The organism is Streptomyces sp. NPDC054834, assembly GCF_053611185.1.
Map to the genome: position 1 here is coordinate 168,861 of NZ_JBSGZV010000009.1, position 103,993 is coordinate 272,853.

The 103,993-nt window shown below is 71.7% G+C and carries 94 protein-coding genes (1 of these 94 running past the window's edge); 48 read left to right on the forward strand and 46 right to left on the reverse strand.

Features of this window, described 5'->3' with window-relative positions; all coding sequences use genetic code 11:
- The 3 genes in view from ACWGJM_RS15340 to ACWGJM_RS15350 are tightly spaced (each overlapping or abutting the next) and all read right to left on the reverse strand, a layout consistent with a single transcriptional unit that may run on beyond the window.
- A protein-coding gene (locus tag ACWGJM_RS15340; protein ID WP_453412149.1) for an iron-containing alcohol dehydrogenase family protein crosses the window boundary here: on the reverse strand, window positions 1-341 show its 5' portion. It extends 721 nt beyond the left edge of the window; only the first 341 of its 1,062 coding nucleotides appear in the window; its start codon is at window positions 339-341; the stop codon falls past the left edge of the window.
- Window positions 329-1,081 (reverse strand): phosphocholine cytidylyltransferase family protein, encoded by a 753-nt coding sequence (locus tag ACWGJM_RS15345; RefSeq protein WP_453412150.1) that lies wholly within the window; start codon window positions 1,079-1,081, stop codon window positions 329-331. Before ACWGJM_RS15345 ends, ACWGJM_RS15340 begins: the two co-directional genes overlap by 13 nt.
- Window positions 1,078-2,880, reverse strand: a complete 1,803-nt coding sequence (locus ACWGJM_RS15350) for a DUF5941 domain-containing protein (RefSeq protein ID WP_453412151.1) — start codon at window positions 2,878-2,880, stop codon at window positions 1,078-1,080. The genes ACWGJM_RS15345 and ACWGJM_RS15350 overlap by 4 nt, the downstream gene beginning before the upstream one ends.
- A 290-nt stretch (window positions 2,881-3,170) precedes the next feature.
- Here ACWGJM_RS15350 and galE point away from each other — a divergent pair, with 290 nt between their 5' ends.
- The 3 genes from galE (at window position 3,171) to idi (ending at window position 6,132) form a co-directional block, all read left to right on the forward strand.
- Window positions 3,171-4,160 carry a UDP-glucose 4-epimerase GalE gene (gene galE, locus ACWGJM_RS15355; RefSeq protein WP_453412152.1) on the forward strand — a complete coding sequence of 330 codons (990 nt, stop codon included), beginning with the start codon at window positions 3,171-3,173 and terminating at the stop codon, window positions 4,158-4,160.
- A gap of 130 nt (window positions 4,161-4,290) precedes the next feature.
- Complete coding sequence (locus ACWGJM_RS15360) at window positions 4,291-5,232, forward strand: cation diffusion facilitator family transporter (RefSeq protein ID WP_453412153.1); 942 nt, start codon at window positions 4,291-4,293, stop codon at window positions 5,230-5,232.
- A 306-nt stretch (window positions 5,233-5,538) separates the two neighbouring features.
- Entirely contained in the window at window positions 5,539-6,132 is a 594-nt protein-coding gene (gene idi / locus ACWGJM_RS15365; protein WP_453412154.1) for an isopentenyl-diphosphate Delta-isomerase, read from the forward strand.
- A gap of 6 nt (window positions 6,133-6,138) precedes the next feature.
- On the opposite strand, the gene ACWGJM_RS15370 is transcribed toward idi, so the two are convergent.
- Window positions 6,139-6,645, reverse strand: a complete 507-nt coding sequence (locus tag ACWGJM_RS15370; protein ID WP_453412252.1) for an ATP-binding protein — start codon at window positions 6,643-6,645, stop codon at window positions 6,139-6,141.
- Window positions 6,646-6,845: 200 nt separating this feature from the next.
- Between ACWGJM_RS15370 and ACWGJM_RS15375 the strand changes: the two genes are divergently transcribed.
- Window positions 6,846-7,601 (forward strand): enoyl-CoA hydratase/isomerase family protein, encoded by a 756-nt coding sequence (locus tag ACWGJM_RS15375; RefSeq protein ID WP_453412155.1) that lies wholly within the window; start codon window positions 6,846-6,848, stop codon window positions 7,599-7,601.
- Here the strand turns inward: ACWGJM_RS15375 and ACWGJM_RS15380 are convergent.
- Window positions 7,588-8,223 carry a DJ-1/PfpI family protein gene (locus ACWGJM_RS15380; RefSeq protein ID WP_453412156.1) on the reverse strand — a complete coding sequence of 212 codons (636 nt, stop codon included), beginning with the start codon at window positions 8,221-8,223 and terminating at the stop codon, window positions 7,588-7,590. The two genes, ACWGJM_RS15375 and ACWGJM_RS15380, sit on opposite strands and share 14 nt — an antisense overlap.
- Window positions 8,224-8,340: 117 nt before the next feature.
- Window positions 8,341-9,300 (reverse strand): GlxA family transcriptional regulator, encoded by a 960-nt coding sequence (locus ACWGJM_RS15385; RefSeq protein ID WP_453412157.1) that lies wholly within the window; start codon window positions 9,298-9,300, stop codon window positions 8,341-8,343.
- Window positions 9,301-9,414: 114 nt separating this feature from the next.
- On the opposite strand from ACWGJM_RS15385, the gene ACWGJM_RS15390 reads away from it, so the two are divergent.
- From ACWGJM_RS15390 to ACWGJM_RS15405, 4 genes are all read left to right on the forward strand, one after another.
- Window positions 9,415-10,284 carry an SCO6745 family protein gene (locus ACWGJM_RS15390; protein ID WP_453412158.1) on the forward strand — a complete coding sequence of 290 codons (870 nt, stop codon included), beginning with the start codon at window positions 9,415-9,417 and terminating at the stop codon, window positions 10,282-10,284.
- A gap of 96 nt (window positions 10,285-10,380) precedes the next feature.
- The gene (locus tag ACWGJM_RS15395) at window positions 10,381-10,512 is read left to right on the forward strand and encodes an LPFR motif small protein (protein WP_268254607.1); all 132 of its coding nucleotides are present in this window, start codon (window positions 10,381-10,383) and stop codon (window positions 10,510-10,512) included.
- 102 nt (window positions 10,513-10,614) lie between these two features.
- The gene (locus ACWGJM_RS15400) at window positions 10,615-13,014 is read left to right on the forward strand and encodes a Tex family protein (protein ID WP_453412159.1); all 2,400 of its coding nucleotides are present in this window, start codon (window positions 10,615-10,617) and stop codon (window positions 13,012-13,014) included.
- An 89-nt stretch (window positions 13,015-13,103) separates the two neighbouring features.
- Window positions 13,104-13,697, forward strand: a complete 594-nt coding sequence (locus ACWGJM_RS15405) for a DinB family protein (RefSeq protein ID WP_453412160.1) — start codon at window positions 13,104-13,106, stop codon at window positions 13,695-13,697.
- Here ACWGJM_RS15405 and ACWGJM_RS15410 read toward each other — a convergent pair.
- From ACWGJM_RS15410 to ACWGJM_RS15420, 3 genes are all read right to left on the reverse strand, one after another.
- Entirely contained in the window at window positions 13,694-15,334 is a 1,641-nt protein-coding gene (locus ACWGJM_RS15410; RefSeq protein ID WP_453412161.1) for an ABC-F family ATP-binding cassette domain-containing protein, read from the reverse strand. The two genes, ACWGJM_RS15405 and ACWGJM_RS15410, sit on opposite strands and share 4 nt — an antisense overlap.
- 13 nt (window positions 15,335-15,347) lie before the next feature.
- Window positions 15,348-16,442: an oxidoreductase gene (locus ACWGJM_RS15415; protein ID WP_453412162.1), complete on the reverse strand. Its 1,095-nt coding sequence runs from the start codon at window positions 16,440-16,442 to the stop codon at window positions 15,348-15,350.
- 123 nt (window positions 16,443-16,565) lie between these two features.
- Window positions 16,566-18,521, reverse strand: a complete 1,956-nt coding sequence (locus ACWGJM_RS15420; protein WP_453412163.1) for a Xaa-Pro dipeptidyl-peptidase — start codon at window positions 18,519-18,521, stop codon at window positions 16,566-16,568.
- 172 nt (window positions 18,522-18,693) lie between these two features.
- Between ACWGJM_RS15420 and ACWGJM_RS15425 the strand changes: the two genes are divergently transcribed.
- Complete coding sequence (locus ACWGJM_RS15425; RefSeq protein WP_453412164.1) at window positions 18,694-20,187, forward strand: M1 family metallopeptidase; 1,494 nt, start codon at window positions 18,694-18,696, stop codon at window positions 20,185-20,187.
- Between the two features lie 31 nt (window positions 20,188-20,218).
- Here ACWGJM_RS15425 and ACWGJM_RS15430 read toward each other — a convergent pair whose 3' ends face one another.
- Both ACWGJM_RS15430 and ACWGJM_RS15435 read right to left on the reverse strand, forming a co-directional pair.
- Window positions 20,219-20,707, reverse strand: a complete 489-nt coding sequence (locus tag ACWGJM_RS15430) for a macro domain-containing protein (RefSeq protein WP_453412165.1) — start codon at window positions 20,705-20,707, stop codon at window positions 20,219-20,221.
- Window positions 20,708-20,766: 59 nt separating this feature from the next.
- Window positions 20,767-22,233 carry an amino acid permease gene (locus tag ACWGJM_RS15435; RefSeq protein ID WP_453412166.1) on the reverse strand — a complete coding sequence of 489 codons (1,467 nt, stop codon included), beginning with the start codon at window positions 22,231-22,233 and terminating at the stop codon, window positions 20,767-20,769.
- A 211-nt stretch (window positions 22,234-22,444) separates the two neighbouring features.
- On the opposite strand from ACWGJM_RS15435, the gene ACWGJM_RS15440 reads away from it, so the two are divergent.
- A complete protein-coding gene (locus ACWGJM_RS15440; protein WP_453412167.1) occupies window positions 22,445-23,179 on the forward strand; it encodes a MerR family transcriptional regulator in 735 nt (244 codons plus the stop codon).
- Here the strand turns inward: ACWGJM_RS15440 and ACWGJM_RS15445 are convergent.
- Genes ACWGJM_RS15445 through ACWGJM_RS15455 form a run of 3 tightly spaced genes read right to left on the reverse strand, consistent with a single transcriptional unit; the run spans window position 23,165 to window position 27,800 of the window.
- On the reverse strand, window positions 23,165-25,348 hold the full coding sequence (locus ACWGJM_RS15445) for a 3-hydroxyacyl-CoA dehydrogenase NAD-binding domain-containing protein (RefSeq protein ID WP_453412168.1): 2,184 nt from the start codon (window positions 25,346-25,348) through the stop codon (window positions 23,165-23,167). The two genes, ACWGJM_RS15440 and ACWGJM_RS15445, sit on opposite strands and share 15 nt — an antisense overlap.
- A 41-nt stretch (window positions 25,349-25,389) precedes the next feature.
- Window positions 25,390-26,604, reverse strand: coding sequence for an acetyl-CoA C-acetyltransferase (locus tag ACWGJM_RS15450; protein ID WP_453412169.1), 1,215 nt, complete (start codon window positions 26,602-26,604; stop codon window positions 25,390-25,392).
- Window positions 26,605-26,645: 41 nt separating this feature from the next.
- A complete protein-coding gene (locus ACWGJM_RS15455) occupies window positions 26,646-27,800 on the reverse strand; it encodes a CaiB/BaiF CoA transferase family protein (RefSeq protein ID WP_453412170.1) in 1,155 nt (384 codons plus the stop codon).
- Window positions 27,801-28,021: 221 nt separating this feature from the next.
- On the opposite strand from ACWGJM_RS15455, the gene ACWGJM_RS15460 reads away from it, so the two are divergent.
- Window positions 28,022-29,200 (forward strand): saccharopine dehydrogenase family protein, encoded by a 1,179-nt coding sequence (locus tag ACWGJM_RS15460; protein ID WP_453412171.1) that lies wholly within the window; start codon window positions 28,022-28,024, stop codon window positions 29,198-29,200.
- A gap of 2 nt (window positions 29,201-29,202) precedes the next feature.
- Here the strand turns inward: ACWGJM_RS15460 and mmpA are convergent, their stop codons facing one another.
- On the reverse strand, window positions 29,203-29,349 hold the full coding sequence (gene mmpA, locus ACWGJM_RS15465) for a morphogenic membrane protein MmpA (protein ID WP_453412172.1): 147 nt from the start codon (window positions 29,347-29,349) through the stop codon (window positions 29,203-29,205).
- Window positions 29,350-29,565: 216 nt separating this feature from the next.
- On the opposite strand from mmpA, the gene ACWGJM_RS15470 reads away from it, so the two are divergent.
- Window positions 29,566-29,754: a hypothetical protein gene (locus ACWGJM_RS15470; protein ID WP_453412173.1), complete on the forward strand. Its 189-nt coding sequence runs from the start codon at window positions 29,566-29,568 to the stop codon at window positions 29,752-29,754.
- Here ACWGJM_RS15470 and ACWGJM_RS15475 read toward each other — a convergent pair.
- Window positions 29,703-30,449: an endonuclease V gene (locus tag ACWGJM_RS15475; RefSeq protein WP_453412174.1), complete on the reverse strand. Its 747-nt coding sequence runs from the start codon at window positions 30,447-30,449 to the stop codon at window positions 29,703-29,705. The two genes, ACWGJM_RS15470 and ACWGJM_RS15475, sit on opposite strands and share 52 nt — an antisense overlap.
- A gap of 62 nt (window positions 30,450-30,511) precedes the next feature.
- Between ACWGJM_RS15475 and ACWGJM_RS15480 the strand changes: the two genes are divergently transcribed.
- The gene (locus tag ACWGJM_RS15480) at window positions 30,512-30,808 is read left to right on the forward strand and encodes a YciI family protein (RefSeq protein WP_453412175.1); all 297 of its coding nucleotides are present in this window, start codon (window positions 30,512-30,514) and stop codon (window positions 30,806-30,808) included.
- A 10-nt stretch (window positions 30,809-30,818) separates the two neighbouring features.
- On the opposite strand, the gene ACWGJM_RS15485 is transcribed toward ACWGJM_RS15480, so the two are convergent.
- Window positions 30,819-31,157 (reverse strand): plasmid stabilization protein, encoded by a 339-nt coding sequence (locus ACWGJM_RS15485; protein ID WP_453412176.1) that lies wholly within the window; start codon window positions 31,155-31,157, stop codon window positions 30,819-30,821.
- A 70-nt stretch (window positions 31,158-31,227) separates the two neighbouring features.
- Window positions 31,228-32,340, reverse strand: coding sequence for a WD40/YVTN/BNR-like repeat-containing protein (locus ACWGJM_RS15490; RefSeq protein ID WP_453412177.1), 1,113 nt, complete (start codon window positions 32,338-32,340; stop codon window positions 31,228-31,230).
- Window positions 32,341-32,526: 186 nt separating this feature from the next.
- Between ACWGJM_RS15490 and ACWGJM_RS15495 the strand changes: the two genes are divergently transcribed.
- A complete protein-coding gene (locus tag ACWGJM_RS15495; protein ID WP_453412178.1) occupies window positions 32,527-32,943 on the forward strand; it encodes an SsgA family sporulation/cell division regulator in 417 nt (138 codons plus the stop codon).
- Here the strand turns inward: ACWGJM_RS15495 and ACWGJM_RS15500 are convergent.
- Entirely contained in the window at window positions 32,940-33,776 is an 837-nt protein-coding gene (locus ACWGJM_RS15500) for an isocitrate lyase/PEP mutase family protein (protein ID WP_453412179.1), read from the reverse strand. The genes ACWGJM_RS15495 and ACWGJM_RS15500 overlap by 4 nt on opposite strands.
- Before the next feature lie 320 nt (window positions 33,777-34,096).
- Between ACWGJM_RS15500 and ACWGJM_RS15505 the strand changes: the two genes are divergently transcribed.
- The 4 genes from ACWGJM_RS15505 (at window position 34,097) to ACWGJM_RS15520 (ending at window position 38,119) form a co-directional block, all read left to right on the forward strand.
- Window positions 34,097-35,722 carry an ABC-F family ATP-binding cassette domain-containing protein gene (locus ACWGJM_RS15505; RefSeq protein ID WP_453412180.1) on the forward strand — a complete coding sequence of 542 codons (1,626 nt, stop codon included), beginning with the start codon at window positions 34,097-34,099 and terminating at the stop codon, window positions 35,720-35,722.
- A 133-nt stretch (window positions 35,723-35,855) separates the two neighbouring features.
- Entirely contained in the window at window positions 35,856-36,632 is a 777-nt protein-coding gene (gene ddaH / locus ACWGJM_RS15510; RefSeq protein ID WP_453412181.1) for a dimethylargininase, read from the forward strand.
- Between the two features lie 240 nt (window positions 36,633-36,872).
- A complete protein-coding gene (locus ACWGJM_RS15515) occupies window positions 36,873-37,847 on the forward strand; it encodes an acyl-ACP desaturase (RefSeq protein WP_453412182.1) in 975 nt (324 codons plus the stop codon).
- Between the two features lie 29 nt (window positions 37,848-37,876).
- Window positions 37,877-38,119 carry a hypothetical protein gene (locus ACWGJM_RS15520; RefSeq protein WP_453412183.1) on the forward strand — a complete coding sequence of 81 codons (243 nt, stop codon included), beginning with the start codon at window positions 37,877-37,879 and terminating at the stop codon, window positions 38,117-38,119.
- A gap of 197 nt (window positions 38,120-38,316) precedes the next feature.
- Here the strand turns inward: ACWGJM_RS15520 and ACWGJM_RS15525 are convergent, their stop codons facing one another.
- Window positions 38,317-38,562, reverse strand: coding sequence for a WhiB family transcriptional regulator (locus tag ACWGJM_RS15525; RefSeq protein WP_453412253.1), 246 nt, complete (start codon window positions 38,560-38,562; stop codon window positions 38,317-38,319).
- Window positions 38,563-38,832: 270 nt separating this feature from the next.
- Here ACWGJM_RS15525 and ACWGJM_RS15530 point away from each other — a divergent pair, with 270 nt between their 5' ends.
- Entirely contained in the window at window positions 38,833-39,624 is a 792-nt protein-coding gene (locus tag ACWGJM_RS15530; protein WP_453412184.1) for a VOC family protein, read from the forward strand.
- A 16-nt stretch (window positions 39,625-39,640) separates the two neighbouring features.
- Here ACWGJM_RS15530 and ACWGJM_RS15535 read toward each other — a convergent pair whose 3' ends face one another.
- Window positions 39,641-40,681: a LacI family DNA-binding transcriptional regulator gene (locus ACWGJM_RS15535; RefSeq protein WP_453412185.1), complete on the reverse strand. Its 1,041-nt coding sequence runs from the start codon at window positions 40,679-40,681 to the stop codon at window positions 39,641-39,643.
- 142 nt (window positions 40,682-40,823) lie between these two features.
- Between ACWGJM_RS15535 and ACWGJM_RS15540 the strand changes: the two genes are divergently transcribed.
- Together ACWGJM_RS15540 and ACWGJM_RS15545 are read left to right on the forward strand one after the other, a co-directional pair.
- The gene (locus ACWGJM_RS15540; RefSeq protein WP_453412186.1) at window positions 40,824-41,723 is read left to right on the forward strand and encodes a hypothetical protein; all 900 of its coding nucleotides are present in this window, start codon (window positions 40,824-40,826) and stop codon (window positions 41,721-41,723) included.
- 84 nt (window positions 41,724-41,807) lie between these two features.
- Window positions 41,808-43,970, forward strand: a complete 2,163-nt coding sequence (locus ACWGJM_RS15545; protein ID WP_453412187.1) for a HEAT repeat domain-containing protein — start codon at window positions 41,808-41,810, stop codon at window positions 43,968-43,970.
- On the opposite strand, the gene ligD is transcribed toward ACWGJM_RS15545, so the two are convergent.
- Window positions 43,967-44,986, reverse strand: a complete 1,020-nt coding sequence (gene ligD / locus ACWGJM_RS15550; RefSeq protein ID WP_453412188.1) for a non-homologous end-joining DNA ligase — start codon at window positions 44,984-44,986, stop codon at window positions 43,967-43,969. The two genes, ACWGJM_RS15545 and ligD, sit on opposite strands and share 4 nt — an antisense overlap.
- 80 nt (window positions 44,987-45,066) lie before the next feature.
- On the opposite strand from ligD, the gene ACWGJM_RS15555 reads away from it, so the two are divergent.
- Window positions 45,067-46,131 (forward strand): ATP-dependent DNA ligase, encoded by a 1,065-nt coding sequence (locus tag ACWGJM_RS15555; protein ID WP_453412189.1) that lies wholly within the window; start codon window positions 45,067-45,069, stop codon window positions 46,129-46,131.
- A gap of 29 nt (window positions 46,132-46,160) precedes the next feature.
- On the opposite strand, the gene ACWGJM_RS15560 is transcribed toward ACWGJM_RS15555, so the two are convergent.
- Both ACWGJM_RS15560 and ACWGJM_RS15565 read right to left on the reverse strand, forming a co-directional pair.
- Entirely contained in the window at window positions 46,161-47,351 is a 1,191-nt protein-coding gene (locus ACWGJM_RS15560) for a zinc-dependent alcohol dehydrogenase (protein ID WP_453412190.1), read from the reverse strand.
- A gap of 134 nt (window positions 47,352-47,485) precedes the next feature.
- A complete protein-coding gene (locus ACWGJM_RS15565) occupies window positions 47,486-47,950 on the reverse strand; it encodes a MarR family winged helix-turn-helix transcriptional regulator (protein WP_453412191.1) in 465 nt (154 codons plus the stop codon).
- Window positions 47,951-48,160: 210 nt separating this feature from the next.
- On the opposite strand from ACWGJM_RS15565, the gene ACWGJM_RS15570 reads away from it, so the two are divergent.
- From ACWGJM_RS15570 to pcaDC, 7 genes are read left to right on the forward strand one after another with little or no spacing between them, the layout of a single operon-like run.
- On the forward strand, window positions 48,161-48,916 hold the full coding sequence (locus ACWGJM_RS15570) for a CoA transferase subunit A (protein ID WP_453412192.1): 756 nt from the start codon (window positions 48,161-48,163) through the stop codon (window positions 48,914-48,916).
- Window positions 48,916-49,563: a CoA transferase subunit B gene (locus ACWGJM_RS15575; RefSeq protein WP_453412193.1), complete on the forward strand. Its 648-nt coding sequence runs from the start codon at window positions 48,916-48,918 to the stop codon at window positions 49,561-49,563. Before ACWGJM_RS15570 ends, ACWGJM_RS15575 begins: the two co-directional genes overlap by 1 nt.
- Window positions 49,560-50,801: a thiolase family protein gene (locus tag ACWGJM_RS15580; RefSeq protein WP_453412194.1), complete on the forward strand. Its 1,242-nt coding sequence runs from the start codon at window positions 49,560-49,562 to the stop codon at window positions 50,799-50,801. Before ACWGJM_RS15575 ends, ACWGJM_RS15580 begins: the two co-directional genes overlap by 4 nt.
- An 11-nt stretch (window positions 50,802-50,812) precedes the next feature.
- Complete coding sequence (gene pcaH / locus ACWGJM_RS15585; RefSeq protein WP_453412195.1) at window positions 50,813-51,586, forward strand: protocatechuate 3,4-dioxygenase subunit beta; 774 nt, start codon at window positions 50,813-50,815, stop codon at window positions 51,584-51,586.
- A 5-nt stretch (window positions 51,587-51,591) separates the two neighbouring features.
- On the forward strand, window positions 51,592-52,197 hold the full coding sequence (gene pcaG / locus ACWGJM_RS15590) for a protocatechuate 3,4-dioxygenase subunit alpha (RefSeq protein ID WP_453412196.1): 606 nt from the start codon (window positions 51,592-51,594) through the stop codon (window positions 52,195-52,197).
- The gene (gene pcaB, locus ACWGJM_RS15595; RefSeq protein ID WP_453412197.1) at window positions 52,194-53,525 is read left to right on the forward strand and encodes a 3-carboxy-cis,cis-muconate cycloisomerase; all 1,332 of its coding nucleotides are present in this window, start codon (window positions 52,194-52,196) and stop codon (window positions 53,523-53,525) included. Before pcaG ends, pcaB begins: the two co-directional genes overlap by 4 nt.
- Window positions 53,522-54,673, forward strand: a complete 1,152-nt coding sequence (gene pcaDC, locus ACWGJM_RS15600) for a bifunctional 3-oxoadipate enol-lactonase/4-carboxymuconolactone decarboxylase PcaDC (protein ID WP_453412198.1) — start codon at window positions 53,522-53,524, stop codon at window positions 54,671-54,673. Before pcaB ends, pcaDC begins: the two co-directional genes overlap by 4 nt.
- 90 nt (window positions 54,674-54,763) lie before the next feature.
- Here pcaDC and ACWGJM_RS15605 read toward each other — a convergent pair whose 3' ends face one another.
- Window positions 54,764-57,448 (reverse strand): ATP-binding protein, encoded by a 2,685-nt coding sequence (locus ACWGJM_RS15605; protein WP_453412199.1) that lies wholly within the window; start codon window positions 57,446-57,448, stop codon window positions 54,764-54,766.
- 351 nt (window positions 57,449-57,799) lie between these two features.
- On the opposite strand from ACWGJM_RS15605, the gene ACWGJM_RS15610 reads away from it, so the two are divergent.
- Window positions 57,800-58,828 carry a DUF2510 domain-containing protein gene (locus tag ACWGJM_RS15610; protein ID WP_453412200.1) on the forward strand — a complete coding sequence of 343 codons (1,029 nt, stop codon included), beginning with the start codon at window positions 57,800-57,802 and terminating at the stop codon, window positions 58,826-58,828.
- A gap of 154 nt (window positions 58,829-58,982) precedes the next feature.
- Here the strand turns inward: ACWGJM_RS15610 and ACWGJM_RS15615 are convergent, their stop codons facing one another.
- Window positions 58,983-59,597: a TetR/AcrR family transcriptional regulator C-terminal ligand-binding domain-containing protein gene (locus ACWGJM_RS15615; protein WP_453412201.1), complete on the reverse strand. Its 615-nt coding sequence runs from the start codon at window positions 59,595-59,597 to the stop codon at window positions 58,983-58,985.
- A 229-nt stretch (window positions 59,598-59,826) separates the two neighbouring features.
- On the opposite strand from ACWGJM_RS15615, the gene ACWGJM_RS15620 reads away from it, so the two are divergent.
- Both ACWGJM_RS15620 and ACWGJM_RS15625 read left to right on the forward strand, forming a co-directional pair.
- Window positions 59,827-60,642, forward strand: a complete 816-nt coding sequence (locus ACWGJM_RS15620) for a phosphatase PAP2 family protein (protein ID WP_453412202.1) — start codon at window positions 59,827-59,829, stop codon at window positions 60,640-60,642.
- Window positions 60,639-61,607 (forward strand): hypothetical protein, encoded by a 969-nt coding sequence (locus ACWGJM_RS15625; RefSeq protein WP_453412203.1) that lies wholly within the window; start codon window positions 60,639-60,641, stop codon window positions 61,605-61,607. Before ACWGJM_RS15620 ends, ACWGJM_RS15625 begins: the two co-directional genes overlap by 4 nt.
- Before the next feature lie 100 nt (window positions 61,608-61,707).
- Here ACWGJM_RS15625 and ACWGJM_RS15630 read toward each other — a convergent pair whose 3' ends face one another.
- Both ACWGJM_RS15630 and ACWGJM_RS15635 read right to left on the reverse strand, forming a co-directional pair.
- Window positions 61,708-62,562 (reverse strand): phospholipid scramblase-related protein, encoded by an 855-nt coding sequence (locus ACWGJM_RS15630; protein WP_453412204.1) that lies wholly within the window; start codon window positions 62,560-62,562, stop codon window positions 61,708-61,710.
- Between the two features lie 66 nt (window positions 62,563-62,628).
- Complete coding sequence (locus ACWGJM_RS15635; RefSeq protein WP_453412205.1) at window positions 62,629-64,680, reverse strand: phosphocholine-specific phospholipase C; 2,052 nt, start codon at window positions 64,678-64,680, stop codon at window positions 62,629-62,631.
- An 814-nt stretch (window positions 64,681-65,494) separates the two neighbouring features.
- On the opposite strand from ACWGJM_RS15635, the gene ACWGJM_RS15640 reads away from it, so the two are divergent.
- The 4 genes from ACWGJM_RS15640 to ACWGJM_RS15655 all read left to right on the forward strand — a co-directional run bounded on the left by ACWGJM_RS15640 (window position 65,495) and on the right by ACWGJM_RS15655 (window position 67,940).
- Window positions 65,495-65,620 (forward strand): hypothetical protein, encoded by a 126-nt coding sequence (locus ACWGJM_RS15640; protein ID WP_453412206.1) that lies wholly within the window; start codon window positions 65,495-65,497, stop codon window positions 65,618-65,620.
- A gap of 138 nt (window positions 65,621-65,758) precedes the next feature.
- A complete protein-coding gene (locus ACWGJM_RS15645; RefSeq protein WP_453412207.1) occupies window positions 65,759-66,826 on the forward strand; it encodes an aromatic ring-hydroxylating dioxygenase subunit alpha in 1,068 nt (355 codons plus the stop codon).
- Window positions 66,823-67,008: a hypothetical protein gene (locus ACWGJM_RS15650; protein ID WP_453412208.1), complete on the forward strand. Its 186-nt coding sequence runs from the start codon at window positions 66,823-66,825 to the stop codon at window positions 67,006-67,008. Before ACWGJM_RS15645 ends, ACWGJM_RS15650 begins: the two co-directional genes overlap by 4 nt.
- Window positions 67,005-67,940, forward strand: coding sequence for a PDR/VanB family oxidoreductase (locus ACWGJM_RS15655; RefSeq protein WP_453412209.1), 936 nt, complete (start codon window positions 67,005-67,007; stop codon window positions 67,938-67,940). The genes ACWGJM_RS15650 and ACWGJM_RS15655 overlap by 4 nt, the downstream gene beginning before the upstream one ends.
- 55 nt (window positions 67,941-67,995) lie before the next feature.
- Here the strand turns inward: ACWGJM_RS15655 and ACWGJM_RS15660 are convergent, their stop codons facing one another.
- The 10 genes from ACWGJM_RS15660 to ACWGJM_RS15705 all read right to left on the reverse strand — a co-directional run bounded on the left by ACWGJM_RS15660 (window position 67,996) and on the right by ACWGJM_RS15705 (window position 80,191).
- Window positions 67,996-70,137: a discoidin domain-containing protein gene (locus ACWGJM_RS15660; protein WP_453412210.1), complete on the reverse strand. Its 2,142-nt coding sequence runs from the start codon at window positions 70,135-70,137 to the stop codon at window positions 67,996-67,998.
- A 66-nt stretch (window positions 70,138-70,203) separates the two neighbouring features.
- Entirely contained in the window at window positions 70,204-71,793 is a 1,590-nt protein-coding gene (locus tag ACWGJM_RS15665) for a glycoside hydrolase family 13 protein (RefSeq protein ID WP_453412211.1), read from the reverse strand.
- 36 nt (window positions 71,794-71,829) lie between these two features.
- Window positions 71,830-72,705 (reverse strand): carbohydrate ABC transporter permease, encoded by an 876-nt coding sequence (locus ACWGJM_RS15670; protein WP_453412212.1) that lies wholly within the window; start codon window positions 72,703-72,705, stop codon window positions 71,830-71,832.
- On the reverse strand, window positions 72,702-73,658 hold the full coding sequence (locus ACWGJM_RS15675; RefSeq protein WP_453412213.1) for a carbohydrate ABC transporter permease: 957 nt from the start codon (window positions 73,656-73,658) through the stop codon (window positions 72,702-72,704). Before ACWGJM_RS15675 ends, ACWGJM_RS15670 begins: the two co-directional genes overlap by 4 nt.
- 5 nt (window positions 73,659-73,663) lie before the next feature.
- A complete protein-coding gene (locus tag ACWGJM_RS15680) occupies window positions 73,664-75,013 on the reverse strand; it encodes an ABC transporter substrate-binding protein (RefSeq protein ID WP_453412214.1) in 1,350 nt (449 codons plus the stop codon).
- Between the two features lie 110 nt (window positions 75,014-75,123).
- Window positions 75,124-76,122 (reverse strand): LacI family DNA-binding transcriptional regulator, encoded by a 999-nt coding sequence (locus tag ACWGJM_RS15685; protein ID WP_453412215.1) that lies wholly within the window; start codon window positions 76,120-76,122, stop codon window positions 75,124-75,126.
- An 83-nt stretch (window positions 76,123-76,205) separates the two neighbouring features.
- Window positions 76,206-77,021, reverse strand: a complete 816-nt coding sequence (locus ACWGJM_RS15690) for an ABC transporter permease (RefSeq protein WP_453412216.1) — start codon at window positions 77,019-77,021, stop codon at window positions 76,206-76,208.
- Window positions 77,022-77,037: 16 nt separating this feature from the next.
- Window positions 77,038-77,928, reverse strand: coding sequence for an ABC transporter permease (locus ACWGJM_RS15695; RefSeq protein WP_453412217.1), 891 nt, complete (start codon window positions 77,926-77,928; stop codon window positions 77,038-77,040).
- 3 nt (window positions 77,929-77,931) lie between these two features.
- On the reverse strand, window positions 77,932-79,128 hold the full coding sequence (locus ACWGJM_RS15700; protein WP_453412218.1) for an ABC transporter substrate-binding protein: 1,197 nt from the start codon (window positions 79,126-79,128) through the stop codon (window positions 77,932-77,934).
- A gap of 25 nt (window positions 79,129-79,153) precedes the next feature.
- Complete coding sequence (locus ACWGJM_RS15705; protein WP_453412219.1) at window positions 79,154-80,191, reverse strand: ABC transporter ATP-binding protein; 1,038 nt, start codon at window positions 80,189-80,191, stop codon at window positions 79,154-79,156.
- 104 nt (window positions 80,192-80,295) lie between these two features.
- On the opposite strand from ACWGJM_RS15705, the gene ACWGJM_RS15710 reads away from it, so the two are divergent.
- Together ACWGJM_RS15710 and ACWGJM_RS15715 are read left to right on the forward strand one after the other, a co-directional pair.
- Entirely contained in the window at window positions 80,296-81,042 is a 747-nt protein-coding gene (locus tag ACWGJM_RS15710) for a FadR/GntR family transcriptional regulator (protein WP_453412220.1), read from the forward strand.
- Between the two features lie 198 nt (window positions 81,043-81,240).
- The gene (locus ACWGJM_RS15715; RefSeq protein ID WP_453412221.1) at window positions 81,241-82,023 is read left to right on the forward strand and encodes a cache domain-containing protein; all 783 of its coding nucleotides are present in this window, start codon (window positions 81,241-81,243) and stop codon (window positions 82,021-82,023) included.
- 57 nt (window positions 82,024-82,080) lie between these two features.
- Here ACWGJM_RS15715 and ACWGJM_RS15720 read toward each other — a convergent pair whose 3' ends face one another.
- On the reverse strand, window positions 82,081-82,752 hold the full coding sequence (locus tag ACWGJM_RS15720; RefSeq protein WP_453412222.1) for an MmyB family transcriptional regulator: 672 nt from the start codon (window positions 82,750-82,752) through the stop codon (window positions 82,081-82,083).
- Window positions 82,753-82,987: 235 nt separating this feature from the next.
- Here ACWGJM_RS15720 and ACWGJM_RS15725 point away from each other — a divergent pair, with 235 nt between their 5' ends.
- The 3 genes from ACWGJM_RS15725 (at window position 82,988) to ACWGJM_RS15735 (ending at window position 84,600) form a co-directional block, all read left to right on the forward strand.
- A complete protein-coding gene (locus ACWGJM_RS15725) occupies window positions 82,988-83,644 on the forward strand; it encodes a helix-turn-helix domain-containing protein (RefSeq protein ID WP_390734002.1) in 657 nt (218 codons plus the stop codon).
- A 42-nt stretch (window positions 83,645-83,686) separates the two neighbouring features.
- A complete protein-coding gene (locus tag ACWGJM_RS15730; protein WP_453412254.1) occupies window positions 83,687-84,226 on the forward strand; it encodes a toxin-antitoxin system, toxin component in 540 nt (179 codons plus the stop codon).
- 146 nt (window positions 84,227-84,372) lie between these two features.
- Window positions 84,373-84,600, forward strand: coding sequence for a hypothetical protein (locus tag ACWGJM_RS15735; protein WP_453412223.1), 228 nt, complete (start codon window positions 84,373-84,375; stop codon window positions 84,598-84,600).
- Between the two features lie 112 nt (window positions 84,601-84,712).
- On the opposite strand, the gene ACWGJM_RS15740 is transcribed toward ACWGJM_RS15735, so the two are convergent.
- Both ACWGJM_RS15740 and ACWGJM_RS15745 read right to left on the reverse strand, forming a co-directional pair.
- Entirely contained in the window at window positions 84,713-85,393 is a 681-nt protein-coding gene (locus ACWGJM_RS15740; protein ID WP_453412224.1) for a 4'-phosphopantetheinyl transferase family protein, read from the reverse strand.
- A complete protein-coding gene (locus ACWGJM_RS15745; RefSeq protein WP_453412225.1) occupies window positions 85,341-86,249 on the reverse strand; it encodes a metallophosphoesterase family protein in 909 nt (302 codons plus the stop codon). The genes ACWGJM_RS15740 and ACWGJM_RS15745 overlap by 53 nt, the downstream gene beginning before the upstream one ends.
- Window positions 86,250-86,567: 318 nt before the next feature.
- Between ACWGJM_RS15745 and ACWGJM_RS15750 the strand changes: the two genes are divergently transcribed.
- Together ACWGJM_RS15750 and ACWGJM_RS15755 are read left to right on the forward strand one after the other, a co-directional pair.
- A complete protein-coding gene (locus ACWGJM_RS15750) occupies window positions 86,568-87,728 on the forward strand; it encodes an ATP-grasp domain-containing protein (protein ID WP_453412226.1) in 1,161 nt (386 codons plus the stop codon).
- Window positions 87,729-87,927: 199 nt separating this feature from the next.
- Window positions 87,928-89,613, forward strand: coding sequence for a carbohydrate binding domain-containing protein (locus ACWGJM_RS15755; RefSeq protein WP_453412227.1), 1,686 nt, complete (start codon window positions 87,928-87,930; stop codon window positions 89,611-89,613).
- 42 nt (window positions 89,614-89,655) lie between these two features.
- Here the strand turns inward: ACWGJM_RS15755 and ACWGJM_RS15760 are convergent, their stop codons facing one another.
- From ACWGJM_RS15760 to ACWGJM_RS15780, 5 genes are all read right to left on the reverse strand, one after another.
- Entirely contained in the window at window positions 89,656-89,892 is a 237-nt protein-coding gene (locus ACWGJM_RS15760; RefSeq protein ID WP_453412228.1) for a hypothetical protein, read from the reverse strand.
- Between the two features lie 116 nt (window positions 89,893-90,008).
- Entirely contained in the window at window positions 90,009-91,259 is a 1,251-nt protein-coding gene (locus ACWGJM_RS15765; RefSeq protein ID WP_453412229.1) for an alpha-L-fucosidase, read from the reverse strand.
- A 3-nt stretch (window positions 91,260-91,262) separates the two neighbouring features.
- The gene (locus ACWGJM_RS15770; protein ID WP_453412230.1) at window positions 91,263-94,325 is read right to left on the reverse strand and encodes an alpha-mannosidase; all 3,063 of its coding nucleotides are present in this window, start codon (window positions 94,323-94,325) and stop codon (window positions 91,263-91,265) included.
- Between the two features lie 71 nt (window positions 94,326-94,396).
- Complete coding sequence (locus ACWGJM_RS15775; RefSeq protein WP_453412231.1) at window positions 94,397-95,734, reverse strand: 6-phospho-beta-glucosidase; 1,338 nt, start codon at window positions 95,732-95,734, stop codon at window positions 94,397-94,399.
- Window positions 95,731-96,495, reverse strand: coding sequence for a DeoR/GlpR family DNA-binding transcription regulator (locus ACWGJM_RS15780; protein WP_453412232.1), 765 nt, complete (start codon window positions 96,493-96,495; stop codon window positions 95,731-95,733). Before ACWGJM_RS15780 ends, ACWGJM_RS15775 begins: the two co-directional genes overlap by 4 nt.
- Window positions 96,496-96,631: 136 nt before the next feature.
- On the opposite strand from ACWGJM_RS15780, the gene ACWGJM_RS15785 reads away from it, so the two are divergent.
- From ACWGJM_RS15785 to ACWGJM_RS15805, 5 genes are all read left to right on the forward strand, one after another.
- A complete protein-coding gene (locus ACWGJM_RS15785; protein ID WP_453412233.1) occupies window positions 96,632-97,651 on the forward strand; it encodes a carbohydrate kinase family protein in 1,020 nt (339 codons plus the stop codon).
- A gap of 67 nt (window positions 97,652-97,718) precedes the next feature.
- Window positions 97,719-99,005, forward strand: a complete 1,287-nt coding sequence (locus ACWGJM_RS15790; RefSeq protein ID WP_453412234.1) for an ABC transporter substrate-binding protein — start codon at window positions 97,719-97,721, stop codon at window positions 99,003-99,005.
- Window positions 99,005-99,967 carry a carbohydrate ABC transporter permease gene (locus ACWGJM_RS15795; protein ID WP_453412235.1) on the forward strand — a complete coding sequence of 321 codons (963 nt, stop codon included), beginning with the start codon at window positions 99,005-99,007 and terminating at the stop codon, window positions 99,965-99,967. Before ACWGJM_RS15790 ends, ACWGJM_RS15795 begins: the two co-directional genes overlap by 1 nt.
- Window positions 99,968-99,979: 12 nt before the next feature.
- Window positions 99,980-100,843: a carbohydrate ABC transporter permease gene (locus tag ACWGJM_RS15800; RefSeq protein ID WP_453412236.1), complete on the forward strand. Its 864-nt coding sequence runs from the start codon at window positions 99,980-99,982 to the stop codon at window positions 100,841-100,843.
- 17 nt (window positions 100,844-100,860) lie between these two features.
- Window positions 100,861-103,845, forward strand: a complete 2,985-nt coding sequence (locus ACWGJM_RS15805; protein ID WP_453412237.1) for a glycoside hydrolase family 2 TIM barrel-domain containing protein — start codon at window positions 100,861-100,863, stop codon at window positions 103,843-103,845.
- The last annotated feature ends 148 nt before the right edge of the window (window positions 103,846-103,993 follow it).

Consider the following 103,993-nt stretch of genomic DNA (forward strand, 5'->3'; position numbering starts at 1 on the left):
ACCAGGGGCAGGCCGACGCGTGCCGCCGCGAACTTGGCGCAGTCGATGATCTTGCCGCCGCCGAGGCCGACGACCGCGTCGTAGCGGCCGGCCTTTATGTCGCTCGCCAGCCGGACCGCGTCGTCGATGGTGCCGCCGTCGACCTCGTACCAGGTGGCGCCGGGCAGCGAGGGGGCGATCCGCTCCCTCAGCCGGGCGCCCGAACCGCCGCTGACGGCGATGGCGAGCCTGCCCGACTGTGAGATCCGCTCGTCCGCGAGCACACACGCCAGGTCGTCGAGGGCACCCGGGCGGATGTCCACGACGACCGGTGAGGGGATGAGCCGGGTCAGTACTGGCACGCGATCTCCCGTCCCCGGGCGAGGTCGTCGTGGTTGTCGATCTCGACCCACGGCACGTCGCCGATCGGCGCCACGTCGATCTTGAAGCCCCGGTTCACCAGTTCCTGGTATCCGTGCTCGTAGAACTGCTGCGGGTCGGTCTCCCAGACCGTCTTCAGCGCGTCGGCGAGCTCCGGTGCCGCGTCGCCCTCGATGAGGGTGACGCCGATGTACTCACCGGTCGCCTCGGCGGGGTCCATCAGCTTGGTGATCTTCCGTACGCCCTTGTCGGGGTCGACGACGACCTTCATCTCCTCGTCGGCGAGGGACTTCACGCTGTCGAGGGCGAGGATGATCTTCTTGCCGTCGCCGCGGGCGGCGAGCAGCGTCTTCTCGACGGAGACCGGGTGGACGGTGTCGCCGTTGGCGAGGATCACGCCGTCCCTCAGGGCGTCACGGCCGCACCACAGGGAGTAGGCGTTGTTCCACTCCTCGGCCTTGTCGTTGTCGATGAGGGTGAGCTTGAGGCCGTACTTGGCCTCCAGCGCCGCCTTGCGCTCGTACACGGCCTCCTTGCGGTAGCCGACGATGACCGCGACCTCGGTCAGGCCGATCTCGGCGAAGTTGCCGAGCGTCAGGTCCAGGACCGTCGGTTCGCCCTCTATGCCCGCGGGGCCCACCGGCACCAGAGCCTTGGGAAGGCTGTCGGTGTAGGGGCGCAGGCGCCGTCCGGCACCGGCCGCCAGCACGAGGCCGATCATGCGGGTTCTCCTTCATCGTGTACGGCTGGGGCCCCTGCGGAGACCCAGAAGCGGATGCTCTCGACGAGCACCACCAGGGCGACGGCCACGGCGAGGACCGTGAGCGCGACCTTGAACTGCGAGGCGGTGAGCAGTGCGGCCAGCACGGTGACCAGCAGCGTCCGCCCTTCCTGCCCCCCGATGGCGCGCACCAGCCAGGCCGGAGGCGCTCCGGCGTTGCCGCGGATGCGGTACACCGTGTCGTAGTGATGGTAGGCGACGGCGCCCACCAGCCCGAAAGCCGCAGGAAGGGCCCCGTTCACGTCCGCTTCGGCCGCCAGTACCAGGACGGTGCCGTACTCGACGGCCCGGAACAGCGGGGGGACCAGCCAGTCGAGGGCGCCCTTGAGGGGCCTGTACAGAGCCTGGCCGGAGGTGACGGCGTAGACGACGGCACCCGCGACGGGCGCCCAGGTGATCCCGGAGAAGAGGGACACGGCGAGCACCGCCGCGCCGCCCAGCGCGACCAGGAGCGGGGCACCGAGGCGGGCACGCGTGACGCGTGCCACGAACGCGGCGAGCGGGCCGTTGTCGGCGAGGTCCGCCAGCGCCTGCGCGGCCCGGTCGGTGCGCCGCGCCTTCCGGGTGACCGAGCGGAGCACCCGGCCCGCCGTGGTGTACGTCGCGGCGAAGGCGCAGCCGATCAGCAGCGCGTAGAAGGTGATGCGGGGGGTGGTGGCCGCCGTGAGGACCGCGATCATGGCCCAGCGTTCGCCGATGGGGAGCACGATCATCCGCCGCAGCCAGACCGTCCAGCCGACGCTGTCGAGCTTGTCGGAGAGGGCGGCGGTGGGGCTGGTGTTGGCGGTGGCGTCGTGGTTGGCCTCGTTGAAGGAGAAGTCGACGACGTGCCGGCAGGTCTGGAGGACCATCGCGCCGAGCGCGAGCGCCCACACGTCATCACCTCCCCCACTGCCGCTCGCGGCCGATGCGCCGAGGGCGAGGCCGGCGTAGTAGGCGTACTCCTTGGCCCGGTCGAAGGTGGCGTCCAGCCAGGCGCCGAGCGTGGAGTACTGGAGCGAGTAACGGGCCAGTTGGCCGTCCGTGCAGTCCAGGACGAAGGAGGCGATGAGCAGCACGCCCGCGGCGACGAAGCCCGCGCGGGTGCCGGTGGCCGCGCAGCCCGCGGCTATCAGGGCGGTGAGCAGGGAGGCGGTGGTGACCTGGTTGGGGGTCAGGCCCCGGCGGGCGCACCAGCGGGCGATGTAGCGCGAGTAGGGGCTGATGAAGAACGTGGTGAAGAAGCCGTCGCGGGCCTTCACGGCCGACTTCAGGCGTACCGCCTCGTCGTCGACGGCGGCGACGGCCTGCCGGGCCTCGCCCAGGGCCTGCGGGTCGGCGGGGACGGCGGCGACCAGGCTGCCGAGCTCGGGGCGGTGCACCTCGGTGCCGTCGGCGTCGAGGGCGAGGGCGAGGCGGTCGGCGAGGCTGTCCACGGCGAGGGCCGTGCCGCCGCCCGCGGAGGTCTCCCGCGCGATCGCCCGGGTCAGCGCCTGCCGGCCGGCCGGCAGGGCGGTGACGGCGCCGTGGACGGCGGCGAGCGGGAAGCGGGGGTCGGTGAGGCCGAGGCGGAGCGCGTGCGGGTGGCCCACGAAGCGGGCGTCGACGACGGCCACGCGTTCCTGGGCGGGGACGGCCGCGAGGAGTGTCTCGGTGTCGGAGGCGTCGGTGGCCGTGAGCACCTCGAAGCCGAGGGACCGCAGATCGCTCTCGAGCGACGATCCGGGGACCGGCTGACCGGTCACGATGGCGGTCGACAACCGAACTCACTCCCTGGGTGCCGACGCGTGAGCGCCGGTCGTCTGCATGATGGGGCGCCGCTTGCCTGGGCACCCGGGCGGCATGTCGGCAGAGGCTATCGGATGACGACAAGCCCGTGTTCACCGCCCGTTCACGGGCCGGTCGGCACGGTCTGCATCGGCCTTTGCCGCGATCATCATCGGTGATCCGGGGGCCACCCCACAAACCGCGGCCGGTGCGGGGACACGCCGGTGGCGGGCATCCGGGACATTGGGGACGGCCCGTGCCGGTCGGCATAGGGTGGGCGACCATGACGTGGCTGATCACCGGCGGTGCCGGATACATCGGGGCTCATGTGGCGCGGGCCATGACCGGCGCCGGGGAGCGCGTCGTCGCGCTGGACGACCTCTCGGCCGGGGTGCCCGCACGGCTCCCGGCAGGCGTGCCGCTGGTCGAGGGCTGCGTGACGGACGGGGACCTGCTGGGCCGGGTCCTCGCCGAGCACGCGGTGACGGGCGTGATCCACCTCGCGGCGCGCAAGCAGGTCGCGGAGTCGGTGGCGCAGCCGGCCCGCTACTACCGGGAGAACGTCGGCGGACTCGCCACGCTCCTGGAGGCGGTCGCCGCGGCCGGGATCGAACGCTTCGTGTTCTCCTCGTCGGCGGCCGTCTACGGCAACCCGGACGTGGACCTGATCACCGAGGAAACCCCGTGCGCGCCGGTGAACGCCTACGGCGAGACCAAGCTCGCCGGGGAGTGGCTGGTGCGGGCGGCGGGGCGGGCGCACGGCATCACGACCGTCTGCCTGCGCTACTTCAACGTGGCGGGCGCGGCCGCGCCGGAGCTCGCGGACACCGGTGTGTTCAACATAGTGCCCATGGTGTTCGACCGGCTCACCCGCGACGCGGCCCCGCGGATCTTCGGCGACGACTATCCGACGCCGGACGGCACCTGCGTCCGTGACTACATCCATGTCGCCGACCTGGGCGAGGCGCACCTGGCGGCGGCCCGGCGGCTGGCCGAGGGGGCCCTGACCGGCGACCTGACGGTGAACATCGGCCGGGGCGAGGGTGTCTCGGTGCGTGAGCTGGTCTCGGTCATCGGTGAGGTCACCGGCGACCGGCGTCCGCCCGTCGTGGAGGGGCGGCGCCCCGGGGACGCGCCGCGCGCGGTCGCCTCGGCCGAACGGGCCGCGGAGGCACTGGGCTGGCGGGCGCGGCGCGGGGTGCGCGCGATGGTGGAGTCGGCCTGGGAGGGGTGGCGGTCGCACCGCGGCGACGTTCCCGCGCCGGTGCGCTGAGGGTGCCCTGACCTGGGAATCGTTTCCGCAGGTCAGGGCACATGACAACGGTGTTCAGTACCGCGTTGCCGGATACCCCCCACCCGTAGTTGACTGTGAGCTCGGACGGACACACGGAAGGGCCGACGGCATGGGGGCAGGGCACGATCACGGGCACGCGCACACGCACGCGCCGCCCACCGGGACGGCGGCGGCGGCGTATCGCGGCACGCTGCGCGTCGCGCTGTCGATCACGCTCGCCGTCATGGTGGTCGAGGTCGTCGGCGGTCTGGCCGCCGACTCCCTCGCCCTCATCGCGGACGCGGCGCACATGGCCACCGACGCGCTGGGCCTGGGCATGGCCCTGCTCGCGATCCACTTCGCCAATCGTCCGCCGAGCACCAACCGCACCTTCGGCTACGCCCGCGCCGAGATCCTGGCCGCCCTGGCCAACTGTCTGCTGCTGCTCGGCGTCGGCGGCTACGTCCTGTACGAGGCCGTCCAGCGGTTCCTGACCCCGGCCGGCACCGAGGGCGGGCTGATGATCGTGTTCGGTGCGATCGGCCTGGTCGCGAACATGATCTCGCTCACGCTGCTGATGCGGGGCCAGAAGGAGAGCCTGAACGTGCGCGGCGCGTTCCTGGAGGTGGCCGCGGACGCGCTGGGCTCGCTCGCGGTGATCGTCTCGGCGGCTGTGATCCTGACCACCGGCTGGGAGGCCGCGGACCCGGTCGCCTCGCTGATCATCGGGGTGATGATCGTGCCGCGTACGGTCAAGCTGCTGCGCGAGACCCTCGACGTGCTGCTGGAGGCGGCCCCGAAGGACGTCGACATGGCGGAGGTACGGGCGCACATCCTGGCCCTGGACGGCGTCGAGGATGTGCACGACCTGCACGCCTGGACCATCACCTCCGGGCTGCCGGTGCTCTCCGCGCACGTGGTGGTCCGCTCGGACGCGCTCAGCGCCATCGGCCACGAGAAGATGCTGCACGAGCTCCAGCACTGCCTGGGCGACCACTTCGACGTGGAGCACTGCACCTTCCAGCTGGAGCCGAGCGGGCACGCGGAGCACGAGGCGCGGCTGTGCCACTGACGGCATCCCGGTGACGGCGGGCCGCTGACGTCGGACGCCGCCGCGGGCCACTCGGCGGCCACTCGGGGGCGCCGCCGGTGGAACGCGTGGTCCCAAGTACTCCGGCGTCCTTGTGTTCGGGGCACCCACGGGCGGTTCCCGGCCATAGCCGCAGGGCACGCTCACCTACCGGGTCCCGCTTCCGGTGTCCGGCCGGGGCGACCGCCGGCCGCGCCCCGCGCGGACATGCGGACGTGCCGGGAAGTGACGGGAGTGCCGGATTCGTACGGCAGACTTGAGGTGCGAAGACCGAGGCGAAGGATGGGTATGCCGATCACACCTGCCACCGCGACGCACAGTTCGTCGAACGGCACCGCAGAGGCGATTTTGCTGGAACTGGTCGACGAGGACGGCGTGACGATCGGCACCGCGGAGAAGCTCGCCGCCCACCAGCCGCCGGGACAGCTGCACCGCGCGTTCTCCGTCTTCCTCTTCGACGAGCAGGGCCGGCTGCTGCTCCAGCGGCGGGCGCTCGGCAAGTACCACTCCCCCGGTGTGTGGTCCAACACCTGCTGCGGCCACCCCTACCCCGGTGAGGCGCCCTTCGCGGCGGCCGCCCGGCGCACGTACGAGGAGCTCGGCGTGTCGCCGTCGCTGCTCGCCGAGGCGGGCACGGTCCGCTACAACCACCCGGATCCGGCCTCGGGCCTGGTGGAGCAGGAGTACAACCACCTGTTCGTCGGCCTGGTGCAGACCCCGCCCGCGCCGGATGCGCAGGAGGTCGGCGCGACCGCCTTCGTGACCCCGGCCGAACTGAAGGAGCGGCACGCGGCCGACACCTTCTCGTCCTGGTTCATGACCGTTCTGGACGCGGCCCGCCCGGCGGTCAGAGAGCTGACGGGACCGTCCGCGGGCTGGTGAGGCGGCTCACGGGAGCCGCGCGGGACCGAGCGGCGGTTTGAGCGGCATGGCGGCCCAGATCACCTTGCCGCCGCCCGCCGTGTGCTCCACGTCCACCACCCCGCCCGCCTCCTGGGCCACCTCGCGGACCAGGAGCAGGCCCCGGCCGCCGGTCTGCCCGTGATCGGCCTCCAGGGCGGTGGGGCGGTAGGGATGGTTGTCCTCCACCGACACCCGCACCCACTCGGCACCGACGGCGATCTCCACGGCGAGCGTCGGCGACAGCAGCGCGGCGTGCTTGACCGCGTTGGTGACCAGCTCGGAGACGATCAGCAGCAGCCCATGGAACAGGTCGTCGGAGACCGGCACACCCTGGCGGTGGAGCAGGTCCCGTACAGCGTGCCGCGCCTGCGGGACCGAGGCGTCGACGGCGGGGGCGGTGAACCGCCAGACTCCCTCGTAGGGCAGTGGCTCCGGCGGGCGCCGGTCGCCTCCCTCTGGGCGCGGGGCCGCCCCACGCCCGTGGTTCTCCATCGTCCGGTCGCCACCCTCGCGCTCGATTGTCACCACACGTCGAGTGTTGGTAACGATGCGCTCCGCCCCGCGGAACTGAACACAAGTCAGCAGATTTCGGATGGTTTCCGATCGTTGTGCTGCCAGTGGTGAACGGGTTTGACGCGTTCGGCGGCAGCCGTACGACCGGCGGTCCGGCGGAGCCGGATAGCATCCGCCACATGGAGCCCCAGCTGCTGCACGGTGTGACCGGCTCGGTCGCCACCGTCGTCGTCCATCATCCCGCCAAGCGCAATGCCATGACGGCCCCGATGTGGCGGGCGCTGCCGCCGCTGCTGGACGCGCTGGCCGCCGACCCCGCCGTGCGGGCGCTGGTGCTCACCGGTGAGGGCGGCACCTTCTGCGCCGGGGCGGACATCTCGGCCCTGCGCGGCTCGGCCGACGAGGCGCAGGGACTCGCCGTGCGCGCCGAGGAGGCCCTCGCGGCGTTCCCGAAGCCGACGCTGGCGGCCGTCCGCGGGCACTGTGTGGGCGGCGGGGCACAGCTCGCGGCGGCCTGCGACCTGCGGTTCGCCGAGGAGGGGGCGCTGTTCGGGGTGACGCCCGCGAAGCTCGGCATCGTCTATCCGGCCTCCGCCACGCGCCGGCTGGTGTCGCTGGTGGGCCCGGCCACCGCCAAGTACCTGCTGTTCTCCGGCGAGTTGATCGACACGGCCCGCGCGCTGCGCACGGGCTTCGTCGACGAGGTGCTGCCGGAAGGAGAACTCGGCAAGCGGGTCGCGGAGTTCACCCGGATCCTGGTCTCCCGCTCACAGCTGACGCAGGCCGCGGCGAAGGAGTTCGCGGACGGGCGCACGGACCGGGACGGGTACTGGACCGGGCAGATGCGCTCGAGCGGCGACACCGCGGAGGGGGTCGCCGCCTTCCTGGAGCGCCGGCCGCCGCGCTTCACCTGGAGTGTGCCTACGTCAGGCTGAACCGGCCGCCGGTGCGGAACTCCTCGACGAGGTGCGCGGGCGCCTTGGCGGGCGATCCGGCGTCGTAGGGCGGCTGCGGGTCGTACTCCGTCAGCAGCTGGACGGCCTGGGCGTGTTCGTCGCCCGCGATCCGGCCGAGCAGGGTGAGCCCCATGTCGATACCGGAGGAGACCCCGGCGGCCGTGACGTACTTGCCGTCGGTCACCACCCGCTCGCCGGTCGGTTCGGCGCCGTACTGCCGCAGGAAGTCGAGGGCGAGCCAGTGGGAGGTGGCGCGGCGGCCGTCGAGGAGGCCCGCGGCGGCGAGCAGCAGGGAGCCCGAGCAGACGGAGGTCGTCCAGGTGCTGGTCGCGTCGGCGGCCCGCAGCCAGGCGAGGAGGGCCTCGTTCTCGATCTCGGTGAAGGTACCGGGGCCGCCGGCCACCACGATGACGTCGGGGTCGGGCACCTCGTGCAGGGCCTTGTCCGCGGTGACGGCGAGGAAGCCCGTGTCGGTGCGCACGGGGCCCGGCCGCTCGGCGACGAAGTCGACGCGTGCGTCCGGGAGGCGGCTGAGGATCTCGTACGGCCCCACGGCGTCCAGGGCGGTGAAACGGTCGTAGACGACCATGGCGATCTGCATGGGATGTCCTTTCGGGACAGTCGTGACAGCCGGACAGTCGGGACGGTCGAGGTGGCCGGGGTGGCCGGACATTCGGGGTGGCCGGGGCCGCCGGGACTTTCGGGACCGCCGGGACGGTCAGGACGCGGCGGCGGGCCGGAAGCGGCGGCGGTACTCGGCCGGGGACGCGCCGAGGGCCTTGACGAAGGCACGGCGCATGGCCTCGGGGGTGCCGTAACCGCTGGCCCGGGAGATCTCCTCGACGCCGTCGCCGGTGTCCTCCAGCAGGCGGCGGGCGTGTTCGAGCCGTACCCGGTCGACGTAGCGGCCGGGGGTGGTGCCGGTCTCGTGCTGGAAGGCGCGGGCGAAGTGGCGGGGCGAGAGGCGGGCGCGGGCGGCGAGGGACTCCACGGTGAGGTCGTCGGCGGGGTGCTCGGTGATCCACCGCTGGACCTCCCGCAGCGGCTCGCGCTGTGCGGTCTGGGCGGCGAGCTGGGCGCTGAACTGGGCCTGGTTGCCCGGTCTGCGCAGGAAGACCACCAGATGGCGGGCGATGACAAGTGCTGTCTCTCGCCCCAGGTCCTCCTCGACCAGGGCCAGGGCGAGATCGATGCCCGAGGTGACGCCGGCGGAGGTGGAGACCCGTCCGTCGCGCACGTAGACGGGGTCGGGGTCGACCTGCACGGCCGGGTGGTCACGGGCGAGTTTGTCGCAGTACGCCCAGTGGGTCGTGGCGCGCCTGCCGTCCAGCAGGCCGGCGCGGGCGAGCAGCACCGCGCCGGTGCACACGGAGACCAGGCGGGTGGCGCGCGGTCCGTTCTCGCGCAGCCAGCCGGTCAGCCGCGGATCGGGCTCCCGGGTGCCCTGTCCGCCGGGCACGAGCAGCGTGTGCGTCCCGGCCGCCTCCGGCAGCGCCTGGTCCGGTACGAGGGTCAGGCCGCTGGAGGTGCGCACGGGTGCTCCGTCCAGGGAGGCCGTCCGGATGCGGTAGCTGCCCGGGGTGCGCATCTCGGCCCCGGCGAAGACCTCCACCGGGCCGGTGACGTCCAGGCTCTGGACGCCGTCGAAGAGGAGGACGAGAACGGATCGCTGCGTCATGCCACCGATTCTTCAAAGGCGCGCGGATGGCCGCAATGACGAGCTTCCCACCTTTCCTGCCATCCGGCGCGGGCCTCCTCCCGGAGGTACCGACCGGTCGGTAACGTGCGGTCCATGACTACTGTCGCCCTCGGCCCGCGCGCGGGCCGCCGCTGCCACACCGTGCTCAACTCCCTGCACTCCGCCCACTACTTCTCGCCCGACCTGGGGCGCGAACTGGGCGCCGTGGGGATCACGAACCCCCGGGCGGTGAACTTCGCGGTGCGGGCCGCCGCCCTCGGGCCGGTCGGCGCCGGCACGGTGACCGCGACGTTCTACAACTACAAGTACGAGCTCGTGGCGCGCCATGTGCCCTCCGTCTGGGAGACCGCGGCGCCCGGCCCGGTGCTGGCGGCACGCGCGCGTGCCGTCGACGCGACACTGCGCCGTCTGCTCGGCGAGGAGGCCGTGACCTCGGCGGAGATGACGGAGGCCGCGCGGCTGGCCCTGCGTGCCGCCGAGGCCTGCTCCCGCTCCGGCCGCCCGCTGTACGCCGCCCACGCCGACCTGCCGGTCCCCGAGGAGCCGCACCTGGCCTACTGGCACGCGGCCACCCTGCTGCGCGAGCACCGGGGCGACGGGCACCTGGCGGTGCTGACGGCCGCCGGACTCGACGGCCTGGAGGCTCTGGTGACCCACACGGCGACCGGCAGGGGCATCACCCCGAAGTGGGTCTTCGTCACCCGCGGCTGGAGCCGGGAGGAGTGGGACGCGGCGGCCGGGCGGCTCCGGGAGCGCGGGCTGCTGGACGGCGAGGGCGAGCTGACCGAGCGGGGCGTCGCGCTGCGCGAGGAGATCGAGCGCGAGACGGACCGCCTCGACGGGGCCCCGTACGAGCACCTGGGAGCGGAGGGCGTCACGCGGCTCACGGAGCTCGGCAGGGCCTTCGCCGGCGCGGCGCTGGCGGCTGGTGCCTTCCCCGCGGACCTGATCGGCAAGGGCTGAGCCGCAGGCTGGGCGTGGGGGCGGGCATGCCGGGCCGCCGCCGAGGTACCCGGACTCTCCCGGCCGGAGCGGCCGGGAGACGAAAGGGGAAAGTCCGTGTTCCGTGCGATCGCAGACGTACTGCGCCAGATCGGTGGCGCCATCGCCACTGTCGTGACGCTGCCGTTCCGGGCCCTGGCGCGGCTGTTCGGCGGCGCGTCGAGCTCGGCGCGGGGCCACAGGGCCTGACGGCGGCGCGCCCGCCCCGCCGGGTGCCGCCCTGATCCCCGGTTGTCGGCGTCACCTGCCACAATTGCCGCGCAACCTCAGTGGAGAAGGCGGTACGGGATCGTGACGACACCCGGATCCAGCGGGTCCATCAACGTAGGGTCCATCGAAGGCAGGATCGCCGAGGAACTCGGCGTACGGGAGCGGCAGGTGAAGGCCGCGGTGGAACTGCTCGACGGCGGTTCCACGGTGCCCTTCATCGCCCGCTACCGCAAGGAAGCGACCGAGATGCTCGACGACGCGCAACTGCGCACGATCGAGGAGCGGCTGCGCTACCTGCGGGAGCTCGAGGAGCGGCGGGCGGCGATCCTGGAATCGGTGCGCGAGCAGGGCAAGCTCACCGACGAGCTCGAGGCGCAGATCCGTGGTGCGGAGACCAAGGCGCGCCTGGAGGACATCTACCTGCCGTACAAGCCGAAGCGGCGCACCAAGGCGCAGATCGCGCGCGAGGCGGGCCTGGAGCCGCTGGCCGAAGGGCTGCTGGGCGACCCGGGTGTCGAACCCCTCGCCGCGGCCGCCGCGTTCGTCGACGCCGACAAGGGCGTCGCCGACCCGCAGGCCGCGCTCGACGGCGCGCGGGCGATCCTCACCGAGCGGTTCTCGGAGGACGCCGACCTGATCGGCGAGCTGCGCGAGCGGATGTGGGTGCGCGGGCGGCTGGCCGCCAGGGTGCGGGACGGCAAGGAGGAGGCGGGCGCCAAGTTCGCCGACTACTTCGACTTCGCCGAGCCCTTCACCGACCTGCCCTCGCACCGCATCCTCGCCATGCTGCGCGGGGAGAAGGAGGAGGTCCTGGACCTCGTCCTGGAGCCGGAGGAGCCGGCCGAATCCTCATCGGTCCCTTCGTCGTACGAGGGGATCATCGCACACAAGTTCGGGATCGGCGATCGCGGACGTCCCGGTGACAAGTGGCTGACCGACACGGTCCGCTGGGCCTGGCGCACCCGCATCCTGGTGCACCTCGGCATCGATCTGCGCCTCAGGCTGCGCACGGCCGCCGAGGACGAGGCGGTGAACGTGTTCGCGGCGAACCTGCGCGACCTGCTGCTCGCCGCCCCGGCGGGCACGCGCGCGACGCTGGGCCTGGACCCGGGCTTCCGTACGGGCGTGAAGGTGGCCGTGGTCGACGCGACCGGCAAGGTCGTGGCCACCGACGTCATCTACCCGCACGTCCCGGCCAACAAGTGGGACGAGGCCCTCGCGAAGCTGGCCCGTCTGGCGAAGGAGCACGCCGTCGAGCTGGTGGCGATCGGCAACGGCACCGCGTCCCGGGAGACCGACAAGCTCGCCGGTGAACTCATCGCGAAGCACCCGGAGCTGAAGCTCACCAAGGTGATGGTGTCCGAGGCGGGCGCATCCGTGTACTCGGCCTCCGCCTTCGCCTCGCAGGAGCTGCCCGACATGGACGTGTCGCTGCGCGGAGCGGTGTCGATCGCCCGCCGCCTCCAGGACCCGCTGGCCGAGCTCGTGAAGATCGACCCGAAGTCGATCGGCGTCGGCCAGTACCAGCACGACCTGTCCGAGGTGAAGCTGTCGCGTTCGCTGGACGCGGTGGTGGAGGACTGTGTGAACGGCGTGGGTGTGGACGTGAACACGGCGTCGGCCCCGCTGCTGGCCCGGGTCTCCGGCATCACCTCCGGGCTCGCGGAGAACATCGTGGCGCACCGGGACGCGAACGGCCCGTTCACGTCGCGCACCGAGCTGAAGAAGGTGGCCCGGCTGGGCCCGAAGGCGTACGAGCAGTGCGCGGGCTTCCTCCGCATCCGCGGCGGCGACCCGCTGGACGCCTCCAGCGTGCACCCGGAGGCCTATCCGGTGGTGCGCCGCATGGTGAAGACGACGGGGCAGGAGGTCGCCTCCCTCATCGGCAACACCGGTGTGCTGCGGTCCATGCGGCCGGCCGACTTCGTGGACGACACCTTCGGTCTGCCGACGGTCACCGACATCCTGAAGGAGCTGGAGAAGCCGGGGCGCGACCCGCGTCCCGCCTTCAAGACGGCCGTCTTCAAAGAGGGTGTGGAGAAGATCTCCGATCTGTCCTCCGGGATGGTCCTGGAGGGCGTCGTGACGAACGTGGCGGCCTTCGGGGCGTTCGTGGACGTCGGCGTCCACCAGGACGGTCTCGTGCACGTCTCCGCGATGTCGCGGACGTTCGTGAAGGACCCGCGCGATGTCGTGAAGCCCGGTGACATCGTCAAGGTGAAGGTCCTCGACGTGGACATCCCGCGCAAGCGGATCTCGCTGACCCTGCGCCTGGACGACGAGGCCGCGCCGCAGGACAAGCAGCAGGGCGGCGGCGAGCGGCGGCAGCGCGGCGGACGGCCGCCGCAGCAGCGCCAGGCCCGCGGGGGCGGTGGCGGTGGCGGCGGCTCGCGCCAGGCTCCCCCGCCGCCCGCCAACAGCGCGATGGCCGACGCGCTGCGGCGCGCGGGGCTGCTCGACCCGAAGAACGGGCGGCGCTGAGCACCCGGGGCCGGGCCTTTTGCGAGGAAGCGCCCGGCCCCGAGGAAAACCGGTGGTCCGGCAGATCGTCCGGCGGCGACACTGACCCCATGCCCGCAACCGGTCCCAAGGCCGACCTCCAGGTATACCTCCAGGACGCCCGCGATGTGCTGCTGTGGAAGCTGGACGGCCTGTCCGAGTACGACGTCCGGCGGCCCCTCACCCCCACCGGCACCAATCTGCTCGGACTCGTCAAGCATCTCGCCGGTGCCGAGGCGCTGTACTTCGGCGCGACCTTCGGGCGGCCCTTCGACGACGGGCCCGCACTGTGGATCACCGGGGACGCCGAGCCGGACGCGGACCTGTGGGCGCGGCCCGAGGAGACCCGGGAGGAGATCACCGGCCTGTACCGGCGTGCGTGGGCCCACTCGGACGAGACGATCACCGCGCTGCCCCTGGACGCGGTAGGCCAGGTGCCCGGTGGGCCGGGGAACGACATCACGCTCCACCGCGTCCTCACCCACATGGTCGCCGAGACCCAGCGGCATGCCGGGCACGCCGACATCGTCCGGGAACTGATCGACGGAGCGGCGGGGCAGCGCGAGAAGGGCCTCAACATGTCTCCCGGCAACGCCGAGGCACGGCAGGCGCACCGCAGCCGTGTGGAGGAGGCGGCCAGGGCGGCGCGACTCCGGTACGCCTAGCGCTCCGTCACCTTGCCGGCCGCGACCTCCAGGCGGCGGGTCACCCGTACCGCGTCCAGCATCCGCCGGTCGTGGGTGACCAGGAGGAGCGTGCCCTCGTAGGAGTCGAGGGCCGACTCCAGTTGTTCGATGGCGGGCAGGTCGAGGTGGTTCGTCGGCTCGTCCAGGACGAGGAGGTTGACGCCGCGGCCCTGAAGCAGGGCCAGGGCGGCCCGGGTGCGTTCGCCCGGGGAGAGGCTCGCGGCCGGGCGCAGCACATGGTCCGACCTCAGGCCGAACTTGGCCAGCAGGGTGCGCACCTCGGCCGGCTCGGTGTCGGGGACGGCCGCGCAGAAGGCGTCCAGCAGGGCCTGCGGACCGTGGAACAGCCCGCGGGCCTGGTCGACCTCGCCAACCAGGACGCCCGAACCGAGCGCCGCGTGCCCGGCGTCCAGGGGGGTCCGGCCGAGCAGCGCGCCGAGCAGGGTGGACTTGCCCGCGCCGTTGGCACCGGTGACCGCGACCCGGTCCGCCCAGTCGATCTGGAGGGAGACCGGGCCGAAGGTGAAGCCGCCGCGCCGTACCTCCGCGTCCCGCAGTGAGGCCACGACCGAGCCGGAGCGCGGGGCCGCCGCGATCTCCATGCGCAGTTCCCACTCCTTGCGGGGCTCCTCGACCACATCGAGGCGCTCGATCATGCGCTGGGTCTGGCGGGCCTTCGCGGCCTGCTTCTCGCTGGCCTCGCTGCGGAACTTGCGGCCGATCTTGTCGTTGTCGTTGCCCGCCTTGCGGCGCGCGTTCTTCACGCCCTTGTCCATCCAGGCGCGCTGCGTCTGCGCCCGGTCCTGGAGGGCCGCCTTCTTGTCGGCGTACTCCTCGTAGTCCTCCCGGGCGTGCCGACGGGCCGTCTCGCGTTCCTCCAGGTAGCCCTCGTAGCCGCCGCCGTAGAGGTTGATCCGGTGCTGGGCGAGGTCGAGTTCGAGGACCTTGGTGACCGTGCGGGTGAGGAACTCGCGGTCGTGGCTGACGACGACGGTGCCGGCGCGCAGTCCGGTGACGAAGCGTTCGAGGCGCTCCAGGCCGTCCAGGTCGAGGTCGTTGGTGGGCTCGTCGAGCAGGAACACGTCGTAGCGGGACAGCAGCAGTGAGGCGAGACCCGCGCGGGCCGCCTGGCCGCCGGAGAGGGAGGTCATCGCCTGATCCAGGTCCACGGCCAGGCCGAGCGAGTCGGCTACCTCCTCGGCCCGCTCTTCCAGGTCGGCGCCGCCCAGGCCCAGCCAGCGCTCCAGGCTCGCCGCGTAGGCGTCGTCGGCGCCGGGCGCGCCCTCGACGAGTGCCTCGGTGGCCTCGTCCATCGTCCGCTGGGCCTCGGCGACGCCGGTGCGGCGGGCCAGGAACTCCCGCACGGTCTCACCGGGCCGGCGCTCCGGCTCCTGCGGGAGATGTCCCACGGTCGCCGTGGGCGGGGAGAGCCTGAGCTCGCCTTCTTCGGGCACGGCCAGTCCGGCGAGCATCCGCAGCAGCGTGGACTTGCCCGCTCCGTTGGCCCCGACGAGCCCGATCACGTCCCCGGGGGCGACGACGAGGTCGAGGCCGGAGAAGAGCGAGCGGTCGCCGTGGCCGGCGGCGAGGTTCTTGGCGACGAGGGTGGCAGTCATCAGAACGCCGATCCTAACGGCCCGGCCGCCCGCCGCTCAGCCGGGATTTCCCGCGCGTCACCGCCGCCACCAGCACGCTCCCCGACGTCCGGGCCACCACGAAGGCCTCCCCCTTCACCGTCTTCGCGTCCAGCGCGATGCGGTGCCGCCCGCTCTCCAGCACTCCGTCGAAGACGTCGTGGGCGTGGGTCCGGGAGAGCCGGTCGAGACGGTACGCGGTCAGGCGCACCCGGCAGGGCGAGGCGACCTGGACGTCCGCCTCGCCGCCACCGGCCGCCAGGTCGGCCGCGAGGCGGGTCAGGCGGCGCTGTGCGAGGGGGCCGCGGTCCAGGGCCTGTTCGACCTGCGCGACGAGCAGCGGGACGATCGGGGCGAGGCCGTCGACGAAGACCGCGGCGATCCCGGCGCGCTCGAACACCCGGCGGGCGGCGGCCCGTTCGTCCTCGCCGAGGGCGGGGCCGCAGGCGACGGCGCCGTACGGGCGCAGCTCCTCGGCGGGCACGTCGTCGACGTCGCCGGCGATGTCGGCGCCGATGCCGGTGGAGCGCAGGGCGGCGGCGAGCCTGGCGAGCAGGGCGACGCGGGCGCCGATCAGCAGGACGCGGCGGCCGGGCGCCGCGCCGGGGCCCACGCCGGGGCAGTCGGCGTCGCTGTCGAGCAGGGCGCCCAGGGCCGCCCGGTACTCGGGCCCGTGGAAGCGGAACGGCCCTACGCCGTGGTAGCCGTTGAACTCGAGGTCCGCGTCATCGTCCGTCTGCCAGGCGAAGTCCCGCCAGACGTAGTCGTCGCCGTCCCGTTCGATGACGGCGGTGACCGCGCCGCACGCCAGGTCCGCGCACTCGGGGCAGCCGTAGATGACGAACCGGCCGTCCGGGAGCGGCGCCCCGTTCTCCAGCAGCAGGCCGCGGACCTGCGCGGTGAAGATCGCGGGCGGCACGTCGGAGGCGAGCGGGGAGACGGCGTCGAGGTCGGAGAGCCGCAGCAGCAGCGGACGGCCGTCGACCACGAAGTCCAGGAAGTCCCGGTGGAGCTGGTAGCCGCCGTCGGCGAGGACACCGCCGGCGCGCGTCGCCGGTGCCAGGCCGAAGGTCGCGTGTGCGGCAGACATGCCGTGAGTATTCCCAGAGCGGGACGGATCTGAGCGCTGCATGACATATTCCGCTACCGCCATGCGCTACCGCCGTCGCGCCCGGGTGGCGGCCGGGCCGGTTCGCCCGGCCGCCTGAGCCCGTCAGCTGCCGGGAACGTGCCGGCCGGCGCGCGGTGCTCCCACGCCGTCCAGGGTGGTGGCCTTCGGCGCGGCGGACGTGCTGCCCGAGGTGGCGCGGGTGAACGCGGCGGCGCCGCCGACGAGCGGCACCCGGGCCGACGTACGGGCCAGGTCCAGGGTGAGCTTCGGGGTGGTGGACGGCGGATCGATGAGGTCCTTGTCCGTGCCCGCGACGATCAGCGCCAGGCGGTGGCCCTCGGGGACGACGTGGTCGGTGGCCGCGAGGTCGAGCGTGATGGTGTACGCCTTGCCCGGAGTGAGCGGGACGCCCTTGCGGTCGGAGGCGTAGTTGCCGAGGTCGGCCCAGCCGCGGCTGAGGACCGTGTAGCCAACGGCGGCCGTCTTCGCCCGGGTCGCCTTGAAGCAGGCGCTGTCCCCGGCGGTGCTCGCGCCCCAGCAGGTGCGGTCGGTGAGCGTGGTGATGCCCTCGGCGGCGTCCGCGTAGTCCCGGATCGTGTCGGGGCCGAGGTCGACGAGGACGGCGGACAGGTGGGCCGTCGAGGTGGTCGGGGTGGCGGTGACGGTGACCTTGGAGGAGCCGGACAGTCGGAGGTCACGGGTGAGCGGCCGGGTGACGAAACCGGCCTTCTCGGCGGTCGGCCGGGTGATCCGCGCGGCCCAGTCGGTCTCGCTCAGCCGCGGGTCGTCGGTGAAGGTCTCGGTGCCGGAGCCCTTGCGCAGGCCGAGAGTGCCGACGCCCGCCTGCGGGCCGGTGGCCGGGCGCAGCGTGGTGGCCCGCGTGGTGCGCGGCGGCCAGATCTTCGAGGTGGCCCACTGGTCGGGGTGGCGCTCGATGTCGGCCATCGGCTCGCGGTCGATGCCGTTGGCGTAGCCGAGGAGTTCGTGGTCGAACCAGCGGTGCAGGGTCTCGACCCAGTCGGCGCGCCGGTAGTCGAAGGGGTCGACGTGCCCGGTCTGGGAGAGCCAGATCTTGCGCTCGACGCCGTGCTTCGCGAGGGCGTCCCACCACTGGCCGAAGTGCTTGGTGCGGACGTTGAGGTCCTGCATGCCGTGCACGAGGAAGACGCTCGCCCGTACCTTGCCCGCGTCCTTGACGTAGTCGCGCTCGGTCCACAGGGACGTCCGGTCGCCGGTGCGCGGGGCTCCGTCGATCAGCTTCTGCTGGACGGCGGCGCACTTCGCGTGGGCGCCGTCGCTCTCCACCGCGTCGGACAGCGCGTCGGGGCCGGAGTCGTACAGCGGGGCGCCCTTGGCGAAGTAGTAGTCGTACCAGGAGGAGATGGCGCTGATCGGCACGATCGTCTTCAGTCCCTTGACGCCGGTGGCGGCGACGCCGTTGGCGATGGTGCCGTCCCAGCTCTTGCCGATCATGCCGGTGCGGCCGTTGGTCCAGGTCGCCTTGACGGTGGTGGTGCCGGTGCGGCTGGTGTAGGCGCGGGCGCGGCCGTTCAGCCAGTCGACGACGGCCTTCGCGGACTGGATGTCGCTGCGGCCGCCGATGTCGACACAGCCGTCGGAGCGGTTGGTGCCGGCGAGGTCGACGCCGACGAAGGCGTAGCCGCGGGGGACGAAGTAGTTGTCGTAGAACAGCGGCATCTGCACGACGTGGCCGCTCGCGTCGTAGGTCTTCTTCTGGCTCTCGTTGCCGCGCCCGCAGCAGGAGTAGTACGGGCTGGCGTCCATGATGACGGGGATCTTGCGGCCCTGCCGGGCGGGTTCGCCCGGCCGGACGATGTCGGCGGCGACGCGGTCGGTCCTCCCGTCGCCGTCGCCGTCGAGGCCGGTGTCCACCCAGACGGACTCGCGGACGGCGTCGGCGTAGGAGTAGACCGGCCGGCTCTCCCCCGGGGCCGGTGCGGCGTGGGCCGCGGCCGGGGTGAGGAAGGCGGCCATGAGGACGGCGACGGCCGCTGTCGCGAACGTTCTCCAGATCGTGAAGCGCGTGCGTTTCGGCATGCGCGGACGGTACCCCGGTCAACTCCCGTGCAGAAGGGGGCATATGAGTGGTCGTCGGGTTCGTGACGGCCGAATGGCGATCGTGTGACACGGGGTGCTGTGGACACGCCAGGAGCCACAGGGTCTGAATAAGCTCCGAACAGACTTGTCGTCCCTACGACTTGGAGCTTACGTGCACCGCAGAATCCTCGCCCCGGGCGTACTCGCGGCGGCCTCCCTCCTGCTGGCGATCCCGGCATCGGCCGCGAGCTACGCACCCGGCGCACCGGGCATCGGCGACCCCTACTACCCGTACTACGGCAACGGCGGTTACGACGTCTCCCACTACGACCTGAGGCTCCAGTACCAGCCGGCGACGGACGAGCTCCAGGGCACTGCGACGATCCTGGCGCGGACCACCGAGGACCTGTCCCGCTTCGACCTGGACTTCCTGCTGGACGTGAGCGAGGTCCGGGTCAACGGCGCCAAGGCGGCCTTCGCCGGCTCCGGGCAGCACGAGCTGGAGATCACTCCGAAGACGCCGCTGGCGAAGGGCACGCCGATCACCGTCGTGGTCCGCTACAGCGGGGTGCCGTCGACGAAGAGCGCCTACGGGTTCTCGACCTGGCACCGCACCCCGGACGGGGCCGTCGCGGCGGACGAGCCCGAGGCCGCCTGGTGGTGGTTCCCCAGCAACGACCACCCGCTGGACAAGGCCACCTACGACGTGTCGGTGGCCGTGCCGGACGGCACCCAGGCCATCTCCAACGGCACGCTTCAGTCCACGAGCTCGAAGCTCGGCTGGACCCGCTACACCTGGCGGCAGAACAAGCCGCAGGCGACCTATCTGGCCACCCTCGCGGTCGGCAAGTTCGACATCACGACCAGCACCTCCGAGGGCGGTGTCCCCGTCGTCAACGCCTACAGCAAGGACCTCGGCGACAACGACGGGGCGGCACGGGCGAGCGTGGAGCGGACCGGGGAGCTGGTCGACTGGCTCAGCGGCTATTTCGGGCCGTACCCGTTCGCCTCGGCGGGCGGCTACGTGCCCGACACCACCACCGGGTACGCGCTGGAGACGCAGACCCGGGTGTACTACAGCCCCAAGCAGTTCGCGAACGGCTCCAACACCTCCGTGGTGGTGCACGAGCTGGCGCACCAGTGGTACGGCGACGACGTGTCGCTGAAGGGCTGGAAGGACATCTGGATCAACGAGGGCTTCGCGCGGTACGCGCAGTGGCTGTGGTCCGAGCACGAGGGCGAGGGCACCACGCAGGAGCTGGCGGACTACGTGTACGCCTCGCACCCGGCCGACGAGGCGTTCTGGACGGTCGCGCCCGGTGACCCGGGGCCGGACAACCAGTTCGACGCCGCGGTGTACGACCGGGGCGCCCTCGCCGTCCAGGCACTGCGGGGCGAGGTCGGCGACGACGCCTTCTTCGCCATCCTCAAGGGCTGGCCGAAGGAGCACGCGTACGGCAACGCCTCGGTGGCCGACTTCCAGAAGTACGCCGAGCAGGTCTCCGGCAAGCCCCTCGCGACGCTCTTCGACACCTGGCTGTTCCAGCCGTCGAAGCCGTCCGCGCCCACGGCGCGTACCGCGTCGATCGCGAAGCCGGCGGCGGCGCCCGTCCGGCCGAGGTCGTGGAAGAAGATCGAGGCGACGAACGACGTGCACGCGCGCTGACGCCGTGCGGGGCCGGGCTCGCCCGGTGGCCTCAGCCCGGCCCCTCCCCGTGGTCGTACACCGTCACCGCGATCCCCCGCTCGACCAGCCGTTCGGTGATCAGCGGCTCGATCCGGGACCACTTCCCGCCCGCGAGCCCGCAGCCTATGCGGGGCATGTGCACGGACGCGCCGAGTCCGGCCGCTTCGTCGGCGAGCCGGCCCAGCGCCGCGTCTATCGCCTCGTAGCGGACCGGGACGCCCTTGCTTCCCGTGCGTATACCGCGCTGGCCGACCATGTTGGCCACCCACACGTACCGCTCGACGCGGACCAGCTGGACGGCGCCGAGGCCGAAGTCGTTCGCCGCGCGGTCGCGGTGCCAGGCGCGGTACGCGGCCTCCGGCTCCGGCCAGCGGCGCGAGAGGGCCAGCACGAAGCCCTTCCCCCAGCCGCCGATGTCGTTGCAGACATGGGCGATCACCTTGACGCCCTTGACCGACGGCACGGTGGCGTCACCCCGGACATACGAGATCCCCGACATGACGCCACCGTAGAGGCTGCCACTGACAGTGGCCGTGACCTGCCGCTTCGCCCGCTACCTCAGTCGGTGAGGCCCCTCAGCTCCCGGTCGGCGGTCCGCTCGACCCGGCGGCGCACCCCGAACCAGCCGCCGATCAGCAGCACGGCGATCAGCGGGATGAGGAACAGGGTCCTGCGGCCGACCTCGGGGTCGTTCCACATCATGCCGAGGCAGGCCAGCAGGAACGCGACCGTGGCGATCTCGGTGACCGGGCTGAACGGCAGGCGGAAGTGCGGCCGGGTGACCTCGCCGGCCCGGGCACGCCGGACGAAGACCAGGTGGCAGACCATGATGATCACCCAGGTGCTGATGATGCCGAGGGAGGCGACGTTCAGCACGATCTCGAAGGCCTGGCTCGGCACGAGGTAGTTCAGGACGACACCGACCACACACACCGCGCAGGTGAGCAGGATGCCGCCGTAGGGGACCTGGCTGCGGTTCATCCGGGCGGTGAACTTCGGCGCCGAGCCGGCCATCGCCATGGAGCGCAGGATGCGGCCGGTGGAGTACAGGCCGGAGTTCAGCGACGACATGGCGGCGGTGAGCACGACCAGGTTCATCACGTCACCCGCGCCGGAGACGCCGATCTTCGACAGCACCGTCACGAAGGGGCTCTGGTCGGCGGAGTACACCGAGCCGGGCAGCAGCAGGGCCAGCAGGACGACCGAGCCGACGTAGAACAGGCCCACGCGCCACATGATCGAGTTCACCGCGCGCGGGACGACCTTCTCCGGCTCGGCGGTCTCGCCCGCGGCGACACCGACCAGCTCCAGGGCGGCGTAGGCGAAGATCACGCCCTGCATGACGAGGACCACCGGCATCAGGCCGTGCGGGAGGACGCCGCCGTTGTCCGTGATCAGGCTCAGGCCCGGGGTGTGGCCGTCCACGTGGTGCTGGGTGGCCAGCAGGAAGATGCCGATCAGCATGAAGGCGACGAGGGTGGCGACCTTGATGATCGCGAACCAGAACTCCATCTCGCCGAAGATCTTCACGGAGATCAGGTTCACGGCGAGGACCACCGCGAGGGCGATCAGGGCGAGCACCCACTGCGGAACCGGCGTGAACAGGCTCCAGTAGTGCGTGTACAGCGCGATCGCGGTGATGTCGGCGATGCCGGTGGTCGACCAGTTCAGGAAGTACATCCAGCCGGCGACGTAGGCGCCCTTCTCACCGAGGAACTCGCGCGCGTACGACACGAAGGATCCGGAGGAGGGCCGGTAGAGCACCAGCTCGCCCAGGGCCCGCACGACGAAGAAGGCGAAGACGCCGCAGACCAGGTAGGCCAGGGCGAGCGCCGGGCCCGCGTTGTGCAGACGGCCGCCGGCGCCCAGGAAGAGTCCGGTGCCGATGGCGCCGCCGATGGCGATCATGTTGACGTGGCGGTGCTTGAGGTCCTTGCTGTAGCCGGCGTCGCCCGCGTCCGCGGGTGTACGGGCCGCCCGGGGGTGGTCGGCGACCTGTGCCGAGTGCACGGCGTCCTTGCTCACGGGTGGTTCCACTTTCTGGTGCCCCGGGATGTCGTGACCCCGGGTGTCCGAACGTGTTCCGGCCCGCACCACCCTTGTGTCGCGGCACAGACCAAGACAGCAGCTTCCCAGGGGCATCCCGGGCCATGCGATGGTCCACATCACACAGCGGCACTTCTCACATGGACGTCACATGTTTCACAGCACTGGTGGGACAGCGATACTGCTGCACATGACGACCGATGCCGAGACCGACGCCGACGACGGTGCCGGGCAGCCGACCCTCACCGTCGACGAGCTGGCCGCCCGCGCGGGCGTCACGGTCCGCACGGTCCGTTTCTATGCCGCCAGGGGCCTGCTGCCGCCGCCGGTGCTCGGCCCGCGCCGGGTGGGTCACTACGGGCCCGGGCACGTGGCCCGGCTGGCCCTCGTCGAGGAGCTCCAGCAGCAGGGCATGACGCTGGCCGCGATCGAGAGGTACCTGCGGCAGCTGCCGCCGGATCTCACCGCGCACGACCTGGCCATCCACCGTGCGGTGGTCGCGTCCTGGGCACCGGACACCGAGGAGACGGTGTCGCGGCGGGAGCTTCAGCGGCGCGCGGGACGGCCGCTGACGCAGGAGGACATGGCCCGGCTGACGGCCATGGGCGTCGTCACGGCCGCCGACGGGGAAACGTTTCGGGTCGACTGTGGGCTGCTGCGCCTCGGGGTCCGGCTGCTCGACGTACCGCTGTCCCAGGACGCGATCCTCGCGGCGCGCACGGTGCTCGTCGAGCACTCGCGCGCCGCGGCCCGCGAGCTCTCCCAGCTCTTCCGCGGCGAGGTGGCGGAACGTGACACGCAGGACGTGAAGTCCCTGTCGGCGCATATGCACCCCTTGGTGGTGCAGGCGCTGCTGACGACGTTCCAGCGGTCGCTGCGACAAGAGCTGGGCGAGTGGCTCACGGACGATTCACGAGCGCGCTGAGTCGGCGAACCGCTCCCCCTTCTCCGCCTTCTCCACCAGCAGCGCGGGCGGGTCGAAGCGCTCGCCGTAGCGCTCGGCGAGCTCACGCGCGCGGGCCACGAATCCCGGCAGGCCCCCGTCGTAGCCGTTGATGTACTGGAGCACGCCACCCGTCCAGCCGGGGAAGCCGATGCCGAAGACCGAACCGATGTTGGCGTCGGCGACCGAGGTCAGGACGCCCTCCTCCAGCAGGCGGACGGTGTCCAGCGCCTCGGAGAAGAGCATGCGCTCCTGCATGTCCGCGAACGGGATCTCGGCGCCCGCGCGTGTGAAGTGCTCGCGCAGGCCCGGCCACAGCCCGGCCCGCTTGCCGTCCTCCCCGTACTCGTAGAAGCCCGCGCCGCCGCTGCGGCCGGTGCGGCCGAATTCGTCCACCATGCGGTCGATGACCGCCTCGGCGGGGTGCGCGGTCCAGGTGCCGCCCGCCTCCTCCACAGCCCGCTTCGACTCACCCCGGATCTTCCGCGGGAGGGTGAGCGTCAGCTCGTCCATCAGGGACAGCACCTTCGCCGGATAGCCCGCCTGCGCGGCGGCCTGCTCCACGGAGGCCGGCTCGATGCCCTCGCCGACCATCGCCACGCCCTCGTTGATGAAGTGGCCGATCACCCGCGAGGTGAAGAAGCCGCGCGAGTCGTTGACGACGATCGGCGTCTTGCTGATCTGCCGGACCAGGTCGAAGGCGCGCGCGACGGCCTCGTCGCCGGTCCGCTCGCCCTTGATGATCTCCACCAGCGGCATCTTGTCGACGGGCGAGAAGAAGTGCAGTCCGATGAAGTCGCTCTGGCGTTCGACGCCCTCGGCGAGCGTGGTGATGGGCAAGGTGGAGGTGTTGGAGCACAGCAGCGCGTCCGGGGCGACGACGTGCTCGATCTCCTGGAACACCTTGTGCTTGAGCGCCGGGTCCTCGAAGACGGCCTCGATCACCGCGTCGCAGCCGGCCAGGTCCTGTGCGTCGGCGGTCGGCGTGATACGGGCCAGCAGCGCGTCCGCCTTCTCCTGGGGCGTACGGCCCTTCGCGACGGCCTTGGCGCACAGCTTCTCGGAGTAGCCCTTGCCCTTGACGGCCGCCTCCAGGGACACGTCCTTCAGGACGACGTCGATGCCGGCGCGGGCGCAGGAGTAGGCGATGCCCGCGCCCATCATCCCGGCGCCGAGGACGGCCACCTTGCGGACCTGGCGGGGCTCGACGCCCTTCGGGCGGTTGGCGCCGGAGTTGACGGCCTGAAGGTCGAAGAAGAACGCCTGGATCATGTTCTTCGAGGTCTGCCCGGCGGCCAGTTCGACGAAGTAGCGGGCCTCGATCACCTGGGCGGTCTCGAAGTCGACCTGGGCGCCCTCGACGGCGGCGGCGAGGATGTTGCGGGGGGCCGGGTAGGGGGCGCCGCCCGTCTGCTTGCGCAGGGTGGCCGGGAAGGCGGGGAGGTTCGCCGCGAACTTCGGGTTGGCGGGCGTACCGCCGGGGATCCGGTAGCCCGGCCTGTCCCAGGGCTGCTGGGACTCCGGGTTGGCGTCGATGAAGGCGCGGGCCTTGACGAGGAGTTCCTCGGGGGTGGCGGCCACCTCGTCGACGAGGCCGTTGTCCAGGGCGCGTCGGGGGGTGTACTGGGTGCCCTGGAGGAGGACCTTCAGGAGAGCGTCGGCGATGCCGAGCAGGCGGACGGTGCGGACCACGCCGCCGCCGCCGGGGAGCAGACCGAGGGTGACCTCGGGGCAGCCGATCTTGGAGCCGGGCGCGTCGAGGGCGACGCGGTGGTGGCAGGCCAGGGCGATCTCGTAACCGCCGCCCAGGGCAGCGCCGTTGATCGCCGCGACGACCGGCTTGCCGAGGGTTTCGATGCGGCGCAGGTTCCGCTTGACGGCGAGGCCGCCGTCGAACAGTTGCTGTGCGGTCTCGGGGGTGACCCGGATCAGGTCGCGCAGGTCGCCGCCCGCGAAGAAGGTCTTCTTGGCGGAGGTGAAGATGATGCCGCGGATGTTCTCCTGCTCCGCCTCCAGGCGGTCGGTGATCGCGGCGAGGGAGTCGCGGAACGCCTGGTTCATGGTGTTCGCGGTCTGGTCGGGGTCGTCGAGGACGAGGGTGACGACACCGGTGTCGTCCTGTTCCCAGCGGATGGTGGTGCTCTCGGTCATGACAGTCGTCTCCGTTGAGGTCTTGTGATTCCGCGGGGAGTTCAGATGCGCTCGACGATGGTGGCGATGCCCATGCCGCCGCCCACGCACAGCGTGGCGAGGCCGTACCGCTTGTCCTGGCGCTCCAGTTCGTCCACGAGGGTGCCGAGGATCATCGCGCCGGTCGCGCCGAGCGGGTGGCCGAGCGCGATGGCGCCGCCGTTGACGTTGACCTTGTCCAGGGACAGGCCCATGTCCTTCACGAAGCGCAGCACGACCGCCGCGAACGCCTCGTTGATCTCGACCAGGTCGATGTCGTCGATGGTGAGGCCGGCCTTCGCAAGGGCCTTGCGGGTGGCGGGGGCGGGTCCGGTGAGCATGATGGTGGGCTCGGATCCGGAGACGGCGGCGGAGACGATCCGCGCGCGCGGGGTGAGGCCGTGGCGCTCGCCGACCTCCCTGGAGCCGATCGCGACCAGCGAGGCGCCGTCCACGATGCCGGAGGAGTTGCCCGCGTGGTGGACGTGGTCGATCTTCTCCACCCAGTGGTACTTCTGGAGCGCGACCGCGTCGAAGCCGCCCAGCTCGCCGATGTCGGCGAACGACGGCTTGAGCCCCGCCAGGGAGTCGGCGGTGGTGCCCGGGCGCGGGTGTTCGTCGTGGTCGAGGACGACGAGGCCGCTGCGGTCCTTGACCGGGACCACCGAGCGGTCGAAGCGGCCCTCCTTCCAGGCGGTGGCGGCGCGCTCCTGGGACAGGGCCGCGTACTCGTCGACGTCCCGGCGGGTGAAGCCCTCGATGGTGGCGATGAGGTCGGCGCCGATGCCCTGCGGCACGAAGTTGACGGCGAGGTTGGTCGTCGGGTCGTTGAACCAGGCGCCGCCGTCGGAGGCCATCGGCACCCGGGACATGGACTCCACACCGCCGGCGAGGACGAGGTCCTCGAAGCCGGAACGGACCTTGGCGGCGGCCATGTTCACCGCCTCCAGGCCGGAGGCACAGAAGCGGTTCTCCTGGACGCCCGCCACCGTGTCCGGCAGTCCGGCGGCGATGGCCGCGATCCGCGCGATGTCGGAGCCCTGGTCGCCCACGGGGCCGACGACACCGAGGACGATGTCGTCGATCGCGGCCGGGTCGAGGCCCGGGAAGCGGTCGCGGAGCTCGTGGATGAGGCCGACGACCAGGTCGATGGGCTTGGTGCCGTGCAGGGCGCCGTTCGCCTTGCCGCGGCCGCGCGGGGTGCGGATCGCGTCGTACACGTACGCTTCGGTGCTCACTGGGGTGCCTTTCGCGGGAGGTGGGCCGGTCGGTGGCGGGGTCAGTCGCCGTCCCGGGCGAGATCGTCGTGGTGGGCGAGCGCGGGTATGCCCCAGTCCCGGGCCACGGCCGCCGTGTCGGCGCCGGGCCGGGCGGGGCCGGTGCGGACGGTCGTCGGGGTGGCGGAGAAGCGGGGCGCGGGCGCGGGCTGGGTGATGCCGCCGTGCTCGGTGAAGGTGCCCCGGGCGGCGAGGTGCGGGTGGTGCGGGGCCTCGCGCAGGGACAGTACGGGCGCCACGCACGCGTCGGTGCCCTCGAAACGGGCGGTCCACTCGTCCCGGGTGCGGGACTTGAAGCGGGCGGCGACCTTCTCGCGCAGCTCGCCCCAGCGGGTCCAGTCCTTGCGGGCGGGGGCCAGTTCCTCGAGGCCGAGCAGGCGCAGGAACTCCTCGTAGAACTGCTGCTCGAGGGCGCCGACCGCCATGTACCCGCCGTCGGCGGTCTCGTAGGTGCCGTAGTACGGGCAGCCGCCGTCCAGCAGGTTGGCGCGCCGCCGGTCCTGCCAGCCGCCGGCGGCCAGCATGCCGTGGATCATCGCCGCGAGATGGGCGGCGCCGTCGACGATGGCGGCGTCGACGACCTGGCCGGTGCCGGTCGCGCGCGCGTGGTGCAGTGCGGCGAGGACGCCGACGACGAGGTAGAGCGAGCCGCCCGCGTAGTCGCCGAGGAGGTTGGCGGGGACGGCGGGGGGCCCGTCGGGGTCGCCGATCATGCCCAGGACGCCGGTCGGGGCGAGGTAGGCGATGTCGTGGCCGGCGCGGTCGGCGAGGGGGCCCTGCTGGCCCCAGCCGGTCATCCGGCCGTAGACCAGCGCGGGGTTGCGGGCGTGGCAGGCGTCGGGGCCGACGCCGAGGCGCTCGGCGACGCCGGGGCGGTAGCCCTCGATGAGGATGTCGGCCCGTCCGGCCAGGTCGAGGACGCGGGCGGGGCCGCCGTCGGACTTCAGGTCGACCAGTACGGAGCGCTTGTTGCGGTTGGTCACGTCGTACGCGGGGTCGATGCCGAGCGAGGCGCCGCCCGGCCGGTCCACCCGGACGACGTCGGCGCCCAGATCGGCGAGGAGCATGGCCGCGAACGGGCCGGGCCCGATGCCGGCCAGCTCGACCACGCGCACGCCCGTGAGCGGGCCGTGGCCCGGCGTCGCTGCCCTGGTCATTTCCGCACCCCCGGTCAATGTGACACAACCGCTGTAACACTGTTGATGCTAAGAACGCGTTCCACCGGACACAAGGGCTGGACAAGCAAGCGCTTAGCCAAGTTACCCTGCGGACTCGGCGCCCGGCGCGGCCGGCGCGTGGGCCTGGTCGCCGGGCACCGCATTCCTCACGCTAGCCTCAGCCACCGACAACGGCGCGGAGTGCACGACCGAAGGGTGTCATGAGCAGGCTGAACAGGACGGATCGTCCTTACGACATCGTGCTCTTCGGGGCCACCGGCTTCGTCGGCGGACTGGCCGCGCAGTACCTCGCCGCGCACGCCCCCGAGGACCTGCGCTGGGCGATCGCCGGCCGCAGCGAGCGGGGGCTGGCCGAGCTGCGGGAGCGGTTGCCGGGGGGCGTGGACGTGGGTGTCCTCCAGGCCGACGCGACCGATCCGGACGCGTTGCGCCGACTGGCCGAGAACGCGCGCGTGGTGGCCTCGACGGTGGGCCCGTACATCCGGTACGGCGAGCCGCTGGTCGCCGCCTGCGCGGACACGGGGGCCGACTATCTGGACCTGACGGGCGAGCCGGAGTTCGTGGACCTGATGTACGTCCGCCATGACTCCCGCGCGCGGGAGACGGGCGCCCGTCTGGTGCACGCCTGCGGCTTCGACTCCGTGCCGCACGACCTGGGCGTCCACTTCACCGTCCGTCAGCTGCCGGAGGGCGTGCCGCTGACCGTGGACGGCTACGTGAGCCTCGACGCGGCCTTCTCCGGCGGCACCTTCGCCTCGGCGCTGAACCAGTTCGCGCGCGGGCGGCAGATGCTGGCCGCCGCCCGGGAGCGCGGCCGGCACGAGCCGCGGCTGATCGAGCGCCGGGCGTCCGCGCCGGCGGGTGTACCGCGGTTCGCCAAGGACGTCGGCGCCTGGGCGCTGCCGCTGCCGACCATCGACCCGCAGATCGTGCGCCGGTCGGCGAAGGCCCTGGACCGGTACGGGCCCGACTTCCGCTACCGGCACTACGCGGCGGTGAAGCGCCTGCCCGTCGCCCTGGGCGGGGTGGCGGCCCTGGGCGCGGTGGCCGCGGCCGCCCAGCTCCCGCCCGCCCGGCGCTGGCTGTCCGGCCGGCTCAGGCCCGGGGACGGGCCGAGCGCCGAGAAGCGGGCGAAGAGCTGGTTCTCGGTCCGGTTCGTCGGCGAGGGCGGTGGCCGGCGCGTGTTCACGGAGGTCGCGGGCGGCGACCCGGGCTACGACGAAACCGCAAAGATGTTCGCCGAAGCGGCCCTGTCCCTGGCCTTCGACGACCTGCCGCCGACGGCCGGCCAGGTCACGACGGCGGTGGCGATGGGCGACGCGCTGACGCGGCGGCTGCGCGGCGCGGGGATCATCTTCCGGGTGGCGGCGTCCTTCTGAGGTCAGGCGGACCACTCGAGCACGGTGTACAGAATGCCGCCTATCCAGCCGATGCCCGCCAGCACGGCGAGGACGAGAGCGGCCGTCACGGCGCGTTCGACGGGCCGGCCGGGGTCGGACAGGGGCTGCGGGGAGCGGTGTGTCGTCATGCGGCACAGCCTGCCGCCTGCCCCCGGGCGCCACATCCGTACACGTACTCAGACGGCGTACGCACGCCCTGAGTACGCCGTCCGCCGAAGCGTTCCTCCCGGGTTTGAGACTTCCAGAACGGCGATGGGCCCTTCTCCTGCGGCGATGAACGGACAAGTCTCAAAGGGGAGTTCAATGAAACGATTGAAGTCCAAGGTCGACGGAGGGAGAAGCACGTGAAGTTCGTTCTCGAGGTGACGCTGGACGACGGCGCGGTCGCCGAGAACAAGGCCGGAGAGCTCGGGCGGATCCTGCGCTACTGGGGCGGGAACCTCGGCCATTACGCGCTGGTGCCGGGCGACGGCTCGGCCGTCTACGACTCCGAGTACCGGGAGGTCGGCTCCTGGAGCGTCGTCGCCTCCTGAGCCGCCCCCTCGGTCGCCTCCCGCAGCGCGCGCCGGCACAGCGCGTCCGCCCGGCGCGTGGTCTCGGGGATCCGGTAGGCCGGGGTCAGTGCCAGCGCGTGCGCGCAGGCATTGTCGAGGCTCACCCGGTGGCCGACCGAGACGAACACCGGCTTGACGGCGTCCCGGGTGCGCAGGGCGCGGCCGACCTCCTCGGTGCCCGACAGGAGCGGGGAGCCGCTGCCGCGCGCGGGGGCCGGGTCGTCGTAGGTGAAGGTGAAGGGGTTCTTGGCGACGCCGATCGCGGGCAGGCCGGTGAGCACGCCCAGATGACTGGCGAGACCGAAGCGGCGCGGGTGGGCGAGGCCGTAGCCGTCGCAGACGACCAGGCCGGGCGGGCACGGCAGCGCGTCGAGGGCGGCCAGGACGGTGGGGAGCTCCCGGAAGGCGAGCAGGCCCGGCACGTACGGAAAGGAGACGCGGCCGACGGCCGTCGCCTCGGCGACGACCTCCAGGGTGGCCCCGTCGAGGACGACCGCGGCCGCCGCGACGACGTCCCGTTCGTCGTCGTAGGCCACGTCGACGCCCGTCACGCAGCCGGAGCCGGGGAGCGGCCCGGGCCCCTCCAGGACCACCCGCGCGCGCAACTCGTCCTGGACGGCGCGGGCCTGTTCCTCGGTGGCGGGCCAACCCGCGGGGATCCGTACGGTCGTCATGGTGCCCACGAGCGTACGACTCCGCCCACGGTGGTCGCCGCACCAGGGGTACGCTCGCGATCATGTTCGTACTGGAGCTGACCTACACCGCGCCCCTCGACGCCGTGGACGCCCTGCTGCCCGACCATGTGGCCTGGCTGGAGGAGCAGTACGAGAAGGGCTTCTTCCTGGCTTCGGGACGCAAGAACCCCCGCGACGGCGGGGTGATCCTGGCCGTCGCGGGGGACCGCGCCCGCATCGACGAGATCGTCGCGGGCGACCCGTTCGCCGTCGCCGGTGTGTGCGCTTACCGCGTCACCGAGTTCACCGCCACGAAGACGGCTCCGGAACTGGCACGCCACCGGCAGACACTCGGCTGAGCGTCGCGGCTCATCCCTTCTTGGCGTCCAGCGCGCGCCGGAGCTCGTCCTTGTTCATGTGCGAACGGCCCTCGATGCCGCGCTGCTTGGCCTCGTTGTACAGCTGGTCGCGGGTCGGGCCCTGGGAGCCGACCCGGTTGCCCGACCGCTGGCCGCCACGTTCGCCGGACGACTTGTCCTGCGTCGAGCTGCGGCTGGCGGTCCTGGACTCGCCGGAGCGGGCGCGTTCCTTGTTCACCGTCCGCGAGGCGATCTCCTTGGCACGTCCCTCGCTCTCGCCCCGGTCCTGCGCGCTCTTCTTGATGTGCTCGTACTGACGCTCACGCTTGGGGCTGGAACCGGCTGGCATGATCGCTCCTTCCTTCCCGGTGGGGCGCCTTTGCGGCAGGTGACGAGTACCCGGGTCGCGGAGACTTAGCTCACCGTTCCAGCCGTGCCACCCGGCCCTGCTCCCCTGCCGCCCAGCAACTCAGGTCCGGGGTGCAGTCGACGGTGTCGTACGAACCGGTGTCGAGCGTCTTCCAGGTGCGGCCGCCGTCCGTGGTGACGTCGGTGCCGGTGGGGCCGACGGCGAGGGCGGCGCTGCGGCTGTGCGGGAGCCAGGCGGCGCCGGAGCGGTAGGCGGGCGGGGGTGTGGCCGCCGGCTGCCAGGTGCGTCCGCCGTCCCGGGTGACCGCGGCGGCCTGCGGGGAGGGCTGGTCGGCGCGGTAGTCGCCGCCGACCGCGAGGCCGTGGGTGCGGTCACGGAAGGCGAGCGCGAACACGCCGCGTGCCGGATCGCCCGCCGGGACCGGTGTGTCGGTGGCCGTCCAGGTCACGCCGCGGTCGGCGGAGTGCAGCACGCGCGCGCGTGCGCCTCCGCCGGTGGCCAGCCAGACGTCCTTCGGACCGGAGGTGACCAGGCACTGGCCGCTCGCCGCGAAGCCCGCCTCGCCGGCCGGTGAGGCGGGCATGCCGTCGGCGGGCAGCACCCGCCAGGTGCGTCCGCCGTCGGCAGTGGACAGTATGCGGAACCTGCCGTCCACCGGGTCGCTCATCGCCAGGCCGTGGCGGCGGTCGAAGAAGGCCATGCAGTCGTAGAAGGCCTTCTGGTCGGTGTTGCGGAAGGACTCCGTCCAGGTCGCCCCGCCGTCGTCGGTGCGGTAGACGCGGGACGCGTCGCCCTCGCCGATGGCCAGCACCACCGCGCTCCGCGCGTCGAACGCCGCCACGTCCCGGAACTGGAGGTCCGCGGCGCCCGGCGGGGAGGCGTTCCGCCAGCTCGCCCCGCCGTCGGTGGTGCGCAGCACCGTGCCGCCGGTCCCGGCCAGCCAGGCGGTGTCCCGGTTCACGGCCGCGAGCCCGCGGAACCGTGTCTGCGGCGCCCCGCTGTCCTTGAGCGCCCAGTGCGGCGCCCGGTGCTCCGGCGTGTGCGCCTGGGCCGGTACGACGGTCAGCGCGGCCAGCGCCACCCCGCACGCTCCCGCCGTCACCGCCCCCGCCGGCCGTCGATGCCTGCGTCCCGTCAGTCCCGCGTTCCCCGAGCGCCTCATGGCGGGCGAAGCTAGCCCACTCCCCGGGCCCCGTCCAGACGGCCTCGGTCCGGCGGGCGCGTGCATGAACGCGGTGACAGAGGTCACTAGCGATACGTGTGCACGGAGTGGCCCGTTCCGTCGTCTCTTCCAGTGCCCGGTCTCACACCCCGGAAGTCCGTCCAGCCGTCACGAGGGAGCAAGGCGTTGTCCACCGTCATCGAGCAGCCCGTAGAGGCCCGCCTCGTCGCCGCCGCACCACGCATGCCGAGCATTCCCGCCACGCTGCGCTACGACCGGCGCGACCCGTTCGCCGTCCGCATGACCTTCCCCGCCCCGGCCACCCTGGAGGGCGTCGAGGTCTGCTGGACCTTCGCCCGCGAGCTGCTGACGGCCGGTCTGCGCTCCCCTGAGGGCCACGGCGACGTACGGGTGCGGCCGTACGGGTACGACCGCACCGTGCTGGAGTTTCACGCCCCCGAGGGCACCGCCGTCGTGCACGTGCGCACCGGCGAGATCCGCCGCTTCCTCCAGGCGACGAACGACCTGGTGGCCTCCGGACTGGAGCACCTCCAGCTCGACCTCGACCACGACCTGGCGGAACTGATGCGCGACGCCTGCTAGCGCTCCCGCGTGAGCAGCGCGTTGAGCTCGCCGTAGTCGAGTCCCTCGGCCAGCGCCCCACAGGTCCCCGCGCCCAGCAGCTCCCGCGCGGCGCGACGGGCCACGGCGTACGCCGCCTGGGCCACACCCGACCCGGCGCTCACCCGGGCGACGCCGAGCACGGCCAGTTCGGCGACCGGCGGCGCGCCCGGACCCACCAGCACGTTGAGCGGCCCGTCGACGCCCTCGACGAGCGCCTTGACCGTCTCCGGTTCGACGGCCCCGGGGACGAAGATCCCGTCGGCACCCGCGGCGCGGAAGGCGGCGGCCCGCTCCAGGGTGGCGTCCACCTCACCGCCGCCGCGCAGGAAGGTGTCGATGCGGGCGTTGACGAACAACGGCACCCCCTCCGCGTCCGCGGCCTGGCGGGCGGCGGCGATCCGCTCGGCCTGCTCCGCGACCTCCCGCAACGGGGCCCGCCCCGTTCCGTACAGCGCGTCCTCGATGTTGATGCCGACCGCGCCCGCCGCGAGCACCGCCCGGACGGTGTCGGCGACGCCCTCGGGCTCGTCGGCGTAACCGGTCTCGATGTCGGCGCTGACCGGGACCCGCACGGTCGCGGCCACGCGCGCCACGGCCTGAAGCGCTCGGTCCCGCTCCAGCCGGTCACCGTCGGCGGCCCCCAGGGCCCAGGAGAGCCCGGCGCTGGTGGTGGCGACCGCGGCGGCGCCCGCGTCCTCGGCGAGCCGGGCACTCATGGCGTCCCAGGCGTTCGGCAGGACGAGCGGCCGTCCCGGGACGTGCAGGGAGCGGAAGGCCAGGGCACGGTCGCGCAGGGAGATCTGATGCGTCATACGCATCACCCAACCAGCCGCGGCGAGGCGGGGGCTGGCAGGAATCCGACATGAATGAGGCCCCCGCAAATTCCGTTGACGGCGCCCACCCGCCCTCCTACCGTGTACATCGCTTCTGTTGCCGTCGATCGGAGAAGGACGTTGCTCGTCTGAGGTCCTGAGACACCGCGCCCCACGCCAAGTGGGTGTACGCGCGTGCGACCTCGGCGTCCGAGCCGTCCTCCGGCACAGGGCTGAGCCCCCTCCCGGCCACACGGTTGCCGCCCCGCGGTGTCTCGACACGCGTTGCCCTGACCGCATCAAGCAACCGCGAGGCCCTTATGTCTCCTTCCCTCACCTGCACCTCCCTGTCCTTCGCCTGGCCCGACGGCACCCCCGTCTTCGACGGCCTCGACGCCGCCTTCGGCCCCGGCCGCACGGGACTGGTCGGCGTCAACGGATCGGGGAAGAGCACGCTGTTGAAGCTCATCGCCGGTGAACTCACCCCCACGGACGGCGCCGTCCGGACGACGGGCGAGGTCGGCTACCTGCCGCAGAACGTCACCCTGGACACCGCGCTCCACGTCGACGAGGCGCTCGGCATCGCCGCGAAGCGGGCCGCGCTGCACGCCATCGAGGCGGGCGACGCGGCCGAGGAGCACTTCGACACCCTCGGCGACGACTGGGACGTCGAGGAGCGCGCACTCGCGACCCTCGGCGAGCTCGGTCTCGGCCACCTTGGCCTGGACCGCGGCGTCGGTGAGGTCTCCGGCGGCGAGTCGGTGCTGCTGCGCCTGGCCGCGCTGCTGCTCGGCCGCCCGGACGTGCTGCTGCTGGACGAGCCCACCAACAACCTCGACCTGTACGCCCGCAGGCGGCTGTACACGGCCGTCGCGTCCTGGCCGGGCGTGCTGCTCGTGGTCAGCCACGACCGGGAACTCCTCGACCTGGTCGACCAGATCGCCGATCTGCGCGCCGGGGAGATCACCTGGTACGGCGGGAACTTCTCCGCCTACGAGGACGCCCTCGCCGTGGAGCAGGACGCCGCCGAACGCATGGTGCGCGTGGCCGAGGCCGACCTGCGCAAGCAGAAGCGGGACCTGGCCGACGCCCAGATGAAGCTGGCCCGCCGCAAGCGGTACGGACAGAAGATGGCGGACACCAAACGCGAACCGAAGATCGTCATGGGGGCGCGCAAGCGCGCGGCGCAGGAGTCCGCGGGCAAGCACCGCATCATGCACGAGGAGAAGCTCGCCGAGGCCAGGGAGCGGCTGGACGAGGCGGTGGAGGCCGTACGGGACGACGACGAGATCCGGGTCGACCTGTCGTACACGGCCGTGCCGCCCGGCCGTGACGTCCTCACCCTGCGGGATGTGGAGCCGGCCTACGGGGCGCGCGTCGCGGGCGTCTTCGAGCTGCGCGGCCCCGAGCGGGTGGCCCTCGTGGGGCGCAACGGCACGGGCAAGACGACGCTGCTGCGCACCATCGCGGGCGAGCTGGAGCCGGTGACGGGTGAGGCACGCGCGCACGTCCCCCTGCGGTTCCTGCCGCAGCGGCTGGACGTCCTGGACGGCGGGCTGACCGTCGCGGAGAACGTGGCCCGGTTCGCGCCGGGCGCCACCAACAACCGGATCCGGGCCCGCCTGGCCCGCTTCCTGTTCCGGGGCGCCCGCGCCGACCAGAAGGCGGCCACGCTCTCCGGTGGCGAACGCTTCCGGGCGGCCCTGGCGGCGCTGATGCTCGCCGAGCCCGCGCCGCAGCTGCTCCTGCTCGACGAGCCGACGAACAACCTCGACATGGCGAGCGTGCGCCAGTTGACGACGGCCCTGGAGTCGTACGAGGGCGCGCTGGTCGTGGCCAGTCACGACCTGCCGTTCCTCCAGTCGCTCGGCATCACGCGCTGGCTGCTGCTGGAAGGAGGGGAACTGGGGGAAACCACCGCTGAGGCGCTCACGGATCCCGCGTAGCCCGCGCGCGGAGCGTCTCAGGAGGGGCACAGCCTGACAACGAGGGTTTTGTCCGCGCGGACCCGCCCTGCATGATGGCGAACCGGCGCCGCAGAGAACGGGCGCCGGACCGCCCGCCGATACGGAGACCCCAGTGCCCAGCAAGAAGGCCCTCGTCCGCCGCCCCAGCCCGCGCCTCGCCGAAGGCCTGGTGACGCACATCGAGCGGGAGAAGGTCGACGTGGGCCTGGCCGTCGAGCAGTGGGAGGCCTACGTCGAGGCGCTGCGCACGCACGGCTGGGAGACGGTCGAGGTGGACCCGGCCGACGACTGCCCGGACTCGGTGTTCGTCGAGGACACCGTGGTGATGTACAAGAACGTGGCGTTGATCACCCGGCCCGGCGCCGAGTCACGGCGCGAGGAGACCGCCGGGGTGGAGGAGGCCGTTGCCCGGCTCGGCTGCTCGGTGAACTGGATATGGGAGCCGGGCACGCTGGACGGCGGCGACGTGCTCAAGGTCGGCGACACCGTCTACGTCGGCCGGGGCGGGCGTACCAACGCGGCCGGGGTCCAGCAGCTGCGGGCCGCCTTCGAGCCGCTCGGCGCGCGGGTGGTCGCCGTCCCGGTGCACAAGGTGCTGCACCTGAAGTCGGCGGTCACCGCGCTGCCCGACGGCACGGTGCTCGGTCACATCCCGAACGTGGACCGGCCTTCGCTGTTCCCCGGCTTCCTGTCGGTGCCCGAGGAGGCCGGCGCCCATGTCGTGCTGCTCGGCGGCCACAAGCTGCTGATGGCGGCCAGTGCGCCGAAAACGGCCGAACTGCTCACCGACCTCGGCCACCATGTGGTCACCGTGGACATCGGCGAGTTCGAGAAACTCGAGGGATGTGTGACATGCCTCTCGGTGCGGCTGCGGGAGCTGTACGCCTGAACGGGTGATCCTTCCCCCCTCGCGGCCCCGGGACCTGCGTGTCCCGTGGCTCTTCGGCATGCCTCCTTTCCGCCGGGCCAGGCGGCCTGATCAGCGATCTTTACGACGCGCTTAACCTACGGCTTCGTAACCTACGGATTCGTAGCCTACGATCACGTAGGTTCCGGTACCGCTCACCGGTCCGTTCCCCGACCGAGTCGGTTTCCTCCCCCTTCTGTTCGGCGTCCCCCTGGAGTTTCCATGACGATCACTTCCCCTCACCTCGGCAGCCCATCCGTGTGGACCGACGCGCGGCTGCTGTACGCGCTGGAGGAAGTGGTCGAGAAGGAACTGAACCGGCATCTGACGGTGGCCAAGGACTGGATGCCGCACGAGTACGTGCCCTGGAGCGACGCCCGCAACTTCCCCGGCCTCTTCGACGACGGCGAGGCGTGGGACAAGGAGCAGTCCAAGGTCACGGAGATCGGCCGGATCGCCCTGGTGGTGAACCTGCTCACCGAGGACAACCTGCCCAGCTACCACCACGAGATCGCCTCGCTGTTCGGCCGGGACGGCGCCTGGGGCACCTGGGTGCACCGCTGGACCGCGGAGGAGGGCCGGCACGGCATCGTGATGCGCGACTACCTGCTCGCCTCGCGCGCGGTCGACCCGGACAAGCTGGAGCAGTTCCGCATGGCGCACATGAGCGAGGGCTTCGAGTCGGACAACCGGCACTCGATGCTGCACTCGGTCGCCTACGTCGCCTTCCAGGAACTCGCCACCCGCATCTCGCACCGCAACACCGGCCACCAGTCCGGCGACCCGGTCTGCGACCGCATGCTGTCCCGCATCGCGACCGACGAGAACCTCCACATGGTCTTCTACCGCAACCTGGTCAAGGCGGCCTTCGAACTCGCCCCCGACCTCACCATGCAGGCCGTGCGGGACGTGGTGGTCAACTTCCGCATGCCCGGCCACGGCATCCCCGGCTTCGAGCGGGCGGCGGCGCAGATGGCCATCGGTGAGGTCTACAACCTGCGCATCCACCACGACGACGTCCTCCAGCCCGTGCTGCGCTTCCTGAAGATCATGGAGATCGACGGGCTCGGCCCCGAGGGCCGGCAGGCGCAGGAGGAGCTGGGGCTGTTCATGGGCGGACTGGACGCCGAGGCCCTGAAGTTCGACGAGAAGCTCGCCGCCCGCAAGGCCCGGATGGCGGCCCGGGCCGGCGCCTGACCACGACTGGCGGGGCGCACCGGACTCCGGTGCGCCCCGCCGGAGGTCTGCGGCACCATGCCGCCGGGCGTGACGGCACCAGGCCGGGGCTCGGCGCCGGACACCGCGTCCGTGGCTGCGGGCGGGTGGCCTGCCGGCGTCCGCGAAACCGTGGCGCCTCGAAGCAGGACGACCCGAAGCGGGACGACCCGAGGCAGGACGACCCGAAGCTCAACGACCCGAAGCTCAACGACCCGAAGCGGGACGACCCGAAGCTCAACGACCTGGTGTGATGGGCCGTCGCACCGACGCCGGCCTGCGGCGGGCGGTCGTTCGCGCAGTGTTGTGACGGAAGGCCGCCCCGCCGGTTCCGCGCCGCGTCACCCCGGCCGGATTCGAACCGGCGTGTACGCCTGGGCAAGGCGCCCGCCTGCCTCTGCGCCGCCTCCGGATGCGCTCCCGGATCCCAACCCCGGGCCCGGCCCGCGGATCAGGAGGACGTACGCCTCAGTGCCAGCCGTTCCTTCTCCGACAGGCCGCCCCACACGCCGAAGCGCTCGTCGTTGCTGAGCGCGTACTCCAGGCACGCGGCGCGCATCTCGCACATGCCACAGATGCGCTTCGCCTCGCGGACCGAACTGCCCGGCTCCGGAAAGAAGAAGTCCGCCCCGGTCTGCGCGCACAGCGCCTGCGCCTGCCAGGCGGTGTCGGCCGGGGTGATCGTTTCGATGTGCATGGCCAGGATCGTTCCGGACGGCGAAAAACGTTCGATCAACGCCCGGTCAACGAGCCGCGCCAGGGCCTCCGCCGCCCCGATCATGCTCCCCGCGCGGGCGCCGGCGCACGGCGGCGCGCGGAACAGTGCGAAGACCGGGAGAACAGAGGGCATCACGCAGGGTGAGCACAGGGGTCGCTTCAGCGGGCGGGAGTGTTCCGGCAGCGATTGTCAGTGGGCGGTGCCAGACTCGGCAGTGCAGACAACGGGACCCTTCCGAGGAGGGCGAACATGCTCACCACCCGTTTCGTCGACGGTGCCCCCAACTGGATCGACGTCGGCAGCCCCGACATCGACGGCGCCGTCTCCTTCTACGGCGGTCTCTTCGGCTGGCGGTTCCAGTCGGCGGGGCCCGAGGCCGGAGGCTACGGCTTCTTCCAGCTGGACGGCAGAACGGTCGCCGGCGGCATGCAGACCACACCCGAGCAGGGCCCGCCGTCCTGGACCGTGTACTTCCAGAGCTCCGACGCCCAGGCCACCGCCAAGGCCGTCGAGCAGGCGCACGGCACGGTCCTGTTCCAGCCGATGGACGTGATGGGGCAGGGGCACATGGCGGTCCTCGCCGACAAGGCGGGCGTGCCGTTCGGCGTCTGGCAGCCCGGGCAGACAAAGGGCGTGGACCTGGCCGGCGCTCCGGGTTCGCTGTGCTGGGTCGAGCTGTACACGCCGGACGAGGCGGCGGCCGCCGCGTTCTACCACCAGGTGCTGGGCCTGGAGACCTCGGCCACGTCCTTCCCCGGCGGCACCTACACGTGCATCAATCCCTCCGGCGCCGGCGAGGACGCCATGTTCGGCGGCATCGTCCCGCTGGCCGCTGCCTCGGCGCAGGCGGAAGGCGGGCCGCACTGGCTTCCGTACTTCGAGGTCGAGGACGCCGACGCCGCCGTCGCCAGGGCGCAGGAGCTCGGCGGCACGGTCCGGTCGCCCGCCACGGACATGGAGGGCGTCGGCCGGATGGCCAAGCTCGCCGACCCGTACGGCGCCCGGTTCGCGGTCATCAAGAGCGCGCCGCCGCAGGGCTGAGGAGCCGCTCGTCCGGCTACGCGGAGGCGCGTCGTACCAGTGTCGTCGGCAGGACCACACCGGTCGGCTCGCCGTCCGCGGCCGGATCGCCGTGGTGGCGGGGGCCCGGACCGCGCAGCAGCAGGCGGGCCATCAGCCGGCCCATCTCCTCGATGTCCTGACGGACCGTGGTCAGCGGCGGGTCGGTGTGTTCGGCGACCGGCAGCATGTCGTCGAAGCCGATCACCGCGACGTCCTCGGGCACCCGCAGCCCCCGCTCCCGCAGCACCCGCAGGGCACCGGAGGCGGCGAGGTCGTTGGCGGCGAAGACGGCGTCCACGTCCGGGCGGCGGTCGAGGAGTTCCCGCATCGCCCGCTCACCGCCGGCCGCGGTGAAGTCGCTCTCCACGATCAGCCCGGGGTCGGTGTCACCCATGACGTCCCGGTAGCCGTCGAGCCGGTCCACCGCCGAGGTCTGGTCGAGGGCGCCGGTGATGTGCGCGATCCGCCCGCGGCCGAGCTCCACGAGGTGCCGGACGGCCGTCCGGGCACCGTCCCGGTTGTCGCAGTCGACGTACACCGCGCTGCGCGTACCGTCGCTCCAGCCGGGACGCCCACCGAACACGGTGGGCACACCGGCGCCCTGGATCAGCCCCGGCAGCGGGTCGTCGAGGTGCAGCGAGAAGACGAGCGCGCCGTCGACATGTCCGCCGGCGAGATAGCGGGCCACGCGCGCGTGGTCGTCCCTGCCCTCCGTGAGCAGCAGCACCAGTTGGTTGTCGTGCGCCGTCAGTTCCTTGCTGATGCCGCGCAGTTGCAGCCCGAAGAAAGGGTCGGCGAAGACCCGGGTCTCCGGCTCGGCGATGACGACGGCGACGGCGTCGTGCCGTTTCGTCACCAGACTGCGCGCCGCCTGGTTGGGGACGTAGCCGAGTTCCTCGACCGCCCGCCGCACCCGCTGCACGAGGGGCTCGCGGACCCCGTCGCCGCCGTTGACGACCCGTGACACGGTGGCCCGTGACACCCCGGCCCGCGCGGCCACGGCCTCCAGCGTGGGACGCGGCGCTGTCTCGGTCACTTCGGGGCTCCTCACCGGGGTGTGCGGATCAGGATAGCCGGGCCGCGAGCCCCCGGTGAGAGCGCTCTCGCCACCGTGAAATGCGGTTGCGCACACGGCGCCGCCCGGCTGATGATCGCCGTCATGACGACGAGAAGGGCCCATGCCGCCTGACCGCCTCGCCCCGTATGCCCGGCTCCCGCACGCGTACCGGCACCGTGACGTCCTGCACAGCACCGTCGACGCCTTCGGCCGCGCCCACTGGCTGATCGCCGAGGAGCGGCACGGCCGTCCACGCGCGGACCCGTACGACGCCGTGGTCGTCACCCTCGAGGACGGTCGCAGGCACGAGACGCACCTGAGCGCCCTGCGGCCGCGCTTCCCCCTGCTGGACGCGCTGCCGGACGGCGGCTTCGTCGTCGCCGACGCGCGCCGACGTGCCCGCGAGGAACAGGTGCAGGTCTTCGACGCGCTGGGGCGGCCGTCGTGGTCGTTCGCGGTGGGCGACGCCATCGAGCACCTGCTGGCCGACGAGACGGGCAGTCTGTGGGTCGCCCATTTCGACGAAGGCGTGTGCGGGGACGACGAGTTGAGCCACCCGGGCCTGCGCCGCTGGAGCAGCACCGGTGAGCCGGTGTGGCAGTACGGGCCGGTGCCCGGGGCGAGAGAGATCATCGACTGCTATGCCCTGAACGTGGCGGAGCGCGCCGTCTGGGCCTGTCCGTACACCGACTTCCCGCTCCTGGAGATCCGCGGCGACCGGGTGGTCCGGGTGCGGCGCAACCCGGTGGCGGGCGCGCGCGGCCTCGCGGTGCACGGCGACCGGGTGGTGTTCTTCGGCGGGTACGGCGACGAACGGGACCGGATCGCCGACTGCCGCCTCACGGACACGACGGTCGAGGTGGTCGCGGAGGGCCGCCTGGCCCGCCCCGACGGCGCCGCGCTCGGGCGTCGCCGGGTGGTCTGCCGGGGCGCCCGCCTGTACGTCCAGGACGAGCCGTACCAGGAGTGGACGGTCCTGGACCTCGCGGCCCCGGACCTCGCCGGAACGGCCCCCTCCTGATCCGCTGTCGGGGCCGTTGTCAGTGGCGTGCGGCATGCTGTGACCAGTGGCGGACCGCGCGCCACGGGCAACGGGGAGGACAGGGTGTTCACGGGGATCGACGAGGTCGACTGGGCGTCGCTGGGGCATGCGTACACCGACTCGGCGACGGACGTGCCCGACCTGCTGTGGGGACTGGCGTCGGACGACCCGGCGCGGCGCGAGATCGCGCTGGACGGGATGTACGGCGCGGTGCACCACCAGGGTGATGTCTACGACAGCACGCTGGCGTGCATACCGTTCCTGTTCGAACTGGTCACGACCCGTGCGGTGGCCGACCGGGGTGCCGTCGTCGGACTGCTGCGCAGCATCGCGGGACGGCCCGACGAGGAGGAGGACACCGGCCCGGCGGACGCCTTCGGCACGGACGCGTCCGAGGACGACGAAGAGGACGAAGAGTACGACGACGAGTACGAGGAATGGCTCCGCCACCACCGCGAGGCCCAGGCGATGGTGCGGGACCGCGCCGGTGTCTTCCTGGACCTGCTGGACGATCCGGACCCGGGGGTGCGTGCCGCGGTGCCCGGCGCGCTGGCACAGCTGCACTCCGATCCGGTACGGGTGTTGGGCACCCTGCGCGCGAGGCTGCCCGGCGAGAGCGACCCCGCGGCCGCCCGGTCCCTGGTCCGTGCCCTGGGCACGCTGGCCGTCGAGCACGCCGGCGTCCTCGGTGCCGGGCCGGGGCACGCCCTGCGTGACGTCGTGTCCGGCGCGCCCGATCCCGAGCTGCGGCTGACGGCGCTGATCCAGCTGGCGCGCTGCGCCCCCGCCCTGCTGCCGGACGACACCCTGGAGATCGCCCTGGAGGTGATGCGTCTGGCCCGCGCCGCCAAGGAGCTGGGGCCGCCACCGGCAAGACCGGAGCGGCCGCTTACGAACACGCTGATCTCGCACGTGCGCGAGCTGCACGCCGAGCACCGCCGGAGCCTCGGCGTCGACGAGGCCGACGAGCTCCTCACCGAGCTGCACCGGCAGCTGGGCGACCGCGTCGAGGTGCGCTTCCCGCTGCTCGTCGCGCAGCTGCGCAGCCCCGACCCGGTGCAGCGCGCCCAGGCCGTCGGCATGGCCGGGCAGCTGCTGACGGGGTGGCGGGCCCCGGACGACGAACCGGTGCTGGCGCTGGCCATGCTGCTCGCCGAGGACGACCTGCGGCTGCACAAGTCCGTCCTCGCCGAACTCCGGTACCTCGCACCCGTCTCGCACCGCGTGGCCGAGGGCCTGGTGGCGTACATCGAGAGCTGGGAGGACCGGGAACCCGAGACCGGAACGGCCTGGCGGGACACGGCGGTCGGCAAGGCGTTCGAGGTGCTGACCCTCCAAGGGGACGAGCGGGTCGTGCCCGCGCTCGCCTCCGTCCTGAAGGGCATCGAGGTGCCCGAGAACCTGGCGGGGTGGATCGAGGCGCTCGGCCCCGAAGCGGCGGCCCCGCTGGGCCCGGTGCTGCACGACAGGCTCGCCGCGCTCGACCACCGGGTGCGCGGCGACGCCTGGAGTCGTCTCGTCCGTGGCCTGGGCGCGCTCGCCCACCGTGACTCGGTGCCGCTGCTCGCGGAGATTCTGAGCGGCACGGACAACCGCCACACGCGCCGCGAGGTGCTGAAGGCGCTCACCGCGTACGGCCGCCGGGGCATCGAAGCCGCCCCGTGGATACGGGAGTCGTGGTCGGACGGCACGGTGCCGGACGAGGACCGGATATACGTCGCCGAGGCGCTGTGGGCGGTGGCCGGGGACGCCGGGGCCGCCGAGGCGGCGCTGACGGTCACCGGCGACGCGCTGACGTGCGGGCAGTGGATGCGGCGGGACGCCGGGCTGCGGCTGGCCGGGGCGCTCGGCCCGTCCGGCGCGTCGCTGGCACCCCGGCTGCGTGAGCTGATCGCGGCCGGTACGGAGCCCGCGCGGGCGGCGGTCGCGCTGTGGCGGGTGACCGGCGGGGTGGACGAGGCGCTGCCGGTCCTGCTGGACCGGTGGACGGCGGCCCCCCGCACCCGCCCGGAGATCGCCGCGTGCCTCGCCGGGCTGGGCCGGGCCGCCGCTCCCGCGCTGCCACTGATACGCGCGGAGTTGGCCTCACCGCGCCGCCACAACAACACCGGCGGTCCGGGCAACATGCGCTACCACGTCCTGCCCGACGTCACCCTGCTCGGGGACTGCCGCCGCGTCCTCGGCGCGTTCAGCGAGCCGGGCGCCGACCGGGGAGCCGGGTCCTAGGGAGTCTCCTCGCGCCGAGCCCGGCTCGGCTGCACCCGTTTGGGCTCACCGGGCATCTTCGGGTACTCGGGCGGGTAGGGCAGGTCGCCCAGCCCGTGGTCGTGCTCGTCGCGGCGGGCGAGTTCGAGCAGGGCGTCGAGAGAGAAGGCGTGGTCGTCCATGTCCGCGTGGACGTCGCCGAGTTCGGCGAACCGGCCGGGCATGGTCGCGAGGTCGAAGTCCCGGGGGTGCGCGGCACCCACCTCCTCCCAGCGCAGGGGCGCCGAGACCGGGGCGTGCGGGCGGGGCCGCACGGAGTACGCGGAGGCGATGGTGCGGTCCCTGGCCGTCTGGTTGTAGTCCAGGAAGATACGGCGGCCCCGTTCCTCCTTCCACCACTTGATCGTGACGTGCTCCGGCATCCGGCGTTCCATCTCCCGGCCGACGGCGATCGCCGCGCGCCGCACCTGGGTGAAGGTCCAGCGCGGCTCGATGGGCACGAAAACGTGCAGGCCGCGCCCGCCGGAGGTCTTGGGCCAGCCGCGCAGGCCGCCGTACTCGTCGAGGACGGCGCGCAGTTCATGGGCGGCGCGGACGGCGTCCTCGTAGTCGGTGCCGGGCTGCGGGTCGAGGTCGATGCGGAGTTCGTCGGGGCGGTCGACGTCGGTGCGGCGCACCGGCCAGGGGTGGAAGGTGAGCGTCCCGTACTGGGCGGCCCACACCACGGCGGCCGGCTCGGTGGGGCACATCTCGTCGGCGCTGCGCCCGCTGGGGAAGGTGATGTGGGCGGTCGGGATCCAGTCGGGCATGCCCTTGGGTGCGCGCTTCTGGTAGAACCACTCGCCGTTCAGCCCGTCCGGGTGACGCTCCAGGGTGGTGGGACGGTCGCGCAGGGCGCGCAGGATGCCGGGGCCGACCGCCGCGTAGTAGCGGGCGAGGTCGAGCTTGGTGAAACCGCGCTCCGGGAAGAACACCTTGTCCGGACTGGACAGCCGCACGGTCCGCCCGCCCACCTCCAGCTCCACCGCAGCACCCATGCGGCCACGGTAGGCGCGCCACACGCACCCCGCACCCCGCACACCGGGCGGCACGGGGCAGGTGCGAGCAGAATCGGAGCATGGATCTGCCGGTGATGCCGCCCGTGAAGCCGATGCTCGCCAAGTCGGTGGCGAACATCCCGCCGGACATGCAGTACGAGGCCAAGTGGGACGGGTTCCGGGCGATCGTGTTCCGCGACGGGGACGAGGTCGAGCTCGGCAGCCGTACGGGCAAGCCGCTCACCAGGTACTTCCCGGAGCTGGTGGCGGCCGTCAAGGAGCGGGTGCCCGAGCGCTGTGTGCTGGACGGCGAGATCGTCATCGCCCGGGAGGGGCGGCTCGACTTCGACGCCCTGACCGAGCGGATCCACCCGGCGGACTCCAGGGTCCGCATGCTCGCCGAGCGGACCCCGGCCTCCTTCGTGGCGTTCGACCTGCTGGCGCTGGACGACGAGTCGCTGGTCGACGTGCCCCTGACCGACCGGCGGGCACTGCTCGTCCGGGCGCTGTCGGGGGCGACCGCGCCGGTGCACCTGGCACCGGCGACGACGGACATCGAGGTGGCGCGGCAGTGGTTCGAGCAGTTCGAGGGGGCCGGTCTCGACGGAGTGATCGCCAAGCCGCTCACGCTGCGCTACCGGCCCGACCAGCGGGTGATGTTCAAGGTCAAGCACGAGCGCACCGCGGACGTCGTGGTGGCCGGTTACCGCCTCCACAAGAGCGGACCCGTGGTCGGCTCGCTGCTGCTCGGCCTGTACGACGACCGGGGCCGGCTCCAGCACGTCGGCGTGTCGGCCGCCTTCTCCATGAGGAGGCGCGCCGAGCTGGTCGGGGAGCTCGATCCGCTGCGCATGGACGACGTGGCCGGGCATCCGTGGGCGGCCTGGTCCGAGGAGGCGGCCCACGAGACGGCCCGGCTGCCCGGGGCGCCCAGCCGCTGGTCGGGAAAGAAGGACCTGTCCTGGGTGCCGCTGAGACCGGAGCGGGTCGCCGAGGTGGCCTACGACCACATGGAGAACGGCGCCCGCTTCCGGCACACGGCCCGCTTCTGCCGCTGGCGGCCCGACCGGACTCCGCAGAGCTGCACCTACGAGCAGCTGGAGGAGCCGGTGCGCTACGACCTCGGGGAGATCCTCGGGCCGTAAGGGCGGTGACCCGCACACGGCCCGGCGTGTCAGGGCTGGAACAGGATCTTGACCGCGCCCTCCTGCTTGCGCTGGAACATGTCGTACGCGTGCGGCGCCTCGGACAGCGGCACCCGGTGCGTGGCGAAGTCGTCGACGCCGAGCGGGTCCTCGTCGGTGAGGTAGGGCAGGATGTCGCCGCTCCAGCGGCGCACATTGGCCTGGCCCATCCGCATCTGGATCTGCTTGTCGAAGAGGGTGAGCATCGGCATCGGGTCCGCCGTGCCGCCGTACACACCGATGAGGGAGAGCGTGCCGCCGCGGCGCACCATCTCGATGGCGGTGTGGAGGGCGGCGAGCCGGTCGACGCTGAAGCGTTCCGCGAGGGGGCCGCCCAGCTTCCGGGGCATCACCGCGGCGGCCTGCTGGATGAGCCGGGCGGCCGCGCTGCCGTGCGCCTCGGTGCCGACCGCGTCGATCACGGCGTCGGGGCCGCGCCCCTCGGTCTCGTCGCGGATCGCCTCGACCAGTTCCTTCTCGCCGTCGAAACCACGCAGGTCGAACGTCTGCACGCCCCGTCGGCGGGCCCGGGCCAGCCGCTCCGGGACCAGGTCCACGCCGAACACCCGGCCGGCGCCGCGGGCCCGGGCGATGCGGCACGCCATGTCGCCGATGGGCCCGAGGCCGAGCACGGCGACGCTGCCGCCACGTGGGATGCCGGCGTACTCGACCGCCTGCCAGGCGGTCGGCAGCACGTCGGACAGGTAGACGAACCGGTCGTCGGGCGGGCCCTGGGGCACCTTGATCGGTCCGTAGTCGGCGTGCGGGACACGCAGGTACTCGGCCTGCGCGCCGGGCACCGCGCCGTACAGCCGGGTGTAGCCGAACAGTGCGGCGCCCATGCCCTCGCTGGTCACCTGGGTGGTCTCGCACTGGGTCTGGAGTCCGTCCGAGCACATGAAGCAGTGCCCGCAGGAGATCTGGAACGGCACCACCACCCGGTCGCCCGGCCGCAGGTCGGGCACCTGTGGGCCGACCTCCTCCACGATGCCCATCGGCTCGTGCCCGAGGATGTCGCCCGGGGTCATGAACGGGGTGAGCACCTCGTACAGGTGCAGGTCGGAGCCGCACAGCCCCGTCGACGTGAGGCGGATGACGGCGTCGGTCGGCTCCTCGATCCGGGGATCGGGCACGTCCTCCACCCGTACGTCCCGCTTGCCCTGCCAGGTCACTGCCTTCATCGTGTCGCGCTCCCTCCGACGCGTGTGCGCGCCTGTCGCCGTTGCGCGTTCGCTTCTGGGGCGGCGCCCGGGTACCCATGAGGGCCGGCCCGAACCGTGACCGGCCGGCCGGGGAGAGGGTTCGGCGGTTGCGCTCAGGGCTGCCCGACGAGGGGTTCCGCCGGGTTGCGCAGCCCCTCCGCGGCGTCCGAGACCCGGCGGATCAGGTCGAAGAACAGCCGCTGCTCGTCGGCGGAGAGCGGCGCGAGGAAGACCTGGTTCATCCGGGCCGTGCGCACGGTCAGCTTGCGGTGGGTACGCAGACCGTCGTCGGTAAGACGCAGCAGGAAGCGGCGGCCGTCCTGCGGATCGCGCACCTTGTCCAGCAGTTCCCGGCGGGAGAGCCGGCTGATGACCTCGGCGATCGTCGACCGGTCGAGGCCCACGCGCTCCCCGACGGTGCGCTGGTCGAGGCCCGGTTCGGCGACGAGCGCGTTCAGGACCGCGAACTGCGGCGAGGTGATGTCCTCCGAGACCATCGTGTTCCACAGCAGGTAGTGGGCCTGCTGGAGCCGCCGGGCCAGGTGCCCGGGGTGGGTGGTGAGGTCCACCGCGGCCATGTGCGCTCCCGTCGTCGTATTCGTTGGTGCACTGAACGATACCCGCCTCCCAGCTCCCCTGTCCTTGGGTCCGCCTCACCCTTCGACCGCCACTCTTGACGCTGCGGCACACCAGTGGCAGCGTGGGCGACACCTCGCTCGAATACTCAGTGTGCTGATTAATTCGCCGGATTCGCAGAGTTCGCAGATCGCAGAGATGGGGCTTCACGGATGGACAAGGTGGTCGCCACGGCCCTGGAGGCGGTGGCCGATGTGCCGGACGGCGCGTCGCTGGCGGTCGGCGGCTTCGGGCTGAGCGGTGTGCCGAACGTGCTGATCCAGGCGCTGTACGAGCGGGGCACGACGGGTCTGAGCGTGGTGTCGAACAACTGCGGGGCGATGGAGTCGGGTCTGGCGGTGCTGCTGGCGGCCGGCCGGATCGCCCGGGTGACCGGCTCCTACATCGGCGCGAACAAGGAGTTCGCCCGCCAGTATCTGGCCGGGGAACTGGAGGTGGAGCTGATCCCGCAGGGCACGCTGGCCGAGCGGCTGCGGGCCGGCGGCGCGGGGATCCCCGCCTTCTACACCCCGGCCGGGGTGGGCACACAGGTCGCCGACGGGGGGCTGCCGTGGCGCTACGACGGCTCCGGCGGGGTCGCGCTCGCCTCCCCACCGAAGGAGGTGCGGGAGTTCGACGGCGTGGAGTACGTCCTGGAGCGCGGCATCCGCACCGACTTCGCGCTGGTCCGGGCGGCGAAGGGCGACCGGCACGGGAACCTGGTGTTCAACAAGTCCTCCCGCAACTTCAACCCCCTGGCGGCGATGGCGGGCCGGGTGACGATCGCCGAGGTGGAAAAACTCGTGGAACCCGGGGAGATCGACCCGGACGCGGTGCACCTGCCGGGCATCTTCGTGCAGCGGGTGATCGCCCTGACCCCGGAGCAGGCGGCGGACAAGCGGATCGAGCGGCGGACGGTGAGTTCCTGATGGCGTGGACACGCGAGCAGATGGCCGCCCGCGCGGCCCGCGAACTGCGGGACGGCCAGTACGTCAACCTCGGCATCGGACTGCCGACCCTGATCCCCAACCACCTGCCCGAAGACGTGGAGGTGATCCTGGAGTCGGAGAACGGCATCCTGGGCACCGGCCCCTACCCCACCGAGGACGCCGTCGACCCGGACCTGATCAACGCGGGCAAGGAGACCGTCACCGTTCTGCCCGGCGCCAGCTTCTTCGACTCGGCGCTGTCCTTCTCCATGATCCGCGGCGGCCACATCGACGTCGCCGTCCTCGGCGCCATGCAGGTCTCCGCCACGGGCGACCTCGCCAACTGGGCCGTCCCGGGCAAACTGGTCACCGGCATCGGCGGGGCCATGGACCTCGTGCACGGCGCCCGTACGGTCGTGGTCGTCATGACGCACACCGCCAAGGACGGCTCCCCGAAGATCCTCAAGGACTGCACGCTGCCGCTGACGGGCCGGGCGTGTGTCGACCGGATCATCACCGACCTCGGCGTCCTCGACGTGACCGAGGACGGCCTGCTGCTCGTGGAGTGCGCACCCGGCGTGAGCGTGGCGGAGATCACCGCGAAGACCGCCGCCGGGCTGCGCGTACCGGAGGAGGTCCAGTCATGAGGGACGTGTACGTCGTCGACGCCGTCCGCACCCCCATCGGCCGCTACAACGGCGGCCTGGCGAGCGTCCGCCCCGACGACCTGGCCGCCCACGCCGTCCGCGAACTCCTCGCTCGCACACCGGAGCTGGACCCGGCGCGGATCGAGGACGTCTACTTCGGCAACGCCAACGGGGCGGGCGAGGAGAACCGCAACGTCGCCCGCATGGCCGCCCTGCTGGCCGGGCTCCCCACCTCCGTGCCCGGCGTCACCGTGAACCGGCTGTGCGCTTCCGGTCTGGAGGCGGTCGTCCAGGCGGCCCGGGCGATCGCCGTCGGCGACGCCTCCGTCGCCGTGGCGGGCGGCGTGGAGTCGATGACCCGGGCGCCGTACGTGCTGCCGAAGTCCGACCGCCCCTTCCCGGCCGGGCACGCCGAGCTGTACTCGACCACGCTCGGCTGGCGCATGGTCAACCCGGGGATGAACCCCCAGTGGACGATCCCGCTGGGCGAGTCGGCCGAACTCATCGCCGACAAGCACAAGATCAGCCGCGCGCAGCAGGACGAGTTCGCGCTGCACAGCCACCACAAGGCCGCCCGCGCCCAGACCGAGGGCCTCTTCGACGCCGAACTGACCCCGGTACCGGTCCCGCAGCGCAAGGGCGACCCGGTCGCCTTCGACGCCGACGAATGCGTACGCCCGGACGCCTCCCTCGCCGCCATGGCCAAGCTGAAGCCGTCCTTCCGCCAGGCGAGCGAAGCGAGATGGGGGTCCCCCCGGCCGGAGGCTGGGGGAGGCACCGTCACCGCCGGCAACGCCTCACCGCTCAACGACGGCGCCGCCGCCCTCCTCCTCACCGACGAGGAGGGCCTGAAGGCCACCGGCCGCGAACCGCTGGCCCGGGTCACCGCCACCGGAGTCTCCGCGACCGACCCGCACTACTTCGGGCTCGCACCCGTCGACGCCGTCAACCGGGCCCTCGCCAAGGCGGGCAAGGACTTCGACGACCTTTCGGTGCTGGAGCTCAACGAGGCGTTCGCCGCGCAGGTCCTCGGCTGCCTCGCCGAATGGCCCGAGTTCGACCCTGCGATCCTCAACCCGCAGGGCGGAGCGATCGCGCTCGGCCACCCGCTCGGCGCCTCCGGGGCCCGCCTCGCGGGCACCGTCGCCCACCAGCTCGCCCGGCGCGGCTCCGGCACCGGCGTCGCCACCCTCTGCATCGGCGTGGGCCAGGGCCTCGCCCTCGTCCTCGAACGCTAGGAACACCCACCATGTCCCTCACCCAGCACGACATCGACCAGGAGATCGCGGCCGAGCACGCCACGTACGAGAAACGGGTCGCCGACGGCGCCCCCGTCGAGCACCACCCGCGCCGCGACTACGCCCCGTACCGCTCCTCCGTGCTGCGCCACCCCGAGCAGCCGCCGGTCACCATCGACGTGACGAAGGACCCGGAGCTGGTGGAGCTGCACTCCCCCGCCTTCGGCGAGCGCGACATCACGGAGATCGACAACGATCTCACACGGCAGCACACCGGCGAGCCGATCGGCGAGCGCATCACCGTGTCCGGCCGCGTCCTCGACCGCGACGGCCGCCCGGTGCGCGGCCAGCTGGTCGAGATCTGGCAGGCCAACTCGGCCGGCCGCTACGCCCACCAGCGCGAACAGCACGACGCCCCGCTCGACCCCAACTTCACCGGCGTCGGCCGCACCCTCACCGACACCGACGGCTTCTACCGCTTCACCACCATCCAGCCCGGCCCCTACCCCTGGCGCAACCACGTCAATGCCTGGCGCCCGGCCCACATCCACTTCTCGGTCTTCGGCACGGCGTTCACCCAGCGACTGGTGACGCAGATGTACTTCCCGAACGACCCGCTCTTCCCCCACGACCCGATCCTTCAGTCCGTGACGGACGACGCGGCCCGGCAGCGGCTGGTCGCCACCTACGACCACAGCCTGTCCGTGCCGGAGTTCTCCCTCGGCTACCACTGGGACATCGTGCTGGACGGCCCGGACGCCACCTGGATCGAAGAAGGACGCTGACCGCCATGACGAAGATCGACCCCAGTCGGCCGGAGACCGTCCTGCCCACCCCCTCGCACACGGTCGGCCCCTTCTACGGATACGCGCTGCCCTTCCCCGGCGGCGGCGACATCGCCCCGCTCGGCCACCCGGACACCATCACCGTCCAGGGGTACGTGTACGACGGCGAGGGCGATCCGCTGCCGGACGCGTTCGTGGAACTGTGGGGCCCCGACCCGGACGGCCGCGTCCCGACCACCGACGGCTCCATGCGGCGCGACCCGGCCAGCGGCGGCTTCCTGGGCCGCAACGGCGTGGAGTTCACCGGCTGGGGGCGCGTCCAGACGGATGCCAACGGCCACTGGTACGCGCGCACGCTGCGGCCCGGCGCGCGCGGGCGCAGCGCCCCGTACCTGAGCGTGTGCGTGTTCGCCCGCGGCCTGCTCATGCACCTGTTCACCCGGATCTACCTCCCCGGCGACGAGACGGCCCTCGCCGCCGACCCGCTGCTCGCCGGACTGCACGCGGAGCGGCGCGGCACGCTGATCGCCGCCGACGAGGGGCACGGCACGTACCGTTTCGACATCCGCCTTCAAGGCGAAGGCGAAACGGTCTTCCTGGAGTTCCAGTGACAGCTCCCTACGCCGACACCGGCCTGCTCGCCCCCGAGTGGGCCGGTGCCGCCGCGGCCGACGCCACCAGCGACCACGCGTATCTGCTCGCGATGCTCGACGCGGAGGCCGCCCTGACCCGGGCCCAGGCCACCCTGGGGCTCGCCCCGGCGCAGGCCGCCGTGGTGGTGAGCGAGGCGGCCGACCTGGACAACTTCGGCATACGGACGCTGGCGGCACGCACCCGCGAGGGCGGGAACCCGGTCATTCCCCTGGTCGAGGAACTGACGAAGGTCGTCGGCGAGGAGTACGGGCCGTACGTCCACCGGGGCGCGACCAGCCAGGACATCATGGACACCGCCACGATGCTGGTGGCGGCGCGCACCCTGGACCTGGTCCTCGCCGACCTGGCCCGCGCGGAACAGGCGCTGGCCGTACTGGCCGCGGAGCACCGCGACACCCCGATGCCGGGCCGGACCCTGACCCAGCACGCCGTGCCCACGACGTTCGGGCTGAAGGCGGCCGGATGGCGGTCGCTCGTGCTGGACGCCCGGGACCGGGTGACGGCGGTACGGGACTCCCTGCCGGTCCAACTCGGCGGCGCCGCCGGGACGCTGGCGGCCTTCACGGCCTACGGAGCCCAGGACGCCATCGCCCTGCCCGCCGCCTACGCGGGGGAACTCGGCCTGCGCGAGCCCCTGCTGCCCTGGCACACCCTGCGCACGCCGATCGCCGACCTCGCCGGATGTCTGGCCTTCACCGCCGGGGCACTGGGAAAGATCGCGGCGGATGTGCTCACCCTGTCCCGCACCGAGATCGGCGAGGTCACCGAGGGCACCGGTGGCGGCTCCTCGGCCATGCCCCACAAGGCGAACCCGGTGCGGGCGACGCTCCTCGCCGCCGTCGCCCGGCGAGCCCCACAACTCGCGGCCACCCTGTACGGATCGCTGGCGGCCGAGGACGAGCGGCCGGCCGGGGCCTGGCACGCCGAATGGGAGCCGCTGCGGGACCTGCTGCGGATGGTGGGCGGCGCCACCCAGCACCTCGCCGAACTGGCCGGAGGGCTGCGGGTCCACCCGGACACCATGCGCGACCACCTCGGCCTCACCCACGGATTGATCGTCTCCGAGCGGCTCTCCGCCGAACTGGCCCCCCTCCTCGGCCGCGCCCGCGCGAAGGAGCTGCTCACCGAACTCGCCCGCCGGGCACACACCGAGCACCGCGATCTTCGCGAACTGCTCGCCGAAGAACCGGAGTTGAAGGACACCGACCTCGACGAGCTCACCGACCCCGCCCGCTACACCGGCTCCGCCGGAGCCCTCACCGACCGTGCCCTGGAGCGACGTTGACAAGTGCACTGCTCAGCTACCGCGCCGAGGGCCCGGTTTCCGCTCCCCCGCTGCTCCTCGGGCCCTCGCTCGGCACCTCGTACGCCCTGTGGGACGCCGTCGCCCCGGAGCTGTCGGTCACCCACCGGGTGGTCCGCTGGGACCTGCCCGGGCACGGCGGTTCGGCGGCCGACCTGATCGGACCGGGCGCCACCGTCGGCGACCTCGCCGGACTCGTGCTCGCGCTCGCCGACTCCCTCGGCATCGACCGGTTCGCATACGCCGGAGTGTCCCTCGGCGGCGCGGTGGGCCTGCATCTCGCCGTGCACCACCCCGAACGCCTGTCGTCTCTCGCCGTCATCTGCTCCTCGGCCCACTTCGGCGGCGAACAGCCGTGGCGGGAGCGGGCCGAACGGGTCCGCCGAGAAGGTCTGGAGGGGCTGGCCGAGAGCGCCGACGCCCGCTGGTTCACGCCCGGGTTCACGGTGCCGCGGCTGGTGAGCGACCACCGCAACGCCGACCCGGAGGGATACGCCGCCTGCTGCGACGCGCTGGCCGCCTTCGACCTGCGCGACCGGCTCGCCGCCATCGCCGTACCGACCCTGCTCGTCGCGGGCCGGCAGGACCCGGCGACCCCGCCCGCCCACCTGCGGGAGATCGCGGACGCCGTGCCCGACGCCACCCTGGTAGAACTCCCCGGCGCCTCCCACCTGGCGCCCGCCCAGTGCCCCGACGCCGTACTGACCGCCCTGCGCACCCACTTCGACGGGACCGCCGGGCGCGGCATGGCGGTACGGCGCGAGGTGCTCGGCGACTCCCACGTGGACCGGGCGCAGGCTCGGCAGAGCCCGCTCACCGCGCGCTTCCAGGACGTCATCTCGCGCTACGCCTGGGGCGAGATCTGGACCGACCCGACGCTCTCCCGCCGCGAACGCAGCATGATCACGCTGACGGCGCTGGTCGCGCACGGCCACTACGAGGAACTCGCGATGCATGTACGGGCGGCACGGCGCAACGGGCTCACGCCGGACGAGATCGGCGCGGTGCTGTTGCAGACGGCCGTGTACTGCGGGGTGCCCGCGGCCAACTCGGCGTTCGCCACGGCTCAGCGGGTGCTGGCGGAGGAGGAGAGGGAGAGGGAGGAGGAGAGGGAGGACGGCGTCGGCTGACGACCGTATGCAGAAAGACACCCGCGCGCAGAGGTGACGCCTGTATGCAAAAGGTGCATACAGAAAGTGCATACAAAACCCGTATGCGATCTACCGCAGCCCACGCCCCGTCTCCAACACCTCCCGCGCCCGCGCCGCCAGCCCGTCCGCCCCGCACGACCGCGCCAGCGCCAGGCCCCGGTTGAGCTCGGCGACCGAACGGGCGGCGATGCCGTACTCGACGCGGGCGGCAGCGTGTTCGTACTGGCAGGGTGAGGCCTCCAGGTAGGCGACGGCCTGGGCGGCGAGGCGGACCGCGCGCTGGCCGGTCTCCAGGGCGGCGGCGCAGCGCAGGGCCTCGCCGATGGCGGTGTCCGTGCCGAATCGCTCGGCCTGCCGGCGGGCGTCGGTGGCGAGCCGGGCGGCGCGGGCCGGGTCCTCGGTGGCGAGGGCCCGGGCGAGGTCGGCGGCCCACGGGACCATCACCGGGTTGTGGTGGCTGCGCGCGGCAGCCGCCTTCTCCGCGGCCTCCAGTTCGTTGATGCCTTCCTTCGTGCGGCCGACGGCGAGCAGCAGCCGGCCGCGTACGGATCGCGGGTCGGGCAGCACGATGGTGGACGGGTACGGCGGTGCGAACCCGTACTGTTCGGCGATCTCCCAGGCCTCCTCGGCGTGCCCTCGGGCGAGCAGCGTGTCGACCAGGTTGCACGTGGCCGTCCAGTACAGGGGCAGGCCGCGGCCGACGCGTTCGGCGAGGCGCAGCGATTCCCGCAGGGATGCCTCCGCCTCCCGGAGCCTGCCCCGCCTGCGGTGTCCCAGGCCGACGTAGGCGTGGGCCAGGGCGAGGTGGCCGCCGCTCCAGCCGGCGGTCTCGTAGGCGCGCAGGGCCTCCGTGTAGAGGGCTTCGGCGCGGTCGAGGCGGTCGGTGTAGGCGTACGCGTTGGCCAGCATCAGCAGCAGTTCGATGCCCCACTCGGTGTCGGTCCAGCCGAGTCCGGGGGCGAGGCGGCCGTTGATGAGGGCCCGGTCGCACAGTTCGGCGACCTCCTCGGCGTTCTCGCCGTGGGTCAGGGCGTCGAAACCGCGCAGGATCAGCAGGGCTCGCTCGGAGTTGTCCCGGCCGGTGCAGGTGCGGGCGAGCTCGGCGAGCTTCTCCGAGCGGCCGGGTGTGGTCGTCTCTCCGGCGTGGATGCCCTCCCACATGAAGTGCACGGCCTGCAACCGCAGTTTGGCGGGCCCCGGCTCCTGCCGGGCGGCCTCCGCCTCGACGGTGCGGACGGCCTCTTCCAGCTGGTCGTTGTGGAGCAGGGCCTGGGAGAGGCGAACGATGGCGTCGATGCGCTTGTCGCCCACGAGGCCGCGCATGGCCAGGGCGGTCTGGAGGTGGTCGATGGTGGTGGCGGGCGCGGTCAGCAGGGTGGCGCAGCCCAGTTCGTACAGTACGTGCGCGTGGACCTCGGGCAGGGGCGGCTCGACCAGGGCGCGTTCCAGGCAGCGGCGGGCCGCGTCGGGTGCGCCGACGGCGAGGTGTTCGCCGGCGGCCTCGCGCAGCTGCTCGACGAGTTCCTCGTCCTCGTCCGGGTGCACTTCCAGGAGGTGCCGGGAGGCCGCGGCGGCACCGCGGCCGGATTCGGTGACGACCTGGGCGGCGATGCCGTGCATGGCGGTGCGCATCGCGGGCGGTATGGAGTTGTAGACGGCGGTGGCGATGAGCGGGTGGACGAACTCCAGGTCGCCGTTCTCGCCGTGGGCGGCGGCGGGGTCGGGTTCGGTGAGGATGCGGGCGCCCACCAGCTGTTCGGCGCAGCGCCGGGCGTCGTCCTCGCGCATGGTGGCGAGCTGGGCGACCAGGTCGACGGTGATCCCGGCGCCGAGGATGGCCGCCGCCCAGGCGAACTTGGTCGCGTCTATGCCGAGGCCCTCCAGGCGGGCGACGAGTCCGCCGCCGCGGGCGGAACGGTTCAGGGCGCGCAGTTCACCGGCGTGGGTCTCGACCGGGTCGAACTCGCTGTCCTGCACCTTGGCGAGGAGTTCGACGGTCTCGTACGGGTTTCCGCCGGTGACGGCCCACACCTCGCGGCAGAACGGGGCGTCGGCGTGCCGGCCGAGGGTGGCGCGGGTGAGGCCGGCGGTGGCGTCGGGGGTGAGGGCGCTGAGGTTGCTGACGGGGGCGCCCGCGGCCGCGGCCACCACGTCGAGGTGGCGGGCGCTGTCGCCGCTGACCTCGCCGGGTCGGCGCGCGACGACGACCAGCACGGACAGGTCGTCGAGGCGTTCGGCGAAGGCGGCGAGCCAGCGCAGCGTCTCCTGGTCGGCCCAGTGCGCGTCGTCGATGAGCAGCACGAGGGGCCAGCACCGTTTGGCCAGCCTGCGGACGGCGGCGACGAGTCCGTCGCACACGCCCTGCGGGTCGGCGTGGCCCTCACCGGGTTCCGCTATGCCGAGGGCGGGGCCGGCGATGTCGTACCAGTCGCCGAGGTATTCGCGGGCCTCCTCGGGCAACAGGGAGACCAGCGCGGGCTGGAGCAGCTGCCGTACCACGTTGAAGGGGACGGACCTCAGCGTCTCGCCGCCGCGGGTGGACCACACGGTGCAGCCGCGGCGTTCGGCGATACGGCGGATCTCGGCCAGCAGCGCCGTCTTGCCGAGGCCCGCCTCACCCCGGAGGACCAACAGGTTCCCGGAGGACGAGCGGTCCGCGCACAGGACGTCGAGCGCCCGCGTGACGGTGGCGATCTCCGCGTCGCGCTCCCACAGGGAAGCCGAGGCGGCCACCGGGGGCCGTGCCTCCGTCATCCCGTTACCTCCCCAAGTCGCCCGAACGACGTACCGACCTCGAGCCTAGCCGTCCTGTCGGCCGGTTGGAGGCCGGTCGGCGCAGCTGTTGCCGTGACGAGTGAACGGCGGTGCGGCGGGGCGACGCCCACCGGCTCCGACCAGTGCCTATGGAGCCGACGGACGGTCAAAGGGCTGTAAAATGAGATCGGTTCGGGACGGCGCCCGCGCCGGTCGCCCTGCGATCGCCGTCCGCGGCACCGCCGGACCGGCCCGGGGTCCGGCCCGGAGTCCGGCCCGAGGTCCCGCCCGGGGCCCGCAGATGCAGGGGCCTCTCATCCGTCTTTCACCGACGCCTCATACGGTGGGGGCATGACGCAGGTGACTCCTCCCGGGTGGTACCCCGACCCCGGGCAGACAAGTGACGGTCCCGCCACCGAGCGCTGGTGGGACGGCAAGGCATGGACGGAACAGACCCGTCCCGCCGGGTCGGCCGCCGTATGGGGTCCCCCGGTGCAGACGCCGGCCGCCGGGGCATACGCGGCTTATCCGGTATATCCCGCTCATCCGCCCGCCGCTCCCCGGCGCGGGCTGCGCACGGGCATAGCGGTCGCGGTGGCTGCCGCGGTCCTCGCGAGCATCGGGGTCGGCGTGTACGCGCTCTCCGGGAACGGCGGCGACGGCGGCGGCGACCGCGCCGGGTCGCAGCAGGGCTCCGGCGGGCAGGGCGGCGGTCCCGGTGGCCAAGGCGGCTCCGAGGGTCAGGGCGGGCCGTTCGGCGGCTCGGGCGGGGGCTCGGGCAACGGCGGCTCGGGAGGCGGGCCGGGCGGTCAGTCGCCCTCGCCCGGCGAGTCCGGGGCGCCCAAGGTCAAGGGCGGCGGCACGATCAGCGACCCGGTCAACGGCATCAGCATGCAGGTACCGGACGGCTGGACCGGGGAGACGATCCTCGCGGGTGTGCAGGTGACCTCCGACGACTCGTACAAGTGCCCGGGCGAGCCCTCCAAGACCTGCACCGCCGGCGGCGCCTCCTCGGCGCCCGCACTGGCCCTCCGGACCAAGGGCGACACCGCCGAGGAGGTCGCCAAGGCGGACATCGCGGCGAACGCCAAGGCCTCCTACGGCGGTACCACCTACGGCAGCATCACCTCCCACAAGGTGCTGGCCTCCAAGGCGGTCACCGTGGCCGGGCAGAAGGGCTATCTGGTCCGCTGGCGAGCGGTCACCAGCAAGGGCGCCGACGGTTACGTCGAGTCGCTCGCCTTCCCCTCGCCCGCCCAGCCGCAGCAGATCGTCGTGGTGCGCTTCGGCATCGACGTCGGGCAGAAGGTGTCGGTCATCGACGACATCACCAAGGGGATCAAGGTGGCGTCGGGCGGCGGCAACGGGCAGAACGTCTGACCCGGCGGTCCGCCCCGGCACATGAGTCGGCCGGGTGGGGCGCCCCTCCGCTCCAGAGGAACCCCACCCGGCCGGTGGTGTGCGCCGCCCCCGTCCCCACGGTGCGGCGCAGGCAGGTCACCGTCCAGTCATCCCGTGGACGGCGGCCTGGGTCTCAGGTCAGCCCGAGTGCGGGCAGCACGGCGGCCTCCACGAACCGCAGCAGGTAGTCGGAGTCGGCGTACTGGCCGCTCAGCACGGGCCGCACGCGCAGCACGCCGAACATCATCGCGGGCACGTACTCCAGCGCCGGGTGACCGGCCCGCACCTCGCCCCGTTCGACACCGCGCCGGAGGATCTCCTGGAGCGCCGCGATCTCGGGGTCGACGAGCGTCTCGCGCAGCGCCTGCTGAAGTTCGGGGTCCTGTGTGACCGCGTGCCCGAGGGCCTGAAGCAGCCGGGTGTCCTTGCCGGACCAGTCCCCCGCGGCCCGCGCGGCCCGGCGCAGGTCCTCGGCGAGCGATCCGCTGTCGATGCCGGCGAAGCGCACCTCCCGGCTGGCGCGCAGCGCCGCCGCCACGAACTGGGGCTTGGTCTTCCACTGCCGGTAGAGCGTGGACTTGCTGCACCGCGTGCTGGCGGCGACCCCTTCCATGGTGACCGAGTCGTAGCCGCACTCGCGGATCTGCTCGAGCACGGCGTCGAAGAACTCCCGCTCACGCTCGGCCGTGATCTTGGAGCGGCGCGAGGCGGTGACCGTCTCCGGTCCGTCCGCAGCCTGCGACGTCATGTGCTCTTCTCCTCACTCGTAGCGCGGTCACTCATGTGACGCGGTCACTCCCGGTACTGCTCTGTACAGCTCCCGCACGGCGGTTCCCGCGGTTTCCGAAGCCCGTATCCAGTGTGTCCTACGTCAATCGATACGCCAGTGTACCGGTACCCAAGCGTATCGGTACACTGGCGTATCGGTACGGGGACGTATCGATTAGCCAGCACACCGTCAGCGAAGGGGCCGGGGGATGAATGCCCGAACCGCGCCTGCAGAAGCGGGGGCCGACGCGACAGCGCGGCCGCCGCTCGTCCGTGAGCTCCTGCTCGTAGCGGGGCTCTTCCTCGTCTACAAGCTGGGTCGGCAGCTGGCCACCGGCCACACCGGTCAGGCGCTGCACAACGCCCGCCGCGTGTGGGACCTGGAACGGGCCGTGCACCTGCCGGGCGAGGGCACGGTGCAGTCCGCGCTGCTGCACGGCGACACCCTGGTCCACCTGGCGAACACCTACTACGCGACCGTGCACTTCCCGGCCACCGCCGCCTTCCTGGTCTGGCTGTATCTGCGACGGCCCGCGCACTACGTCTGGGCCCGCCGGGTCCTCGCCGCGGTCACGGCCGCCGCCCTGGTGCTGCCCTTCACGTTCCCACTGGCCCCGCCGCGCATGCTGGGCGCCACCGGGCTCGTCGACACGGCGCGCGTGTATGGACCTTCTGTATACGGTCCACCGCAGACCGATCACCTCTCCAACCAGTACGCCGCGATGCCGTCGCTGCACTTCGGCTGGGCCCTGATGGTGGCCATCGGCCTGATCGTGGCGACCCGGTCGCGCCTGCGCCGGCTGTGGCTGCTGCACCCGCTGGTGACCCTGCTGGTGATCGTGGGCACGGCGAACCACTACTGGCTCGACGCGATCGTCGCGACGGCCATGCTCGGCGTGGCGCTCGCTCTGATCCACCCGCCGCACCGCGCGGCGGACGGGGCGAGTACCACACGTACACGGCGCAGCGGCCGGCGGATGCCGGTGTCCCCCGAGACGCCCGTCCTGGCCGGAGCGGGCCGATGAGCGCCGACCTGATCGCCGTCGCCCTGTCCTTGGTCTCGGCCGTCGCCTACGCCGCGGCCGCCGTCGCCCAGGAGCGCCTCGCCTCGCGCGCGTCCGGGGCGGGCCTGCTGCGGCTGCTGGGCACCGGCGCGTGGTGGTCGGCGGTCGGACTGAACGCGGGCGCCGCGCTGCTGCACGTGGTGGCCCTCAAATACGGTCCGCTGACGGTGGTCCAGCCACTGGGCGCACTCACTCTGGTCGCGGCCGTGCCGATGGGGGCGCGGGCCGCCGGGCGGCGCGTCAGCCCGGTGGAGTGGCGGGGCACCGCGTTCACGCTGATGGGGCTGGCCGCTCTGCTGGTCACCGCCTCGGGCCCGGCGCCCGAGCGGGTGCTGAGCCTGACTCAGGCGCTGGCGGTCGCCAGTACGACGGCGGCGCTGATCGGCGTGCTGGCTCGGCCCGGTGCCCGGCCGGGGCTGCGGCACGCGGCGGCGTCCGGCTTCGCCTCGGGCGTGGCGTCGGCGCTCACCCAGACGGTGACGGTGGCGGCGACCGGCGGCTCCGGAGCCGGGTTCGGCGGCGGGGTCGGCGCGGTCGTCGGGGTGGCGCTGCTCGTCGCCGCGTTCGCCACGGGCGGGCTGCTGCTGTCGCAGACGGCCTACCGGGGCGGCCTGGGCGCCCCGCTGGCGGTGGTGACCCTGGCCAACCCGGTCGCGGCCGCGGTGATCGGGCTCACCCTGCTCGGCCAGGGACTCCAGGGCGGCGCGGCCGGGGTCCTGCTGGCGCTGGCCGGGGCGGGGCTGGCCGCCTGGGGCGTGGTGCTGCTGACGAGGGCGACACCCGCGGCCCGGCCCGCCGTCGACGCCAACGACGACGACGCGGAACACCCCGTGGCGGCGGTGCTGGCGCTGGAGCCGGGCACGGCGTCGCTCGAACCGGCGTTGGTGCCACGGCAGTCGGAGCCGGGACGGCTCAGCCCGCTGTAGACGCTGTAGACGCTGTAGACACGGAGGCGGCGGCCGGTGCGTACGGAACCCCGCGCACACCGGCCGCCGCCTGCCGTCGTCTGCATACAGTAGGCGAAAATCAGCCCAGACCCCGCGAGTCCTGCTTCAGCGCGGTGTCGACGGTCAGCGCCGTCGCCACCACGAGGCTCAGCAGCGGCTCGGGCAGCTGGTAGTGGATCTGCAGAACGTAGTTGTCCGCGGTCGTGAACAGCGTCTTGGCGAGGCCTTCCCAGGTCTTGGTGATCCGGGCGACCTCGTTGTCCGCGTGGTCGACGATGGCGAAGTTCCACGCCCGCCAGTTCTCCGCCTTGATGGCGCCGACCTTCTGGCCACCGGCGTTCATCGCGAAGTTGATCTTGCCGATCATGTTCTGCTGGACGATCTCACCCACCGGCGAGCCGTCCGGGCGCTGCACGATCACCTTCGACTTGAAGATCTTGCCCGGCCGGGTCAGCAGCAACTGCGGCTGGCCGTAGGCGTCGCGGATCTCCAGCTTGTGCGTCATGAACTGGTCGAGGCTGGAGACGAAGCGAATGATCTTCTTGATGATCCCCTGACCGACCTGGACGACCGAGCCGATCTCCCTGCCGTTCTGATCCATGACCTTGTACTCGTTGGTCACCTCGATCAGCTTGGCCTTCTGATTCACCACCAGGACCGGCTCGGTGAACAGAGTGCCGCCGCCGGGGCCGCCGGCGGCGACTCCGGCCTGCTGCTGCACCTGATGCTGCACGCGGGCATCACCGGCGGCCTGCTGCGGAACGGCCGCGTGCGGGGCGGCCTGCGGCGCGGCCTGCTGGACGCCCGGCTGGGCGCCCCGCTGGTCCGGGCTGGTGTGGTCGGTCCACTGCGCACCGTCCCAGTAACGGAGCGTCTGGGGCGCACCGTGCGGATCGGGGTACCAGCCTGCAGGAGTGTTCGATTGCGTGGTCACCGGGGCACACTACCCTGAGCTGACCGGTACCTGACCAGTCCCCACGTTGCGGTATTCATCGTCCGTTTACTCCCCGGCGATCGCCGGGTCGCTGACACCGGGGTGCCCGTTCTCGACATGTCCGGCGAGCCGGCGGAGAAACGCCGGGTCGGTGTCGGACGTGACGGTGAGGTCGTACCAGCGACGGCTCGCTGCGAGGTCCACGGTGAGCCGGACGTGCGCCCCCGGCCGTACGGTGACCGTCCGCGACTGTCCGCCGTAGCCGTTGGCCAGCTTCAGCCGGGCGGTGCCGGAGCCCTGGTTGGTGAAGGTGAGCTCGATGCCGTCGCCCTTGTGCCGGGCGGTGACCTCCGCTCCCGCGGTCTTCCCGGAGCCCTTGAAGACGCGCAGGAAGCCGTTCGGGCCGTGCACGGCCAGGTCGTGGGCGCCGCCGGAGTACGCCGAGTTCCAGGTGTCGGAGACCGACTTGCCGGCCTCGGTGGTGTAACTCCAGGGGCCGTCGGTGCGGTTGCCGGAGGTGACGAGGAAGGCGGCGCCCGCGTGGGCACCGGAGGCGAAGGTGAGCGTGACCTTGCCGGTCGCCGCGTCTGCCGAAGCATCCACGAGGGGCGCGTACTTGAGCGGCCGGGTGAGCCGGTGCCCGCGCTCCTGCTTGGGCAGGGCCGGATTGGCGGGCGGGGCCGGCACGTAGTCGGGGTGGCGGTCGTGGTCCGGGGGCCGGTAGCCGTCGGTGTCCGGCAGGGCGACCGGCCGGGTGTCCGTGCGGGAGAAGTCGAACGCCGAGGTCAGGTCGCCGCAGATGGCGCGCCGCCAGGGCGAGATGTTCGGCTCGTGCACCCCGAAGCGGCGCTCCATGAACCGGATGACCGAGGTGTGGTCCATCGTCTCGGAGCAGACGTAACCGCCCTTGCTCCACGGGGAGACGACGAGCATCGGCACGCGCTGTCCCAGACCGTAGGGCCCGGCCACATGGGCGCTGTCGCCCTTGAACAGGTCGGGACCGGCGTCGACCGTCGAGATGCCCTGCGCGGCGGAGGACGGCGGGAAGGGCGGGATCACGTGGTCGAAGAAGCCGTCGTTCTCGTCGTAGGTGATGAACAGGGCCGTCTTCGCCCACACCTTCGGGTCGGCGGTGAGGGCGTCCAGGACCTGGGCGACGTACCAGGCGCCGTAGTTCGCGGGCCAGTTGGGGTGCTCGGTGAAGGCCTCGGGGGCGACGATCCAGGAGATCTGCGGCAGCTTGCCGCCCTTGACGTCGGTCTTCAGCTGGTCGAAGAAGCCCTCGCCCTTGCGGGCGTCGGTGCCGGTGCGGGCCTTGTCGTACAGCGGGTCGCCGGGCTTCGCGTCCTGGTACTGCTTGAAGTAGAGCAGGGAGTTGTCGCCGTAGTTGCCGCGGTAGGCGTCCTGGATCCAGCCCCAGGAGCCGCTCGCGTCGAGGCCGTCGCCGACGTCCTGGTATATCTTCCACGAGACCCCGGCCTTCTCCAGGCGCTCGGGGTAGGTGGTCCAGCTGTAGCCGGCCTCGTCGTTGCCGAGGACCGGGCCGCCGCCCTTGCCGTCGTTGCCGGTGTAACCCGTCCACAGGTAGTAGCGGTTCGGGTCGGTGGAACCGATGAGCGAGCAGTGGTACGCGTCGCAGATGGTGAAGGAGTCGGCGAGCGCGTAGTGGAAGGGGATGTCCTCACGCGTCAGGTACGCCATGGTCGTGGAGCCCTTGGACGGCACCCACTTGTCGTACTTGCCCTGGTCGAAGGCGGCGTGGCCGTCGTTCCAGCCGTGCGGGAGGTCCTGGATGAACGCGAGTCCCAGGTCGTCGGCGTCGGGGTGGAACGGCAGCAGGTCCTTCGTGCCGTCCGACTGGTACCACACCGGCTTGCCGTCCGGGCGGGTCACCGGACGCGGGTCACCGAAGCCGCGGACGCCTCTGAGTGAGCCGAAGTAGTGGTCGAAGGAACGGTTCTCCTGCATAAGGACGACGATGTGCTCGACGTCGTCGATCGACCCCGTGCGGTGGTTGGCGGGCAGCGCGGCGGCGCGCTGGATGCTGTTGGACAGCGCGGTGAACGCCGTGGTGGCGCCCGCGAGTTGGAAGAATCGACGCCGGTTGACTTCGGGCATGGCTGAGGGACCTCTCATCCTGGCGTACGGGATGGCCGGAACGTGACGGATGATGCGCGGTGCGAGTGTTCCAAGAGCACCGAACGTCAGGGAAGGGCCCGGTGGCGAAGATGTGACGGGCGAACGTACACGAGGCCAAGACCTCACCAAGAAGTCCCCGCGCCCGGATCCGGGCCGGAAATCGGCGGTTGGCCGAGAACATCCCTCCGCACGGAGGGGCGACGGCCACCGGCCCCGGCCCGGCCCGTCCGGTACGCGCCAATACCGCCCGACGGCCGCGCCGCACCGCCCGGCACCGCCCCGCTCCGCCGCAGCCGTCCGTCGTCCGCCGTACATCGAATACCGTGCGTGTATACAAACTACGAGCCGTCACCACGCACGCACCACATGACCTTCACCAGAGGAACACTTCCGGCCGACCTGTGAACCGGCTGTTTGCGCAGGGGCAGACGGTGCGTTCACCGTCTGCCTAGCCTCCCGGGCCATGCGATCACCTCTGATGAGACACCTCGGTCTCGCCGCCGCCCTCGCCTTCGATGACGCTCTTGCACCCTCCGGTCACGGCCCGGCCGCCCCGGCGAGGTCCACGCACGTCCAGGCCATCGCGACGGCGCCGTCGAGGACCGCGCGGTCGGCGGCCGGGGTGACGCTGCTCATCGAGAACGGCACCGTGGAGCGCCACAAGGAGCCCGGTCGGCGGCAGTTCGTCTGTCGCTGGAGGGACGACGCCTGAGTCGGCTGCCTGCGGCACATCGTCGACTCGACCACGCAACCGCGCGCCCTCGCGGAACGCGCGCAGGAGCAGGGCACGGGAATGCCGGCCGTCCAGCGGGACCGGCTGCGCCAGATGCGGGAGTACTACACCTTCATGGCCGGACACCTCGAGGCGCTGCTCTCGCAGTACGCCGCCATCCGGGAGAAGGGCACCACGGGAGCCTGAGCCGGCACACCCGGAACGGCTCGGACCGTCCTTCCGCCTGGCAGAAGCCGCCTTGCCGGCCGGCCGCAACCCTCACGAACCTGAGTCCGACCACGGCACGCGGGGCGAGGGCGCCCCGCTCTCAGGGACGGGAACGCCATGCCGCACACAACCGCCTTCGCCAGGAACCAGTGGTACGTCGCCGCCTACAGCCATGAGGTCGGCCGCGAGGAACTGCTGGGCCGGACCATTCTCGGTGAGCCGCTCGTCCTCTACCGCACCGGGGAGGAGGGCACGCCGGTGGCCCTGCACGACCGGTGCGTGCACCGCCGCTTCCCGCTGTCCGGGAGCCGGCTCGACGGCGACCGGATCGTGTGCGGGTACCACGGGTTCACCTACGACACGACCGGTACGTGCGTGTACGTGCCGGGGCAGAAGCGCGTACCGCGCACAGCACGCGTCGCCTCCTACCCGGTGGTCGAGCAGGACTGGCTGGTGTGGGTGTGGATCGGCGATGCGGCGCTCGCGGACCCGCTGACCATTCCGCGCGCCCGGCACCTCGACTCCCCCGGCTGGGTCACCGTCCGCGGCATGGAGCCGATCGACGCCGATTACGGTCTCCTCGTCGACAACCTCCTCGACCTCTCCCACGAGACGTATCTGCACGGCGGCTACATCGGCACCCCGGAGGTCGCCGAGACGCCGATCACCACGGAGGTCGACGAGGGCGCGGGCATCGTACGGGTCAGCCGGCACATGGACGACGCCGCCTGCCCGCCGTTCTACGCCCGCTCCACCGGCATCGACGGCCGGATCACCCGCTGGCAGGACATCGAGTACCACGCGCCCTGCCTCTACCTGCTGCACAGCCGCATCGCCCCGGTAGGTGTGCTGCCGGAGGCGGACGGCAGCGACCCGAACGGCTTCCACACCGAGATCACGTACGCGATCACTCCGTCCGCCGACGGTCATGTGTACGACTTCTGGATGGTCTCCCGCGACTGGGCGGTCGACGACGAGGAGGTCACCGAGTTCCTGCGGGGCAACAACCACACCGTCGTCATGCAGGACGTGGACGCGCTCAACCTGCTTCAGCGGACGCTCGGCACCGAGCGCACCGGCTACCAGGAGCTGAGCATCAACATCGACACCGGCGGCCTGGCAGCCCGCCGTATCCTCGCCCGGCTGGTCGAGGAGGGCGAGAAGCCCGTGGAGAAGGTCCAGTGACCTCGCCCGCCCGCGGGGCCGCCACCGGCGAGGTGTACCGCATCGACTGGCTGCCGGGCACCGACGTCCTGCACGGCACCTGTCACTGCGGCGCCGAGCACACCGCCCAGGATCCGGTCGCCATGTGGGAGTGGATGCTCGGCCACCCCGAAGGACACCAGCCGCGAGGAGCCGGCACATGAGTGTGTACGAAGCCGAACTCGTCGTGGCGCGGCGGGAGTCCGCCGCCGACGGCGTCCTCGCCCTCACGCTGCGCCATCCGCTGGGCGAGGAGCTGCCCGCCTGGGAGCCGGGCGCCCACGTCGACGTACTCCTCGGCCCGGACCTGGAGCGGCAGTACTCGCTGTGCGGCGATCCGGCCGACCGTGCCGTGTGGCGCGTCGCGGTGCTGCGCGAGCCGGACGGGCGGGGCGGATCGGCGTATGTGCACGAGCAGGTGGGGCCGGGCGACAAGGTGCGGGTGCGCGGGCCGCGCAACCATTTCCCGCTCCAGCCCGCGGCCCGGTACCGGTTCGTCGCCGGCGGCATCGGCATCACCCCGATCCTGCCGATGCTGGCCGCGGCCGAGGCGGCGGGCGCCGAGTGGACGCTGCTGTACGGCGGGCGGGCGCGCGGTTCCATGGCGTTCACCGGGGAGTTGGCGCGGTACGGGGACCGGGTGACGATCGCCCCGCAGGACGAGACGGGGCTGCTGGACCTCGGTCCGGTGCTCGACGGCCTGCCCGACGGCACCCTGGTCTACTGCTGCGGCCCCGGGCCGCTGCTCGACGCGGTCGAGGAGCGGTGCCCGGCCGGGGTGCTGCGTGTGGAACGGTTCCAGCCGAAGGAGCAACCGGACGGCGACGACGGCGAGTTCGAGGTGGAGCTGGCCCGAAGCGGCCGTACGCTCACGGTCCCGGCGGGTGTCTCGGTGCTCGACACCGTGCGCGCCGCGGGCGTGGAGGTGCTCTACTCCTGCACCGAGGGCACCTGCGGCACCTGCGAGACCGACGTGCTGGAGGGCACCCCCGACCACCGGGACTCGGTGCTCAGCGACGACGAACGGGCGTCCGGGGAGACCATGATGATCTGCGTGTCACGGTGCCGGGGCGGGAGGCTCGTTCTCGATCTCTGAGGCGCGACCCGGTGCGCGCCGCGCTTCCGGACGGTGAAGCGCGGCGCACCGGTGCTCACGGAGTCAGGTACGCCTCCACCTCACTGAACTGACCCGCCGGCCAGCCGGTGTTGGCGCTCACGGTCAGCCGCAGGTAGCGCAGGCTGGCGCCGCTCGGCAGGGACACGGCCGCCGTGTTGCCGGTCGCCGGGTCGAACCGGTAGCCCTGTGAACCGACCACGGTCGAGTAGTTCGAGCCGTCGGTGCTGCCGAGCACGGTGATGGTCTGGGTGCGCGCGCCCCAGGCGGCCGACGGCGGCAGTTTCAGCACCAGGCGGCGGACCGCCTGTGCGGACCCGAGGTCCACCGTCCAGGACTGCGGGAAGGCGTTGTTGGTGGACTCCCAGTAGCTGCTCGCGTCGCCGTCGACCGCCTTGCCGGGCGTGTAGACGTCCTGAGAACCGGTGGCGGTGGCCGGCCGGCCCTTGGCGAGGTTGCGGCCCGGGTCGGGGTCCGGGTTGCCCTGGCCGGGCTGGGGCCAGGTGGAGCAGTCCGACCAGGTGCTGCTCCAGCCGGAGTTGCCACCGCCGTCGGTCAGTGCGAAGGCGCCCGAGCCGGACGGATAAGGGCAGTTGTAGACGCCCGCCGCGCCGACCGAGGTGGCCGTGACGTTGCGGAAGCCGGCGGCGCCCTGGGCTTCGGCCTGGACGACGACCGTCCCGGTGTTGCGTACCGTCGCCCCGTCCACGGTGACGTTGCGGACCGGGTAGCCGTGCCCGCCGCCGGAGACGAACTCGAAGGCGCTGTACGGGCTGTCGGTGATCGTCGTGTTGGTGATGTTCACCGTGGCGTCGATGGCGCTGTCGTAGGAGTCGACGCGCAGGGCGCCCATCGGGTGGTTCCAGTTGGGGTTCATGGCGCCGGTGCGCTGAAGCGTGTTGCCGTCCACCGTGATGGTGCCGGCGAGGGGGTTGAAGGGGTCGAGGAACTTCTGGTTGGAGATCGCGATGCCGCTGCCGAGGGCGTTGGTGTCGGAGATCAGGTTGTTCTTCACGGCGATGTCGGTGCCGCCGTAGATCGCGATGCCGTTGGCGAGGTTCGGCTGCGAGATGGTGTTGTTCTCGAAGCTGCTGTTCGTGTCCGGCGCGTACAGCGACCACATGGCGAGCGAGTCGTCCCCCTGGTTGCGCAGGAAGTTGTTCCGGACGCGGACGCCCTTCGCGGTGCCGTTCAGGTTGAGTCCGTCGGCGGTGGTGTCGAGGATGCGGTTGTTCTCGACGACCAGGTTGTCGTTGTTGCCCATGAGCCACAGGCCGACCTTCATGTGCTGGATCCACATGCCGGAGACCGAGGAGTTCGGGCCGAGCGAGCCGTTGACGAAGTTGTCCGGGTTGGAGTCGACGCGTTCGGTGACCTCGCCGACGACCGCGAAGTCCTTGATGTGGACGCCTCCGGAAGAACTGGACTGGTCGATGAAGCGGGAGGTGTGCACGACGGAGTACCAGTGGCCGGCGCCCTGGAGGGTCACGTTCTGTACGCCGCTGAGCGAGGACGAAAGCCGGTAGTCGCCCGGCGGGATCCAGACCACTCCTCCCTGTGCGGCCGCGATGGCGTCCCGGAACGCCTGGGTGGAGTCGCCCTGGCCGCTGGGGTCGGCCCCCTTGGAGGTGACCGACACCGATCCGGCGGGCTGGCCGGCGGCCGCGGCGGCCTGCTCGAAGTCGGCGACGTCGACGGTGACCTGGGTGCCGGTCGACTGGAAGGCGACCTTGTCACCCGCCTGGACGTCCCGGCCGAGCAGCAGGCGGGCGTTGTCGTAGAAATGGTGGGTCCTGGCTCCGGGGATCCAGCCGGTGTCGATGTAGGAGTACTTGGAGGTGACCGGCAGGGTCTTCGCCAGCTTGGTGCCGTTGACGTACACGTCGAGCGTGCCGGACTGACCGTCCGGAACACTGTATGCAATGTTCACCGCATTGGATGCACGCGGCACGGTGAACTCGACGCGCTGCCCGGAGTCGAGTCGCACGGCCTGACGGCCGGAGGCTTCGGAGGCGAGGGTGCCCTGGGTGTAGTCGGGGCCGATCTTCGTGCCGGTGGTGGTCGCCGACTCGGCCTCGACCGAGGTGAAGGGGAGGGTGGCGCCGGCCGCCGCGTGGGCGGCGGGTACGGCCGTGGTCAGCAGACCGGCGGTGAGGGCGACGACGGTCGCGGCTGGCATGCTCCTGACACTTCTGCGCATGTGCTGATCCCTTCATGGTGGGGGTGGGGATAGCGAGGTGCGGTCTCAGGCGCGCAGCCAGACCGCCGTGTCCTTCGGCAGTCGGCCGTCGGGGTCCAACGGCGCGCTGCCGAGGAGGAGTTCGGTGTGGGCGGGGAGGCCGGCGGGCGTGTCGGCCAGGTTCACCACGCACAGGACGCCCTCGGCGCGGGTGAAGGCGAGCACCCCGTCGGGCGTGGGCAGCCAGGTGAGCGGGCCGTCGCCGAACACCGGGCGGATCCTGATCGCCTCGCGGTAGAGGGTGAGCATCGAGCCGGGATCAAGGGTCTGGCGGTCGACGGCGTACGACGACCAGCCGGCCGGCTGCGGCAGCCACGGCTCCGCACGGGAACCGAAGCCCGCGTACGGTTCCCCCGCCGCCCACGGCAGCGGCACCCGGCAGCCGTCGCGGCCGGGATCCGCGCCGCCGGAGCGGAAGTGCATCGGGTCCTCGATGCGCTCGACGGGGATCTCGGCCTCGGGCAGCCCCAGTTCCTCCCCCTGGTACAGGTACACCGATCCGGGCAGGGCCAGGGACAGCAGGGCGGCGGCGCGGGCGCGGCGGGTGCCCAGGGCGAGGTCGGTCGGGGTGCCGAAGGCCTTGGTCGCGAAGTCGAAGGCGGTGTCGTCGCGGCCGTAACGGGTGACCGTGCGCGTCACGTCGTGGTTGCAGAGCACCCAGGTGGCGGGGGCGCCGACCGGCGCGTGTTCGGCGAGCGTCTCGTCGATGGACGTCCTGAGGCGTGCTGCCTCCCAGGGGCAGGTCAGGAAGGAGAAGTTGAAGGCGGTGTGCAGTTCGTCGGGGCGCAGATAGCGGGCGAAGCGTTCGGCGTCCGGGAGCCAGACCTCCCCGACGAAGACACCGCCGTACTCGTCGGCGATCGCCCGCCAGGCCCGGTAGATGTCGTGGAGTTCGTCGCGGTCGACGTACGGGTGCGGGTCGCGGCCCTCGGTGAAGTCCGGCAGTCGGGGGTCCTTGACCAGCAGGGCGGCGGAGTCGATGCGGACGCCGGCCACACCCCGTTCGAACCAGAACCGCAGGATGTCCTCGTGCTCCCGGCGGACGGCCGGGTGGGCCCAGTTGAGGTCGGGCTGCTCGGGTGCGAACAGGTGGAGGTACCAGTCGCCGTCGTCGACGCGGGTCCAGGCGGGACCGCCGAACTGCGACCGCCAGTCGTTGGGCGGCAGTTCGCCGCGGTCGCCGCGTCCGGGGCGGAAGTGGAACAGGGCCCGTTCGGGGCCGCCGGTGAGGGCCTGGCGGAACCAGACGTGCTGGTCGGATACGTGGTTGGGGACGATGTCGACGATGGTGCGGATGCCGAGTTCGCGGGCCTCCACGATCAGCTTCTCCGCCTCGGCGAGTGTGCCGAAGGCCGGGTCGATCGCGCGGTAGTCGGCGACGTCGTAGCCGCCGTCCTTCATGGGTGACAGGTACCAGGGCGTGAACCACAGGGCGTCGACGCCGAGTTCGGCGAGGTACGGGAGCCGGGCGCGGACGCCGGCGAGGTCCCCGGTGCCGTCGCCGTCGCCGTCCGCGAAGCTGCGGACGTACACCTGGTGGATGACGGCGGAGCGCCACCACTGGTCGGGGGTCCGGGCATGGCTGGGCTGTCCCACGGTGCTTGCCTTTCTGTCTCGGTCAGGAGGGCGGCGTCAGCCCTTGGTGCTGCCCGCGCTGATCCCGGCGATGATGTGCCGCTGGAAGACGAGGAACAGCGCGACCATCGGGATGCTGGCGATCACCATGGCGGCGACGAGCACGGTCAGCTGGATGTTCTGCGACAGCTGGACCAGGGCCACGCTGATCGGCTGCTGGTCCGTGTCGGAGAAGACCATCAGCGGCCACAGGAAGTCCTGCCACACCGCGACCAGCGCGAAGATCGACACCACGCCGAGTACGGGCCGCGACATGGGCAGCACGATCGACCACAGGATCCGCAGCTGCCCTGCGCCGTCTATCCCGGCGGCTTCCAGCACGTCGCGCGGCAGCTGGTCGAAGAACCGTTTGAGCAGGTAAAGGTTGAAGGCGTTGGCGACCGCGGGCAGCCAGATGGCGAGGGGGTCGTTGAGCAGGCTGGTGTGGATCAGGGGCAGGTCGGCGACGGTCAGGTACTTGGGTACGACCAGTGCCTGGGCCGGGACCATCAGGGTGGCCAGGATGCCGCCGAGGATCACCTTGCCGAAGGCGGGCCGCAGCTTGGACAGGGCGTAGGCGGCGGCCGTGCAGAACACCAGTTGCAGCAGCCAGGCCCCGGCCGCCTGGACCACCGTGTTCCGCAGGTGCCGCGGGAGCTGCATCAGGTCCCAGGCGTCGGTGTAGCCGCCGAGGTGCCAGTGTTGCGGTACGAGCGTGGGAGGGGTCCGCGCCACCTCGTCGGGGGACTTCATCGCGCTCGTCACCATCCAGTAGACGGGGAAGAGGAAGGCGAGCGCGAACAGTATGAGGACGACGGTGAACACCATCCAGTAGACGATCTTCCCATACGGCCGGGCGTGCGCCGCCGGGGACACCAGGGTCCGGGTGCTCATGCCTCCCCCTCTCCGGACCGGGTCAGCCGCAGGTACACGGCGGAGAACAGGCCGAGCAGGACGAGCAGCATCACGCTGAGCGCGCAGGCGCCGCCGAAGTCGTTGTAGAGGAAGGCGTACTTGTAGATGAGGTAGAGCACGGTGACCGTGGCGTTCTCCGGTCCGCCGCCCGTGATGACGAAGGGCTCGGTGAAGACCTGCATGGTGGCGATGATCTGAAGGAGCATCAGCATCAGGACCACGAACCTGGTCTGCGGGATCGTCACATGACGTATGCGCTGGAGGAGGCCCGCGCCGTCCAGCTCCGCCGCCTCGTACAGCTCGCCGGGGATGGACTGAAGCGCGGCGAGGTAGATCAGTACCGTGCCGCCCATGTTCGCCCAGGTCGCGACGATGACGAGGGAGACGAGGGCGGTGTCGGCGCCGTTGGACCAGTTCGAGGTGGGCAGGTGCAGCGAGCGCAGCGCCTCGTTGGCGAGGCCGGCCCCGGGGTCGTAGAACCACTTCCACAGCAGGGCGCTGACCACCGGCGGGATCATCACCGGCAGGTAGACCACGACCCGGAAGAAGGCCCTAGCGTGCCGCAGTTCGTTGAGCACCAGGGCGAGTACGAAGGGGATCGCGAAGCCGATGAGCAGGGCCAGCACGGTGAAGGTGAGCGTGTTGCGCCAGGCCGCCGCGAACTCCGGGTCGTGCAGGACGCGGGTGTAGTTGGCGGTGCCGACCCACTCGGGCGAAGAGCCCGGGGTGTACTTCTGGAAGGAGATGACGACCGCGCGGATCGCCGGGTACCAGGAGAACAGGGCGAAGCAGAGGAGTCCGCCGAGGAGGAAGGCGTAGGCGCGGGCCTGGTCGGCCAGGCGGCGCCGCCTCCGGTCCCCTGCCGGGGGCGGCGCCTGTACCGGGTGGACGGCGACCGCCTCGGCGGGGCGCCGCTGAGCCGTCTTGGTCATCGGTGTCAGCCCCGGGCGAGGATGCCGTCGATCTTGCCTGAGGCGTCCCGGAGGAGCTGGTCGAGGTCCGCGTCCTTCTTGGTGAGGACGGCGGAGACGACGCCGTCGAGGACGGAGTAGAGCTGCTGGGCGTCCGGCGGCTCGATCTTCATCTCCAGTTGCTGATTGCCGTCGAGGAAGGCCTGGTAGTTCTCGACCGGCACGTTCGCGTTGGCCTTCTTGACCTGCTGGTCCTTGGCGTCGGCGGCACCGGTGAACAGGCGCGGCTCGGGCAGGCCGACGGGGGCGTCGTTCTTCTTGGCGCGCGCGTAGTCGCCGAGGAAGCCGTCGCCGGGGGTGAGGAACATGTGGTCGAGCCACTTCAGGCCGGCGTGGATCTGGGCGGGCGTGTCGTGTTTGTTGAACATGTAGCCGTCGCCGCCGATGAGTGTGCCCTTGCCGCCGGGCATGGGGGCGATGGCGAGGTCCTTGTAGTTGCCGCCCTTCTCCTTCACCAGGATGGGGAGGTTGTCGGGTGCGGCGAGGTACATGCCGAGCTTGCCCGAACCCATCGTCTGCTGGACGTCGTTGATGACGAGCAGCTGCTTGCTGCCCATGGAGTCGTCCGTCCAGCGCATGTCGTGGAGGTTGCGCAGGACGGCCCGGCCTTCGGGGGTGTCGATCGTGGCCTTCTTGCCGTCGGCACTGACGACGTCGCCGCCCTGGGAGTACAGCTCGGCGGTGAAGTGCCAGCCGCCCTGGTTCTGGGCGCTGTAGTCGGCGTAGCCGATGGTGCCGCCGCCGAGCGCGGCGATCCGCTTGGCGTCGGCGCGGACCTCGCCCCAGGTGGCCGGCGGCTTGTCGGGGTCGAGGCCCGCCTTCTGGAAGAGCGCGCGGTTGTAGATCAGTCCCATCGAGTAGCCGGTACGCGGTATGCCGTACACCTTCCCGTCGGCGGTGTAGATGTCGCGCAGCTGCTTCTGGATGGTGCCGTAGCTCTTCAACTCCTTGACGTACGGTGTGAGATCCGCGGCCTGCCTGATGTCGACCACGTGCCGGGCGTCGGTGAAGTACGTGTAGAAGACGTCCTCCATCTGCCCGCCGGCGAGCTTGGCGTCGAACGTCTTCGGGTCCTGGCAGGGGAAGGCGTCGTGGGCGACGACGTCGATGTCCGGGTTCTGCTTCTCGAAGGAGGCGAGGTCCTCCTCGAAGAACCTCCGGTCGGTCCTGGCGCTCTTGGGCGGCTCGCAGTTGACGGTGATGCGGGTCTTGCCGCTCGCCGATTCGTCGCCCGATCCGCAGGCGGAGGCGGTGAGGGCGAGGGAGGAACAGACGCCGATCGCGACGAGGGTACGGCGGAACCCGGTGCTTCTCATCGGTGGACCCCTCTGGGCAGGAGCAGTGGGCGCCGCACACTCAAGCACCGCCGACACCCTTCCGCAAGATGTCGCGCGTAATCTGTAATTATTCGACAGTCGAGTGGATCTCAGCTACGAGGCGCTTGCGCGGTCGACCCGCGCACCACCAGTTCCGGTTCGAACAGCAGCTCCTCGGCCGGTACGGCGGAGCCCGCGATCCGGGCGTTCAGCAACTCGACCGCGGCCCTGCCCATGGCTTCGATGGGCTGGCGGACGGTGGTGAGCGGGGGTTCGGTGCAGTTCATGAGCGCGGAGTCGTCGTAGCCGACGACCGAGATCTGTGACGGGACGCCGAGCCCCTTGCGGCGGGCGGCCCGGACCGCCCCCAGCGCCAGCGGGTCGCTGGCACAGATGATGCCCGTGACTCCCCGGTCGATCAGCCGGGAGGCCGCCGCGTGGCCGCCCTCGACGGAGAAGATGGCCCGCGCGACGAACTCCTCGGGCAGCTCGCCGGCGATCACCCGCGCCGCGGCCAGCTTGCGTGCCGACGGCATGTGGTCCCCGGGTCCCAGCACCAGGCCGATCCGTTCGTGCCCGAGGGAGGCGAGGTGCCGCCAGGCCTGCTCCACGGCGACCGCGTCGTCGCAGGAGACGCCGGGGAAGCCGAGGTGTTCGATGGCCGCGTTGACCAGGACGACCGGGATGCTGCGGTCGGCGAGCAGCCGGTAGTGGTCGTGCGGCGCGTCCGCCTGCGCGTACAGGCCGCCGGCGAAGACCACGCCGGACACCTGCTGTTGGAGCAGCAGGGCCACGTAGTCGGCCTCGGAGACCCCGCCCTTGGTCTGCGTGCACAGCACCGGAGTGAGGCCGAGCTGGGCCAGCGCGCCACCGATGACCTCGGCGAACGCCGGGAAGATGGGGTTCTGCAGCTCGGGCAGCACCAGGCCCACGAGCCGGGCGCGTTCGCCGCGCAGCTGCGTGGGCCGTTCGTAGCCGAGGACGTCCAGGGCGGACAGCACCGCCTGCCGGGTGGCATCGGAGACTCCGGGCTTGCCGTTCAGCACCCGGCTGACCGTGGCCTCGCTGACCCCGACCTTCTTCGCCACTTCCGCAAGTCGCCGTGTCATGAACGCAAGACTAGCGCAAGGAACGCAAACAGCTTGCGTAGATCAGGTCTGCTCGCGTCCGTCGTCCGGTTCGATGCGGGGGGTCAGACCCTGCTCCCTGTCGCCGTGTCCGCCGACAGCCGCTGAGCGACGTAGATCGGCACGACGGACAGCAGCACGAGAACCGCCGCCACCACGTTCACGACAGGCGCCTGCTGCGGCCGGGTCATGTTCTCGAAGATCCAGATGGGCAGCGTCTCGATACCGGGCCCGGCGGTGAAGGTGGTCACCACGATCTCGTCGAAGGACAGCGCGAACGCGAGCAGCCCGCCCGCGAACAGCGCCGAGCGCACCAGCGGGAAGGTGACGTCGGCGAAGGCGCGGAAGGTGTTCGCGCCCAGGTCCATGGCTGCTTCCTCGTACGAGCCGGAGGTGCGGCGCAGCCGGGCGACGACGTTGTTGAAGACCACCACGATGCAGAAGGTGGCGTGGCCGACGATCACGGTGAACAGGCCGAGGCCGATCCCGAGCGGTGCGAGGACCGTGCCGAAGGCGGAGTTGAGGGCGATGCCCGTGACGATGCCGGGCAGCGCGATCGGCAGGACGACGACGAAGGAGACGGCGTCCCGGCCGAAGAAGCGGTACCGGGCCACCGCGAACGCGATCAGCGTGCCGAGGACGAGGGCTACGGCGGTGGCGCCGAGGCCGGCCTTCACCGACGTCCACAGCGCCTCGCGCGCGCCCGTGTTCTCCCAGGCGACCGACCACCAGTGCGCGGTCAGCCCGGGCGGCGGCCAGCTCGCGCTGCGGTCCGGGTTCAGGGAGTTGACGAGGACCAGCAGCAACGGCACGTAGATCACCGCGAAGCCGAAACCGGCGGCGACGCGCAGCGCGATATGCGCGGAACGCGAGAGCTGCATACGGACGAACCTCTCTCTAGAGGCTGCTGAGCGCGCCCGTGCGGCGCATCGCCAGCAGATACAGCACGATCACGACGACCGGGACCGTGCCGAGCGCGGCGGCCATGGGCAGGTTGAGTTCGATGTTGGAGTAGACGAGGTTGCCGATCAGCTGGGTCTTGCCGCCGACGATCTGCACGGTGATGTAGTCACCCAGGCTGAGCGAGAAGGTGAAGACGGACCCGGCGGCCACCGACGGCAGCACCATCGGCAGGACGACCGACCGGAAGGTGCGCCCCGGACGCGCGCCGAGGTCGGCGGAGGCGTCCAGCAGGTTGGCGGGCAGCTGTACGAGCGCCGTGTGGACCGGCAGGACCATGTACGGCAGCCAGAGGTAGGTGAGCGTCAGCACGGCCGCCGGCAGCCCGAAGCCCGGACCGCTCAGGCCGAACGGCTTCAGCACCCAGTCGGCGAGCCCGCCCTCGGAGAGGATCAGCCGCCAGGCGTACACCTTCACCAGGTAACTCGCCCACAACGGGGTGAGGATGGCGACGACGAGCAGCGGGCGCCACTTGGGCCTGGCAACCCGGGCGGTGTAGAAGGCGAGCGGGAAGGCGATCACCGCGCACACGACGGTGACCGCGAGGGCCACGCCCACGCTGCGCAGGATCACCTGCCGGTAGACGGGTGTGGTGAACAGCGCGTGGAAGTTGTCGGTCGAGAAGACCTTCACCACCTGGGAGGTGAAGGAGTCGGTCGTCCAGAACGCGGAGACGAACAGGACGCTCAGCGAGCCGAGGTAGAGCACGGCCAGCCACAGCAGCGGAGCGGTGAGCAGCAGGGCCAGCCTGAGCCGGGGCCGGCGGTGCAGCGTCCCGGCGAGCCGCCGGACGGTCCCCCGCCCGGCGGCCTGCGCCTGTGTGGTCATGGCTCAGCCCTTGATCTCGGTCCAGGCCTGGACCCACTTGGCGTACGGCACGCACTTGACGTCCTTACGGCCGTCGAGGCACTGCTCGATGGGCGTGTTCCAGAAGGCGATGTTCTTCCAGTAGCCCTCGTCAGCGGCGTGGTAGGTGGTGCAGAAGTTCTTGTCGCTGGTCTCCGCGCACGCCTTGGAGTTGGCCGGTGCCTCGCCGAAGTACTCGGCGACCTGGGCGTTGACCTTCGGGGAGACGATCCAGTTCAGCCACTTGTACGCACAGTTCGGATGCTTGGCTTTCGCATACACCATCCAGGTGTCGGACCAGCCGGTCGAGCCCTCCTTGGGTACGAACGCCTTCACCTTCGCTCCCTCGGAGGCGGCGAGGCCGGCGATGACCTGCCAGGTGGTGCCGACGACCGAGTCACCGCTCTTGAAGGCGGAGATCTCCTTGAGGTAGTCGCTCCAGTACTCGCCGATGCTGGCGTTCTGCTTCTTCAGCAGGGCCACGGCGGCGTCGAACTGCTTCTGGTCGAGCGCGTACGGGTCCTTGATCTTCAGTTCGGGCCTGGTGGCCTTGAGGTAGAGGGCCGCGTCGGCGATGTAGATCGGCGAGTCGTACGCGGTGACGTGCCCCTTGTACTTCGCCGCGTCGTCGAAGACGGCCGACCAGGAGGTGGGCGCGGGGGTGACCTTGTCGGTGTTGTACATCAGCAGGTTGGCGCCGCGGCCGTGCGGGATGCCGTACATCTTGCCGTCCACCGAGTTCCAGGCGCCGTTCTTCAGGCCGCTGAAGACGTCCTTGTAGTTGGGTACGAGGGAGGTGTTGACGGGGGCCGCGTCGCCGGCGGCGATGAGGCGCAGGGACGCGTCGCCGGAGGCGGAGACGGCGTCGTACTCGCCGGTCTTCATGAGTTTGACCATCTCGTCGGAGCTGGCCGCGACTTTGGAGTGGACCTGACAGCCGGTTTGTTTCTCGAAGCCGCTGACCCAGTCGGCCTTGGGGTCGTTGGACCCGTCCTCGACATAGCCGGCCCAGGCGATCAGGTTGACCTGGCCCTCGGTCGTGCCGATCTCGGACTGCGCCTTGAGGTCGGGCGGGTTGAGGCCGCCGGCCGAGGAGCCCCCCGAGCCGGAGGAGCCGCAGGCGGACGCGGCCACCAGCAGTGCGGCGGCGGCCGCGATCTGAAGGGTTCGGGTGAGGCGCACGAGGTACTCCCTGTGTGACGAACGGTCAGTTGGCGTCCGGGACCTGGATCGTGTGGCGGCGGTCCCATCGGAGGCGGACCCGTCTGCCGCGGTAGGCGGCGACGTCCTCCGCGGAGGTCTCCAGGTTCTGCTGGAGCGCGGTGAGGCGGCCGCCGGCGTCGAGGTCGACCAGGAAGCGGGTGCTGTCGCCCAGGTAGACGACCTCGGCGACGGTGCCGGTGGCGGTGGCGTGGCCGGGTTCGTCCACGTCGGCGGACTCCTTCAGCACGCGGATCTTCTCGGGGCGGACGCTGTAGGTGCCCGGGGTGCCGGTGATGCGCCGGGCGGACTCGCCGGCGAGCAGGTTGGAGATGCCCACGAAGGAGGCGACGAAGCCGGTCGCGGGGCGCTCGTAGATCTCGGCCGGGGTGCCGACCTGTTCGATGCGGCCCTGGTGGAAGACGGCGATGCGGTCGCTCATCGTCAGGGCCTCCTCCTGGTCGTGGGTGACGAAGACGAAGGTGATGCCTACCTCGCGCTGGAGCGCCTTGAGTTCGACCTGCATCTGCTCGCGCAGCTTGAGGTCGAGGGCGCCGAGCGGTTCGTCGAGCAGCAACACCCGTGGGCGGCCCACCAGGGCGCGGGCGAGGGCGACGCGCTGGCGCTGGCCGCCGGAGAGCCGGTCCGGGCGCCGCTTGCCGTAACCGTCGAGGCGGACCTCGGCGAGGGCTTTGCGGGCGCGGACGAGACGCTCGGCCTTGGGCACCCCCCGGACCTTGAGGGCGTAGGCGACGTTCTGCTCGACGGTCATGTGCGGGAAGAGGGCGTAGTCCTGGAAGACGGTGTGCACGTCCCGCTCGAAGGGGGCGAGCCGGGTGACCTCCCGCCCGGCGAGTTCGATCCGGCCCTCGGTGGGGGTCTCGAAGCCGGCTATGAGACGCAGAACAGTCGTCTTGCCCGAGCCGGAGGGGCCGAGCATGGAGAAGAACTCCCCGTCCCGGATCTCCAGGTCGACCCCGGCCACGGCGGTCGTCTCCCCGAACGACTTCGTGAGCCCCTCCAGCCGGATCGCGCTTCCCTCCATGGGCGGGAACCTTTCTGGCGCTCGCTTACGTTGTCAGGAAAGATATGAACCCATAGTTCAAAGCTCAAGTCCCCGCTGGGGTAAAGCTTGAGTCAACGTGCAAGGTGGTGGCCGTGAAGCAACCGACTGACGGCGGCGCTCGCAGAGCCGTCTTCGCGCCGGTCGACAACCTGGCGCGCGTCGAGGCGGTCGTCCACCGGCTGGGCGACGCCATAGAGCTCGGACTGCTCGCCGACGGCGAGCAGCTGCCCGGCGAGAGCGAGCTGGCCGGGCGGCTCGGCGTGTCGACGGTGACCCTGCGGGAGGCGCTCATGGCGCTGCGGCAGCAGGGCCTGGTCACCACCCGCCGGGGCCGCGGCGGCGGCAGCTTCGTCTCGCTGCCCGACGTCCCGGGCGAGGAGCGCCTGAGGGTCCGGCTGCGCGGCTGGAGCACCGAGGAGCTGCGCGACCTCGGCGACCACTGGGCCGCCCTGTCCGGCACCGCGGCCCGGCTTGCGGCCGACCGCACGGAATCCGGCGACCTCGCACAACTGCGCCGTACGGTGGAGGAGTTGGCGGGCTCCGCGGACACGGCGGCGCGCAGCCGGGTGTACGGCAGGTTCCACGTGGAGCTGGCGGCGGCCGCGCAGTCGGCCCGGCTCACCCGGGAGCAGGTCGCGCTTCAGACGGAGGTCGGGGCGCTGCTGTGCCTTGTGCTCGGCGACGACGAATATCGTGGAGAAGTGGCGGACCGTCACCGGTCCGTGATCTCGGCCGTGCAGGATGGGGCCCACGAAACGGCCCGCACGCTGGCCGAACGGTGCGTCCGGGAGTCGGCGGCGCGGCTCATCGCCCTGCGCATGACGCTGTAGGGCCCTGAACAGGATGGGAGTCCGATCAGCTCGTGGCGTCTGGTGCGTGCGATCGCAAGGCGCCGGAAGGTCCTTGTAGCGGAGCTACTAGGGCCTTTCGGCAACGCGGCGAGCGTGCGTGCCAGGCGTCGCGAGCCGGGCGCCCATCCTGTTCGGGGCCCTTAGGGCGGCCGTACGGTCCCGTCCGCTGGAGTGCGCATGAGCCAGAGCCCCGGCCTCGTCGGCGCGGCGGCCACGACACCGGCCGGCACCGCCGAGGAACACGTCTCCGCACAGGTGGGCCGCTGGCTGGAGGCGGTGTTCGACGCCGTCGCGGAGACCCGCGCCGATACGGCCGCAGCTCTGGCCCGGGTCGCCGCCGAGGGGCGCCGGCCCGCCACCGCCGACCTCGCGGCGCTGCGCCCGGGACTGCATCTGCGGCTGACCCGGGACGAGTTGGTCTCCGGGGTCGGTTTCATCGCCGCGCCCGGACTCCTCGCGGATGTGCCGGGGTGGCTGGAGTGGTGGCAGACGAACGCCGATGGGGATGTACGACCGCTGCTGCCCGAGCTCGACCCGGACCAGTCGGCGTACTCCGACTACACGCATTGGGACTGGTTCGCCCTGCCCCGCGACACCGGGCGGCGGGCGGTGGCCGGGCCGTACGTCGACTACCTCTGCTCCGACGAGTACAGCCTCACGCTGTCCGCGCCGGTGACGGTGGCGGGCCGGTTCGCGGGGGTGGCCGCGGCGGACGTCTACCTGCGGCACTTCGAGGCGGCCGTACTGCCGCTGCTGCGTGGGCTTCCCGGGCCCGCCCACCTGGTCAACGCCCGGGGCCGGGTGGCGGCCTCCGCGGACCCGGCACACCTCGCCGGGTCCCTCACGAAGGGGCCGGACTTCGCCGCCGTACTGGGGCGGGCGCGGACGCAGACGCTCGGCGGCTCACGCCTGGTGCCCTGCCGGGGTGTACCCCTGGTGCTGGTGGTGGGAGCGGGGTGAGATCCACGCGGGGTCCGGCCCGGCGCCGTCGGCGACCTGAACGCCGGCGGTGCCGGGTCAGGCCTCCGGTGCGGCGACCACGGTCAGATGACTCGCCGCGGCGCGGGCGCGGCGCGGGCGGCGCGGGGCCGCGGCGGGGCGGCGGGAGTCGCGCAGCACCAGGGTGAGGCGGGTGTAGCCGAGGGCCTGAAGGGTCCTCGGGGTCTCGACGACGATCCGGCACTCGGTGGCGCCCCAGCGCGGGTCGGGGTGCAGCAGCGGGCGGACGGCGCCGTCGGGCTCGCCGGCGTCCTCGCCGACGGCGCGGAGCCAGTGGGGCAGGCCCTGCCGGAAGGCGGCCTCCATCAGGGGGTCCTGGGCAATGTCCCGGCGGATCGCCTGGAGCCCGTGGTCGTGGGCGCCGTGCTCCCAGGCGGCCTTGAAGTGCGCCAGCATCGGCAGGCACCAGCTCGGCTCGTGCTCGCCGAGGACCGTGCCGGCGTCCGGGTGGAACAGGACGAACCTCAGGAAGTTGTCGCCCGGCATCGCCGTCGGATGCGGGCCGACGCCCCGGAAAAGTGTCTCGAAGGCGCTGTTGGCCAGGACGACGTCCCAGCGGTGGTCCACGACGAAGGACGGGAAGGGGCCGGCCTCCAGGAGCGTGGCGTAGTCCTGGAGATACGCCTGGGCCTCGAGACCCTCGGGGACGGGCCGCGGCGCCGGCCGCTGCCCTCCTGCCTGATGTGCCATCGGGAGGTCACCCCTCTTGCCTATGCGGCCTTCACGCGGCGCCCTGATCCTGCTGCCCCGAGAAGAGTGATGTCAACTATCGTGGCATTTCATGCCTGTTGACGGCTGAAATTGGCCACAGTTGTGGCGAGACCTGGATGTGAGTTCGAACGACCCGCTACTCTCCGGGAAGTTCACAGCGACCGTTTGTGATGAGCCTCGTGTTGAGCCTCTGAGAGACGTAGGAGATCTGTCGGTGACGGATGGCTACGAGGATCCGGGCGCCACGGCGACCGACCGGCTGCCGGCCGTCGTCGCCCGCGTCACCGCGCTCGCCGACCGGCTCGGTGTGCCGCACGCGGAGGTCTTCGACGTCAGACGGCTGTCCGTCGGCTGCGGCGTCCCCGAGCCCGTGGTCAGGGCCCTGCTCGGCGGCCGGCCCGCGGGCGAGCGCGATGTGCAGGCACGGTTCCTCCAGCGCCTGGACCTGCTGCGCCGCACCCGGCTGAAGCCGAACGGGCGGAAGCACACCCAGCAGGAGATCGCCGACGGCGCGGGCATGTCCCGGCAGCAGGCGGGCGCTCTCATCAACGGTGACCGGCGTCCCACGATGGAGCACTGCGACGCACTCCAGCGCTTCTTCCGGGTGCACGCCGGCTTCCTCACGGCGGAGGACCCCGAGGCCCTCGCGGGTGCGCTTCAGCGCACCGAGCAGGAGCTGCTCCAAAAGCTCGCCGACCGCGAGCGGGCGGCGGCCGAGGCCGCCGAGGATCCGCTGGAGCGGCTGTTGCAGGATCACGGTGTCCGGGGGATCGCCTGGCGGGCCGCGCAGCTGCCCACCGACCAGCACCGCGACAAGGTCGCGGAGTGGCTGGACATGCTCCTGGAGAGCGTCAAGCGCCCCGAGTCGTGACCAGCCGTGAACCGAGGGAGAAGAGTGGGCATCGCCAGGGAGATGCGCCGCCTGTGCGGCGAGTTGGTCACCGAACTGACCCTTCCCGCACCGGTGCGGCCGCACGACCTGTACACGGCGCTGTGCGACGCGATGAGCCGCCGCCGCGGCCGGCCCGTGGTGTTCCGGGCGGCCGGCTTCCCGCCCGGCACCGCCAGCGGGCTGTGGCTCGACATGGCCGACCGTGACCTGATCGTCGTCGAGGAACGCACCGCGCCCGACCACCAGCTGGTCATCCTCGGGCACGAGCTGTGGCACATGCAGGCCGATCACAGCGGCCACCACGTCGACGGCGTGGAGGTGGCCGCGCGGCTGCTGGGCGACGCCCCCGACCAGCAGGCCCTCGAGGCCACCGTGCACAAAGTGGCCGCCCGGACCCGCTTCGACCTCGCCGAGGAACGGGAGGCCGAGACCTTCGGACTGCTCCTGGCCAGCAAGTGCCGCACGTGGCTCGCCGGTTCCTCGCTGCGCGGCCCCGTCCAGCGGGACGACGTGGCGGGCCGCATCGAGGCGTCACTGGGGTATCTCGGGCCGCAGGGCTGATCGGATCACGCCTCGGCCGGGCGGAGCGCCGCGCGGTGGGGCGGCGTTGTCAGTGGTGGACGGCAAGCTGGAGGTGCGCCGCCGACCTGTGCGGCGTACGCGCTGCCAAGTGCGTGACCGTGACGCCCGACGGGGAGAGCCGACCGATGCCCACCGCCGTACTGACCGACCGCGAGCGCGCCGCCGTCCAGGCCTATCTGCGATTGCTGCACACCGTGCGCGCCGCCCTGGACGGCCCACCCGGCGGGGCCTGTCCGGTCGTGGTCCCGCCCGCCGTGCTCGCCGAGGCGGAGCGGGCGCTGTCGGACGCCGGACTCGCGGGCAACGAGGAGCAGTTCTTCCGGCTGCTGCACGGCTGGTGCCCCCCGACCTGACGGCCCCGGCCCGGCGCCGGCCGCGTGGCCGGCGCCCCCGGCCGCACGCCGTCAACGCCCGCAGCGAGCACGCTCAGGGGGCACGCTCAAGAGGCACGCTCAGGGGGCACGCTCAGGTATGCGGCACCACGACCGCCGTGGTGACCACTCCGCGCCGGATGCTCCAACGCCCCTCGAACCGGCCGACGCGCCGGCCACCCACCCAAGGCCCCGGCACGAGGAGTTCGGCGTGCAGGCGGCCCTGCGGGCCCGGGCCGGGCTCGGGGACGATCTCGATGTCGGCCTCGGAGAAGTCCAGCCACTGGCCGGTCAGCGGGAACCAGGCCTTGTAGACGGACTCCTTCGCGCTGAACAGGATCCGGTCCCAGTGCACCTCGGGCCGTTCCTCCGCGAGCCGGCGCAGACGCTTCGACTCGGCGGGCAGGAACACGTAGGAGACGACCTCCTCCGGCAGCACCTCGTGCGGTTCGGCGTCGATGCCGAGGGAGGCCAGGTCGGCGGCGCGGGCGAGGGCGGCGGCGCAGTAGTCGTCGCTGTGGGTCATGCTGCCGACCAGCCCGTCCGGCCAGCGCGGCGCGCCGCTCTCGCCGGTCAGCACGGGCTGCGCGGGTACGCCCAGCTTCTCCATGGCGAGCCGGGCGCAGGCGCGCACGGTGGAGAACTCTCGGCGGCGCTTGGCCACCGCCCGGGTCATGAGTGCCGCTTCCTCGGGGTAGAGCGGGGCGTCCCGGAGTCCGTCGTCACCGTGCGCTTCCACGGCCACGACCGAGTCCGGAAGCAGCTCCTCGATCACCGGATCCGACCTCCATCGGCAGAATGCGGCGCAGCCTTCCCGGTGGTTCCGGGCGCTTGCGCCACTCGCGGGGGTATCCCACGGACACCTCTTCGAAGCGGACGCCGTCGAGCCAGGTCGTCCGAGGGATGTGCAGATGACCGTAGACCATGGCGGCGACGCGGAATCTGCGGTGCCAGTCGGCGGTGAGCCCGGTGCCGCACCACATGGCGAACTCGGGGTGCCACAGGACGTCCATCGGGTGCCGGTCGAGCGGGTAGTGGTTGATCAGGACGGTGGGCAGGTCCTCGGGAAGCGCGGCCAGCCTGCGTTCCGTCGCGGCGACCCGGGCCCGGCACCAGGCCTCGCGGCTGGGGTAGGGGTCGGGGTGCAGCAGGTACTCGTCGTTGCACACGATGCCGGTGCCGTGCGCGTAGGCGAGGCCCTCCTCCTTGGTGGCGCACCCGTCGGGCAGGAAGGAGTAGTCGTACAGCAGGAACAGCGGTGCGACGACCACCGGGCCGCCGGGGCCGTGCCACACGGGGTAGGGGTCCTCGGGGGTCGTCACGCCCAGCTCGCGGCACACTTCGACGAGGTGCTCGTAGCGGGGGACGCCGCGCAGGGGGACGGTCTCACGGGGGTGGGTCCACAGGTCGTGGTTGCCGGGGGACCACAGGACCTTGCGGAAGCGGCCGGTGAAGGTCTCGAGGACCCAGCGGATGTCGGCGACGGTCTCGGCCACGTCGCCCGCCACGATCAGCCAGTCCTCGTCCGAGTCGGGGCGCATCTGTTCGACGAGCGCGCGGTTCTCGGGGTACCCGATGTGCAGGTCGCTGATGGCCAGTAACTGCCCGGCCCCGCCGGCCGTCGACTCCACCCTGGCCCCTTCCGATCATGTCAGTGACACCACGAGAACACATTCGCGGACACCGGACAAGGACAATCCGCGACAGTACGAAAACGCCCCGAACTCCTGTTTCTCGAACTCCCGTTTCACAGTACCGGCCGGGCGGGTTGGCAGGACCGGTGAATCCGTAACACTCGCGTTGCACGCCGGACCGTTTGAAAGCCGTATGATCGCCCCAACACCACCGCCATGAACGCCCTTCGCGCAGGGCGGTTCGGTGTCCCTCCTTCCACCCTGCCCGGGCACGGGCCGCTGAGTCCTGCCCGAAATCCCCGAAAGGCGGCCTGCATGCTCTCTCGCGTACGCGTCTGGCTCAACCGCACGTACGCGGAGAACGTGTTCTTCATGGATCAGCTGCGGAGAAATCCCAGCGACCGGGCGGTCGAGATCCATGCCACGCACGGCGACCCGGACTCCCCCGTGCTGGCCGCGGCCGACACCGCGGACCTGGAGCCGGAGGGCCTGTCCCCGGCCGGGTACGTCGAGTACGCCCTGGACCAGTGCGCACGGCGCGGCATCGACGTGTTCGTGCCGCGCCTGCACCAGGCGGCGATCGTGGCGCACCGCGCCGATTTCGCCGCGGCCGGTACGGCGCTGCTGGCGCCGACGCCCGAGGCCGTCGCCGTGTTCGAGGACAAGGCGACCGCGTACGAGGCGATGAGCTCGGTCGGCGTGCCGGTGCCGCCGTGGCGGCGGGTGCGCACGGCGGACGAACTCCTCGCAGCCGTCGAGGAGTTGGAGGCGGCTGGGCACAAGGCGTGCTTCAAGCCGGCCGCCGGTGCGGGCGGGGTGGGCTTCCGGGTGATCACGCGCGCGCCCTTCTCCCTCACGCATCTGAGTGGTTTCCCGGGGCCGTACGTGCCGCTGGACATGGCGCTGACGGCGGTGCGGGAGGCCGACGAGCCGGTCGACTGGCTGGTGATGCCGCGTCTGGCGGAGCCGGAGGTGTCGGTGGACTGCCTGACCGGCCCCGACAACCGGGTCCGGCTGGCGGTGGGCCGCACCAAGAACGGCCGCCGCCGCGGCTTCACGCTCGACGAACGGTGGCTGGCGCCCGCGCGGCTGATCGCGGGGGGTTTCGGGCTGCACTACCTGTCCAACATCCAGTTCCGGATGTTCGGTGAGCAGCCGGTGCTGCTCGACGTCAACACGCGCCCGGCCGGCGGCCTGCACCAGCTGTCGCTGTGCGGGATCAACGCCCCTTGGGCGGCAGTGCAGTTGGCGCTCGGCGAGGACCCGGGCGAGTTCGAGCCGCCGTTCCTGGGCCAGGACTACGCGGTGGTGTCCGGGCCGCGTCCGCTGCGCCCGGTGTCGCTGCCGCAGCAGCGCACGGAGGAGACCGGGGTGCTGCTGCCGGCGATGCCCGCGCCCGCGGCCCACGCGGCCGAGCCGGCAACCGAGGGCGCGTCGCAAGCGGGTGCCGCCGCTGCGGCCACCGCCCCGGCCTAGGCCCTGCCGCACGAAAGCCCCGCCGTACGAGAGCCCGACCGTACGAGAGCCCGGCCCACACCCCCACCGGTCTGGACCAATCATGGCGTAGCCCCTTGACACCTCGATTGGTCCATACCAACTTGGTTGCGCACCGCTTTCCGCACTCCCCGCACACCTTCGTGCACTCCCGAACACCCCATCACTTCAGGGAGAACGCGTGCGCAACACACTCCGGCGTTCCAGACGCCGTCTCCTCGCCCTGCTCGGCTCCGCGGCCCTGGCCCTGGCCGGCGCCATCGCCCTCCCCGGCACCGCCCACGCGGCCAACATCCTCACCAACCCGGGCTTCGAATCGGGCGGGCTCTCCCCCTGGACCTGCACCGGAAACCTCGGCTCGGTCGTCTCCTCCCCCGTGCACGGCGGCTCCAAGGCCCTTGCCGGGGCGGTCAGTTCGAGCGACAACGCGCAGTGCAACCAGACCGTCTCCGTCCAGCCGAACACGACGTACAGCCTCAGCGGCTGGGTGCGCGGCAGCTACGTCTACCTCGGCGTCAACGGCGGCGCCTCCACCTGGACCACGTCCCCGTCCGCCTACAGCCAGCTGTCGGTGTCCTTCACCACCGGCGCCTCGCAGACCAGCGCCACGATCTACGTCCACGGCTGGTACGCGCAGGGCACCTACTACGCCGACGACATCAGCCTCGACGGGCCCGGCGGAGGCGGCGGTTCGGACACCCAGGCACCCACCACGCCCACCGGGCTGAGCTCCACGGGCAAGACCTCCTCGAGCGTGTCGCTGAAGTGGAACGCCTCCTCGGACAACGTGGGCGTGACCGCGTACGACATCTACAGCGGCTCGAGCCAGGTCCTCAGCGTGTCCGGTACGTCCGCCACGGTCAGCGGGCTGTCGCCGAGCACGTCGTACACCTTCACCGTGAAGGCGCGGGACGCCGCCGGGAACACCTCCGCGGCCTCCAACTCCGTGTCCGTCACCACCGACGCGGGCAGCGGCGGCGGCACCGGCTTCAAGCAGGCCGCGCCCTATCTCTTCGAGGGCTGGGGCGATCCCCCGAGCCCGAGCACGGTGATGAGCGCGACCGGCATCAAGTGGTTCACAATGGCCTTCGTGCTCGACTCCGGTGGCTGCAACCCCGCCTGGGACGGCAGCCGGCCGCTCACCGGCGGCGCCGACCAGAGCGCCATCAACGCCATCCGCTCCGCCGGCGGTGACATCGTCCCGTCGTTCGGCGGCTGGCAGGGCAGCAAGCTCGGCGCCAACTGCTCCTCCGCGAGCGCGCTTTCCGGAGCCCTGCAGAAGGTGATCGACGCCTACTCCCTGAAGGCGATCGACATGGACATCGAGAACTCGGACGAGTTCGAGAACGAGGCCGTGCAGGCGAAGATCCTCACCGCGCTGAAGACCGTCAAGGCCAACAACCCGGGCCTGAAGACGATCGTCACCTTCGGCACGTCGACCACCGGCCCGACCTACTACGGCAACCGGCTCATCGAGCAGGCGCAGTCGCTCGGCGCGAACATCGACGTCTTCACGATCATGCCGTTCGACTTCGGCGGCGGCTCCGACATGTACGGCAACACCGTGAACGCCGCCGAGGGGCTGAAGACCAACCTGAAGTCGACCTTCGGGTGGGACGACGCCACCGCCTACTCCCACATCGGCATCTCCGGCATGAACGGCCTGTCCGACCAGCAGGAGAACACCACCCCGGCGATCTGGACCCAGATCCGGGACTGGGCGAACTCCCACCACATCGCCCGCCTCGCCTTCTGGGCGGTCAACCGCGACCGGCCGTGCGCGGGCGGCGGCGTGGTGAGCAACTGCTCCGGCATCAGCCAGAACAACTGGCAGTTCACCTCGATCACGGCCGGCTTCACCGGCTGAGCCGTACCGTCAGCGGCGTGGGGGTGCCCCGACCGGGTACCCCTACGCCTTCGCGATGTCCGCGAGCCGCGGCGGCAGTTCGGCCGCAGGGTCGGCGGGTCGGGCCGCCTGGATGCGGCCCGACCTGATGGTCGGCGACCAGTCGCCGAGCTGCGGACGGAAGGCGCCGTGGTCCTTGGTGCCGTAGTCGAGCATGCCCCTCTCCCACTCGACGCCGAGGTACTCGCACAGGCCGCGCGTGGCCCGCTCCGGCTCGGTGGTGAGGTCCTCGTACCTCACCACATGGACGTCGAGACCCTGGTCACGGCGGCTGGAAACACCGCCATGAGCAGGGGCTCTACCGCTTCCTTGATTCTTGATGGGAAGGCCGGTTCAGAACCGGACCGACCCCCGGTTCAGAACCGGCCCGCTCCCCTGTACAGCTCCAGTTCGCCGTCCAGTTCGACGGCGAGCACGGTGGCGTACGGATCGAGGTCGGACGCGGCGGGCGGGTCGATCCACAGCACGCCGACGGCCTCGTGCAGCCCGCCGACGACCCGGTGGCCGAGCTCGGTACCGCTGCCGAGCACGGTCACCCTGCGGACCGGTGTGGCAAGTCCCCGGACGCCGATCTCGGCGCGCGGCACGTCGAACAGGGTCAGATACAGGGTGCGGCGGTCGCGGGAGAGGGTGCTGGGCCCGTAGTGGTGCCCGGCGGGCAGCCCGCGCACCGTCCCGTACACGGCCTCGGCGTGCCTGCGGATCCACTCCCCCAGGCCTTCGAGCCGCTCGACCTGCGGCTGCGGGATGGTGCCGTCCTCCATCGGCCCGACGTCGAGCAGCAGGTTGCCGCCCCCGCCGATGGTCTCGGTGAAGTACCGGATCAGCTGCGCGAGCGACTTGTGGTTGTGGTCGTGGTGCTGGTACCCCCACGAGTCGTTGATCGTCAGGCACAGCTCCCAGGGGCCGTCCGGCGGCACGATGGGGGCACCCTGCTCGGGGGTGGCGTAGTCGCCCTCGCTGAGCATGCGGGCGTTGAAGACGACATGGGGGACGTAGGAGCGGATGAGCGCGGCGAGTTCCTTGATGCGCCACTGCTCCTCGCTGCGGTCCCACTCGCCGTCGAACCACATCAGGTCGGGCCGGTAGCGGGAGGCCAGTTCACGGATCTGGCCGTCGCGGTAGGCGATGAACCGCTCCCAGGCGTCGAGATCCTCGTCCTCGGCCGGGCATTCGGAGTACCGGTTTTCCTCCATCTCCGGAGGGCGGCCCGGCTTTCGGGTGGTGGCGTAGTCGGGGTGGCTCCAGTCGGAGTGCGAGTAGTAGAGGCCGACCTTCAGGCCCTGCTCGCGCAGGGCGTCGGCGTACCCGGACACGTAGTCGCGGCCCAGGTTGAGGTCGCCGTACGCGGTGTCCCACAGGGCGACACCGTCGTGGTGCCGGCTGGTGAGGACGGCGTACCTGGCGCCGGCACGGGCGAACAGGCCGGCCCAGGCGCGCGGGTCGTAATGGGCGCCGGTGAAGCGGCCGAGCTGGGACATGTACCGGTCGTACGGCACGATGTCGTCGTAGAAGGACCACGACTCCTGGACGCCGTCGACGGCGTAGATGCCCCAGTGGACGAAGATCCCCAACTTGGCGTCGGTGAACCAGGGTTGCATGGACACCGGTCAGCTCCCCTCGGCCCGGCCAAGGCGCAGGGTGAGGATCTGGAAGGGCCGCAGGGCGACGGTCACCCCGCCGTCGGCGTCCCTCTCCGCGTCCGCCAGCGGCCGCTCCAGCAGGTCGGTCACCTGGGCGCGCGCGAGCGGGAAGCCGGTGCGCAGCACGCCCTGGGCACGGCCGCCGCGGGACTCGTACAGGCGGACCACGACATCGCCCGAGGCGTCGTCGGCGAGCTTGACCGCCTCGACGGTGACACCCTCGCCGTCCACGGAGACGACCGGCTCGGGCGCCGGGCCGGGCGCGCCCGCCGAATCGGCCACGCGCAGGGGAAGGTTGAGGGCGTAGCCCTCGGCGACCGCGTCGGCGATGCTCGCGCCGGGCAGCAGGGAGTAGGTGAAGCGGTGGCGACCCTGGTCGGCGCCCGGGTCCGGGACACGCGGGGCGCGGACCAGGCTGAGGCGGACCGTGGTCGTCGTGCCGCCGTCCTCGCGGACGGTGCGGGAGACGTCGTGGCCGTAGGTGGAGTCGTTGATGACCGCGACGCCGTAGCCGGGCTCGCCGATGTGCACCCAGCGGTGGCCGGAGACCTCGAAGCGGGCCGCCTCCCAGCTGGTGTTGGTGTGGGTGGGCCGCTGGACGTGGCCGAACTGGATCTCCGCACTGGAGTGCGGGGCCCGGATGTCCACGGGGAAGCCCGCCTTGAGGATCTTCTCGGCCTCGTGCCAGTCGATGTCGGTCTCGAAGTCGATGCGGGGGCTGCCGGCGCGCAGGGTGATCGTCTGGGTGATCTTCGAGCCCTTGCCGAAGCTGCGCTCCACGCGGATCGCGCCGAGCAGCGGGTCCTCCTCGACGACCGTCACGGAGTCCGGTTCCAGCAGGTCGGTGTAGCGGTTCTTGTAGTGCTTGTCGATGTCCCAGGCGTCCCAGTAGTTGGGGAGGTCGGTGTGCAGGCGGAGGAGGTTGCCGCGGTCGGCGAGGACCTCGCGCTGCATACGAAGATCGTATACAGACGACAGTGTGCCGTCTTCCGCCACCTCCACACGGACCAGCCCGTTGTCCAGGACCCGGCCGTTCACCGTCACCGGCCGCGGCGGCTCGGCGACCCCGAGGGACCCGCTGCCGCTCGCCGGCACCTCGGCGTACGCCGGTGCACCGCCGGCCGTACGGACGACCTCCGCCCGGTGGAACGGGCTGGTGTTGAACACGCGGGTCCCGCCGCCCAGCGCGGCCACGGCCTCACGCGTCAGCTCCTCCAACTCGGCGGCCACCCGTGCGTACTCGGCCTCCGCCTCGCGGTGCACCCAGGCGATCGACGATCCCGGGAGGATGTCGTGGAACTGGTGCAGCAGCACCGTCTTCCACAGCCGGTCCAGCCTCTCGTACGGGTAGGCGTAGCCCGGGGCGTGCAGCGCGGCCGTCGTCGCCCACAACTCCGCCTCGCGCAGCCGGTGTTCACTGCGCCGGTTGCCCTGCTTGGTGCGGGCCTGCGAGGTGTACGTGGCCCGGTGCAGCTCCAGGTACAGCTCACCGACCCACACCGGGGCGTCGGGGTACTCCTCGCGGGCCTTGGCGAAGAACGCGTCGGGGTGTTCGACCTCGACCCTCGGGGAGCCCTCCAGGTTCTTCAGTCGCCGCGCCCGCTCCATGATCTCGCGGGTCGGGCCGCCACCGCCGTCGCCCCAGCCGAACGGGGCGAGGGATCGGGTGGCGCCGCCCTTCTCGGAGTAGTTGCGCACGGCGCGGGACATCTCCTCGCCGCTGAAGCGGGCGTTGTAGGTGTCGACCGGCGGGAAGTGGGTGAAGATGCGGGTGCCGTCGATGCCCTCCCACCAGAAGGTGTGGTGGGGGAACTTGTTGGTCTGGTTCCAGGAGATCTTCTGGGTCAGGAACCAGTCGTTGCCCGCGAGCTTGGCGAGCTGCGGGTAGGCGGCGGTGTAGCCGAAGGAGTCCGGCAGCCAGACACCCTTGGTCTCGATGCCGAAGTGCTCGATGAAGAACCGCTTGCCGTGGATCAGCTGGCGGGCGATGGCCTCGCCGCCGGGCAGGTTGCCGTCGGCCTCCACCCACATGCCGCCGACCGGCGCCCACTGGCCCTTCTTCACCGACTCCTGGATCCGGGCCCACACGTGCGGGTAGTTGTCGCGCACCCACTCGTACTGCTGGGCCTGGGAGCAGGCGAAGACGAACTCCTCGTACTCGTCGGCGAGGGACGTGACGTTGGAGAAGGTGCGGGACGTCTTGCGCTTGGTCTCACGGATCGGCCACAGCCACGCCGAGTCGATGTGCGCGTGGCCGACGCCGGAGATCACGTGCGCGCTGGCGTGGGCGGGCTTGGCCAGCACCGGCTGGAGCACCGCGCGTACATCCGCCGCCGAGCCGGCGATGTCGTCCAGGTCCAGCAGGTCGAGGGAGCGGTCCAGCGCGTGCATGATCTCGTGCCGGCGCGGGTCGTGCTCGCCGAGCTCCAGCATCAGCTCACGCAACACCTGGATGTCGAGGTCGAGGTGCCAGACCTCCTCGTCCAGGACAGCGAGGTCGGCGCGGCGGAATGTATACAGTGGACGGTCGCCTGCCGTCAGCACATCGCCGAGCGGCGTCGGAGCCGAGAAGTCGTTCGCCAGGATGTCGGGATTGGAGGCCGCCTCGACCAGGTAGTCGACGCTCTCGCCGCCCGCCGCCGGGTTGGCGATCGGCACGTACTGGTTGAGCGGGTTGACCGCCTTCAGCGGCCTTCCGTCGGTGAGGTGGACCAGGGCCTCGGCCTGGTTGCCCGGCCAGTCGCCCACGAAGCCCAGATCGATGACCGCCTCGACACGCCGCCCGGCCCACTCGGCCGGCACCTGCCCGCGCATCCGGAACCAGGTCGTCCCCCAGGGCGGCCCCCACGGGGTGTCCATCGCGAAGGGCTTGTACGGGGCGGCCGCGGCCTCCTCGAACGGGACCGGCTCCCCCGGCGCCTGCCAGGCCTCGACGGCGAAGGGAACGGTGGCCGCGTAGACCGCGGGCTTGATGCGCTGGTTGTGGAGGCGTTCTACGCGCTCCTCGATCCGGCGGCGTTCGTCGTGCATGAGGGGTCTCCAGGGAGGGAGCGGGCTGGGAGGGGAGAGCCAGACGGGAGAAAGCGCTTTCCGACGAGAGGCTACTTGAGGTAGCCCAGGCCGGGATGCACCTCGGTGTAGCCCTCGACGAGCCTGCGGGCCACGTTCACGGAGTCGACGAGCGGGTGCAGCGCGAAGGCCTTCACGGCCGTCGTACGGGAGCCGGACTCGGCGGCGGCGAGCACCTCCCGCTCGACGGCCTTCACGGCGCAGACCAGCCCGGTGGCGTGGTCGGGCAGCGGGTCGACGGCGACCGGGTGGGCGCCGTTGGCGTCGACCAGGCACGGGACCTCGATGACGGCCTCGGCGTCCAGCACCGACAGGGCGCCGGCGTTGCGAACGTTGAGGATCAGGGTGGTGCGTTCGTCGCGGGCGATGGCCCGCATGAGGGCGAGGGCCACCTTCTCGTAGCCGCCGGAGAGGTCGTCGGCGTCGCGTTCACCGGCGCCCGCGGTCTCCCGGTTCTCGGCCATGTAGGTGGCCTCGCGCTCGGCGCGGGTGCGGTCCCAGGCCTTCAGGGCCGACGCCCCGGGGTTCTTCATCTCCTCGTAGAAGCGGCCCTGCTGGTCGCGCAGGAAGGCGCCGCGGGTCTGGGTGCCGCTCTTGTAGGCCCGCACGGCCTCGCGGTTGAAGTAGTAGTAGTGCAGGTATTCGTTCGGGACGGCGCCGAGCGACTGGAGCCAGTCGACACCGAAGAGCTTGCCCTCCTCGAAGGAGCCGAGCAGGTCGGGATCGGCGAGCAGGCGCGGGAGTTCGTCGCGGCCGGCGACGCGCAGGCCGCGGACCCAGCCGAGGTGGTTGAGGCCGACGTAGTCGATCCACGCCTCCTTCGGGTCCGCGCCGAGCACGCGGGCGATCCGGCGGCCGAGGCCCACCGGGGAGTCGCAGATGCCGATGACACGGTCGCCGAGGTGGCGGGACATCGCCTCGGTGACCAGGCCGGCCGGGTTGGTGAAGTTGATGACCCAGGCGTCCGGGGCGAGGCGGGCGACGCGCTGCGCGATGTCGACGACTGTAGGCACTGTTCGCAGACCGTATGCAATCCCGCCCGCGCCGACCGTCTCCTGCCCGAGCACACCCTCCGCGAGCGCCACCCGCTCGTCGTTCGCCCGTCCCTCCAGGCCGCCGACCCGGATAGCGGAGAACACGAAGTCGGCGCCGCGCAGTGCCTCGTCCAGGTCGGTCGTCGCCGTCACCGTGGGCGCGTCGGGGACCCCTGCGGCCTGCTCGGCCAGCACCCGGGTCACCGCCGACAGCCGGCCGGCGTCCAGATCGTGCAGCACGACCCGGGTGACCCGGCCCTCGGCGCGGTCCGACAGCAGCGCACCGTACACGAGCGGCACACGGAACCCGCCGCCGCCCAGAATCGTCAGCTTCACGCTTGCACCTTTCCTGCCAGGACCACCTCGACGCCCGCCTCCTCCAGCGAGGAGCGGGTCACCTGGTCGACCGGCGCGTTCGTCACCACCACGTCCAGGTCCTCGGGACCGCAGACCTTCGCCATACCCGTACCCGGGAACTTGGCCGAGTCGGCGAGCAGGACGACTTTGCCGCTCGCTTTGATCATGGCCCGCTTCACCGGCACCTCGACGACCGTCGTGTCCATCACCTGCCCGCCCGGGCGTACACCGCTGGTGCCCAGGAAGAGCCAGTCGGCGTGCAGCTGGCGCAGGTTGTCCTCGGTGAGGAAACCGACCAGGGAGCGGTACTCGCGGCGGACCATGCCGCCGAGCAGCACCAGCTCGATGCCCTCGTCGTCGGCGAGTTCGTCGTACACCACCAGGTTGCTGGTGATCACGGTGAGGCGGCGGCCGTGCAGCTGGCGGGCCAGGCGGTAGGCGGTGGTGCCGATGTCGAGCAGCACCGACTGACCGTCCTTGACCATCGCCGCCGCGTGCGCCGCTATCGCGTCCTTCTCCGGCACCCGGACCTCGGCGACCTCGGCGAAGGGCTGGTCGCCCTCCTCGGCGACCGCGCCGCCGTGCACCCGGGTGAGCAGGCCGTCGTCCTCGAGTTTGACCAGGTCACGCCTGATCGTGGCCGGGCTCACGCCGAGCTGCTCGGAGAGATCGGTCACGGCCGCGGGGCCGCCGGAGCGCAGGGCCCGCAGGATGAGTTGGTGTCGTCGTTCTGCCAGCACGCCGTGAACACTACTCGTCATCTTCAATCATTTCCATGCTCAGTTCTGCTCGGGTATTGACCAAACTCGCGGAGCAGCGCACGATTCCGGGCATTGAATTTGCAGAGTTCTGACGAGCCGACGAGAGGACGCTTCCGTGGACGACGACCGGCCCGATGTGCTGCTGACCGGGCTGCTCTTCTACGACCTCGTCCTCACCGGACTGGGCAAGCCGCCGACACCCGGCGAGGAGATCTGGACGACCGGGATGGGCTGCGGCCCCGGCGGCATCGCCAACCTCGCGGTGGCGGCCGCCCGGTTCGGCCTGCGCACCTCGCTGGCCACGGTCTTCGGGGACGACTTCTACGGCGCCCACTGCCAGGAGATCCTCGCCGGCCAGGAAGGCGTCGACCTCTCCCTCTCCCGCGTCGCTGACGGCTGGCCCACCCCGGTCACCGGCTGCCTCGCCCAGGGCCAGGACCGGGCCCTCGTCACCCACGGCCAGGAGCCCCCCTTCTCGCAGGACGCGCTGATGGGCGACCCTCCCGAAGCACGCACGGCCCTCGTGCACATCGAGGCCGAACCGCGCGAGTGGCTCGCCAAGGCCGCCGCGAACGGCACCCGGATCTACGCCGACGTCGGATGGGACCCCACCCAGCAGTGGTCCACCGACCTCCTCGGGCAGCTCGCCCTGTGCCATGCCTTCCTCCCCAACGAGACCGAGGCGATGGCATACACCCGCACCGACAGCGCGGCCGCCGCCCTCGGCACGCTCTCCGAACTGGTGCCGGTGGCCGTCGTGACCCGGGGCGGCGACGGCGCGATGGCCGTCGACCAGACGACCGGCGAGTACGCGGAGGTCCCCGCCCTCGAGGTCGACGTCCTGGACGCGACGGGCGCCGGCGACGTCTTCGGCGCGAGTTTCGTCGCGGCCTCCCTCGGCGGCTGGCCGCTCGATGAGCGGCTGCGGTTCGCCGTCCTGGCCGCCGGGCTGTCCGTCCAGCACCACGGCGGCGCGCCGGCGGCCCCCGGCTGGTACGGCGTCGACCGCTGGTGGCGCTCGCTGACCGGCCCCGAGCTGCGCCGGGCGTACGGCTTCCTCGCGGACCGCCTGCCGGCCGACCCCGGCCCTCCCGTCCGCTACGCCCCGGTCACCCCTCCCGCACCGCAGCACTGATCCCCGTACATCCGCGAAATCGCGCGTCCGCGGCGTCGCGAGAAGATCCCGAAAGGCGGTGGGAGCTGTGCGGCTCTCACGAAGAGGCCTGCTGCGCGCCGGCCTGGCCGGCACGGCTGCCACGGCCCTCGGCGGCCTGGCGTCCGGCTGCGCCGTCCCGACCGGTTCGACCGGCCGGAACATGGTCCTGTGGTACTGGGACGGCGGCCTCGGCGACACGGTCGTGAAACGGACCAAGGCCCGCTACGACAGCACGGTCGCCCTGCAAGCGATCAAGATCGGCGGCTACTACCGCTCCAAGCTGATCACCACCATGGCCGGCCGGGCACACATCCCCGACATCGCGGGCCTCAAGGGCGAGGACATGGCGTCCTACCTGCCCAACGCCGACCAGTTCGTGGACCTGCGGACCCTGGGCGCCGACACGTACAAGAGCCAGTACCTGCCGTGGAAGTGGGAACAGGGCATCGCCGACGACGGCCGCATGATCGGCTTCCCGATCGACTGCGGCCCGGTCGCGCACCTCTACCAGTACGAGGTCTTCCGCAAGGCGGGGCTGCCGTACGAGCCCGCGGACGTGTCGAAGGAGCTGGACACCTGGGAGAAGTTCTTCGCCGCGGGCGAGCGGCTCAGGAAGCGGATCCCCGGGACCTCCCTGCTGACCGACGTCAACAGCGTGTTCGAGAACGTGGTGCAGCAGGGCGCCAAACGGTACGTCGACAAGGACCGCCACTTCATCGGCGACCAGGAACACGTGCGCCACGCCTGGGCGCTCGCCGTTCAGGCCAAGCGGCGGGGGCTCGTCTCGAACCTGGTCACCGGCACCCCGGACCAGCTCTCGGCCGTCGAGGACGGCAAACTGCCCAGCCAGCTGGGCGCCTCCTGGGCGACCTACGACCTGAAGAACGGCGTACCGAAGACCAAGGGCAGGTGGCGGATCGCCGACATGCCCGTGCGGCCCTCCAACAACGGCGGCTCCTTCCTGTCGATCACCAAGGCGTGCCGGGAACCCGAGCGGGCCTTCGAGATCGTCGCCTGGATGCTCGACGCGGCCAACCAGGCCCAGGGGTACGTCGACGCGGGCCTGTTCCCCTCCACCCCCGCCTCGTACGGCCTGAAGCAACTGCGCGAACCCGACCCCTTCTTCGGCGGCCAGATCACCACGGACGTCTTCGGACCCGCCGCACAGAAGATCGCGGTCGCCTACAACAGCCCGTACGACATCGCGCTCGGACAGCCGATCAAGGACGAGATCAAGAACGTCGGCGTCCTCGGCAAGGACCCGGAGAAGGCCTGGAGTGACGCCATGAGCAAGTGCCGGCGCATCGCGAAGCACCTGGGGGTGAGCTACTGATGGCCACCGCCCCCGCGTTGGAGAAGCCCCCGGTGGCGCCGGCGGAACCAGCCGCCGCACGGCCCCGGAGAGGCCTGCGCAAGTACTGGCACCTCTACGCCGCGATCTCGCCCTTCTACCTCCTCTTCCTCGCCTTCGGCCTGATCCCCGTCGGCTTCTCGCTCTACCTGTCCTTCCACCGCTGGGACGGGCTCGGCCCGATGGAGTGGGCGGGCCTGGGGCAGTACCAGTACCTGCTGAGCGACAGCGACTTCTGGCAGTCGATCGGGAACACGATCGTCATCTGGGCGCTGGCCACCTTCCCCATGATCGCCCTGGCGATGGTCACCGCCGTCATGCTCAACTCGGCGGTCCGCTTCAAGAACCTCTACCGCGTCGCCTACTTCCTACCGAACGTCACCTCCGTCGTGGCGATCGCGATCATCTTCGGGTCGGTCTTCTCCACCAACTTCGGCCTGGTCAACGCTTTTCTCCAGGCGGTCGGCCTGGACCAGGTGGCCTGGCTGAACACACCGTGGGGCATCAAGGTCGCCATCGCGACGCTGATGACCTGGCAGTGGACCGGCTACAACGCGATCATCTTCCTCGCCGGCCTGCAGACGATTCCCGGTGAACTGTACGAGGCCGCGCGCATGGACGGGGCCGGGCCCGTGCAGACGTTCCTCCGGGTGACCCTGCCGTTGCTGCGCCCGACGCTGCTGTTCGTGCTCGTCGTCTCGACCGTCACCGGTCTGCAGAGCTTCTCCGAACCGCAGGTGCTGCTCCAGAACACCTCCAACGACTCGACATTCTCGGGCGGTCCGGGTCACGCGGGCCGGACGATGGTCCTCTACTTCTTCCAGCAGACCTTCGACAACAACGACTTCGGTTACGGCGCCGCCGTGGCCTGGGGCATCTTCCTCGTCGTCATCCTCTTCTCGATCATCAACTGGCGCCTGGTGCAGCGCCGGGGCGAAGACTAGGGGGCCGTCACCATGGCATCCATCCAAGGCACACGCCGGCCCAGGCCCGTCAAGGGCACCCGCAGCCGGGGCATCGCGCTGCACGCCGTGCTGGTCATCGGCCTGCTCCTGTCGGCCTTCCCGTTCTACTGGGCCGTGATCATGTCGACGCACACGTCGTCGGAGATCTTCTCCTACCCGCCCAAGCTGCTGCCCGGCTCACACTTCCTCGAGAACCTCCGCCATCTCTTCGACAACATCGACTTCTTCGGCTCGATGTTCAACTCGCTGCTGGTGGCGGGCGCGGTGACCTTCCTGGTCCTGTTCTTCGACTCGCTGGCCGCGTTCGTCTTCGCCAAGTTCGAGTTCCCCGGCCGCAAGGTGCTCTTCGCGCTCCTGATGGCGATCTTCATGGTGCCGACGCAGCTCCAGGTCATCCCCCAGTTCGTGATCATGGCGAAGATCGGCTGGATCGGCTCGATGACCGCGCTCATCGTGCCCGCGGCGGCCAACGCGTTCGGCATCTTCTGGATGCGCCAGTACATGAAGAGCGCCATCCACGACGAACTGCTCGACGCCTCGAAGCTCGACGGCGCGAACTTCCTGCGCCAGTACTGGCACGTGGCGCTCCCCGTGGTCCGCCCGGGACTCGCCTTCCTCGGCATCTTCACCTTCATGGGTCAGTGGAACGACTACGCCTGGCCCCTGATCGCCCTCACCAATCCGGACAACGTCACCCTTCAGGTGGCCCTGTCCCAGCTCAACGGCGTGCACGGCACCACCGACTACGGCATGGTGATGACCGGCGCGCTGCTCGCCCTCATCCCGCTGCTGATCGTGTTCGCGATCGGCGCCCGGCAGATGATCGGCGACCTCGCCAAGGGGGCCATCCGCTGATGTCACGCGATCCGCTGATGTCATGCGATCCACTGATCGCCCTGCGTCCCTGGGAGGCACCCGAGGTGACTTCCTGGGGTCGGCTGCCGATGCACGCGGTCGACCGCCGGGCGGGGGCCGTGTCCCTGGACGGCGACTGGCGTTTCCAGTTGCTGCCGGCGCCCGACGCGCCGCTCGGTGATGTGTGGTCGTCGGCGCACGTTCCGGGGGCCTGGACGATGCAGGACACGGGGGCCGGGCTGTCGCATACGATCGGCGAATCGCGGTATGCAATCGACCTGCCCCAGTACACGAACGTCCGTATGCCATTCGCGGAATACCCGCCACAGTCGCCCGCGGCCAACCCGACGGGTGTGTACGAACGTCCGGTGGACGTCCCGGCCGAGTGGGCCGGCCGCCGGATCGTGCTCCAGGTCGGCGCCGCCGAGAGCGTCCTGCTCGTACACGTGGACGGACAGCCCGTCGGCATCTCCAAGGACTCCCACCTCGCGGCCGACTTCGACCTGACGGACCTGGTCCGCCCGGGAGAGCGGGCGGTCGTACGGCTGACGGTGGTGAAGTGGTCGGACACCTCGCACATCGAGGACCAGGACCACTGGTGGCACGGCGGGATCACCCGATCGGTGCTGCTGTACACGACAGACCCCCTGCACCTGGCCGACGTCACCGTACGGGCGCGGCACAGCGGCGAGCTCACGGTGGACTGCCAGGTGCGGGACGCGGGCGGCGGGGCGCTCCCCGAAGGGTGGTACGTCAGCGGGGATCTGGACGGGCATCCCATCGCCCAGGACGCCGAGTTCGACCGGGTCAACGCCGACGACGAGCGGGTCTCCGACTTTCTCGGCGAGGCGCGGCTGCGGACCACCGTGCCCGAGGTGCGGACCTGGAACGCCGAGCTGCCGGAGCTCTACGACCTGTCCGTCCGGCTGCACCGCGCGGACGGCACGGTCGCCGACACCTTCCGCCACCGGGTGGGCTTCCGCGACGTGGCGATCGTCGGCCGGGATCTGCTGGTCAACGGCGAGCGGGTGTTCATCCGGGGCGTCAACCGGCACGACTTCCATCCGCTGACCGGCCGCACGGTGTCGTACGACGACATGCACGCGGACCTCAGCCTGCTGAAGCGTTTCGGCTTCAACGCGATCCGCACCTCCCATTACCCGAACGACCCCTCCCTGTACGACCTCGCCGACGAGCTGGGCTTCTACGTCGTCGACGAGGCGGACATCGAGTCGCACGACCACGCTCATGAGATCGCCGACGACCCGCGCTATCTGAACGCCTTCGTCGACCGCGTCTCCCGGATGGTCCTCAGGGACAAGAACCACCCGTCGGTGATCATCTGGTCGCTGGGCAACGAGTCCGACTACGGCGCGAACCACGACGCGGCGGCGGGCTGGGTGCGGCGGCACGACCCGACCCGGCCTCTGCAGTACGAGGGCGCCGCCAAGCGTGGCTGGGCGGACCCGGACGTGGCCTCCGACATCGCCTGTCCGATGTATGCACCGATCGAAGACTGTATTGCACATGCGCTGTCCGGCGAACAGACGAAGCCGCTGATCCAGTGCGAGTACTCGCACGCCATGGGCAACAGCAACGGCACCCTCGCCGACCACTGGGCTGCCATCGAGTCCACCCCGGGTCTTCAGGGTGGCTTCATCTGGGAGTTCTGGGACCACGGAATCCTTCAGCGCGTGAACGACGGAAGACCGGCCGGACGCACGGGCGCCGGGCTGTATGCGAACGGTGTCGCCGCGCCCGGCCACCGGTGGGCGTACGGCGGCGACTTCGGCGAGAGCGTCCACGACGGCGCGTTCGTCGCGGACGGGGTCGTCTTCCCGGACCGCACCCCGAAGCCCGCCCTCCACGAGCACCGGGAGATCGCGGGGCCGGTCCGCATCCGGTGTTTCCGGCACGAGGGGCTGGTGCTCGCCAACCACCAGCACTTCCGCGGCCTGGACTGGCTGGCCGCCGAGTGGGAGCTGTCCCTGGCCGACGGCCGCACGCTGACCGCGCCGGCCGAACTGCCCGATCTGCGGCCGGGCGAGACGGCGGCGGTGCCGCTGCCCCTGGAGTTGCCGCAGGACGGCGGCGAGGCGTGGCTGACACTGCGGGTGAGGACGGCCCGGGACGAGGCATGGGCGCCGCGCGGCACCGAGGTGTGCGCGCCGCAGGTGCGGCTGCGGGCGGCTGCCACCGCCCCGGGCCCGGGCCTGCCCGCTGTGGCCGCCACGCAGCGGCCCGTCGAGGTCGACGCCGACGGCCTCCTGGACCATCCCCTGCTGACCGCCGCGCCTGCTCTGTCCCTGTGGCGGGCGCCCACCGACAACGACGAGTTGGGCGGCGTCGCGCTGCGCTGGCGGGCGTGGGGGCTCGACGCCCTGGTCCGCAAGCTCGTCTCCGTGAACCGTGCGGGCGGCCGGGTGACCGTGCTCGCCGAGTACGCCGGAACGGTCGGCGTCATCCGGCACGGCCAGGAGTTCACGCCCGTCGCGGACGGCATCCGGGTGGACGAATGGGCCGAGCTGCCCGAGGAGTTCGACGACGTGGCGCGAGTCGGGTCGGTCTTCGAGACGGTGCCGGGCCTGGACCTGCTGGAGTGGTTCGGGCAGGGCCCCTGGGAGTCGTACCCGGACCGCAGCACCGGCGCGCCCGTCGGTCATCACGCTCTTCCCGTCGACGAGTTGTTCACCCCGTATCTGCGGCCGCAGGAGAGCGGCGGCCGGCACGGCGTACGGCGCTTCACACTGTCGGCGCCCGACGCCACCGGACTCGCGGTGGAGCTGGACGAGCCCCGCCAGGTGTCCGTCACCCGCTACCGCGCCGGGGACCTGACCGCCGCCACGCACCATGACGAACTGGTGCCGCGCCCCGGGTGCGTCGTGCACATCGACGCGGCGCACCGTGGCGTGGGCACGGCGTCCTGCGGCCCCGACACCGCGCCCTCCTACCTGATCCCCGCGGGCGTCCACCATTGGAGCTGGACACTGCGCGTCCTCTGAATTCCCCGGCTTCACCATCCTCACGGAGCGCACGTGTGTACTTCGCATGACCACATCCAGGGCGAGGCCGCGCAGGCCGGCGCCGGCAGACGCAGTTTCCTCAGGGCCACGGCGCTGCTCGGCGCCGTCGCCACGGCAGGGGTCGCGC

Coding starts and splice junctions, on each gene's coding strand:
- ligD (WP_453412188.1), bottom strand. CDS start 44,986: ATGGGTGCTGCGGTGGAGCTGGAGGTGGGCGGGCGGACCGTGCGGCTG.
- ACWGJM_RS15605 (WP_453412199.1), bottom strand. CDS start 57,448: ATGACGGAGGCACGGCCCCCGGTGGCCGCCTCGGCTTCCCTGTGGGAG.
- galE (WP_453412152.1), top strand. CDS start 3,171: ATGACGTGGCTGATCACCGGCGGTGCCGGATACATCGGGGCTCATGTG.
- ACWGJM_RS15485 (WP_453412176.1), bottom strand. CDS start 31,157: ATGCCAGCCGGTTCCAGCCCCAAGCGTGAGCGTCAGTACGAGCACATC.
- pcaG (WP_453412196.1), top strand. CDS start 51,592: ATGACGAAGATCGACCCCAGTCGGCCGGAGACCGTCCTGCCCACCCCC.
- ACWGJM_RS15625 (WP_453412203.1), top strand. CDS start 60,639: ATGAGCGCCGACCTGATCGCCGTCGCCCTGTCCTTGGTCTCGGCCGTC.
- ACWGJM_RS15500 (WP_453412179.1), bottom strand. CDS start 33,776: ATGACGCATCAGATCTCCCTGCGCGACCGTGCCCTGGCCTTCCGCTCC.
- ACWGJM_RS15530 (WP_453412184.1), top strand. CDS start 38,833: ATGCTCACCACCCGTTTCGTCGACGGTGCCCCCAACTGGATCGACGTC.
- ACWGJM_RS15370 (WP_453412252.1), bottom strand. CDS start 6,645: ATGGAGAACCACGGGCGTGGGGCGGCCCCGCGCCCAGAGGGAGGCGAC.
- ACWGJM_RS15580 (WP_453412194.1), top strand. CDS start 49,560: ATGAGGGACGTGTACGTCGTCGACGCCGTCCGCACCCCCATCGGCCGC.
- ACWGJM_RS15405 (WP_453412160.1), top strand. CDS start 13,104: ATGCCCGCAACCGGTCCCAAGGCCGACCTCCAGGTATACCTCCAGGAC.
- pcaH (WP_453412195.1), top strand. CDS start 50,813: ATGTCCCTCACCCAGCACGACATCGACCAGGAGATCGCGGCCGAGCAC.
- ACWGJM_RS15460 (WP_453412171.1), top strand. CDS start 28,022: ATGAGCAGGCTGAACAGGACGGATCGTCCTTACGACATCGTGCTCTTC.
- ACWGJM_RS15575 (WP_453412193.1), top strand. CDS start 48,916: ATGGCGTGGACACGCGAGCAGATGGCCGCCCGCGCGGCCCGCGAACTG.
- ACWGJM_RS15705 (WP_453412219.1), bottom strand. CDS start 80,191: ATGGAGGGAAGCGCGATCCGGCTGGAGGGGCTCACGAAGTCGTTCGGG.
- ACWGJM_RS15680 (WP_453412214.1), bottom strand. CDS start 75,013: ATGAGAAGCACCGGGTTCCGCCGTACCCTCGTCGCGATCGGCGTCTGT.
- ACWGJM_RS15420 (WP_453412163.1), bottom strand. CDS start 18,521: ATGCCGAAACGCACGCGCTTCACGATCTGGAGAACGTTCGCGACAGCG.
- ACWGJM_RS15345 (WP_453412150.1), bottom strand. CDS start 1,081: ATGATCGGCCTCGTGCTGGCGGCCGGTGCCGGACGGCGCCTGCGCCCC.
- ACWGJM_RS15555 (WP_453412189.1), top strand. CDS start 45,067: ATGGATCTGCCGGTGATGCCGCCCGTGAAGCCGATGCTCGCCAAGTCG.
- ACWGJM_RS15670 (WP_453412212.1), bottom strand. CDS start 72,705: ATGAGCACCCGGACCCTGGTGTCCCCGGCGGCGCACGCCCGGCCGTAT.
- ACWGJM_RS15525 (WP_453412253.1), bottom strand. CDS start 38,562: ATGCACATCGAAACGATCACCCCGGCCGACACCGCCTGGCAGGCGCAG.
- ACWGJM_RS15640 (WP_453412206.1), top strand. CDS start 65,495: ATGCCGGCCGTCCAGCGGGACCGGCTGCGCCAGATGCGGGAGTACTAC.
- ACWGJM_RS15440 (WP_453412167.1), top strand. CDS start 22,445: ATGACGACCGATGCCGAGACCGACGCCGACGACGGTGCCGGGCAGCCG.
- ACWGJM_RS15720 (WP_453412222.1), bottom strand. CDS start 82,752: ATGGCACATCAGGCAGGAGGGCAGCGGCCGGCGCCGCGGCCCGTCCCC.
- ACWGJM_RS15615 (WP_453412201.1), bottom strand. CDS start 59,597: ATGACGTCGCAGGCTGCGGACGGACCGGAGACGGTCACCGCCTCGCGC.
- ACWGJM_RS15385 (WP_453412157.1), bottom strand. CDS start 9,300: ATGACGCAGCGATCCGTTCTCGTCCTCCTCTTCGACGGCGTCCAGAGC.
- ACWGJM_RS15360 (WP_453412153.1), top strand. CDS start 4,291: ATGGGGGCAGGGCACGATCACGGGCACGCGCACACGCACGCGCCGCCC.
- ACWGJM_RS15620 (WP_453412202.1), top strand. CDS start 59,827: ATGAATGCCCGAACCGCGCCTGCAGAAGCGGGGGCCGACGCGACAGCG.
- ACWGJM_RS15795 (WP_453412235.1), top strand. CDS start 99,005: ATGGCCACCGCCCCCGCGTTGGAGAAGCCCCCGGTGGCGCCGGCGGAA.
- ACWGJM_RS15695 (WP_453412217.1), bottom strand. CDS start 77,928: ATGACCACACAGGCGCAGGCCGCCGGGCGGGGGACCGTCCGGCGGCTC.
- ACWGJM_RS15635 (WP_453412205.1), bottom strand. CDS start 64,680: ATGCCCGAAGTCAACCGGCGTCGATTCTTCCAACTCGCGGGCGCCACC.
- ACWGJM_RS15415 (WP_453412162.1), bottom strand. CDS start 16,442: ATGTCTGCCGCACACGCGACCTTCGGCCTGGCACCGGCGACGCGCGCC.
- ACWGJM_RS15565 (WP_453412191.1), bottom strand. CDS start 47,950: ATGGCCGCGGTGGACCTCACCACCCACCCCGGGCACCTGGCCCGGCGG.
- idi (WP_453412154.1), top strand. CDS start 5,539: ATGCCGATCACACCTGCCACCGCGACGCACAGTTCGTCGAACGGCACC.
- ACWGJM_RS15805 (WP_453412237.1), top strand. CDS start 100,861: ATGTCATGCGATCCACTGATCGCCCTGCGTCCCTGGGAGGCACCCGAG.
- ACWGJM_RS15660 (WP_453412210.1), bottom strand. CDS start 70,137: ATGCCAGCCGCGACCGTCGTCGCCCTCACCGCCGGTCTGCTGACCACG.
- ACWGJM_RS15570 (WP_453412192.1), top strand. CDS start 48,161: ATGGACAAGGTGGTCGCCACGGCCCTGGAGGCGGTGGCCGATGTGCCG.
- ACWGJM_RS15515 (WP_453412182.1), top strand. CDS start 36,873: ATGACGATCACTTCCCCTCACCTCGGCAGCCCATCCGTGTGGACCGAC.
- ACWGJM_RS15390 (WP_453412158.1), top strand. CDS start 9,415: ATGACTACTGTCGCCCTCGGCCCGCGCGCGGGCCGCCGCTGCCACACC.
- ACWGJM_RS15685 (WP_453412215.1), bottom strand. CDS start 76,122: ATGACACGGCGACTTGCGGAAGTGGCGAAGAAGGTCGGGGTCAGCGAG.
- ACWGJM_RS15430 (WP_453412165.1), bottom strand. CDS start 20,707: ATGTCGGGGATCTCGTATGTCCGGGGTGACGCCACCGTGCCGTCGGTC.
- ACWGJM_RS15800 (WP_453412236.1), top strand. CDS start 99,980: ATGGCATCCATCCAAGGCACACGCCGGCCCAGGCCCGTCAAGGGCACC.
- mmpA (WP_453412172.1), bottom strand. CDS start 29,349: ATGACGACACACCGCTCCCCGCAGCCCCTGTCCGACCCCGGCCGGCCC.
- ACWGJM_RS15610 (WP_453412200.1), top strand. CDS start 57,800: ATGACGCAGGTGACTCCTCCCGGGTGGTACCCCGACCCCGGGCAGACA.
- ACWGJM_RS15655 (WP_453412209.1), top strand. CDS start 67,005: ATGAGTGTGTACGAAGCCGAACTCGTCGTGGCGCGGCGGGAGTCCGCC.
- ACWGJM_RS15560 (WP_453412190.1), bottom strand. CDS start 47,351: ATGAAGGCAGTGACCTGGCAGGGCAAGCGGGACGTACGGGTGGAGGAC.
- ACWGJM_RS15730 (WP_453412254.1), top strand. CDS start 83,687: ATGCGCCGCCTGTGCGGCGAGTTGGTCACCGAACTGACCCTTCCCGCA.
- ACWGJM_RS15715 (WP_453412221.1), top strand. CDS start 81,241: ATGAGCCAGAGCCCCGGCCTCGTCGGCGCGGCGGCCACGACACCGGCC.
- ACWGJM_RS15445 (WP_453412168.1), bottom strand. CDS start 25,348: ATGACCGAGAGCACCACCATCCGCTGGGAACAGGACGACACCGGTGTC.
- ACWGJM_RS15540 (WP_453412186.1), top strand. CDS start 40,824: ATGCCGCCTGACCGCCTCGCCCCGTATGCCCGGCTCCCGCACGCGTAC.
- ACWGJM_RS15475 (WP_453412174.1), bottom strand. CDS start 30,449: ATGACGACCGTACGGATCCCCGCGGGTTGGCCCGCCACCGAGGAACAG.
- ACWGJM_RS15505 (WP_453412180.1), top strand. CDS start 34,097: ATGTCTCCTTCCCTCACCTGCACCTCCCTGTCCTTCGCCTGGCCCGAC.
- ACWGJM_RS15375 (WP_453412155.1), top strand. CDS start 6,846: ATGGAGCCCCAGCTGCTGCACGGTGTGACCGGCTCGGTCGCCACCGTC.
- ACWGJM_RS15675 (WP_453412213.1), bottom strand. CDS start 73,658: ATGACCAAGACGGCTCAGCGGCGCCCCGCCGAGGCGGTCGCCGTCCAC.
- ACWGJM_RS15735 (WP_453412223.1), top strand. CDS start 84,373: ATGCCCACCGCCGTACTGACCGACCGCGAGCGCGCCGCCGTCCAGGCC.
- ACWGJM_RS15410 (WP_453412161.1), bottom strand. CDS start 15,334: ATGACTGCCACCCTCGTCGCCAAGAACCTCGCCGCCGGCCACGGCGAC.
- ACWGJM_RS15480 (WP_453412175.1), top strand. CDS start 30,512: ATGTTCGTACTGGAGCTGACCTACACCGCGCCCCTCGACGCCGTGGAC.
- ACWGJM_RS15690 (WP_453412216.1), bottom strand. CDS start 77,021: ATGCAGCTCTCGCGTTCCGCGCATATCGCGCTGCGCGTCGCCGCCGGT.
- ACWGJM_RS15490 (WP_453412177.1), bottom strand. CDS start 32,340: ATGAGGCGCTCGGGGAACGCGGGACTGACGGGACGCAGGCATCGACGG.
- ACWGJM_RS15770 (WP_453412230.1), bottom strand. CDS start 94,325: ATGCACGACGAACGCCGCCGGATCGAGGAGCGCGTAGAACGCCTCCAC.
- ACWGJM_RS15645 (WP_453412207.1), top strand. CDS start 65,759: ATGCCGCACACAACCGCCTTCGCCAGGAACCAGTGGTACGTCGCCGCC.
- ACWGJM_RS15455 (WP_453412170.1), bottom strand. CDS start 27,800: ATGACCAGGGCAGCGACGCCGGGCCACGGCCCGCTCACGGGCGTGCGC.
- ACWGJM_RS15750 (WP_453412226.1), top strand. CDS start 86,568: ATGCTCTCTCGCGTACGCGTCTGGCTCAACCGCACGTACGCGGAGAAC.
- ACWGJM_RS15380 (WP_453412156.1), bottom strand. CDS start 8,223: ATGCAGATCGCCATGGTCGTCTACGACCGTTTCACCGCCCTGGACGCC.